Origin of the sequence: Vibrio sp. 10N.286.49.C3, assembly GCF_041469545.1 — a bacterium.
GTDB classification, from domain to species: domain Bacteria; phylum Pseudomonadota; class Gammaproteobacteria; order Enterobacterales; family Vibrionaceae; genus Vibrio; species Vibrio tasmaniensis_A.
In genome coordinates this window covers 84,342-183,114 of sequence record NZ_JBFRKT010000027.1, presented here as the reverse complement: position 1 = coordinate 183,114, position 98,773 = coordinate 84,342, and the positions used below count along the sequence as shown (strand labels likewise).

The 98,773-nt window shown below is 44.2% G+C and carries 74 protein-coding genes and 2 other annotated features; of the genes, 28 read left to right on the top strand and 46 right to left on the bottom strand.

The features are described 5' to 3' along the window. Positions 1 to 498 precede the first annotated feature (498 nt). The 3 genes from clpB to rluD all read right to left on the bottom strand — a co-directional run bounded on the left by clpB (position 499) and on the right by rluD (position 4,933). A complete protein-coding gene (clpB, locus tag AB4180_RS12895) occupies positions 499 to 3,072 on the bottom strand; it encodes an ATP-dependent chaperone ClpB (protein ID WP_017098368.1) in 2,574 nt (857 codons plus the stop codon). 143 nt (positions 3,073 to 3,215) lie between these two features. Continuing rightward, complete coding sequence (gene pgeF / locus AB4180_RS12890) at positions 3,216 to 3,950, bottom strand: peptidoglycan editing factor PgeF (RefSeq protein ID WP_102249717.1); 735 nt, start codon at positions 3,948 to 3,950, stop codon at positions 3,216 to 3,218. A gap of 8 nt (positions 3,951 to 3,958) precedes the next feature. Next, positions 3,959 to 4,933 carry a 23S rRNA pseudouridine(1911/1915/1917) synthase RluD gene (gene rluD / locus AB4180_RS12885; protein ID WP_009848467.1) on the bottom strand — a complete coding sequence of 325 codons (975 nt, stop codon included), beginning with the start codon at positions 4,931 to 4,933 and terminating at the stop codon, positions 3,959 to 3,961. Between the two features lie 137 nt (positions 4,934 to 5,070). On the opposite strand from rluD, the gene AB4180_RS12880 reads away from it, so the two are divergent. From AB4180_RS12880 to yjjX, 6 genes are all read left to right on the top strand, one after another. Continuing rightward, positions 5,071 to 5,799 (top strand): outer membrane protein assembly factor BamD, encoded by a 729-nt coding sequence (locus AB4180_RS12880; RefSeq protein WP_009848466.1) that lies wholly within the window; start codon positions 5,071 to 5,073, stop codon positions 5,797 to 5,799. Between the two features lie 157 nt (positions 5,800 to 5,956). Beyond that, complete coding sequence (locus tag AB4180_RS12875) at positions 5,957 to 7,381, top strand: lytic transglycosylase F (RefSeq protein ID WP_309598818.1); 1,425 nt, start codon at positions 5,957 to 5,959, stop codon at positions 7,379 to 7,381. A 424-nt stretch (positions 7,382 to 7,805) separates the two neighbouring features. Beyond that, positions 7,806 to 8,141 carry a ribosome hibernation-promoting factor, HPF/YfiA family gene (gene hpf, locus AB4180_RS12870; protein WP_004735034.1) on the top strand — a complete coding sequence of 112 codons (336 nt, stop codon included), beginning with the start codon at positions 7,806 to 7,808 and terminating at the stop codon, positions 8,139 to 8,141. 110 nt (positions 8,142 to 8,251) lie between these two features. Then, positions 8,252 to 8,373: a sequence feature (Phe leader region), on the top strand. Between the two features lie 12 nt (positions 8,374 to 8,385). Beyond that, entirely contained in the window at positions 8,386 to 9,561 is a 1,176-nt protein-coding gene (gene pheA, locus AB4180_RS12865; RefSeq protein ID WP_009848464.1) for a prephenate dehydratase, read from the top strand. 357 nt (positions 9,562 to 9,918) lie between these two features. Then, a complete protein-coding gene (locus AB4180_RS12860; protein WP_102249718.1) occupies positions 9,919 to 12,297 on the top strand; it encodes a bifunctional diguanylate cyclase/phosphodiesterase in 2,379 nt (792 codons plus the stop codon). Further along, positions 12,260 to 12,781, top strand: a complete 522-nt coding sequence (yjjX, locus tag AB4180_RS12855; protein ID WP_009848462.1) for an inosine/xanthosine triphosphatase — start codon at positions 12,260 to 12,262, stop codon at positions 12,779 to 12,781. Before AB4180_RS12860 ends, yjjX begins: the two co-directional genes overlap by 38 nt. 117 nt (positions 12,782 to 12,898) lie before the next feature. On the opposite strand, the gene trpR is transcribed toward yjjX, so the two are convergent. Next, a complete protein-coding gene (trpR, locus tag AB4180_RS12850; RefSeq protein WP_009848461.1) occupies positions 12,899 to 13,195 on the bottom strand; it encodes a trp operon repressor in 297 nt (98 codons plus the stop codon). Between the two features lie 172 nt (positions 13,196 to 13,367). Next, positions 13,368 to 15,317, bottom strand: coding sequence for a transglycosylase SLT domain-containing protein (locus AB4180_RS12845; protein ID WP_102249719.1), 1,950 nt, complete (start codon positions 15,315 to 15,317; stop codon positions 13,368 to 13,370). Positions 15,318 to 15,580: 263 nt separating this feature from the next. Between AB4180_RS12845 and ettA the strand changes: the two genes are divergently transcribed. The 3 genes from ettA (at position 15,581) to AB4180_RS12830 (ending at position 18,766) form a co-directional block, all read left to right on the top strand. Continuing rightward, entirely contained in the window at positions 15,581 to 17,248 is a 1,668-nt protein-coding gene (gene ettA, locus AB4180_RS12840) for an energy-dependent translational throttle protein EttA (RefSeq protein ID WP_004735040.1), read from the top strand. 90 nt (positions 17,249 to 17,338) lie between these two features. Beyond that, positions 17,339 to 17,707 carry a PilZ domain-containing protein gene (locus tag AB4180_RS12835; protein WP_102249720.1) on the top strand — a complete coding sequence of 123 codons (369 nt, stop codon included), beginning with the start codon at positions 17,339 to 17,341 and terminating at the stop codon, positions 17,705 to 17,707. Between the two features lie 48 nt (positions 17,708 to 17,755). Further along, the gene (locus AB4180_RS12830; protein ID WP_017072893.1) at positions 17,756 to 18,766 is read left to right on the top strand and encodes a M23 family metallopeptidase; all 1,011 of its coding nucleotides are present in this window, start codon (positions 17,756 to 17,758) and stop codon (positions 18,764 to 18,766) included. A 161-nt stretch (positions 18,767 to 18,927) separates the two neighbouring features. Here the strand turns inward: AB4180_RS12830 and tyrA are convergent, their stop codons facing one another. The 3 genes from tyrA to nagZ form a co-directional block, all read right to left on the bottom strand. Beyond that, positions 18,928 to 20,055, bottom strand: coding sequence for a bifunctional chorismate mutase/prephenate dehydrogenase (tyrA, locus tag AB4180_RS12825; protein WP_017084805.1), 1,128 nt, complete (start codon positions 20,053 to 20,055; stop codon positions 18,928 to 18,930). Between the two features lie 117 nt (positions 20,056 to 20,172). After that, a complete protein-coding gene (locus AB4180_RS12820; protein ID WP_012603285.1) occupies positions 20,173 to 21,246 on the bottom strand; it encodes a 3-deoxy-7-phosphoheptulonate synthase in 1,074 nt (357 codons plus the stop codon). A gap of 246 nt (positions 21,247 to 21,492) precedes the next feature. Then, positions 21,493 to 22,482 carry a beta-N-acetylhexosaminidase gene (gene nagZ / locus AB4180_RS12815; protein WP_102249721.1) on the bottom strand — a complete coding sequence of 330 codons (990 nt, stop codon included), beginning with the start codon at positions 22,480 to 22,482 and terminating at the stop codon, positions 21,493 to 21,495. A gap of 121 nt (positions 22,483 to 22,603) precedes the next feature. Between nagZ and AB4180_RS12810 the strand changes: the two genes are divergently transcribed. Together AB4180_RS12810 and murQ are read left to right on the top strand one after the other, a co-directional pair. Next, positions 22,604 to 23,719, top strand: a complete 1,116-nt coding sequence (locus AB4180_RS12810) for an anhydro-N-acetylmuramic acid kinase (RefSeq protein WP_102249722.1) — start codon at positions 22,604 to 22,606, stop codon at positions 23,717 to 23,719. A 45-nt stretch (positions 23,720 to 23,764) separates the two neighbouring features. After that, positions 23,765 to 24,685 (top strand): N-acetylmuramic acid 6-phosphate etherase, encoded by a 921-nt coding sequence (gene murQ, locus AB4180_RS12805; RefSeq protein ID WP_102249723.1) that lies wholly within the window; start codon positions 23,765 to 23,767, stop codon positions 24,683 to 24,685. 265 nt (positions 24,686 to 24,950) lie between these two features. Here the strand turns inward: murQ and AB4180_RS12800 are convergent, their stop codons facing one another. Then, the gene (locus AB4180_RS12800) at positions 24,951 to 25,301 is read right to left on the bottom strand and encodes a DUF2799 domain-containing protein (protein ID WP_009848451.1); all 351 of its coding nucleotides are present in this window, start codon (positions 25,299 to 25,301) and stop codon (positions 24,951 to 24,953) included. A 334-nt stretch (positions 25,302 to 25,635) separates the two neighbouring features. Between AB4180_RS12800 and AB4180_RS12795 the strand changes: the two genes are divergently transcribed. The 3 genes from AB4180_RS12795 to btsR all read left to right on the top strand — a co-directional run bounded on the left by AB4180_RS12795 (position 25,636) and on the right by btsR (position 29,894). After that, positions 25,636 to 27,129 carry a carbon starvation protein A gene (locus AB4180_RS12795; protein WP_102249724.1) on the top strand — a complete coding sequence of 498 codons (1,494 nt, stop codon included), beginning with the start codon at positions 25,636 to 25,638 and terminating at the stop codon, positions 27,127 to 27,129. 257 nt (positions 27,130 to 27,386) lie between these two features. After that, entirely contained in the window at positions 27,387 to 29,057 is a 1,671-nt protein-coding gene (locus AB4180_RS12790; RefSeq protein ID WP_017091340.1) for a sensor histidine kinase, read from the top strand. 105 nt (positions 29,058 to 29,162) lie between these two features. Next, entirely contained in the window at positions 29,163 to 29,894 is a 732-nt protein-coding gene (btsR, locus tag AB4180_RS12785) for a two-component system response regulator BtsR (protein ID WP_004735051.1), read from the top strand. A gap of 147 nt (positions 29,895 to 30,041) precedes the next feature. Here btsR and ispH read toward each other — a convergent pair whose 3' ends face one another. The 6 genes from ispH to murJ form a co-directional block, all read right to left on the bottom strand. Continuing rightward, positions 30,042 to 30,998: a 4-hydroxy-3-methylbut-2-enyl diphosphate reductase gene (gene ispH / locus AB4180_RS12780; protein WP_012603278.1), complete on the bottom strand. Its 957-nt coding sequence runs from the start codon at positions 30,996 to 30,998 to the stop codon at positions 30,042 to 30,044. 175 nt (positions 30,999 to 31,173) lie between these two features. Beyond that, positions 31,174 to 31,605, bottom strand: coding sequence for an FKBP-type peptidyl-prolyl cis-trans isomerase (gene fkpB, locus AB4180_RS12775; RefSeq protein ID WP_102249725.1), 432 nt, complete (start codon positions 31,603 to 31,605; stop codon positions 31,174 to 31,176). A 357-nt stretch (positions 31,606 to 31,962) separates the two neighbouring features. Next, entirely contained in the window at positions 31,963 to 32,463 is a 501-nt protein-coding gene (gene lspA / locus AB4180_RS12770) for a signal peptidase II (protein WP_009848445.1), read from the bottom strand. A gap of 158 nt (positions 32,464 to 32,621) precedes the next feature. Further along, complete coding sequence (gene ileS / locus AB4180_RS12765) at positions 32,622 to 35,480, bottom strand: isoleucine--tRNA ligase (RefSeq protein WP_102249726.1); 2,859 nt, start codon at positions 35,478 to 35,480, stop codon at positions 32,622 to 32,624. 63 nt (positions 35,481 to 35,543) lie between these two features. Beyond that, a complete protein-coding gene (gene ribF / locus AB4180_RS12760) occupies positions 35,544 to 36,479 on the bottom strand; it encodes a bifunctional riboflavin kinase/FAD synthetase (protein WP_102249727.1) in 936 nt (311 codons plus the stop codon). A 70-nt stretch (positions 36,480 to 36,549) separates the two neighbouring features. Next, positions 36,550 to 38,112, bottom strand: a complete 1,563-nt coding sequence (gene murJ / locus AB4180_RS12755) for a murein biosynthesis integral membrane protein MurJ (protein ID WP_009848488.1) — start codon at positions 38,110 to 38,112, stop codon at positions 36,550 to 36,552. Between the two features lie 250 nt (positions 38,113 to 38,362). On the opposite strand from murJ, the gene rpsT reads away from it, so the two are divergent. Then, positions 38,363 to 38,623, top strand: coding sequence for a 30S ribosomal protein S20 (rpsT, locus tag AB4180_RS12750; protein WP_012603273.1), 261 nt, complete (start codon positions 38,363 to 38,365; stop codon positions 38,621 to 38,623). Positions 38,624 to 38,843: 220 nt separating this feature from the next. Here rpsT and AB4180_RS12745 read toward each other — a convergent pair whose 3' ends face one another. Further along, entirely contained in the window at positions 38,844 to 39,137 is a 294-nt protein-coding gene (locus tag AB4180_RS12745) for a metalloregulator ArsR/SmtB family transcription factor (protein ID WP_102249728.1), read from the bottom strand. A 100-nt stretch (positions 39,138 to 39,237) separates the two neighbouring features. Further along, entirely contained in the window at positions 39,238 to 40,128 is an 891-nt protein-coding gene (gene nhaR, locus AB4180_RS12740) for a transcriptional activator NhaR (protein WP_009848442.1), read from the bottom strand. Between the two features lie 389 nt (positions 40,129 to 40,517). Between nhaR and AB4180_RS12735 the strand changes: the two genes are divergently transcribed. Beyond that, entirely contained in the window at positions 40,518 to 41,663 is a 1,146-nt protein-coding gene (locus AB4180_RS12735; RefSeq protein ID WP_017102996.1) for a Na/Pi symporter, read from the top strand. Positions 41,664 to 42,021: 358 nt separating this feature from the next. Here AB4180_RS12735 and AB4180_RS12730 read toward each other — a convergent pair whose 3' ends face one another. The 7 genes from AB4180_RS12730 to rppH form a co-directional block, all read right to left on the bottom strand. Next, on the bottom strand, positions 42,022 to 42,498 hold the full coding sequence (locus AB4180_RS12730) for a hypothetical protein (RefSeq protein ID WP_102249729.1): 477 nt from the start codon (positions 42,496 to 42,498) through the stop codon (positions 42,022 to 42,024). A 217-nt stretch (positions 42,499 to 42,715) separates the two neighbouring features. Further along, entirely contained in the window at positions 42,716 to 44,107 is a 1,392-nt protein-coding gene (locus AB4180_RS12725; protein WP_102249730.1) for a winged helix-turn-helix domain-containing protein, read from the bottom strand. A gap of 156 nt (positions 44,108 to 44,263) precedes the next feature. Further along, entirely contained in the window at positions 44,264 to 45,115 is an 852-nt protein-coding gene (locus tag AB4180_RS12720; RefSeq protein ID WP_009848438.1) for a thymidylate synthase, read from the bottom strand. A gap of 9 nt (positions 45,116 to 45,124) precedes the next feature. Next, a complete protein-coding gene (lgt, locus tag AB4180_RS12715; protein WP_004735021.1) occupies positions 45,125 to 45,946 on the bottom strand; it encodes a prolipoprotein diacylglyceryl transferase in 822 nt (273 codons plus the stop codon). Positions 45,947 to 46,004: 58 nt separating this feature from the next. Next, positions 46,005 to 46,796, bottom strand: a complete 792-nt coding sequence (locus tag AB4180_RS12710; protein WP_102249731.1) for a sulfite exporter TauE/SafE family protein — start codon at positions 46,794 to 46,796, stop codon at positions 46,005 to 46,007. 8 nt (positions 46,797 to 46,804) lie between these two features. Beyond that, positions 46,805 to 49,054, bottom strand: a complete 2,250-nt coding sequence (gene ptsP / locus AB4180_RS12705; protein WP_009848436.1) for a phosphoenolpyruvate--protein phosphotransferase — start codon at positions 49,052 to 49,054, stop codon at positions 46,805 to 46,807. Between the two features lie 2 nt (positions 49,055 to 49,056). Next, positions 49,057 to 49,575, bottom strand: a complete 519-nt coding sequence (gene rppH, locus AB4180_RS12700) for an RNA pyrophosphohydrolase (RefSeq protein WP_009848435.1) — start codon at positions 49,573 to 49,575, stop codon at positions 49,057 to 49,059. Positions 49,576 to 50,191: 616 nt separating this feature from the next. Between rppH and mutH the strand changes: the two genes are divergently transcribed. Continuing rightward, positions 50,192 to 50,857: a DNA mismatch repair endonuclease MutH gene (mutH, locus tag AB4180_RS12695; RefSeq protein ID WP_102249744.1), complete on the top strand. Its 666-nt coding sequence runs from the start codon at positions 50,192 to 50,194 to the stop codon at positions 50,855 to 50,857. Positions 50,858 to 50,972: 115 nt separating this feature from the next. Here mutH and AB4180_RS12690 read toward each other — a convergent pair whose 3' ends face one another. From AB4180_RS12690 to xerD, 8 genes are all read right to left on the bottom strand, one after another. Further along, positions 50,973 to 51,284, bottom strand: a complete 312-nt coding sequence (locus tag AB4180_RS12690; protein WP_009848433.1) for a DUF6482 family protein — start codon at positions 51,282 to 51,284, stop codon at positions 50,973 to 50,975. Positions 51,285 to 51,478: 194 nt separating this feature from the next. Continuing rightward, on the bottom strand, positions 51,479 to 51,730 hold the full coding sequence (locus AB4180_RS12685; RefSeq protein ID WP_004735015.1) for a hypothetical protein: 252 nt from the start codon (positions 51,728 to 51,730) through the stop codon (positions 51,479 to 51,481). A gap of 569 nt (positions 51,731 to 52,299) precedes the next feature. Then, positions 52,300 to 53,634 (bottom strand): cyclic-di-GMP-binding transcriptional regulator VpsR, encoded by a 1,335-nt coding sequence (vpsR, locus tag AB4180_RS12680; RefSeq protein WP_009848431.1) that lies wholly within the window; start codon positions 53,632 to 53,634, stop codon positions 52,300 to 52,302. A gap of 276 nt (positions 53,635 to 53,910) precedes the next feature. Beyond that, the gene (lysS, locus tag AB4180_RS12675; RefSeq protein WP_009848430.1) at positions 53,911 to 55,443 is read right to left on the bottom strand and encodes a lysine--tRNA ligase; all 1,533 of its coding nucleotides are present in this window, start codon (positions 55,441 to 55,443) and stop codon (positions 53,911 to 53,913) included. Positions 55,444 to 55,541: 98 nt separating this feature from the next. Then, positions 55,542 to 56,640 (bottom strand): peptide chain release factor 2 gene (gene prfB, locus AB4180_RS12670; RefSeq protein WP_100208942.1). Its coding sequence is split into 2 segments (ribosomal slippage): positions 55,542 to 56,564 and positions 56,566 to 56,640, totalling 1,098 coding nucleotides; the frame shifts between segments, so codons are not numbered across the junction. Between the two features lie 251 nt (positions 56,641 to 56,891). Next, positions 56,892 to 58,628 (bottom strand): single-stranded-DNA-specific exonuclease RecJ, encoded by a 1,737-nt coding sequence (gene recJ / locus AB4180_RS12665; protein WP_012603262.1) that lies wholly within the window; start codon positions 58,626 to 58,628, stop codon positions 56,892 to 56,894. A gap of 79 nt (positions 58,629 to 58,707) precedes the next feature. Next, complete coding sequence (gene dsbC / locus AB4180_RS12660; protein ID WP_102249732.1) at positions 58,708 to 59,487, bottom strand: bifunctional protein-disulfide isomerase/oxidoreductase DsbC; 780 nt, start codon at positions 59,485 to 59,487, stop codon at positions 58,708 to 58,710. Positions 59,488 to 59,513: 26 nt separating this feature from the next. Continuing rightward, complete coding sequence (gene xerD / locus AB4180_RS12655) at positions 59,514 to 60,428, bottom strand: site-specific tyrosine recombinase XerD (RefSeq protein WP_102249733.1); 915 nt, start codon at positions 60,426 to 60,428, stop codon at positions 59,514 to 59,516. 150 nt (positions 60,429 to 60,578) lie between these two features. Between xerD and fldB the strand changes: the two genes are divergently transcribed. Then, positions 60,579 to 61,100, top strand: coding sequence for a flavodoxin FldB (fldB, locus tag AB4180_RS12650; RefSeq protein WP_102249734.1), 522 nt, complete (start codon positions 60,579 to 60,581; stop codon positions 61,098 to 61,100). A 130-nt stretch (positions 61,101 to 61,230) separates the two neighbouring features. Here the strand turns inward: fldB and brnQ are convergent, their stop codons facing one another. Then, positions 61,231 to 62,544 carry a branched-chain amino acid transport system II carrier protein gene (brnQ, locus tag AB4180_RS12645; RefSeq protein ID WP_017100503.1) on the bottom strand — a complete coding sequence of 438 codons (1,314 nt, stop codon included), beginning with the start codon at positions 62,542 to 62,544 and terminating at the stop codon, positions 61,231 to 61,233. 314 nt (positions 62,545 to 62,858) lie between these two features. Here brnQ and AB4180_RS12640 point away from each other — a divergent pair, with 314 nt between their 5' ends. Next, complete coding sequence (locus AB4180_RS12640) at positions 62,859 to 63,587, top strand: tRNA1(Val) (adenine(37)-N6)-methyltransferase (RefSeq protein WP_017098336.1); 729 nt, start codon at positions 62,859 to 62,861, stop codon at positions 63,585 to 63,587. Between the two features lie 107 nt (positions 63,588 to 63,694). Further along, positions 63,695 to 64,960, top strand: coding sequence for an ATP-dependent RNA helicase SrmB (gene srmB / locus AB4180_RS12635; protein ID WP_102249735.1), 1,266 nt, complete (start codon positions 63,695 to 63,697; stop codon positions 64,958 to 64,960). A gap of 162 nt (positions 64,961 to 65,122) precedes the next feature. Here srmB and yaaA read toward each other — a convergent pair whose 3' ends face one another. Beyond that, positions 65,123 to 65,899: a peroxide stress protein YaaA gene (gene yaaA / locus AB4180_RS12630; RefSeq protein WP_102249736.1), complete on the bottom strand. Its 777-nt coding sequence runs from the start codon at positions 65,897 to 65,899 to the stop codon at positions 65,123 to 65,125. Between the two features lie 243 nt (positions 65,900 to 66,142). Continuing rightward, a complete protein-coding gene (locus tag AB4180_RS12625) occupies positions 66,143 to 67,573 on the bottom strand; it encodes a sodium:alanine symporter family protein (RefSeq protein WP_009848420.1) in 1,431 nt (476 codons plus the stop codon). 711 nt (positions 67,574 to 68,284) lie between these two features. Between AB4180_RS12625 and AB4180_RS12620 the strand changes: the two genes are divergently transcribed. Next, positions 68,285 to 68,473 carry a DUF3545 family protein gene (locus AB4180_RS12620; protein WP_009848419.1) on the top strand — a complete coding sequence of 63 codons (189 nt, stop codon included), beginning with the start codon at positions 68,285 to 68,287 and terminating at the stop codon, positions 68,471 to 68,473. A 152-nt stretch (positions 68,474 to 68,625) separates the two neighbouring features. Here AB4180_RS12620 and AB4180_RS12615 read toward each other — a convergent pair whose 3' ends face one another. From AB4180_RS12615 to nfo, 3 genes are all read right to left on the bottom strand, one after another. Continuing rightward, positions 68,626 to 69,177: a hemerythrin domain-containing protein gene (locus tag AB4180_RS12615; protein WP_012603255.1), complete on the bottom strand. Its 552-nt coding sequence runs from the start codon at positions 69,175 to 69,177 to the stop codon at positions 68,626 to 68,628. 92 nt (positions 69,178 to 69,269) lie between these two features. After that, positions 69,270 to 69,944: a uracil-DNA glycosylase gene (gene ung, locus AB4180_RS12610; protein ID WP_012603254.1), complete on the bottom strand. Its 675-nt coding sequence runs from the start codon at positions 69,942 to 69,944 to the stop codon at positions 69,270 to 69,272. A gap of 662 nt (positions 69,945 to 70,606) precedes the next feature. Beyond that, positions 70,607 to 71,515 (bottom strand): deoxyribonuclease IV, encoded by a 909-nt coding sequence (gene nfo / locus AB4180_RS12605; RefSeq protein WP_102249737.1) that lies wholly within the window; start codon positions 71,513 to 71,515, stop codon positions 70,607 to 70,609. 325 nt (positions 71,516 to 71,840) lie between these two features. Between nfo and grcA the strand changes: the two genes are divergently transcribed. Continuing rightward, positions 71,841 to 72,218 carry an autonomous glycyl radical cofactor GrcA gene (grcA, locus tag AB4180_RS12600; RefSeq protein ID WP_009848415.1) on the top strand — a complete coding sequence of 126 codons (378 nt, stop codon included), beginning with the start codon at positions 71,841 to 71,843 and terminating at the stop codon, positions 72,216 to 72,218. Between the two features lie 78 nt (positions 72,219 to 72,296). On the opposite strand, the gene thrC is transcribed toward grcA, so the two are convergent. From thrC to thrA, 3 genes are read right to left on the bottom strand one after another with little or no spacing between them, the layout of a single operon-like run. After that, complete coding sequence (gene thrC / locus AB4180_RS12595) at positions 72,297 to 73,580, bottom strand: threonine synthase (protein ID WP_017098329.1); 1,284 nt, start codon at positions 73,578 to 73,580, stop codon at positions 72,297 to 72,299. Further along, positions 73,577 to 74,533, bottom strand: a complete 957-nt coding sequence (gene thrB / locus AB4180_RS12590) for a homoserine kinase (protein ID WP_009848413.1) — start codon at positions 74,531 to 74,533, stop codon at positions 73,577 to 73,579. The genes thrC and thrB overlap by 4 nt, the downstream gene beginning before the upstream one ends. 17 nt (positions 74,534 to 74,550) lie before the next feature. Continuing rightward, complete coding sequence (thrA, locus tag AB4180_RS12585; protein ID WP_102249738.1) at positions 74,551 to 77,010, bottom strand: bifunctional aspartate kinase/homoserine dehydrogenase I; 2,460 nt, start codon at positions 77,008 to 77,010, stop codon at positions 74,551 to 74,553. 29 nt (positions 77,011 to 77,039) lie between these two features. Then, positions 77,040 to 77,158, bottom strand: a sequence feature (Thr leader region). Between the two features lie 317 nt (positions 77,159 to 77,475). On the opposite strand from thrA, the gene AB4180_RS12580 reads away from it, so the two are divergent. Beyond that, entirely contained in the window at positions 77,476 to 77,952 is a 477-nt protein-coding gene (locus tag AB4180_RS12580) for a hypothetical protein (RefSeq protein ID WP_017102981.1), read from the top strand. 29 nt (positions 77,953 to 77,981) lie between these two features. Here the strand turns inward: AB4180_RS12580 and AB4180_RS12575 are convergent, their stop codons facing one another. Then, positions 77,982 to 78,467: a putative 4-hydroxy-4-methyl-2-oxoglutarate aldolase gene (locus AB4180_RS12575; protein ID WP_017098326.1), complete on the bottom strand. Its 486-nt coding sequence runs from the start codon at positions 78,465 to 78,467 to the stop codon at positions 77,982 to 77,984. A gap of 576 nt (positions 78,468 to 79,043) precedes the next feature. Here AB4180_RS12575 and arcA point away from each other — a divergent pair. Then, on the top strand, positions 79,044 to 79,760 hold the full coding sequence (gene arcA / locus AB4180_RS12570; RefSeq protein ID WP_004741534.1) for a two-component system response regulator ArcA: 717 nt from the start codon (positions 79,044 to 79,046) through the stop codon (positions 79,758 to 79,760). A 186-nt stretch (positions 79,761 to 79,946) separates the two neighbouring features. Here arcA and AB4180_RS12565 read toward each other — a convergent pair whose 3' ends face one another. The 4 genes from AB4180_RS12565 to AB4180_RS12550 all read right to left on the bottom strand — a co-directional run bounded on the left by AB4180_RS12565 (position 79,947) and on the right by AB4180_RS12550 (position 85,813). Further along, entirely contained in the window at positions 79,947 to 80,390 is a 444-nt protein-coding gene (locus AB4180_RS12565; protein WP_012603236.1) for a hypothetical protein, read from the bottom strand. A 7-nt stretch (positions 80,391 to 80,397) separates the two neighbouring features. Beyond that, positions 80,398 to 82,785 (bottom strand): aerobic respiration two-component sensor histidine kinase ArcB, encoded by a 2,388-nt coding sequence (gene arcB, locus AB4180_RS12560; RefSeq protein ID WP_009848408.1) that lies wholly within the window; start codon positions 82,783 to 82,785, stop codon positions 80,398 to 80,400. Between the two features lie 230 nt (positions 82,786 to 83,015). Then, positions 83,016 to 84,767, bottom strand: a complete 1,752-nt coding sequence (locus AB4180_RS12555; RefSeq protein ID WP_102249739.1) for a diguanylate cyclase — start codon at positions 84,765 to 84,767, stop codon at positions 83,016 to 83,018. Between the two features lie 92 nt (positions 84,768 to 84,859). After that, the gene (locus AB4180_RS12550; protein WP_017100509.1) at positions 84,860 to 85,813 is read right to left on the bottom strand and encodes a TIGR01212 family radical SAM protein; all 954 of its coding nucleotides are present in this window, start codon (positions 85,811 to 85,813) and stop codon (positions 84,860 to 84,862) included. A 529-nt stretch (positions 85,814 to 86,342) separates the two neighbouring features. Here AB4180_RS12550 and gltB (AB4180_RS12545) point away from each other — a divergent pair. The 4 genes from gltB (AB4180_RS12545) (at position 86,343) to AB4180_RS12530 (ending at position 98,682) form a co-directional block, all read left to right on the top strand. Then, positions 86,343 to 90,890, top strand: a complete 4,548-nt coding sequence (gene gltB, locus AB4180_RS12545) for a glutamate synthase large subunit (RefSeq protein ID WP_102249740.1) — start codon at positions 86,343 to 86,345, stop codon at positions 90,888 to 90,890. Next, positions 90,890 to 92,359, top strand: coding sequence for a glutamate synthase subunit beta (locus AB4180_RS12540; RefSeq protein WP_102249741.1), 1,470 nt, complete (start codon positions 90,890 to 90,892; stop codon positions 92,357 to 92,359). Before gltB (AB4180_RS12545) ends, AB4180_RS12540 begins: the two co-directional genes overlap by 1 nt. Before the next feature lie 430 nt (positions 92,360 to 92,789). Further along, the gene (gltB, locus tag AB4180_RS12535; protein WP_102249742.1) at positions 92,790 to 97,253 is read left to right on the top strand and encodes a glutamate synthase large subunit; all 4,464 of its coding nucleotides are present in this window, start codon (positions 92,790 to 92,792) and stop codon (positions 97,251 to 97,253) included. Between the two features lie 16 nt (positions 97,254 to 97,269). Further along, the gene (locus tag AB4180_RS12530; protein ID WP_004734983.1) at positions 97,270 to 98,682 is read left to right on the top strand and encodes an FAD-dependent oxidoreductase; all 1,413 of its coding nucleotides are present in this window, start codon (positions 97,270 to 97,272) and stop codon (positions 98,680 to 98,682) included. Positions 98,683 to 98,773 lie beyond the last annotated feature (91 nt).

The following is a 98,773-nucleotide window of genomic DNA, read 5'->3' as shown; positions in this document are numbered from 1 at the left end:
GATAATGAATTGACTGTGCCAAGCCCTAAGACTTGATTGGTCACTCAGTTCATTGAAACCAAAGTTGATTCCGAAGAATCTGTTTTACTTCTCTTAATAAAAAGGGAAGATAAAACGTTTTGATATTCATCAACGAGTGCCCACACAGATTGATAGGTTTAAATTGTTAAAGAGCTTCACTTGTTGAGCGTTCCTTTTAGTAAGGAGCCTCTCTAAGTGGACGGCCATTCTAGCGAATTGGGTTCCAGAGTCAAACACTTTTTCCAGCTAATTTTCAAAGCATCTTAAATGCTTAATGTCGTCTCGTTACTTAGTTCAAACCGCTTGGTTATCCCTAGCAACGGAGGCGCATTATAGAGAGAATCCCCCTTTGCACAAGACCAAAAACGGAAAAAAATCGCCACAGGCGATCGTTCGGACACTATTCACACAAAGCGTTCAAAATAGGTACGATTACGTCTTAATTTCGACTAATCGTACCTATCGTTCTTACCTTTATTATTGGTGAGCAATAATTCGGTCGTTATTCACTAATAGCTGCACTTTCTTATCCGGATTGATTTTCCCTGCAAGTATCGCTTTCGCTAATGGGTTCTCTACTGTTTGTTGAATTGCTCTTTTAAGAGGCCTTGCACCATATACAGGGTCAAAACCAACTTGAGAGATTAGCTTGAGCGCTTTTTCTGAAACTTCGAGTTCATAACCATTGTCTTCCATTCGCTTTTTCAAATGATCAAGCTGAATAGCGGCAATTGACTCGATGTGCTCTTGGCCTAATGGATGAAACACGACACTTTCATCAACTCGATTCAAAAACTCAGGTCGGAAATGTTTACCCACCACTTCCATAACCTCATTTTTAATCCCTTGGTAATCCAATGTATTAAAGTTCTCTTGAATACGAGTTGAACCTAAGTTCGATGTCATGATTACCACGGTATTTCTAAAATCAACCGTACGACCTTGTCCGTCAGTTAATCGCCCATCATCTAAAACTTGCAATAGAATATTGAAAACATCTGGGTGAGCTTTCTCTACCTCATCAAGCAGAATGACAGAATAAGGTTTTCGACGAACAGCTTCGGTTAAGTACCCACCTTCTTCATAACCCACATAACCAGGGGGCGCACCAACTAAACGAGCAACAGAGTGTTTTTCCATAAACTCAGACATATCGATACGAACCATCGCATCTTCACTATCGAACATAAAGTTAGCTAATGTTTTACACAGTTCCGTTTTACCGACACCTGTTGGCCCTAAGAACAAGAACGAACCAATCGGCTTATTCGGATCAGACAAACCAGCACGGCTACGACGAATCGCATTCGATACCACTTCGACCGCTTCCGCTTGACCGATAACCCGCTTATGCAGAACACCTTCCATTTTCAGAAGCTTCTCCTTTTCTGCTTCTAGCATTTTAGAAACAGGAATACCGGTTTGCTTTGAAAGGACATCGGCGATCTCAGCGTCGGTCACCTTATTACGTAATAAGGTCATTTCTTGCATTTCAGCTTGAGTCGCGAGATCTAACTGCTTCTCCAATTCTGGGATTCGACCATATTGCAATTCAGACATACGGTTAAGGTCACCAGCGCGTCGTGCAAAATCCATATCCATTCGAGCTTGTTCTAGCTCTGATTTAATATGTTGCGTACCAGACAGCGCCGCTTTTTCAGCGTTCCAAACTTCTTCAAGTTCTGCGAAATCTCGTTCTTTCTCAGAAAGTTCGCTTTGTAGCGTGCGCAGGCGTTTTTCACTGGCCTCATCATTTTCATTCGTCAAAGCTTGCTGTTCGATCTTCAATTGAATGATTTTGCGCTCTAACTTATCCAATGACTCGGGCTTTGAATCTATCTGCATTCGAATACTCGAAGCCGCTTCATCAATGAGATCAATCGCCTTATCTGGTAACTGACGATCTGAAACGTACCGGTGAGATAACGTTGCCGCCGCTACGATAGCAGGATCGGTAATTTCTACATGATGGTGGAGTTCATAGCGCTCTTTCAAACCACGAAGAATCGCTACCGTGTCTTCAACAGTGGGTTCATCCACGATCACTTTTTGGAATCGACGCTCCAAAGCCGGGTCTTTCTCTATATATTGTCGGTATTCATCGAGCGTTGTTGCGCCGACACAATGCAGTTCACCACGAGCTAATGCTGGTTTCAGCATGTTACCCGCATCCATAGAACCTTCGCCTTTACCTGCGCCGACCATAGTATGAATTTCATCGATAAAGAGAATGACATTGCCTTCTTCTTTCGATAATTCATTAAGCACTGATTTTAGACGCTCTTCGAATTCACCACGATACTTAGCACCTGCGACCAATGAACCCATATCCAATGAAAGAACTCGTCGGCCTCTTAAGCCTTCAGGAACTTCATTATTGATAATACGCTGAGCCAAACCTTCGACAATCGCAGTTTTACCCACACCGGGTTGACCGATAATGACAGGGTTGTTCTTAGTACGACGTTGAAGGACTTGGATCGTGCGACGAATTTCATCATCACGACCAATCACAGGATCTAGCTTGCCTTGCTCAGCTCGCTCGGTCAGATCAATGGTGAACTTCTCTAAAGCTTGGCGTCTATCTTCCGCATTCGGGTCATCAACCTTTTGACCACCACGAACTTGCTCGATAGCTTGAGATAGTTTTTGCTCGGTCAGGCCTAGTTCTTTAAGTAAGTTACCCAAAGGCCCTTTGTCTTCAATGGCAGCGAGTAGGAATACTTCTGAAGATATGTAACTGTCTTGCCGCTTTTGTGCGACCTTGTCACATAGGTTGAATAGCGTTCCCATTGCGTTAGAAAGCTGAACATCACCACCGATACCGCTTACTTTCGGCACTCGGTCTAATATTTCGCTCAATTTAGAACGCAATTGAACAACGTCAATATTCAACATAGTGAGCAATGGACGAATCGCACTGCCATCTTGATTAAGCAAAGACACCATTAGGTGTACAGGTTCTATATATTGGTGATCACGACCTAATGCGAGCGACTGAGCATCAGATATCGCAATTTGGAATTTACTAGTGAATCGATCGAGACGCATGCCAACCTTCCTACTCTTTAGATATGTTTATCTTATGGTTAGAAGATGGATACGGTAACGCAGATTTTCAAGGGATAAGGATGAAGAATAGAGCTGATATGAAAATATAAATGAACTGGATGAGTGGTTATGCTAGTCAGAGATTACTCTAACCAAATAAATGTTGCCTGACGCCCAGTAATACCATCACGACGATAAGAATAGAAAGCATCTGAATCTGCGTATGTACATAGATTCGAATCTGTCACCGAAGTCACGCCAACTTTCATTAATCGTTGAGTCGCAAGTTGAGACATATTTGCTAACCACTTGCCGGGTTCAGATTTAGCTTTAAATGCTAATTTCGCTTGAGGGTCAAAACGAGCAAAAGCGTCCAACACATCGTTGCCAACCTCAAACGCATCTTTACCAATAGCAGGACCAAGCCAAGCAATGATCTGATTATCTGAATCTAGGTTTGAAAACTTTGCGACGGCATTTTCAAGAATGCCACCAGCAAGACCACGCCAACCCGCATGAACGGCAGCAACTTGAGTGCCTTTGGTATCGGTAAGGATGACCGGTAAGCAATCGGCTGTCATCGCAGAACACACAACACCCTTTGCAGTGGTAAATGCACCATCCGCATCAAGCACATTCGCCACAGGTTCTAAAACCGTAACGACATCCGTTGAGTGAGTTTGATTTAGCCATACTGGAGCCGTGGGCATCTTAGATTGTTGCTTTAGCCATGTTCGATTACTTTCAACAAGTAAAGCATCATCCCCAACATGCATACCAAGGTTTAACCCTTGATAAGCACCTGTAGAACAACCATCAAAACGAGTCGAAGCAAATGCTTTCACGTTTTTTGGTGCATTCCAGTCAGGGATGATCATTGACACGATTAAATGTCGTCTTCTATGTTTTCGCGAGCATCAACACGCAACGCTTCAGCCATTACAACCATGTCATTTGGCACAGGTGCGTGGAACTCTACCTCTTCACCAGTAATCGGGTGAACAAACTTCAGCATAACCGCGTGTAACGCTTGGCGATCAAAAGAACGAATCATTGTTGTTAGCTCTTCAGATGCACCTTTTGGAATACGAGCACGACCACCGTACGCAATATCACCTAACAGCGGGTGCTGAAGGTATGACATGTGAACACGGATTTGGTGAGTACGACCCGTTTCTAGGCGCAGACGAATACGAGTATGTTCGCGGAAGTGCTCAGCAACACGGTAGTGAGTTACCGCAGGCTTACCCAATTCATTAACGTCCATTAACGTACGCTTAGTTGCATGACGGCTAATGCCTTTCTCAACCACACCACCCGCTGTCATTTTACCAATAGCAATTGCTTCATATTCACGAGTAATACGACGTTTAGCAAGAGCTCGTACAAGGCGAGTTTGAGCTGGAACCGTTTTAGCCACAACCATAAGACCAGTTGTGTCTTTATCAAGACGGTGCACAATACCCGCACGAGGTACTTCAGCAATCTGAGGGTAATGGAAAAGCAATGCGTTTAGTATGGTTCCATCCGGCGTACCTGCACCTGGGTGTACAACCAGATCGCGAGGTTTATTGATAACCAATAAATCATCATCTTCATAGACAATGTCTAACGGAATATCTTGTGCTTCCCAGCGCTCTTCATCCGCAAGCTCTGCTTGTAAGATGATCGCTTCACCGCCCAAAACTATGGTGCGCGGTTTAGTGATAACTTCGCCATCCACTTGGATTTTGCCGTCAAGAAGCCACTCTTTAATACGAGAGCGAGAAAAATCGGTAAATAGTTCAGCGACAGCTTGGTCTAAACGTTGACCTAACTGGCTGCTTTTTACTGTGTCTGTTAATGTTATCTGCTGAGCCATATCGAACTTTTTTAAAAACCGTGAGACTAATACCCATTAGTATGGATAAAATAGAATAATTGCATCATTGTATCTGTTACTGGTTAGAAAGTAACGGAAGCTTACGAAATATTTAATTCAAGGAATCGACGCCTGACATGAAACACCTTACTTTAACGGGTCTATTAGCCGTATCACTCTTAGTTGGTTGTTCAAGTAGTGAAGAAATAGTACCGGATGTACCGCCATCGGTTCTTTACTCTGACGCCCAAGAATCACTGCAGAGTGGTAGCTGGCTTTCTGCAATCGAAAAGCTAGAAGCCTTAGACTCACGTTACCCATTCGGCGCCTATTCTGAACAAGTACAACTGGATCTGATTTACGCTTACTACAAAAATGATGACTTGGCGCTTGGCCTTGCGACTATTTCGCGATTCCTACGCTTAAACCCTACTCATGAAAAACAGGATTGGGTTCTTTACATGCGCGGTTTAACGCATATGGCACAAGACCGAAACTTCATGCATGATATTTTTAATATCGATCGTAGCGACCGAGACCCAGAACCTGTGAAACTTGCATTTGCTGATTTCAAACGACTGTTAGAACGTTTCCCAGCAAGCCCATACGCTGAAGATGCACAAAAACGCATGTTCGCACTGAAAAACCGCCTCGCGGAGTATGACTTAGCAACCGCTGATTTCTACCTGCGTCGTGAAGCTTGGATTGCAGCTATAAACAGAACACAAGAGTTGCAGAAGACTTACCCTGACACCATTGCTGCACGTAAGTCTTTAGACATTCAATTAGAAGCTTATGAACAACTAGGCTTAGAAGACGCAGTGTTACGAACAGAAAAGTTAATCGAGCTCAATCCACTGCCTTAGTCAGCGAATCACACTCGTCGTTAACTAAAACAATCACTTCAAAATCGCGCTAATTTGTTAGCGCGATTTTTTTTGAACTTCGTCTGGTAAACTTGATGAATGGCAACATAAGCAGTATCTTCAATAGATAACTTTTAACAAAACATCAACATGGAGTGTGGATGTGAGCAGGATGTTATTATTTATCTGGATCGGGTTATTTAGCCAACTTTCCAACGCATTAGAACTGTCCCCATTGAGCAATCAACCTTACATGGGAGACTTAGATGTACTCAAAACAAAAGGAACAGTGAGAGTATTGGTTTCGGCTGATCTGGGCTTTTACTACATAGAAGATGGCAAGCCAAAAGGTATTGTGGCAGAAATGCTCTACCACTTTGAGAAAAGTCTTCGTAAGAAGCACCCCTATCTCAACGTTCAAATCATCCCCGTGCAACGAGATGATCTACTCCCCTCGTTAGAATCTGGTTACGGTGATGTCGCTGTCGCCAACCTAACGATCACCGACAAGCGGTTAAGTGTCATCGATTTTTCCGATCCAATGATCAAAGATGGGAAAGAACTGATTATCACCGGAAAAAATTCTGCCCCTATCACCGAAATCAAGCAATTGAGTGGTCAAGAGGTCTGGATCCGAGCTAGCTCAAGTTACTTCGAGAGTGTTCAAAGAGTCAACAAAGAGCTTAACGCACTAGGTTTACCACCACTGCATGTCCACTTTATCGAAGAATCATTGCAAGACTACGAGCTGATAGAACTGGTTAATCAGGGTTATATACAAGGTACAGTTCTAGATAGCCACAAAGCTAAGCTCTGGCTCGATGTTATGGAAAACATTCAGGTACACACTGAGTTGCCGCTGCGTGAAAATGGTCAAATTGCTTGGGCACTGAGAAAAGACAGCCCTCAGCTAAAGAAAGAGATCAACAAATACGTAAAGACCGCACGAACAGGAACTCTACTTGGGAACGTTATCTATAATAAATACATCGACAACACTCGTTGGTTAGGACGAGCACTCAACCCAAATAAAGTAGACCGAGTGGCAAAACTGGCAGATGTCTTTGAAAAATATTCGAATGAATACGAATTCGACCCTTTGATGATGTCAGCTCAAGGTTTCCAAGAGTCTGGACTTGATCAAAGCAGGGTTTCTCACCGAGGCGCCATCGGTGTAATGCAGGTGTTGCCAAGTACCGCCAAAGACAAAAACGTCAATATAAAAAACATACATAAGGTGGATAACAACATCCATGCTGGTGTGAAATATATGCGCTTTATCAAAGACCGATATTTTGACGATCCAGCGATATCGCCTGACAATCAAATCTACTTCACTTTAGCTTCTTACAATGCAGGCCCCGCTAAGATAAGAAAGATGCGGAACATTGCTAAAAAAAAGGGTTATAACCCAAATATCTGGTTTAAAAACGTGGAAATCATCACTCGTAAGTACGTGAGTAAAGAACCCGTAACCTATGTCGCCAACATCAATCGTTACTTCGTCATTTACAAACAATTGCAAGCAATCAATGCCATCCGAGAGGACGGTACAGCAAGATTACTGAACACTAACGATTAACTTCGCCCTTAACATCAGAGCTTGAGGAACAAAGGTGTTACATAAGGTTAAAAACATAAAAGCCGCATAAGAAAACTTATGCGGCTTTTGTTTATCTAATTCTGAAGAAGCTTACGCAGAGAGCTACATCATGATACCTATATCACAAAACACTATTGAGTAAATTTCAATCAAGCACTTTCTATAGGCTGTAGTCCGCCCCTAAAAACTGGTTTAATTTTTAGCGAAGCCTTGCCTCCAACTTATCGTTTTTCATAGGGATAACAAGTATTTTTCGACAAAAAGATATCAAGACTTGCGTGAGATCACATTTGATTTTAATGCTTATCCCACCCAACCAAAACAAGATCTAAATCACATTCTTTATTCCTAAAAGTCGTAATCTGAAGTTAACCCATGAGGGATACAACAGAGGAAAACTTCTATGAAAATGAACATCACTGGTAAAAATATCGACATTACCTCTGCAATCCGTGATCACATAGAAAGCAAATTTAAGAAGCTGGATAAATGGCAAGTAGACATCATTGGCTGCCAAGCGAGCTTTAGCGAAGAACCAAATAAAAAGAAAAAATTTGAAGCCGTTCTAACGGTACCAAAAGGCCAACTTGTTGCTTCATCAATTCATGACGACCTCTACGTAGCTATTAACGAAGTAGAACAAAAACTAGAGCGTCAACTCAACAAGCTGCGCCATAAACCAGAAGCGCGCCGCGCTGAAAAGCCTGAAATCGAAGAGCTAGAAGCTGAAGTAGAATAAGGAAATATGACAGATTAAAAAATAGCGCCTCAGGGCGCTATTTTTTTGCTTGACGCTCGTAGCTCGCTTGCTTATTGTGTTTAAACATTCATAAAACAATCACTTTTTATGCACTCTCACTCTTTGTTTATTTTTGACTTCTTTTTTCTTCCGTAAATCGGAGGCTAAGTCGTTTTAGAAAAACAAGTCAAAAACGAACAAGAAGCCTCCCACACTAGGGGGGCTTTTTTATAAGGACACATTTATGACTGACCGAACAATTTCACTAGATGATATCCGCCTTCGTCTCAATGATTTAGACGACGAACTCCTAAAATTACTTTCAGAGCGTCGTAAGCTGAGTATCGAAGTCGCTAAAAGCAAGGTAGAAACGTCAAAACCCGTTCGTGATGCAGTACGAGAGCAACAACTACTAGTCAAATTGATCAACAACGGTAAAGATAAATACGAGCTTGATGCGCAGTACATTACTAAGTTGTTTCATACCATCATTGAAGATTCGGTTCTGCTGCAACAGTCATACCTGCAAAACCTTGCGAATCCACAAAGCCGTAAACCACTAGCTCGCGTTGCATTCTTAGGTTCTAAGGGATCGTATTCTCACCTTGCGAGCCGTGAATACTTCAGCCGCAAGAATATGGAATTGATTGAGCTGAACTGTAATCACTTCAAAGAAGTCGCATCGACTGTAGAATCGGGCCATGCCGACTACGGTGTACTGCCGATTGAAAATACCAGTTCAGGGTCAATTAACGAAGTCTACGATCTGCTACAACACACAACGCTTTACATCGTTGGTGAACTTTCTCAACCGATTGAACACTGCCTTGTCGCGAAAAATGATATTCGTTTAGAAGACATTAAAACGCTCTATTCGCACCCACAACCTCATCAACAATGCAGTGAGTTTTTAAGCCGCCTTAAAGATGTCAGCCTTGAATCTTGTGCAAGCACAGCTGATGCTATGAAAAAGGTAAAAGATCTAGACGGTGATGATGTGGCAGCGATTGGTAATGCATCGAGCGGCAAGCTTTATGGACTTCAACCAATCCAAGGCAACATTGCAAATCAAACTGAGAACCACACTCGTTTCATCGTGGTCGCTCGTAAGCCTGTTGAAGTATCGACTCAGATCCCAGCTAAGACGACACTCATCATGTCGACTTCTCAAGAAGCCGGTTCTTTGGTTGAAACACTGCTGATTCTGCAACGCTTAGGTATTAACATGACCAAGCTGGAATCTCGTCCTATCATGGGTAACCCTTGGGAAGAGATGTTCTATGTGGATTTAGAAGCACACTTAGATTCAGATAATATGCAGCAAGCGATAACGGAACTAACAGCCATAACTCGTCACCTAAAAGTGTTAGGTTGTTACCCAAGTGAGAACATTAAGGCTACTCAGGTTAAGTTGTCTTAACTTTTTATTATCTGTTCCCCCATTTTAACTGCTATAAGCTTTTCACTAATACAAGCATTTGGCCTACTGCAGGCCAAATGCTAAAAGAAAGTAACTAATGGAATAAAACTCGAACTAAGGAATACGCAAAGTCTGTATACTTAAAAAGGAATTGGTTGTGTTACTGATTCTCACTCCTATCCACTTCAATCATCCCCACCGTACTTACTTAAACACTCATTACTGATAATTTAATCATTAAATACAAAAACTTAAAACCCAAACAAAACTCTTCAAACACAATATAATCGATGGCAAGAACTCTCGAAATAACATAAACTTGCGCGCTAAAATTTATAAACCATGTTGTGAATAACCATGAAGCTAAGTACTAAAATATTACTTGTGATTGCCCCCGTAATACTGTTCAGTACAGCGGCTTCTAGCTATATCATCTATTCCACGCAAAAAAACAGCTTTATCAAACGTGAAGACAATGCACTGCAATTAAGCATGGAAAAATTAGCAGGCTATTTTCAACAGTCTCGTTCTTTCCTCAACAATTACTCCTACACCCTCACCAATAGTGACCTGGTTAAGCGTTATTTTATGGTTGATGAAAATGTCGACCACCAACGTGAACTGACTGATAACCTAAACGAAACGATTAAGTTACTGCAAGATGGTAACGACAGTTTTACAAGGGTCGCGTTGCTTGATAGCGATCGAGCTCTTAAATATTACGCTGACAATACCAATGATCCTTTCGCAAAAATGGATCCCAAGATATTAGAGTTCATTGAGCATCAATATCAAAAAACGTTAGCAACTTCGAGTACGGACTACATACAGAATTCCCAAGGTGAAGGGGTATTAGTTCATTATGATGTTATTGATAAAAAAGCAGTTTCGACACCAATAAACGATCCACCCAACAATGTGTTTTTTGTGGTTGTATCTGTCTCTCTTGATAAGTTTAATTCACTACGAAAACAGATAGAGTTCGACTATCAAACTAGTTTGTTTTTTACCCCTACGTTAGTGACACAGGGGCGTGAGTTAACACAATCTATAAAGCTAGCACCTGGCCTCTACGCCACGCTCGATCCTGCACCATTCTTATTAGACAACAAACTCAAATCTATCTGGAATGAACTGAGCCTATCCTTTGCCCTATCTGCATTTGTCAGTGTTACCTTACTGCTGATCCTGCTATCTCGCTGGGTGATAAACCCGATCACCCGTTTAGATAGGCAGCTTCAAGAGGTTGAGAAAAAACAGAGAAAAAACATTGAGCGCCTAGGAACAAATGATGAGTTGGGGCGCTTATCCCAACGCTTTTATGATATGTACCAAGAGTTGGATGACACGTACCAACAGACTAAGTTGTTGGCAGAAAATGATCAGTTGACCCAAATAGCCAATAGGCACCAGTTTCAAACCTTCGTGCAGCAGTCGTTGTCAAAACCTAGTTCGAACACCGAAACCTGGGTTCTCTACTTTGATTTAGATAACTTCAAATTTGTGAACGACAAATACGGGCATCAGATCGGCGACTCGATTCTCGTCAGTTTTGCTCAGCGTATCTCCAATATTTGTAACCACTACAAAACAGAATTAAATGCCCACTGTCTGCCAGCCCGACTTTCTGGGGACGAGTTCGTTGTATACATTAATGCTCCAAATCACCAAGAAAATATCGCACATCGATTTTCGAATGATTTACTCACCCCACTACAAAAGGGGTTTGTCACCGAGTCAGGTAATTTCCCGATTACGGTCAGTATTGGTATTGCGACCCACCCTAATGATGGCGATACAATCGAGAAGCTTCTTTCGAATGCTGATACCGCGATGTATCAAGCCAAACGTGCAGGTAAAAACCAATTCGCAGATTACTCGTTAGACTTAGATAAAACCATTCAGCGTCAAGCCAGTATTGAGAGCGCCCTCAGAGAAAATAATTTTGATGAAGAGTTTAAGCTCGTTTACATGCCTTATATGGACTCAACAGGAAGTTATATTATTGGTGTAGAAGTGCTATTACGTTGGCACTCAAAACACCTTGGTTTAGTGCCACCCGATGAATTCATTCCTATCGCCGAACAAACCGGATTATTTGAAATAATTGATCGCTGGGTTATCCAGAATGCATTTGCTTCATTCCATCAACTTCAAGCTCAATTCGATCACTCTATTCAGCTATCGATTAACTTATCTTCAGCCGGGATTAAAACCACTCACCTTGCTGATTTCATCAAAGAGCATGCGAAAATCAATCAGATTCCGCCCAATTTGATCGATTTTGAAATCACAGAAACCTTTTACTCAAACTCTCAGGGGTTCCCATTACTTAACCAGTTATCATACATGGGCTATAGATTAGCAATCGACGACTTTGGTTCTGGTTACACCTCGATCACTCAACTGGTTCAATATCCAACTCAGAAGATTAAATTGGATAAAACCTTTTTGGACACCTTGATTGAGACAGATAACCAGAACATAGTGAAACCCATTATCGGGCTATGCCATGCTCAAGGGAAAAAGGTCACAGCCGAAGGAATTGAAACTCAATGCATGCATCAGTGGTTACAAGATGCGCAGTGCGATATGCTACAAGGCTATTATTTTGGTAAGCCAATGCCATTAGAAGAGCTGACGGAATGGTACCGACAGCATCAACTCAATTTTATCGATAATAAAAAGAATCAACCACATGAAATCTGTAATCATCGCATCGCTGAATCCAGCTAAAATTAGCGCCGTTAAAAGTGCATTCTTATCGGCTTTTCCTGATACTGAATTTGATTTCAAAGGCATCAGTGTCCCTAGTGGCGTCGCCGATCAACCCATGAGCAACGACGAAACCTATCAAGGTGCGGTAAATCGTGTTTACAACACGATCCAAGCTCAGCCTAATGCAGATTTTTATGTGGGATTAGAAGCTGGAATAGAAAAAAACGTTACCTTTGCATGGATGGTGATCGAAGCAAATGGCCTACGTGGAGAATCGCGTTCAGCAAGTTTGATGTTGCCACCTGCAGTACTTGAAAAGTTAGAACATGCGAACGAGCTAGGGGATGTGATGGATGAAGTGTTTGGCACCGATAATATCAAACAAAAAGGCGGTGCGATTGGCCTACTAACGCATAACCAACTAACACGCAGCTCTGTCTATCATCAGGCTTTAATTTTAGCGCTGATCCCATTTGTGAATCCAGAGCACTTTCCTATCTAGATCTTCGCTAAACTTCGAAAGCCTCAGAGAACAATCACCAGAATTAAAAAACGCTAACATTCAGTTAGCGTTTTTATCGAATTAATAGACACACTACTCAGAGGTTGCTTAACTCAGTTATTGTTTGAGCAAAAGGTCGGCGATCACGGCTTTCTCTTGTTCAGATTTGGCCTTTAGCTCATTTGAGCCTCTGGTTATCGTCGCGACGCCTACTCCCAGCATTTGGCTAACCTGTCGTTGAGACATCTCACCTTTCATCAACTCACAAAAGATGTTAATTCGAGCAACTAAAGCATCTCGCTCGTCTGGTGTCATCATCATGGTCAACAATAGTTCATGCTGATCTTTTTCGACAGCCGTCTTTACCAAGTCCATCAGTTGTTGCCAATTCTCATATTCAGGTTGTGATGCCATATCTCTACACTTACTTTTAAATTCTGACTTTAAAGAGTCGCTTAACGATTGAAAGCGTCGAACACTTTATACCGAAACACTTGATGTGATCCAATGTAAAAAGGCAGTAAGTGGAAATGGTTCGCACTCACTGCCTTTAATATTACTCAGCTTGGAGAAAAATACAGAAAGCTTAGTATTTCGTTTTTGCCTCGTGAGGTGCTAAAAACGTCCCTTTCTCACCCAGGATATCTCGATAGTAAGTCTCAAACATCAAGATATTCTGAACGTAACCACGAGTCTCTTTGAATGGGATCATCTCGATAAAAGCAAATGCATCGAGCTTTTCATCGCTGCGAGATCGCCACTGTTTCACACGACTAGGGCCAGCATTATACGCGGCAAATGCGAAGATGCGGTTATCATCATATTGAGCGAGTAGGCCATCTAAATAATGACTGCCTATCTCAATATTCTTACCTACATCATAAAGATCATCGCTGCCCTGGTACTTAATCTTATGTTTGTTAGCCGTGTATTGCGCCGTCTTTGGCATAATTTGCATGATGCCACGCGCGCCAACTGGAGAGCGAGCCTCTGAATCCATCGCACTCTCTTGTCTTGCTAAAGACATCAAAGTAATGGGATCGAGATCGTGCTTCTCGGCATAGAAATTAAACCACCACTTATGAGCGACAGGGAAACGTAACGCAATGTTATCCCACATCTTCGCAGAAATACTCGCCGTTACCGTAAAGTGATTCCATCGCTGTGTCGCAGCATGAGCAGCAAGCATCGCTTTTTGCTCTTTATCTGCATGACTTAATAACCAGCGCCACTCACTCTTTGCAGCCGCTATTTTATCTCGCTCAATCAGCTCACCTATGCGAACCAAAGAAGTGTCGAATGGTTTCACCATTTCTGCACTGTATTTAAGGGTCGACGTTGGATAGCTAACAGGCTTATTTAATTGCTTAGCGGCAGCCACACTATAGAAATTACGCTGACCCAAAATGTCTGACAATCGCTTATTACCTTCAGCAGTATCGCCTAGCGCAATCTCAGCTCTACCCTGCCAATACTGCCAGCGAAGCGAAGCTTGATGTTTACCATCTAAGCGCGCAATCCACTCTTTCAAGCCAGTCCAATCGGCATGCTGAATCGCTAAGCGAGCACGTCTTTCCAACAAGACTTGCTTTGATGAACTCGCGAGCATTTTGTCTCGCCACGCCATCAACTCTTCAGAGTCGGTATTGATCAAGCGGAACGTTAAGTAATCCGCTAGCTCTTGGGATTTTTCTTTCGAAAATTTTTGAGCTTTCACAACATCATCAAAAACCTCTTGAGCGCTGCTTGCGGATTTCCTTACTAGCTTCTCGAAACCAAATTCAGTTTGAGCTTGGTAGAATTCATTCGCTGGGTGCTTCTTAGCAAACGCGAGTACATTTTCAGGCTTGTTGTACAACGCCTTCATCTGCTTCGCTTGAGTAATTGACTCATCATGATCTAATTGCTTAACCAAGTAGCTCATTAACTTACCGTTTCGACTCTCGAACGCTAAAAGCATTCTGTCCAGAACCAACTGATCCGTTCTTAAGCCCGCTTCATCCCAGCTTTCGAAAAGTGAATCACAGCTATCATCAACACCACTGCCACTTAACCAAAGTTGTTTCGCACCTTTAAAGGCGAGATCTTGATTACCTTGTTCATAATTAGCGCGGTAATAGATACATTGATATTTTTCACCAACAGGCTCTTGGGTTTGAAACTCAAGGCTCGTCTTCCACTGTTTTTGAGCCGCCAATAAATCTAAATAAGGCGCTCGTATACGATTGGAAAACGGCAGTGCTTTGTTCTCTTCAATAAAAGCATCCACCTCGCTTGGCGTTCGATCACCTAAGCCCAATAAAAAGGCGCGATAGTCAGTGTAAGGTGTTAACGGGTATGTTTGAATTTTGTTACGGAGTGCTAAATAAGCTTTTAGATCACGGTTGTCTAAAACCTCTTGCGCTCTGTCATAAACATCACGCTGCATTTCAAGCTCGGAAGCATTGCTGGCCATAGCCATTGGAGCCTGTGAAAATGAAAACAAAATTGCCGATGCAGCGACAGCAATTTTCGTATTACCAATGCGGAAAAACATTCGCTCTTTCCTTAGTGCGTGTATGAATACGTGAAGTCTATTTACGCCCGACATCACATCAAATGTAAAGAGTTTGAGTGTAAATATTGTTAATATTTAACACATCGCCTCGAAAGCTTATTAAATATAGTTTTAATGACCAATGTGACAATAATAGGTGAGGATTAGTTCAAGAATGGCTTTTCTGTCCTAGGAGTAACATCTTTGAGGATATTGGTATAAAATAGCAAACAATTTTGAACAATAATTAGGATCGATCGGCAATGGCTGAATACGTATATACCATGTCTCGGGTGAGCAAAACTGTTCCACCTAAGCGTCAAATTCTTAAAGACATTTCTCTTAGCTTTTTTCCTGGCGCTAAAATCGGTGTTTTGGGTCTAAATGGTTCAGGTAAATCTACCCTACTACGTATCATGGCTGGTATTGATACTGATATTGATGGTGAAGCTCGTGCACAACAAGGTCTTAAAGTCGGTTACCTACCGCAAGAGCCTGTACTAGACGAATCAAAAACAGTGCGTGAAATCGTAGAAGAAGCGGTTTCTGATGTTGCAGACGCACTTAAACGTATCGATGCAGTATATGCAGCTTACGCTGAACCAGATGCAGATTTCGATGCGCTTGCTAAAGAGCAAGGCGAGCTTGAAGCACTGATCCAAGCGAAAGACGGCCACAACCTAGAGACAGCTCTAGAGCGCGCAGCTGACGCACTTCGTCTTCCTGAGTGGGATGCGAAAATCGAACTCCTATCCGGTGGTGAACGTCGTCGTGTTGCGATCTGTCGTCTACTTCTAGAGAAGCCAGACATGCTGCTTCTTGATGAACCAACCAACCACTTGGATGCAGAATCAGTGGCTTGGCTTGAGCACTTCCTTGTTGATTACAGCGGTACTGTTGTGGCAATTACCCACGACCGTTACTTCCTAGACAACGCTGCTGGCTGGATTCTAGAACTTGACCGTGGTGAAGGTATTCCATGGGAAGGTAACTACACATCTTGGCTAGAACAGAAAGATGAGCGTCTGAAACAAGAAAAATCAGGTGAAAGCGCACGTCAAAAGACGATCGAGAAAGAACTTGAATGGGTTCGTCAAAACCCTAAAGGCCGTCAGGCTAAGTCTAAAGCTCGTATGGCTCGTTTTGAAGAACTAACGACAGGCCAATACCAGAAGCGTAATGAAACCAACGAACTGTTCATCCCGCCAGGTGAGCGTTTAGGTGACAAGGTACTTGAAGTTAAGAACCTAACGAAGTCATTTGGTGATCGCGTTCTTATCGATGACCTATCATTCAGCATGCCTAAAGGCGCTATTGTGGGTATCGTAGGTGCCAACGGTGCAGGTAAATCAACACTATTCAAGATGCTAAGCGGCGCAGAACAGCCAGATTCAGGTTCAGTTGAATTAGGCGAAACGGTTAAGCTTGCTTCTGTTGATCAGTTCCGTGACAGCATGGACGACACCAAAACAGTATTCCAAGAGATCTCTGAAGGCGCTGATATCATTAAGATCAACAACTTCGAAATCCCTGCACGTGCTTACTGTTCTCGTTTCAACTTCAAAGGCAACGACCAACAGAAAATCATCGGTCAGCTTTCTGGTGGTGAACGTAACCGTGTTCACCTTGCGAAACTGCTGAAAGCGGGCGGCAACGTACTGCTACTCGATGAACCAACCAATGACCTTGATGTCGAAACTCTACGTGCACTTGAAGAAGCGCTGCTTGAGTTCCCTGGCTGTGCAATGGTTATCTCGCATGACCGTTGGTTCCTTGACCGTATTGCGACCCATATCTTAGACTACCGTGATGAAGGTCAAGTTAACTTCTACGAAGGTAACTATACTGAATACACAGAGTGGCTGAAAAAGACTCTGGGCGCACAAGCGGCTGAACCGCACCGTATCAAGTACAAGCGTATTGCTAAGTAAATTAGCTTGTATTTTGAACAAAGGCCGCGATAATAGCGGCCTTTGATATATCTGGCTTACTATTTACCTATTGATATAGAGAAATTACCTATGCTTGAAAGACGTCAATTTTCACGAGTTATTTATCAAGTCCCGACTGAGATCTCACAAGGACATGTAAAAGTATCAGGCTCGGTGCAAGACTTATCTCTTCATGGTTTACTCATTCAGTGTGATAAATGGCAGCAACTCAGCCACGATGCTCCTGTTCAAGTCAGCTTTAAGCTCACCAACAGTGATATCAATATTCAGTTAGAAGCAACGATAGTCTCTACCATCAATACCTCAATGCGTTTACGCATAGAGCATTTAGATATTGATAGTATTAGCCACCTTAAGCGCCTTGTTGAGCTTAATGTCGGCGACGATGAACTGCTTTACAGAGAGATTGAACACCTTACCGATTTGGGTAAGGAGTAATATCTCCATTACCTTTTTCTATTAGAAGCATTTAGTTAATACAGAACCATGTCTAAAAAAATTTCCATTACTATTCCCTCTAACCAAGGGGAACAGACGTTTTACTTCGGCCGAAAAGCCGTGCTCATGTGCACCACTGCCATTTTTTCAGTGCCACTGTTAATTGGCGGAGCTGCATACATGCACTTCGAAGGTAAACAAGAGCTCGCGATGCAAGCAGGCGATGCACAACAGTTGATTGAAACGCTGATTGTTGAAAAAGAGCAAACCGAGTTTCTTTACGCTGAGCAGGTAGAAACCAATCACTCGTTATCGCAAACACTGACAGAAAAAGAAGGCACCATTCAACTGCTTGGTAAGCGTGTATTTGATGTGGAATCCGTGCTGGGTCTTGCTGATGAAGAACTGCTTACCGATGATATTTCTTTAGAAGATCGCATTGATGCGGCTGCAGTCGATTCAGCAGTAAGAGCGACGATGTTCCGTTTGATTCCAAACGACAGTCCGATGGCTTATCAACGTATCTCTTCTTCTTATGGTAGCCGCACTAACCCTATTTCAGGTAAACGCCATGTACATACTGGTATCGATCTAACGTGTAAGCGTGGTGAAGATATTGTAGCGCCCGCAGATGGAGTCATTGAAACGGTACGCCCAAGTAAAAAAGGCTTCGGTAACTTTATTACTATGCGTCACTCGTTCGGTTTCATGAGTTCTTACGCGCACCTACAAAAATTCAAAGTTCGCAGCGGTCAGTTTGTGAGTAAAGGTGATGTGATTGCAAGCTGTGGTAACTCAGGTAACTCAACCGGGCCACACTTGCATTATGAAGTACGCTTCCTTGGTCGTTCACTGAACCCTCAATACTTGATGGATTGGACACCAGAAAACTTCAACTACGTGTTCGAGAAAGAGAAAAAAGTTAAGTGGGGCCCACTGGTTCAACTGATTGATAATGTGGTTCGCTTGCAGATCAACCTGACTAACGTGCCTTACATTAGCTCGACCATCGACACGGTATCGAGTGAAGAGAGCAAAAAACCTATCACAACTAACTAGTTGTTAATGGCTAACTAGTTGTTAATAGATAAGACCTGTTGGTTTGGCCTATGATGCTCTAATTGCTATTAGCCTACTGTAGGCCAAATGCTTTCATAGCGTTCAGCACAAACAAAAAGAGCGACCAGATGGTCGCTCTTTTTTATGATTTCAAATAGTGATTAGCCACGATGAATCGAGTCATGCGCTTGCTTTAAAAGATTTTGGCTCTCTTGTAAGAACTGCTGCGAGTAGTCGCCAAACCAATCACTGACTTGATTAAAGCTATCAACGAATTTTGCTTTATCTTTCCCATCCAAGATTTCTAATGCTTCACCGAAACGACTATGGAAACGTCGAATCATCTCAATGTTCTCATCTGAAGAAAGAATGATATCACCGTATAAGTTCGGGTCTTGAGCGAACAGACGACCAACCATCGCAATCTCAAGTCGGTAGATTGGCGAGCTTAGCTTCAGAAGCTGATCAATGTTCGGGTTCTCTTTACTTAGGTGCAAGCCGTAAGCAAAAGAGGTGAAGTGGCGTAGTGCTTGAATCAGAGTCATGCCATGGTCGTGTTCAGCAGCATCCATCTGGCAAAGGCTCGCGCCCCAAATACCAAATTGATTAAGTAACCATTGGTAGCTTTCAGAGCCACGCCCATCACTGTAAACAATCACTTGTTTCGCAAGGCTTGGAACATCAGGACCAAACATTGGGTGTAACCCAACCACTGGGCCTTGGTGCATGTTCATCATGGCTTGTAGAGGCTTTGATTTAATCGACGTCAAATCACAAAGAATACAATCGCTTGGGAGGTTACCCAGCTTCGCAATCACACCTTCTGTCAGGTGAATTGGAACAGTTACAACTACAAGGCCTGCATTATCTAAGATCTCATCGGCTCTATCCCAATCTTGGCTGCCAAGGATTTTCACTTCGTAACCAGAAAGCTTGAACATACGGCCAAACAGACCACCAAGTTGACCATTACCACCAACGATAACCACTGAACGTAACTCTGGGTTAAGGCACTTAAAACCAGAATCTTTTTCACTGGCATAAGACTCACGCATAGTACGACGCAAAATATCTTCGATTAACTGCGGTGGAACCCCTATTTTTTCGGCTTCTTGACGACGAGACGCCAGCATCGCAGCTTCGCGCTCTGGTACATAAATAGGTAAACCATGTTCACTTTTTACTTCTCCGACTTTCTCTACTAGAGCCAGTCGTTGAGCGAGTAAATCCAACATTTGTTTATCGACAGCATCGATTTGGTCGCGTAATTCGTTCAGTTCAACGGCCATTTTATTCCTTACTAATCTATAAGCCCGTACTAATCTATAAGCCTGCACTGATGCAAGTTCGTTAGCAGCAGATCTTAAAATGCCCCATTAGATGAGGCACTTAAATTTAAACTCTGACTAACCTTTCAAGCGGTTCTCTAAGAACGGGACTAATTCCGTATGTGCATGTTTCAATAGTGCCTCAGTTGAATCCCAATTGATACACGCGTCGGTAATAGATACACCGTATTTCATCTCATTGAGAGGTATATCTGAAGATTGGTTTCCTTCGTTAATATGGCTCTCAATCATCAGGCCGATAATCGACTTATTACCTTCACGAATCTGATGGATGACATCTTCAGCCACCAGCGGTTGGCGACGGAAATCTTTACGAGAGTTCGCATGGCTACAGTCAACCATTAGTGCCGCCTCTAAGCCAGACTTACCCAGCTCTTGCTCACATTCGTGTACAGATACTGAATCGTAGTTCGTCTGCTTACCGCCACGTAAAATTACGTGACCATTTGGGTTACCTTGCGTCGTGAGTAGTGCGACTTGACCTTCACGACTGATACCCATGAAACGGTGGCTAGAAGAAGCCGCCTGCATTGCATTGATTGCAGTACCTAGATTGCCATCCGTACCATTTTTAAAGCCGATTGGCATTGAAAGACCACTCGCCATTTCACGGTGAGTTTGTGATTCAGTCGTACGAGCGCCGATTGCTGCCCAGCTGAATGTATCTGCTAGGTATTGCGGACTGATTGGATCTAGCGCTTCCGTCGCTAGTGGGATTTCCATCTCAGCAAGTTCAACAAGTAACTCACGACCAACATGTAAACCATGCTCAATATCGAAAGTGCCATCTAGGTGAGGGTCATTGATCAAGCCTTTCCAACCAACAGTGGTACGAGGCTTCTCAAAGTAAACACGCATTACAATATACAGTTGATCGCTAAGCTGCTCAGATAAAGCTTTTAAGCGTTTCGCATACTCTTTCGCCGCTTCAATATCATGGATAGAACATGGGCCACATACTACAAGCATGCGATGATCTTTCTTATGAATAATGTCTGCAATAGTTTGACGAGACTCTTGAATGAAACGACGAGCATTATCACTCAAAGGCAGTTTTGCTTTTAACTCCTCTGGAGTAATCAGTACTTGTTCGTCGATGATATTGACATTGCTTAATTCACTTTTCTGCATAACTCAACCTGTATATTTATTTTTACACCCAATATTTCCATTTGGGCTGACAATCTTTAAAAACACAATAACAGCTACAAAAACGATTGCAAGTGTAAACAATAAAAAACATTTGGTGTAAATTTAAATTTACATGCTCACTTTAATTAACTCTAATACACAAACCAGCTTAAACTGCACCTCACACATACAAAAAAGGCGATATTTCTCATATCGCCTTCTTCAAACTTATAGAGTGTTTATTTATCACCCAGCATTTAACATTCGCTTAATTTGCTCTGAGGCCTCTTTCCATCGACTATCCGAGTGAAGCGTCGATAAATCAAAGCTGTGCTTTTTAAGCAATGAGTTGGCTAAAGGCACCTCTTGAATTGCTAAATGATCAAGAGCCTCAATTTGTGCATCTCGCTTATTACACATCAGCACCATGTCACAGCCAGCATTCAAGGCTGCTTTCGCTCTATCTGCTGGTCCGCCCATAATGGCAGCGCCTTCCATCGTTAAGTCGTCAGAAAAAACTAAGCCTTTGAATCCAAGCTGCTGCTTCAATACTTTCTGCAGCCAATACAGTGAACCGCTCGCTGGTTGATCATCATAGTGAGAGAAAACCACGTGTGCTGGCATCATCGCATCTAATATTCCAGCTTCAATTTGCGCCTTGAAAATTGCCATGTCGGTTTCAAAGATATCATCTCTAGGATCGTAAGGCGTTTCTAAGTGAGAGTCAGCAATCACACCACCGTGTCCAGGAAAGTGCTTGCCTGTTGTCGCCATACCAACCGACTTCATGCCTTTGATAAAAGCGCTGCTGTGACGAACAATGGTATCAATATCTTCACCAAACGCTCGGCTACCAATCGCTTTACAGTCGTGGCCTTTGTCTAATACCGGCGCAAAGCTCAGATCGATATCATGGGCAATCAATTCCGCCGCCATCAACCAGCCGGCTTGTTCTGCTAACTGCTCACCATCGTTCTTAGTCGCAAATTCTTGAGCTGCAGGGATAATTGAAAAACCATCGCGAAAGCGCTGAACTCGGCCGCCTTCTTGGTCAACGCCAATCAAAATAGGACGTTTCGCTACCTTGCGGATCTCTTTATTTAACGCCGAAAGCTGTTTGCTATCGTGGTAGTTTCGAGCGAATAAGATGAGACCACCAACGGTTGGGTGCTCTAAAATTTCTCTGTCTTCAGCTGTCAGTTCGTAGCCCGCGACATCTACCCACAACGGTCCCATATTTATCCCTTATTAAACCTAATTTCATAAACTTCCCGAGATTATTCTCTTTAAATTTGCTTTACAATGTTTTTAAACCAATCTGTGGAAGACTTTAAGAATGCAGTGCAAGAGCTTAGGAATGGATCGTAAAGAACTGTATATCGGTGTGATGTCGGGAACGAGTATGGACGGTGTTGATACCGCCTTAGTGTCGATTGAAGATTCGCGCATCACATTGCTCGCTCATGATGAGTTCCCAATGCCTGATGATCTCAAAGCGCGTCTGCTTGAAGTTTGTATTGGTCAGAAAACGGATTTGATTGCGATTGGCGAACTAGACCACCAGCTTGGTCATCTATTTGCTGATGCGGTTTTGCAACTTCTCGACAAGTCAGATAAGCCTGCATCTTCTGTGACTGCGATTGGGAACCATGGCCAAACAGTATTCCACCAGCCAACCGGTAATTCGCCATTTACCATGCAGTTAGGTGACGCCAATATCATTGCCGCTAAAACACAGATTCAAACGGTTGCCGACTTCAGACGCAAAGACATGGCGCTTGGCGGACAAGGTGCGCCATTAGTACCAGCGTTTCACCATACGATTTTTCACCCGCGAGACAGCTCGGTTGTGGTGTTGAACATTGGTGGAATCTCGAATATTTCAGTGCTGCGCCCGAATCAGCCTACTCTTGGTTATGATACAGGCCCCGGCAATATGTTGATGGACGCTTGGGTTGATACGCACACGGGTGAGAAGTTTGACCGTGATGCGCAATTCGCACTTAAAGGTCAACTCAATCAAGCCTTGCTCGAACAGTTATTAAATGAATCTTATCTATCTCAAATGCCGCCGAAAAGCACTGGCAGGGAGCTATTTAATCTACCTTGGCTAGAGCAACAATTAACAGAATTTAAAGACCTTGCAGCAGAAGATGTTCAGCGCACACTTTGTGAATACACTGCATTGACGATAGCCAATGAAGTAGAGACTTATCGCTTGGGTAACCAACCGGCACTGTATGTGTGTGGCGGTGGTACGAGAAATCCATTGTTGATGAAGAGACTGTCTGAACTGCTTCCTAGCTGGGAGGTTGAGTCGACCACCAGTAAAGGCGTTGATGCCGACTACATGGAAGCCATGGCCTTTGCGTGGCTTGCTCAACGTCATGTTCATCAACTGCCAAGCAATTTACCAGAAGTGACTGGCGCAAGCAGAGCAGCCTCTCTAGGCGTTCTCTACCGTGCTGACTAAACAATTTTAGAACCATCAATTTAGAATCACCATTTAAGGATCATTATGAGTAACGACGCTCTCATATCAGCGCTCTCGCACCTCGTTTCGGAGGGGAGAAACCCTGACACTATGGATATTGATCTGCTCACCTCTCTCGAAGTGGTTGAAAAGATTAACCAACAAGACAAACAGGTTCCACTGGCGATAGAAGCCGAATTACCACAGATCGCGAAAGCGGTTGATAAGATCGCTCACGCCTTTCAAAACGGCGGCCGACTGATCTATATGGGCGCGGGCACAAGTGGCCGATTAGGTGTTTTAGACGCCTCAGAGTGCCCTCCGACTTTCGGTGTTTCAGACAAAATGGTTATCGGCTTAATCGCTGGCGGGCCAGAAGCGATTTTAAAAGCCAAAGAGGGAGCGGAAGATTCGCTGACTCTCGGTATTGAAGACCTCAAAGCCATTCAATTTACAGAAAATGATGTCGTGGTAGGCATTGCAGCCAGTGGCCGTACACCTTACGTGATTGGTGCGCTCAATTATGCGAATCAGATTGGCGCGGTGACGGTTGCGCTGTCTTGTAACCCTGGCTCTCCAATTGCCGAAATTGCTCAAATCGCGATAAGCCCAGTGGTTGGCCCTGAAGCCTTAACGGGGTCAACTCGTTTAAAATCAGGGACAGCACAAAAGCTGGTGCTTAATATGCTGACCACAGCCAGCATGATTCGCATTGGTAAGAGCTACCAAAACCTGATGGTCGACGTAAAAGCGACCAATGAAAAGTTGGTTGCCCGCGCTGCTCGTATCGTTATCCAAGCAACGGAGTGCGAGAAAGCACTGGCGGTGTCGACACTTAAAGCGACTGATTACGATGTGAAGCTATCGATTTTGATGATTCTAACAGGGCTAGATTTAGAACTGGCCAAGGCTCAGCTTGATAAACAAAATGGCTTCTTAAGAAAAGCGGTCGAGAATAATCAGTAATCTGCTGATACCAATCACAGTAAGTAAGTGACTATAAATAGCGCAGGAAAAATGCTTGAGAACAAGGCAGAAATTTTCGATAAGTAGTTATTCTACAATTAAAATTTCTAACGATGTTATCGAGTGTTTTAACCAGCTAGGATGAACAGTTATTTACTACGATTGGCATTATACTGTTGAGCGTTACTCTCGCTACATACAAAAAGACCAGTACACATGCAGTACTGGTCTTTTTTAGTTTTCATTTGTTATCGCTAGCTTGGGCTTAATAGTCGTTCGAGAACTCATCCCAGCCACGTTGCCATTCCATACGGAAACGTTGAGCGTCTTCCGTACCAGAACACACGCCTTCATACACTTGACCAGATAAACCAATCTGATAAGCATGGTTCGGATTACAATATTCAGTCACACCTAGGTGATAACCTTCTGTATAGCTAGCTTGATCGACTCCGCCAAGCTCGGCCATATCTGAATAAGAACGCTGAGTGTGGCCTTTGATACCATCACGATAGCCAATCTCTTGCCAATTGCCTTCGGCGGCTAAATCTTGAACATTGGCGCTGCATCCTGCAAGGCTAAATGCCACGGCGAATAATGCGATTATTTTTTTCATTTCAATCCTTTATATTGTTACTTCACCACTTTCTGACGAAGCGCTGCCTTTGTGGCGATTCTCCGCTGAACACTGACTGATGTCCACTTATGTCTGTTATCTGCCGTTGATATTTATTGATTACCGCTTAAAGCTGATAAGTCACCACTAACTAGAAGCATGACACTTCTCAACACCAGTAACCAACCGCTCCGCAAAGGTCACAAACCACTAAACCGGTTATAACACCACTTAATTAGCTATTCGACCACTCACTCCAGTAGCGGAAGTTTCTCCTCATACACTCCTTTAATATACACCCTGACTTAATTAATACATTCAGGGATAACAAATTATGATGTGGTTTCTTACCTGTGTTGCAGCACTCATTGGTGGCTACTTTATTTACGGTGCCTTTATCGAAAAGATTTTCGGTGTCAATGAAAAGCGTCAAACACCCGCTCACACCAAGCAAGACGGCGTGGACTACGTTCCTATGTCAACACCAAAGGTTTACCTAGTTCAGCTGCTTAACATTGCAGGTGTAGGTCCAATCTTCGGCCCTATCATGGGTGCTCTTTACGGCCCAGCAGCAATGCTTTGGATCGTTCTAGGTTGTATCTTCGCAGGTGCTGTACACGACTACTTCTCAGGTATGTTATCTATCCGTAATGGTGGTGCTTCGGTTCCAACCATCACAGGACGTTACCTAGGCAATGGCGCAAAACACTTTATGAACATCTTTGCCATTGTTCTACTGCTTCTTGTTGGTGTGGTATTCGTTTCTGCTCCAGCAGGCATGATCACTAACCTAGTGAACGACCAAACTGATTTCGCGATGTCTGCAACAACGATGGTTGTTATCATATTTGCTTACTACATCATCGCAACGATTGTCCCTGTCGATAAAATCATTGGTCGCTTCTACCCACTGTTCGGCGCACTGCTTATCTTCATGTCTGTTGGCTTAATCACTGCGATTGGTCTGTCTGACGAGCACCAAATAATGGGCGGCTTCGAGATGAAAGACATGTTCACCAACATGAACCCGAATGACCTACCACTTTGGCCTGCTCTATTCATCACTATCGCTTGTGGTGCTATCTCTGGCTTCCACGCAACTCAGTCTCCTTTGATGGCGCGTTGTATGGAAAACGAGAAGAACGGTCGCTTCGTGTTCTACGGCGCAATGATTGGTGAAGGCATCATCGCTCTAATCTGGTGTGCACTTGCTCTGTCGTTCTTCGGTTCAGTTGAGTCTTTATCTGACGCGATTGCAAACGGCGGCCCAGGTAACGTGGTATACAGCGCTTCATTTGGCCTACTGGGTGTATTTGGCGGTATCCTTGCTTTCCTTGGCGTGGTTATCCTACCTATCACTTCTGGTGACACAGCGTTCCGTTCAAGCCGTCTTATCCTTGCTGAATACTTCAACATGGAACAGAAAACACTGCGTAACCGACTACTAATGGCTCTACCGCTATTCGTTCTTGGTGGCATCCTGACTCAAGTAGATTTCGGCATCATCTGGCGCTACTTCGGTTTTGCTAACCAATCAACAGCAGTCATGATGCTATGGACAGCTTCGGCTTACCTACTTCGTCACAATAAACTGCACTGGGTAACAACGGTTCCAGCTGTGTTCATGACTTCTGTGTGTATTACATTCATCCTGAACAACAGCCAGCTAGGCTTCGGTCTGCCAATGCAGCTTTCAACCATCATCGGCGTAGTGAGTGCATTCGGTATCGCAGCTTACGTTATCAAAATTTCAAAAGGCAAAGGCGATATCGACCTTGCTGATGAAGAATCAGAAAAGGAAGCAAAGCCCGTAACAAAAACAGCTTAGCTTTCCCGAAATATTCTCACTCTTCATAGAAAGAGGAGAATAAGAAAGCCAAAAACACTTCGCTTGTTCCACCACATCTTTGATGAACTGGAATCTAAGATCAAAGCCCATCATGTATGATGGGCTTTATTATTTTATCCATAACCACTGAATACGTTAGTTTCCACTTTATAAAAGAAAGACAACCTGCAAAAAGCAAAGCTACCTTTCAGCCTCAATGAGCTTTACACTTAGCAAGCATCTCAATTGGTGAAAATATGGAACTCATTCTCTCTCTGCTGCAACAAACCTGTGTCTACTTAGTAATAGCTTACATGCTAAGTAAAACCCCGTTGATTCTCCCTTTGTTGAGCATCTCTTCACGCTTAAGTCATAAAATAAGCTGCTACGTTCTGTTTTCCCTATTCTGTATTATGGGCACCTATTTTGGACTGCAGATTAATGACGCGATAGCCAATACGCGCGCGATGGGTGCGGTCATGGGTGGTCTATTTGGCGGCCCTGTCGTTGGCTTTGCCGTCGGCTTTACTGGCGGTATTCACCGTTACTCATTAGGCGGCTTCACAGACTTGGCTTGTGCTATTTCCACCACAGCAGAAGGCTTGATTGGCGGCCTATTGCACGTTTACTTGGTTAGAAAGAACAAAGCCAGCCAGCTATTTAATCCATTGGTGGTTTTCTCGGTAACCCTGTTTGCAGAGATTATTCAGATGCTCATTCTTTTAGCGGTCGCGAAACCATTCGAGCAATCTTATGCCTTAGTGTCCGATATTGCCGCACCAATGATCATCGCAAACTCTGTGGGTGCGGCACTGTTCATGAGCATCATCCAAGACCGTAAAACCATCTTCGAAAAATATTCTGCAACCTTCTCTCGTCGCGCATTAACCATCGCCGAGCGTTCAGTGGGTATTTTACATGGAGGATTCAATTCAGATAATGCGCAAAAAATCGTGCGGATCATTTACGAAGAGACCAACGTTGGTGCGGTGGCGATCACCGACCGAGAAAAAATTCTCGCTTTCATCGGCATTGGTGATGAACACCATATTCCGAACACCCCTATTTCATCGCAGAGCACGCTCACTTCGATGGAACAGAACGACATCATCTACCTTGATGGCAAAGAGAATCCATACCAATGCTCCCTTTCGCAAGATTGTAAGTTAGGCTCAGCGCTAATTATCCCGTTAAGAGCAGGAAACGAAGTCATCGGAACCATCAAACTGTATGAGCCAAAGCTGAAGCTGTTCTCGACCATCAATATGTCGATGGGTGAAGGTATCGCTCAGCTATTGTCGAGCCAGATCCTATTTAGCAACTATCAGCAGCAGCAAACGCTGCTGACACAAGCGGAAATCAAACTGCTGCATGCACAGGTGAACCCACACTTCTTGTTTAATGCACTTAACACCATCAGTGCCGTTACACGTCGTGACCCTGATAAAGCACGTGAGCTCATTCAACATCTGTCTCACTTCTTTAGAAGTAACCTGAAGCAGAACATCAACACGGTAAAACTCAAAGATGAACTGGCACACGTTAATGCGTATCTAACCATAGAGAAGGCACGCTTTACCGATCGATTAGAAGTGGAATGGGATATCGACCCGCAACTGTATGAGTCGCAACTGCCAAGCTTTACCCTGCAACCGTTAGTAGAAAATGCCATCAAACATGGGATTTCTAACATGCTGGAAGGTGGCAAAGTGAAGATCTATAGCGAGGCTTTCAAGGGTGGGGTTAAGTTGACCGTTGAAGACAACGCGGGCAATTATCAAAAGCCATCGAAAGATCATGTTGGACTAGGCATGGAAATTGTTGATAAACGACTCACTAATTTCTTTGGACAAGATTCAGCACTAAAAATAGAATCTCAACCACAGCAATTCACTCGAATGAGCTTTATCATACCTATACTGAAATAAGGGCATTTTCAGAGACGACTCGCTCCGATTTGAAACATTTAGAAGCAGACATTTCAAAGAAAAACGTGAACCAAGCAGGGATAGAACCAAGATGAAGATTGTAGGATGTTAAAGGCATTAGTTGTCGATGATGAGCTTTTTGCTCGCGAAGAACTGATTGAACTACTGACCGAGACTGGAGAAGTGGAAATCATCGGCCAAGCAAGTAACGCGATCGAAGGACTTAAACAGATCAATCTGCTCAAGCCTGACGTGGTGTATTTGGATATCCAAATGCCGCAGGTTACCGGAATCGAACTGTTAAGCATGCTTGATCCAGACACCATGCCTTACGTTGTATTCGTCACTGCCTACGACCAATATGCGATTCAAGCCTTTGAAGACAATGCCTTTGATTACCTACTCAAGCCGGTCGAACCTTGTCGACTAAACAAGAGTGTTTGTCGTCTGAATAAGGTCATCAAGCAGAACCACAAAGCGCCGGAACAAGACATCTCTGCCATTGCTCCGTGCCGTTTAGAACAGATCCCATGTATCGGCCATAACCGCATTGTGATCATGGCGAGCCAAACGGTCGAGTGCGCTTATTCGGATATCAGTGGTGTGCATGTTCGTAGCTCCTCACAAACGGCGACCTCACAGTTAACGCTAAAGATCTTGGAAGAAAAAACCGATTTGATCCGTTGTCATCGACAGTATTTGATCAACATAAAATCGATCCAAGAGATCAAACTGTTGGAAAATGGATTAGCGGAGATCATCACGCTGACTGGTTTTGAAGTGCCTGTCAGCCGCCGCTACCTCAAGACACTAAAGGAGCTACTCGGTCTCCAGTAACGAGTTAGAAGTTAGAAGTTAGACGTCTTGTTCCAAAGCACGATCAAAAAAGCCAACGTATCAACGTTGGCTTCCTGCTGTTTACAAATCAATAGTGTTTGCGAATCGATAGAGTTACGAATCGATCTTGTCGCCAATCTATAGAGATTAGTCGACTTGCTTAATCTGCAGCTCTTTCGGTACTTCGAAGAACATGTTCTCTTCACGACCTTGAATCTCTTCAACCTCGGTAGCACCCAGCTCACGAATACGATCTAAGATTTGGTTTACCAACTCTTCAGGAGCAGAAGCACCGGCTGTTACACCGATTTTCTTTTTCCCTTCAACCCATTCAGTTTGAATGTCTTCAGGGCAGTCGGTTAGATAACCTGGCGTGCCTAGCTTCTCAGCCAGCTCTTTTAAACGAGTTGAGTTCGATGAGTTCTTAGAACCAACAACTATCACGACATCAACATCACCGGCCATCTCACGAATTGCGTCTTGACGGTTTTGTGTTGCGTAGCAAATATCATCTTTACGTGGCCCTTGGATCTCAGGGAACACGCGGCGTAACTCTTCAATCACATCCGCCGTTTCATCAACTGACAAAGTGGTTTGGCTAACATAATGCAGGTTACTTGGATCATTCACCACGAGGTTCTGTACATCCTCTGGTCTTTCAACCAAATACATACCACCAGTTTGGCTAGCGTACTGACCCATGGTGCCTTCAACCTCAGGGTGACCTGCGTGACCAATCAGAACCACTTCCATATGCTTGCGGCTCGCACGAGCAACTTCCATATGGACTTTGGTTACCAATGGGCATGTTGCATCAAATACCGTGAGTTCACGCTCTTTCGCTTCTTTACGAACAGCTTGAGAAACACCGTGAGCAGAGAAGATCACGATATTGTCGTCTGGCACTTCACTCAGTTCTTCGACAAAAATAGCACCACGCTGCTTGAGCCCCTCTACAACAAAGCGGTTGTGCACCACTTCATGGCGAACATAGATCGGTGGCTGATACATTTCTAGTGCGCGCTCTACGATGCTGATCGCACGATCGACACCGGCACAAAAGCCACGAGGGTTAGCTAACATTATTTTCATTTCATTGCTCATCATTTACCGCGGTACTAAGGTTGTTTCTATAGAGTTCGCTGTCAGCGAGGTTCGCATTCTACAGTGAAGCGCCTAGACAGTGAAGCTCTGGGTTGCATCACACCTGTAAGGCGATATTATTCTACTGTTAAGATAGTGATTAACCGCTAAGATAGCTACTCCACCGTTAAGACAGTTAGTCCACAGCTAAGATGTTAACGTCAAACGTAACGTCTTGGCCTGCTAATGGATGATTAAAATCAACCGTCACTGAATCACCCGCGATCTCAGTGATAATACCTGGAATTTCCATACCATCAGGACCAGAGAAAGCCATAATAGTGCCAACCTCGACTTCAGAATCGTCAACAAACTTAGCACGATCCATATGATGAATATGATCTGGATTTGGCATACCAAACGCGTCTTCCGCCTTCAATTCGATAGACTTTTCAGTCCCCGTTTCAAGGCCAATCAGGCACAGTTCAAAGTTCTCACTTAGGCTGCCATCACCCATCACGAACTTTGCAGGCTTACCCATATTTTCGGTGCTATCGGCAACTGAACCATCCTTCATTTTAATCGTAAAATGTAGAGTTACTGCTGAATCATTTTTAATTGCTGCCACGTTACTTTCCTTAGATTTCTTTATTATTTGAGAATGCATTTTGCTTCGCTCTCATATCATATCAATCACAGTAAGTAAGTACTCAGACATAGTTCAGGGAAAAGGCTTGAGAACAAGGCAGAGTTTTTCGATAAGTAGTTATTCTACAATCAAAAATTCTAACGAAGTTATCGAGGCTTTTAGCAAACTAGGGAGAGTAGTTATTTACTACGATTGATATTAATTGCAGCATAAAAAAAAGCGCCGTCGGAATCAACCGACAGCGCTTAGGGCTATTCTATTCTGTGAGTCATAGGCTGACTTTAGGACAATCTATTACAAAGCGATTTGCTTGATACTCATTAATGTCTGAGTAGTCTATTGGCTTTCATCTTTCTTACGGAAACCATCTAAGATGATCATCGCGGCACCGATACAGATTCCCATATCCGCTAGGTTAAATGCAGGCCAGTGGTAAGTACCCCAATAGAAGTCTAAGTAATCGACGACAAAGCCATGTACAACACGGTCGAACACGTTACCAACAGCGCCACCAATGATGATCGCATAAGCAATGTTGTTCCACTTATCTGTTGCTGGTAGCTTACTCATCCAGTACGTCAGCATCCCCGTTACTGCAAATGCGATACCCGTAAATAACCAGCGCTGCCAACCACTTTGATCACTCAAGAAGCTAAATGCTGCACCGTAGTTATGCACGTACAAAAAGTTAAAGAATGGCAACACCTCAATGCGGTTTGCCCAGCCATAACCCATGTTGTCCATAACAAAGAGTTTGATACCGATATCAGCAAGGAAGACCAGTAGGGCCAACCATAACCAACGCACACCAGATTGTTTTAACGAAACTTCACTCATTTCTATTCCTAGTATTTACGAAGTTGGTATTCACTGTTACTCAATTTAAGTGACCTTGATTACCAAACTTGGCTAAACACATTTCCTATAATTAAAAATAACCCCAGTTGGTACTGGGGCTATGATTTTTACAAAAAGTTCAGTATTTCTCTGAGTCGTTATGCGTACTTACGCACTTCGCCTTCACCGTCGATGTTCGACACACAACGACCACAAACTTTCTCGTGACCTTCAATTGTGCCTACATCTGGAGTGTGGTGCCAGCAACGGTCACACTTCTCAGCTTCAGTTGCTGCAACTTCAACGTACAGACCTTCAACGTCTGTCGCTTGAGCTGTATCAGACTTATCGCTAAGTGGTTTAACAACCGCAGCAGAAGTAATAAGGACGAAACGTAGCTCATCTTCTAGCTTGTTGATTTTAGCCGCTAGTGCATCGTCAGCGTATAGAGTAACTTCAGCCTGCAGAGCGCCACCGATTGTTTTCTCTTTACGAGCATCTTCAAGAAGCTTGTTCACTGCGCCACGAACTGACTGGATTTCAGTCCAGAATTCGTTGCTTAGCTCTTCGTCGTCAGCAAGACCAAATAGGCCTTCGAACCACTCGCCTGTGAATACAAACGTGTCGCGTTCGCCTGGCATCTCGTTCCAGATTTCATCTGCAGTGAACGACATGATAGGAGCCATCCAACGAACTAGAGCTTCTACGATGTAGTAAAGCGCTGTTTGGCAGCTACGTTGAGCATGGCTGCCCTGCTTCGCTGTGTACTGACGGTCTTTAATTACGTCTAGGTAGAAAGAACCCATTTCGATAGAACAGAACTGCATTAGACGTTGAGTTACACCGTGAGTGTTGTACTCACCGTATGCTTTAACGATCTCTTCTTGTGCAGCTTGAGCACGGCCAACAGCCCAGCGATCAAGTGCTACCATGTCTTCAACTGGAACTAGGTCAGTTTCAGGGTTGAAACCGTTCAAGTTCGCTAGGAAGAAACGAGCCGTGTTACGAATACGACGGTATGCATCAGCAGAACGCTTAAGAATCTCGTCAGAAACCGCAACTTCGTTAGTGTAATCCGTAGAAGCAACCCATAGACGTAGAATATCTGCGCCTAGCTTGTTCGTTACATCTTTAGGAGCAACAACGTTACCGATAGATTTAGACATCTTACGGCCGTTACCATCAACCACGAAACCGTGCGTTAGCACTTGCTTGTATGGTGCTTCGTCTTTCATCGCGATAGATGAAATCAAAGAAGACTGGAACCAGCCACGGTGTTGGTCAGAACCTTCAAGGTAAAGATCAGCACTGTGCGTTCTTTCTTCATTCGGGAAGTTGTACTCTTCACGAGAATCCACAACAGAGAAGTGCGTTACACCTGAGTCGAACCATACGTCTAGCGTATCAAGTACTTTCTCGTACTTATCAGCGTCTTCAGCACCCATCAGTTCAGCAGCATCTACATCCCACCAAGCTTGAATGCCTTTTTCTTCCACAAGCTTCGCTACTTTTTCAATAAGAGCTGGGCTATCTGGATGAAGTTCTGATGTTTCTTTATGAACGAACAGAGCAATTGGCACACCCCAAGTACGTTGACGAGAGATACACCACTCAGGGCGACCTTCGATCATACCTTCGATACGGCTTTGGCCCCATTCTGGCATCCATTCAACACTCTTTGTTGACTCAAGTGCTTTTGCACGAAGGCCAGCTTGATCCATAGAGATGAACCATTGTGGTGTTGCACGGAAGATGATTGGAGTTTTGTGTCTCCAACAATGTGGGTAGCTGTGCTCGTAAGCGTGGTGATGCAGTAGTGCACCCTTCTCTTTTAGAACTTCTAAAACAGAGTCGTTCGCTTTGAATACATGCTGACCAGCAAAAAGCTCAGTGTCTGGCAGGTAAACGCCGTTAGAACCTACTGGGTTAGCAATTTCTAGGTTGTACTTCTTACCAACCACGAAATCCTCTTGACCGTGACCAGGCGCAGTGTGAACCACACCAGTACCAGAATCCGTTGTAACGTGGTCGCCAAGAACAGCAGGAACCGTAAAGTTGTAGAACGGGTGGTTGAACTGAGAAAGCTCAAGGTCAGCACCAGTAGCAAAACCAAGGTTATGGAAGTGCTCGATACCCGCACGATCCATTACGTCTTTTGCTAGTTCAGAAGCAACAACGATACGTTGAGCTGGCTGGTCGCCATTCGCTTCAACTTGGATCAATACGTATTCAAGATCATCACGTAGACATACTGCGCGGTTAGCCGGCAGAGTCCATGGTGTTGTCGTCCAGATAACGATAGAGATTTCGCCCTGACCCGCGTGACCTTCCGCTAGAGTAAATTTCTCTAGAAGCGCCGCTTCGTCAGCTGCTGTAAATTTCACATCGATAGATGGAGACACTTTATCTTTGTATTCAACTTCAGCTTCAGCCAAAGCAGAGCCACAGTCAGTACACCAGTGAACTGGTTTGAAACCTTTAAGAAGGTGACCTTTGTCTGCGATTTTGCCTAGAGAACGAATGATGTTCGCTTCAGTGCCAAAATCCATAGTACGGTAAGGTTTATCCCACTCGCCCATGATACCAAGACGTTTGAAGCTCTCTTTCTGACCTTCAACTTGGCCCGCAGCGTACTTACGACACTCTTCGCGGAATTCTGCCGCTGAAATCTTCTGACCAGGCTTACCTTTCTTCTTCTCAACCATCAACTCGATTGGAAGACCGTGACAGTCCCAACCAGGGATGTACGGTGCATCAAAACCAGAAAGGGTCTTAGATTTGATAATAATGTCTTTAAGAATCTTGTTCAGCGCGTGGCCAATGTGAATGTCGCCGTTCGCGTATGGAGGGCCATCATGCAGTACGAAAGATTTTTTACCTTTCTTTGCCTTACGGATCTCACCGTAAAGGTCTTCTTTGTACCAACGCTTCAGCATTTCTGGTTCACGATTTGCCAGATTGCCACGCATTGGGAACCCTGTTTCTGGTAAGTTCAGGGTATCTTTATAATCACTCATCGATTCTTAATTCCGTTATATTGGGCGAAGTTAGACATTATGTTAATCGGTGGAATTATCCGACTAATTCTTTAGCTGAAGCAGCCACACCCTTGCGGCTTCAGCATCCAATTCTATTTGATTCTTTAATGCGTCGAACGACTCAAACTTTATCTCGTCGCGCAGTTTGTGCAAAAGTCGCACTTCTAACTGTTTACCATATAAATTGGCTTTAAAGTCAAAAAAATGTACTTCTAATTGCTGCCTTACACCATTAACTGTTGGTCGTTGTCCAATATTAGCAACACCACCGACAGGAACACCGTCGATATCTAATGCTTCAACAACATACACTCCCGACACAGGAGAAACACAACGTTTTAATGGAATATTAGCGGTAGGGAAACCGATAGTTCTCCCTAGTTTACGACCATGAGAAACACGACCACTGATACTGTAGTCACGCCCAAGCATGGTAGCACTAGAAGCCAAGTCATTGGCCGCTAACGCATTTCGTATCTCAGTGCTGCTTACTCGTAATTGGTTTAAGCAATAACTTTGGGTGCTCACCACCTCAAAACCATATTTTTCGCCCGCTTCTTTAAGCATAGCGAAATTACCCGTTCGGCCTTTGCCAAAGCAAAAATCGTCACCAACCACCAAGAATTTCACACCAAGCTTATCAACCAAAAGCTCCTTAATGAACGCTTCCGCAGACAAGCTTGCAAAATACTGATTGAAATTCACACACAATAAACGACTAATCTCTAGCTTGCTCAATTGCACGTACTTATCTCGTAAACGAGTTAAACGCGCTGGCGCTCGACCTTTAGCAAACAACTCCATAGGTTGCGGTTCAAACGTCATGACAACAGAAGGGAGTCCCAGTGCTGTAGCTTGTTTAGAAACCTGACTCAGAACCTCTTGATGCCCTAAATGAACACCATCGAAGTTACCTATGGTTAATACACAGCCATGATGCTGTGCTTTAATATTGTGTATACCTCGGATCAGTTCCATTGTGATCAGCTAAAACCTGTTATTTGCATCATTTATTGTGTGAAACCGACGGATTATATACTAATCAGTATTAATCTGTCGCTGCTTTTAAATGTTTTACTCGGATACCTAAAACCAGTACCGACACAATATAAGCAAAGCCACCAAGTGCGATCAACCCTGTTAGCGTCAACGCTCTTTGGTTGAAGCTCCAATCAAGCCACAGCTGCATATTGTCTAGTTGCCATAAAATCACGCCAACCATCACAGTTCCAGATACTAATAATTTAAGGCTAAACAACAATGTAGTCTTGGTTAAACGATAAACACCCGCTATATGCAGACCACGATAAAGTAGAGTCATGTTCACGAACGCAGATAACGCCGTTGCGATTGCCAAACCAACATAACCATAGAAATAAGCGAAAATCGCGTTGAACACCATGTTAGTGACCATCGCAATGATGCCGTACTTCACAGGAGTTTTAGTATCTTGACGTGAGTAATAGCCCGGAGCCAACACTTTAATCAACATGAAGTTAAGCAAGCCTGAAGCGTATGCCACCAAAGACATGGAAGCCTGCTGTACATCGTGTGGTGAAAACTCGCCACGCATGAAGAGCACCATCAGCATCGGCTTGGCTAAAACAATAAGACCTAACATTGCAGGAATGCCTAGCAATAAAACCATGCGCACGCCCCAGTCCATTGTATGAGCAAACCCTTCCCCTTGAGCGTCTACGTGTTTACGCGACAAAGCAGGAAGAATAACCGTCGCAATAGCAATACCAAACAAACCGAGTGGGAATTCCAATAATCGATCCGAATAATATAGCCAACTGATAGAGCCGGTTGCTAGAAAGCTGGCAATGAAGGTATCGAACAACAAGTTGATTTGGCTCACTGACACACCAAACAAGGCAGGGATCATTAGCGTCCGGATCTTAACTACACCGGGATCTCTCCACCCCCACTTCGGCTTAACCAACACACCCGCTTTAATCAAGAAAGGCATTTGGAAAAGGAACTGGACTAAACCACCAAGAAACACACCGATGGCCAAGCCAATTTCGGGTTGTTCTAAATTAGGAGAGATAAACCATGCTGAACCTATGATCATTACGTTCAGGAACACAGGGGTAAATGACGAAACCGCAAATTTGCCCATGGTATTGAGGATTGCACCAGATAAAGCAACAAAGGTGATAAACCATAAATAAGGAAAGGTAATCTTGAGCATAAAGCTCGCCAGCTCAAATTTTGGTGCTGCTGGGCCATCATTTAACCAATCGATAAACCAACCTGCGCCAAACATCGCAGTGATGACACCCGAGCCCAACACCCCGATAACGGTGACGATAGAAACTAGTACCCCGAGCGTGCCCGATACTTTGGCAATTAAATCTCGAGTCTTATCTTTATCACCAGCAGCGTGATATTCTGTTAATACAGGAACAAACGCTTGAGAAAAGGCACCTTCTGCGAAAAGTCGACGTAAGAAATTAGGGATTTTATTAGCGAAGAAAAATACGTCGGCACTCGCTCCTGCTCCCATCAAATTTGCTACTACTACATCACGTACTAGCCCCAATACGCGCGAAACAAAAGTCATTGCACTGACAATCAGGCCTGACTTTAATAGTCGTTTACTCACACAAACCTCTGACACTGGTTGATTACTTTCAAGCGAGGATAAATACTATCCTGTCCTAAGAAGCATATTTATTAGCATTGGTCTAAAAATGCTGTTAGAATCCCCGCCATCTTAACCGCGATGACCTTTCCATACCAAAGTTTGTTTGGCTACGATTGGTTTTTGCACAAATCATTTGACAATTAAGCGCCTATGAGGGATAGTCCTCGCCCTTAAATTGTCACCGAACTAAGTTTTTGGGAGTTAGACCTTGGCAAACAGTAAATCTGCTAAGAAGCGCGCTATCCAAGCTGAGAAACGTCGCCAGCACAATGCTAGCCGTCGTTCTATGATGCGCACTTACATGAAAAAAACTATTGCAGCTATTGAAGCTGGCAATAAAGAAGCTGCAACTGCTGCTCTTGTAGAAGTTACACCTCTTCTAGACCGCATGGCGACTAAAGGCCTTATTCATAAGAATAAAGCTGCACGTCATAAGTCTCGTTTCGCTGCTGCAATCAAAGCTCTTTAATAGAAATTTGATTACAACGCAAAACGAAAAAAACCGGCCTCGGCCGGTTTTTTTATATCTAAATTTTGAGTAACACAGAGATTTTTCTTGCTGAGCGTTACTTGGTTTACTTAAAGATATGCGGTTTGCTGATAGGCACTAACGTTCGACATGAAATACTGACACTTCCTTGTGTCGACCCTACCCCTGGTAAGAAATCACTTCCCCCACCAGCAATAAACTACTTGCAGTACATACCATGCAGTAGGTCAATCATCGCTTTTACTTCTTCACTGCTCAATGTGTAATACACTGTTTGAGCTTCTTTGCGAGTTTCGACCAAACCATCTCTTCTCAACCAAGCAAGATGTTGAGATAAAGCAGATTGACTCAATTCCAACTTGCCACACAACTCCCCAACCGACAGCTCAGTACCATGCAATAGGCACAGAATCTGTAAGCGACGCTCATTGGCCATGGCTTTGAGTAGAATCACAGCTTGTGCTGAATTCTTCTCCATCTCTTTTAAGTTCATAGTTTGGCTCCATACAACCTTTACGCCAAGTCCGGGTTATCAGTATTTCCGGCAGATTATGAAGTCATGATAATCGATATCAATTCATTAACAAACAAGCTCACTCGAACAATTTGCTAAAATCTGCGTCACATACATTTTTTACTGCTGGATGTTGGATCATCCTCTCAGCAAATATGACGTAGTACTCCTCTTTTAACTCCTCGATTCCCCCCAACAATTGCAATGACGTATCTTCCTCAACCTCTGACATATATAGCGTAGGCGCTAAGAAAATAGCGTCGTGGTGGTAACGAGCGAAAGCCTTCATCAATGCCGCGTCATCAAACTCACCCAAAATATCAGGCTTAAGTCCTTGTCTATCAAACCATTGCAGTACTTTACGCCCCATCGAAGTTCGACTTCCTGGGATTAACAGTTTCTTTTGTTCTAATACAGCAGGAAAGTTAACACCTTCCACATTACCTGAACTGAAAAAGCTCATACCACTCTCACCCAACTTTTTACTAAACAGGCCTGGGCTTTGGCTAGAATCCACCGGGCAGTCAGACAAAATCATATCGAGCTTATGCTGAGAAAGTTGTTCAAGTAGCATTTCATGAGTCGATTCAAAGCAGCGTAAATGAATGCTGTTATCGGGTGGGATTGTCGACATCAATATCTTGCTGACTAATCTTTTGGACAGTGCATCCGCGACGCCAACATCAAACAGAATATTGGAGTGCTGGCTATAATTCACGATATCCAGCATCTCGTAACTCAGGCCAAACATACGATCGGCATATTTAAAGACCAACTGCCCAAGCTCTGTCGGCTCAACACTGCGACCATTACGCTTAGTTAGCTTGCCGTCCATACGCTCTTCTAAGGCTTTTATCTGACCAGTTACCGTTTGTGGTGTTAGGAATAGGGCTTCTGCAGCTTTAGTAACAGAGCCTTGCTTGCAAACCATCCAGAAGTAATAAAGGTGGTTATAGTTGAGATGCGACATAAATGTGCCGTAAAAAAAGAGAAGATAACCTGTTATATCAAATATGCCCTCCCCACTCAACAAACTCGGAAAAACCACACCTAACTATCAATTACTACTTATTTTTACGAAGTGTCTAATTTCATAATGTAATATTTCAACGATTATTTTCAATTTTTCTCTAACTTTTAAGATCTATATCACCTATCAAAAACACGAACAAAAAACTTTAAAAACAACAATTTAAACCACCACCATTTCAAGACCAAATATTTAAAGAGCAAATCATCACAAAAAAGTCTCACCTAAACCAAAATGTAATATTACTGAAATATTTGTTCTCTAACATCACGCTCAGATTAAACAAACAGACCAAACACAGACTAAAACGGTCCAATGGAGAAAACATTATGAACCAAGCTACTACTGCAGCAGCGCCTATCTCGAGCACAACTCGTTGGCTACGCTGGGCTAACTTGGCATTCATGCTTTACCTACTATTACTTTCAGTTTCAATGGTTGGTACAGGCTTCAAATGGGCAACAGGCGAGCAAGCAAAAGTTCTTTTCGAATTTGCTTCACACCCAGTTGCAGGCTTAATGATTGGTTTAGTAGCAACAGCACTTATTCAATCATCAAGTACAGTTACTTCAATTATCGTTGGCCTTGTGGCAGGTGGCTTACCTGTTGAGCTAGCAATCCCTATGATCATGGGTGCGAACATTGGTACTACGGTAACCAATACGCTAGTTAGCCTTGGTCATGTTCGTTGTAAAGATGAGTTCAAACGTGCATTCGCAAGTGCGACGATTCACGACTTCTTTAACCTATTAGCCGTTGCTATCTTCCTACCACTAGAGATGGCGTTTGGTATTCTAGAGAAAATTTCTCACTGGTTAGTATCACCGATGCTAGCAACAGGTGATATGAGCATGGGTGGTCTTAACTTCATCAAGCCAATCACTAAGCCTGTAGTAAGTGCGATTAAAGAACCACTATCAACGTTTGGCGACACTGTTGGTGGGGTTATGCTTATCGTTCTAGGTATCGCGACTATCTTCGTAGCTATCACGGTAATGGGTAAGCTAATGAAGAGCCTAATGGTTGGCCGTGCTCGTGAGATTCTAAAGAACGCAATCGGTCGTGGTCCTATCCACGGTATCGCTTCTGGCTCTATCGTGACTATCCTTGTTCAGTCTTCTTCTACAACAACAAGCTTGATGGTTCCACTAGTAGGTTCAGGTGTTCTTAAAGTACGTGACGTTTACCCATTCACTTTGGGTGCAAACATCGGTACATGTATTACGGCTCTACTTGCAGCTACAGCAGTATCTGGTGAGTTCGCAGTATTCGCACTACAGATTGCTCTAGTACACTTGGTGTTCAACATCATGGCAACGGTATTCATCTTTGGTATTCCGTTCCTACGTGAACTGCCAGTGAAAGCAGCTGACATCATTTCAGACATGGCAGTGAAAAATAAAGCTGTAGTAGCTGGTTATCTTGTTGCGGTATTCCTTGTACTGCCAGGTAGCGTGTTAGCACTGACTGCTTAATAGCAAAACAAACATCGCTTATAGCAAAGCCCGCAACCTTCTAGGTTGCGGGCTTTTTCTTTTCTGAAAGGCAGATGTGGGAGACAAAAAGAAGATTCGAGTAGCGAATAACAAGTTGAAAGCAGATACGGAATGCGAGTGAACGAGTAACGAAAAGCCCGTTTTACTCGCATCTATATATCCCCGTCATTCCCTACAGCGAGGAACGAGCGTGATAGGGAATCGACCTAATACACAACACCCAGAGATTCCCTACTCCCTCCTTCGTCAGTCTAGGGAATGACGGGGGCTTTTGATCTTCGTATCTCGCATCCCGTTTACTCGCATCTATCTACCCTTATCTCGTATCTAAAAACGCTTACTTACCTTGCTCATTACGTAGGTACATAATGGCAACCATGCCGAAGCCGATAAATTGCCATAGATACTGCCCGTCGCTTGCGCCTGTGATGGTTTGAGTGAAAGCCATACAAGCAGTCACAAACAGAGAAGCGAATGCCGCATAGAGTAACCACGGTCGCTCTTTACCGGCCATGAATTCACCAGCTATCACCGAGCGAAGTACCAATAAAAATGGTAAACATTGCAAAGCAATCAGAATAGGAAACATAAAATCGAACGTAGGGCTCAGTAAAACATGACCAACTTGGCTCTTATCCCAAGTGCCGACAATATAGCCTTTCCAGCCAGCCCAAGTGTCACCTGCATAAGCGGTATCGGGCGTAATGAAGCCAAGTAGCACGCCCATCACTTTATCGATAAAGCCATTTTTGAACCAAAAGACGAATAAGAAGATCTGAATTGGAATGATCTGAAAAGCAAACTTCTTCAACATGTGTATACCCCAAATAATAAATGATTTGGTGACCAGTATGTGGAAGTCGATGTTTTTATGCTTGATGCAAGGCAATCGAGCCTAACTCCAAACAATAATCAAACATGTTGAGAAGCCTGTTAGCACAAGGAAACCTTGCGGAAGAGCCGTTACTATTAGCGGTAACTCAACGTCTTCACTTCAAAGAGAATTATGTGGTTTAGGAAAGGTTTGTTTTTTATAAAGATTCAATAAGATCAAACAGTTGGCCATTATACTCTTTTTTCACTTCGGTATAGCGCTGATAGTTGTATTGCGAACCTTCTGGGTTATCCGACAGCTTGTCAGCCACACTAAGTAGATAAAAACTGATAGGGCTCGGTGTACTTTCGGCCGCATAAAAAAGGTAAGGGAAAGCTTGATTGGCATGTTGGTTGATTAACAGTGCAAGACCCAAGGTAAGGTTGGCAATATCACAACGTGGGTTCATCTCAAAGGCTTGCTTTGCCAGTTGCAGTGCATGTTCGCGATCTTCTTGCTCATGACTTTGCAAATAAGCCAAAGATTCCGAATACGACAATAAGGCATTGACCAAATAATTGTCTCTTCCTTGCTGTTGAATCGTATCCAACTGAAGTGCGATCTCTGCAAATGGCTGTCCACCTTTGCCTTGGTAGAAAAGCGATATTCCCTCTGAAATAACCTTCCAATCGTCGTAGTTATCAATAGAAGTCACTCGATGACTGACGACACCGTATTCTGAACTCATTGGGGCAATAATGGCTTTAATCTCAAGAATCACATCCCCAATGGCATCAAAGAAGTTATCTTGGCTAAAGCTCTTTTCCACTTTCTGGCTTTGATTGGGCTGGCGGTTGTTTTGTATCAGCACGCTCAGTATATAATTACTGCCCTTTTGCTTGAGCCAACCTTTGAGTTCGACACCATTATTGGCAAGTGATTGCTTGCCCTGTTTTGAGAGCTGAGAGAAGTGGTAACCCGATAAATTTCTCGCTGAGTTCAGCCCGTAGAATAGGTAGTTGTACACGCTTTCCGACATCTCATAATCGTCCGCAGAATCGAGTGTTATGTCATGGATATAAACGGGAATTACATCACTTTGAGGCGCAGAAATAACAGCTGTGTCATTGGTTGAGACATCAATTTTCCACGCCCAAGTTGCTATTAAGCCAATAGAGAATACTGCGGCTGTAATCAGGGCAATGGTTTTATTTTTAGGCTTAGAAACAACTTTGATTTCAGGTGGGGGAATTTCTACTACGGGAGTAGTCTCAACGCTAGGCTGAATTATCTCAATATCGAACAGATAACCTTGCTTAGGAATGGTCTGAATGATGCGATACGGACGTACTTTATCCTGAAGCTGACTGCGCAGTAAACTGATGACCTGTCTGACCAAGTTGTCAGACACTTGAGTTCGCTGCCAGACATCAGCAGCTATCTGCTGCGTACTAACCACTTGCCCGCGCTTGTCGATGAAATAGCTGAGCAGCCTTGCTTGTAGTGGCTCTAAATGAATCTCTTCACTATCAATCACCAACTGGTTTTTATCAGGGTAGAAAGAAATAGGAAAGTCGTGTTGCAATACAAAGCAATGCGAGCGAGTCATAGTAGTTCTGTGGTTAGAAAAGACCACTCAAGATTATTGGTTTTACGAATAGTAAGCAAGCCAAGCATCAGAAATAAAAAAGGCTGCGCAGAGGCAGCCTTTCGATCAGTCAGTCAGTCAGTCAGTCAGTCAGTCAGTCAAACAAAGCAGATTAGATTAAACCGAGAATGGGTACTTAATCGCTTCGTGGCATTCGTAGCCTTCAACCCAGAAGTCATCCATCGTCACCCACGTTTCCAAATCTTCTAGAGACTTAATCTCAGGATTGATATGGAATGTTGGCCCCGCTAAAGGCTCACGCTTCAACTGGATATCACGCATAGGTGCGAGTTGATCTTCGTAGATATGAGCATTAACCAGCTTGTGGTAAGCCACACCCGCTTTCTTACCCGTGATTTGCGCCATGATTGCTAGGAACACATACACTTGAACCATGTTGAAGTTCAGACCTAATGGAACATCACAAGAGCGCTGAGTACTGTTTAGGTACAAAGTGTCACCAAGTAGAGAGAAGTGATGGCTGTACATACACGGACGCAAACAACCCATGTGGAACTCACCTGGGTTATAGAAGTTTAAGATCTCGCCGCGGTCATCAATACCGTTTGTTAGATCATCAACAATCTTCTTCAGTTGGTCGATATGACCGCCGTCAGGTTTTGCCCATGCACGTCCTTGAACGCCATAAACACGGCCCATGTCGTCTTCACCCTTGCGGTAAGGGTTATTTAGCCATGCTTCATTCAGGTTAGAATTCGCATCCCAAGTTTTAGTCCCTAGCTTACGAAAATCTTCAGCATTGTCGTAACCACGGATATAGCCAAGCAGCTCGGCAACTGCGGCTTTCCAAAAACTTTTACGTGTTGTTACCAGTGGGAATTGGTTATTACCTACATCATATTCAAGGTCAGCATTGATTACGGTTAGGCAGCGCTTGCCTGTGCGTTCATTTTCAATCCAAGTACCGTCATTAACGATACGCTGACAGAGATCTAAATACTGTTTCACACCAATTCCTTACTTCGTTTGTTGTGGTAATTCATCTTTGTAGTGACCACGCTTGTATGCCCAAACCATCATCAGCACACCGATGATAACCATTGGCAGTGACAAAATTTGTCCCATAGAGATAAATCCACCGAACAAACCTAGCTGAGCATCAGGTTCACGTACGTATTCAACTAGGAAGCGGAATGTACCATATCCTGCTAGGAATAACCCTGATACAGAGCCAAGAGGACGAGGCTTTTTGATGAACCAGTTCAAGATGAAGAACAGTACAATACCTTCAAGCGCCATTTCATAAAGCTGAGATGGGTGACGAGGGAGTGGACCACCGTTAGGGAATACAATCGCCCATGGCACATCAGTCACACGACCCCAAAGTTCACTGTTCATGAAGTTGCCCATACGCCCCATACCTAAACCAAATGGAACCAATGGTGCAATCATGTCTGCGACACCAAAAAAGGTTCGACCGTTCTTTTTGGCATACCAAAGCATCGCGGTGATCACACCAAGCAAACCACCGTGGAAAGACATACCGCCAGTCCATACCTTAAATAGGTAGAGTGGATCATCAATGAAAAGGCCAAAGTTGTAGAAAAGTACGTAGCCAATACGACCACCCAGTACCACACCTAAAAAGCCAGCAAACAGTAAGTCTGATACTTGCTCTCGAGTCCAACCACTACCGGGTTGATCCGCTCGGCGATTTGCTAACCAAAGAGCAAACATAAAACCAACAAGGTACATTAGGCCGTACCAACGAACTGAGATTGGTCCTAGTTCAATAAGAACAGGATCGATATTTGGGAATTCGATAAAACCCTGAGACATACTTGGCTCTCTATCTAAAATTGAATAACGGTTAACTCAACAGCTAACAGAAAAGACACTACAGCAGCATAGTGGCTGCTATAAACATTAAAAATACCGCAAAGAATTTCTTCAGCACGGGGGTTGGCAATTGAGTGGCCAGTTTAGCGCCAACTCGTGTGGTCAGTACTGAGGTACAAGATATCGCTATCAAAGCCGGTAGATAAACATAACCCAAGCTATACGCCGGAAGATCATCGACAGAAGAGCCATGCCAAATAAAGCCTAGCATTCCCGAAATCGCGATAACACAACCACATACAGAGGATGAGCCTACAGCTTTGCGCATTTCCACACCGTGATGGTTAAGGAAAGGCACCGATAAAGAACCACCACCAATACCAGCCAAGCTTGAAACCAAACCAATACCGCCACCACATAACATGGTTTTAGCTGAACCCGGCATCGACTTTTGACTCTTAGAGCGAATAGACATCAGCATTTGCAACGCCAATACCAAGACAATCACACCAAAGACTTTTGGTAAGTATTGAGCTGGAATCACATCGGCCACGAAAGAACCTAGGAAGCCACCTATCACGACACCTGGTATCAACCATTTAACGACAAACATCTCTACATTACCCAATTTTAAATGGTTAATCGCAGACGATCCCGACGTAACGATGATGGTTGATAACGAGGTAGCCAATGCCATTTGCATCGCAAACTCTTGAGGGATACCCGCTTTAGGAAGCAAAAAGAGTAAGGCAGGAACCACCAGCAAACCACCACCAATGCCCAGCAAGCCAGCTAAAACACCAACAATAGCACCAAGGCCTGCTAGCAAGCCTATCAGTTCATATGACACGTTAAATCCTATTTTTTACCCGCTCGAATGAAGCCTGTAAATTCACGCTCTTCGAAATAGTTGAGCATCATACTATAGATGTCACTTCCATACGGTTTTGATAGCGCCTCATTTGCCAAATCTTGCAGTTCACTAAGCTTAGATTGACGAATCAAATACTTAGTCCTTGCGACATTTGAGGTGTTCATACTTAACGTCTCATACCCTAACCCAATCAAGAGCAATGCACCCATTGGATCACCCGCGAGCTCTCCACATATACACACAGGCAATTGATATTGCTTACAAGTATCATGGATGTGTTTCAATGCCATGATCACTGCAGGGTGCATGGATTCATAGACATCAGAGACGCGGGAATTGTTCCGGTCAACCGCCAATAAATATTGAGTTAAGTCATTGGTGCCCACCGAAACGAAATCAACTTTATCCGCAATAAGCGGAAGAAGGTAAAGCATTGATGGCACTTCAATCATGATACCGATACGCGGCATACGAACTCGACTGTCGAGTTCATGCACTTCATCGTAGGCTTGCTCGATAAGTTGAACAGTATCATCCAGTTCTTGAGTGCTAGAGATCATCGGCAACAAGATACTCAAGTTCTGGCTATCACAACTCGCACGTAACATGGCACGTAACTGAATAATAAAGATGTCAGGATGATCGAGCGTAAAACGAATACCACGCCAACCAAGGAATGGATTGTCTTCTTCGATAGGGAAGTAAGGTAACGCCTTATCTCCACCAATATCCAAGGTTCGCATCACCACTTGCTTCTCAGGGTAACTCGCAAGCACAGAACGATACTGCTTGAATTGTTCGTCCTCTGACGGAAACCTCTGCTGCAACAAGAAAGAAATTTCGGTTCGATACAGACCAACCCCATCAACCCCTTGGTTGATAGCGATGTTAGTGTCTGCACTCAAACCCGCATTAAGCAGAATCTCGACTTGCTTGTCGTCTTTCGTTTTTGCCGGTAAGTACAGTTCTCGATTGACCATAGAGGAGAGCTCACTCTCTTCTAGAATCAGCCCCCGATACTCTTTGAGCAGGTTTTTAGTCGGCTCAATAAAGATCTCGCCGCTATACCCGTCAACAATCGCTTGCTTACCATTAGCTTGCGAAAGATTAAGGTTAACTCCCATAACAGAAGGAATACCCAAAGCTCGAGATAAAATCGCTGCGTGCGAGTTCGCCGCCCCTTCCAAGGAAATAACCGCTAATAGTTTTTCTTTAGGAATAGACGCTAATACAGAGGCCGTTAACTCACGAACCACCAAAATAATCGGTTTATCTAACGTGCGAAGTTCATGTTCAGAATTGTGGAGGAAATAGAGCAGTCTTTGACCAAGCTCTCGGACGTCTTGCGCTCTCTCCCGAAGGTACACATCTGACATACGAGCAAAACGGTTAGAGTAACTCTCAACAACCTGTCTCAATGCCCAATCGGCTTTGTCGCCTTTCTGAATTTGACTCTTGAGATCCTTACGTAACATGGGATCGTTGAGTAAGTGAGTAAACAGATCAAAGATCGCCAACGCGTCTTTATTGATTTCACTATCTAAACGCTTTCGCATTCGCTTAAAATCATTGAGAGCATTTTCGACAGCGACTGCCAACAGCTCATGCTCCCTTTCAACATTGAGCGTCGAAGCAGGGTAAACATCGGTGAGTTCAGGCTGAGTGTTGTCCCACCATAAGTCACCAATCGCCACACCCGATGAAGCTGCAATACCTTTGGTCGCAGGTAGCTTCTGTTGCTCTAACAGCCAATGGCCTTGAGTTTGGGCATGCGCCACAATAACCGCAAGTTGTGCTGAGAGTGTAACAAGGAAGGATTCTTCCATCTCACTGAATAAACGGGGGGACTTCTGTTGAATGACCAATACGCCAAGCACTTGCTTGCGATAGATAATCGGAGTGCCGAGAAAAGAGTGATAAACCTTTTCTCCAAGCTCGGGAAAAAACTTATAAGCAGGGTGAGCAGACGCTTGTGCAAGGTTGATCGGTTCAGCACTTCTTTTAACAAGGCCAACCAAACCTTCGTCAAAACCAATGTGAATACTATTGCCTTTGAAGATCAGGCCTTGAGTTGCCATCAACTCAAGACGCTGCATATCATTATTTGCCAAATACACGGTGCAACATTCCGTCTGCATCGCGCTGCATGTCTCTTTAACCAAAATATCAAGAGCCGTCGACACATCTTCAACTCTTGATACGTGTTCAACTATTTCCCTTAGTTGGCTGAGCATGCTTAACCTCTACGCAATTTGCGCTTTCCTTTTGTTTTTCGCTCTTTAAACGGCATTGCTAAAGATGCGAATTCTTTCATCGCTCGACGGTAAACATCTCGCTTGAAAGATACAACTTGTCGAACCGGGTACCAGTAACTCACCCAACGCCAACCATCAAACTCAGGTGTGCTTCCACGCTGCATATTGATATGCGATTCATCGCAATCTAAGCGTAAAAGAAACCACTTCTGTTTTTGTCCAATACAGACAGGTTTAGAATCCCACCGAACCAGTCGTTTGGGCAGCTTATAGCGTAACCAATGACGACTTGTCGCGACGATCTTTACATCCTTTTTAGTAAGGCCAACCTCTTCATACAACTCGCGGTACATTGCCTGTTCCGGAGTTTCACCTTCATCTATTCCCCCTTGAGGGAATTGCCATGAATGTTGCCCGTATCGTTTAGCCCAGAAGACCTGACCATGGTTGTTACAGATTACAATACCAACATTTAATCGGTAACCATCGCCATCTATCACTGGCCAACCTCTATCTAAATTTTTAATTACACTGATTTTTCCACATATCCCCAATCGGAGCAAACTTAGTGACGTGACAAGCGCTATATTTATGAATAATAACTACGAATATGGATAAGTTTTGCTCAAATCTTAGTTACCCACACAAGAGTGAGACATAGACCACATTTATTCACCTTTTCTGTGAATAACTATGTGAAGAATTACCCGCAATCGTTTTTTTTAATCCATAGATTTATCAGAACCAAAAACAAAAAACCACCCACCGACAACAAAAACAATTAAAAATCAATTAATTAAAGCAAACCCATCGATTATAAAAACATGAAAAAAGAAAAAGATCTTTTAAAAACTACCCATGGTTAAAGATCAACCACTCCGATGTTTATCCACACTAGTAAGTGAAAGATTCATTTCAAACCCTATTTAGCAAGCATTTTATCCCCTGCAAACCCCTGTTTATTTATCCACTAAATTAATATTTCAATTAATTACCTTTATGTCCTGTGGATAACCATGGGTTTGATCCCTTTCCTAGCAAGGCGATCATTTCTTAACCAGTCGTCATATGGTGATAACTTCTGGTAAAATCATTTTTTTGATCATACCTTTTATTATGAAACCAGAACCACAAACACAACAAGAGCTGTTAGACAGAGCATATGCTATTGCAGGAATGACCTTCAAAGAGCTCGCCGATGAAGCCAATATGGTTGTACCAAACGACCTAAAGCGAGATAAAGGCTGGGTTGGACAACTATTGGAATGGCACTTGGGTGCGCCAGCTGGCAGTAAACCAGAACAAGATTTTGCCAAGCTCGGGATCGAGCTAAAAAGTATCCCGATTGGCTATTCAGGGAAGCCACTCGAAACCACCTTTGTTTGTGTCGCGCCATTGATGGGCGTGCAAGGCATAACTTGGGAAACCAGTCACGTTCGAAACAAGCTGTCTAAAGTGTTGTGGATCCCAGTAGAGGGAGAAAGAGAGATCCCGCTGACAGAAAGGCATGTAGGATCCCCTTTATTGTGGACACCAACCCAAGCGGAAGACGAGATCTTAAAAAGGGATTGGGAAGAGCTCATGGAGCTGATCGTGTTAGGTAATGTTGAACAGATAACAGCAAGACACGGCGAAGCACTGCATTTGCGACCAAAAGCCGCCAACAGTCGAGTGTTAACAGAAGCTTACGGTGCAAGTGGAAAACCAATAAAGACCAAACCTCGTGGTTTCTATCTACGAACTCAATTCACCCACAGATTGCTGACAACCCATTACGCATAGAAAGCCATTACGCATAGAGGTTTTATCTAGCATAGATAGACTAAAAGATCAGTACGTTATAAACCGTCTCAATTTAGAAGTAATTTCTCACTACAACGCTCGTTAAAAATACTCTCTAATGAGGTTTGAGCGCCAGTTCAATATCGCAGTAGCTTTGGTTGGGTTCATTACCAAACTCATCATACGCGTTGTGCAAGCGAAGGTAGGCCTTTTCAAAGCCGAGCCGGAGTAATTCCTCTTTCACTTGATCCAAGGATCCAAAGTGAAGCGGCTCGCCGTCTTGCTTTACCGGTTCTAGCTTGTGTTTGTACTCCACCGCCAGCAAATATTCAGAGATATCAGAGCAACCAATAACGTACACTTTCGGTGTCTGATAAGAGTCTTTGTGCTCTCCATGTAACCACATGTCTAATTGATGCTTCTGCATAGTCAGCCTCCCTTGCTCTGTAAAGCTTAGCCGAACTATTTACCTTTACTAGATAACGACTTAAAAAAGCAAAAAAAGAGAAGCAAGAGCTTCTCTTTTTTTGGCCAGTTCTAGTTCAAAAATTTGCATTTTCGACGCCATAACTATCGCTGATGTTTATCTTGTGGGGTGAAAGGCGCTATCACCCCACAAGATTACGTCGGTATTCGCGCGCTTAAGACTCGACGAAGATGACGAACTCGGCGCTCAATCGTGACAACTTCAGGCTCAGAAAAACCAATTGGTCGACCATCGGCTTCAAGGCCAATATCTCTCAATAAATGGGTGTTGTTCCATGGTAGATCATATGAACTACGACGAACTTTTCGTTGCCATTCACGCTCTTCACGACGAAGGTCTGCACGGATAAGAACTGTTGCTAGTTTTAAATATACTGAGTGACGCATAATAACTCTCCAGTTGTGGAATAAACTGAGGAAAAATAGCGTTCTAGATAGTATGAGGGCTTCTCACTTAGCTACTATTTTTCCGCAGCCAAATAAGGGTACGGATCTATTAGTTAGGTTTATCTTGGGTGTTTCGATCGGCCATGGCTGATGTGTGTGACATATCAGTCACCATGTCAGTACACGGATCAAACGACGCGCAAATATGCTGTATAAAATCGAAATGTTTCATTTGCGCCTCCAAGCTAACTAAAAAATCCAAAAAGAAATGGGGTCGTAAAAGCAGACAAGTCTTTGTTAAATCGTTGCTTTCACGGTTAAAGTCTAACCAAGTGAGTATATTATTCAACCGATAATTGGTTAACATTTTTAAAACAATGCATTCGCCTGAAATATCAGTTGCATATTCATTTACATATAACATATTCACTATGATTATATAAAATCACAGCATATCTATCTTAGGGCTCTCTATAGAACAGCGGACTATCCTTCAGAAAAAAAAAGCCACGTATGATACGTGGCCCTTGAATTTTCACTCACCGGATAGAGTCAATGAATAGAACGTTCTAAACAACGCCCTCAGATATAAGACCATGTTTATTGAGTAAGCGGTACATAGTTGCGCGTGAAACTCCAAGCTCCTTAGCGGCCAAAGACACTTGACCACCATAAGATTCCAACACAATGAGTAAAGCATCTCGCTCTGAACGTTCACGTATACTTTTCAGACTGCGGCGTTCATCATTCTGTTTTGGTAAATCCAGTTGATGATCCTCAATGATGACAGCATCAGACATCAACACAACACGCTTAATCTGATTCATCAATTCACGAACGTTGCCAGGCCAATGGTAGCGACTCATCGAGCGGATAGCATCGTCTGAGAAGCTCTTCGCTTGCGCATTAAACTCTTTTGAGTACTCACGCAGAAAATGATTCGCTAGCACTGAAATATCACTCACACGTTCTTTTAAGCTAGGAACATGAATACGCAGAACATTGATGTAATGATAAAGCTCTTCATTGAAGTCGCCCTCGATCAATGCCTTTTCAATATCAGAAGAGTTAGCAGCCAAAATGCGAACATCAACCGACTTAGCTCCCTTCGTGGTTTCAATTTTCCCTTCTTGTAAAAAGCGTAAAAGGTTCAATTGTTGATTACGAGGCATCGCTAGGACATCGTTGAGTAAGAGGGTTCCGCCATCGGCTTCTTCCAACATACAAGGCGCTGCCGTTGCTGGGGCTGAAATACCAAACATCTCAGTCTCTATCCTCATTTCAGATAGAGCACGGCAATTCACAGTTAAAAATGGTTTCTGAGCTCGCGATGAATTTTGATGAATGGAACGTGCAATTGTCTCTTTTCCTGTCCCACTCTCACCGTAAATCAAAATACTGACATCTGTGGGGCCAATTCGCTTGACTTGGTCTCTCAAGCGTTTCACCGCCACAGAATCACCGAGTAGGCCCATATTGTTGTTAATACCGTAGTTTGGCCATACTTTCTGCTCAAGTTTGAGCATACCCAGTTGATGACCAATGGTACTCAATAGCTGAGCATCAGGGATTGGTGCCGTGAAAAAGTCGATACAGAAGTTAACGATAAATTGGCAGATTGTATCTGAGCTCAATTGCGATTCACGGATAAAAGCAAGCCATCGAACTTGCTTGTTGTTGCTCACGAGGTTAGCGATACCATTAAGGCTAAACTCATCATGACTAAGATCCACAATGCCAATGCAGGGGCCAATATCAGTAATTAAGGCATCGGCTTTTCGTAAATCTGCACACTGGGTACATTGCCAACCCACTTGTTCTAACACTGATAACCAGGGTTCGTACGCACCACCAACGACGATAAGAGAACCTGGTAAGGAATCCATCTTAAATTGAGTTCCCATCCTTCTTCCTTATTCTGTTTTTATTTTTTTCAATCAGGCTAACACGAGTTAAACGAATCATACGGGTACAAAGTTGCCGCAAGATCGTATTCAGATCCGATACGTATAGTAATGAGACTATCTTAGATTTTTTGTCTCAATGGTAAGACTATGTCATAAATAATCATTTTTCGAATCAAGAGTGCGGTACGAGCTAGGTTTTGACGCTAAAAACCGAAAAAGCCACCCGAAGGTGGCTTTTAAATTACACGGGCAGTAACACCCCATAAGCGAAAATTACGCTTGTGGGCGCATTGCCGGGAACAAGATCACGTCACGGATTGTGTGGGTGTTAGTAAATAGCATCGCTAGACGATCGATACCAATACCTTGACCCGCTGTTGGCGGTAGGCCGTGCTCTAGTGCAGTAATGTAGTCCGCATCGTAGTACATAGCTTCGTCATCACCCGCGTCTTTTGCGTTAACTTGTGCTTTGAAACGCTCGTCTTGGTCTTGTGCATCGTTAAGCTCAGAGAAACCGTTCGCTACTTCACGGCCACCGATGAAGAACTCAAAGCGGTCTGTGAAGAATGGGTTGCTGTCGCTACGACGAGCCAGTGGAGAGATGTCCGCTGGGTAACCCGTGATGAACGTTGGTTGAATTAGCTGAGGCTCAGCCGTTTCACCAAAGATCTCTTCAAGAAGCTGACCACATGTCCAAAACTTCTCAACGTAAAGACCCACTTCTTCTGCAATTTTAACCATCAATTCTCTGTTCTGAAGATCGTCTTCAGTCAGAGCTTGAATGTTTGCATTTTCAGGTGTGTAGTGTTTGATTGCATCGAACATGCTCATGCGAGCGTAAGTGCCACCGAACTCAACTGTTTCGTCACCGTAAGGCATAGAAGTAGAACCAAGAACGTCCATCGCCGCTGTGCTTAGCATCTCTTCCGTTAGATCCATTAGATCTTTGTAGTCAGAGTACGCTTGGTAGAATTCCATCATTGTGAATTCTGGGTTGTGACGTGGAGAAAGACCTTCGTTACGGAAGTTACGGTTGATCTCGAATACACGGTCAAAACCACCAACTACTAGACGCTTAAGGTAAAGCTCAGGTGCAACACGTAGGTACATGTCGATGTCTAGTGCGTTGTGATGAGTGATGAATGGACGTGCTGTTGCACCGCCTGGGATCACGTGCATCATTGGCGTTTCAACTTCTAGGTAGCCTTTTGAGCTCATGAAGTTACGGATTGAAGACACAAGCTTAGAACGCACGATGAATGTGTTACGAGAGTCTTCGTTCACGATTAGATCAACGTAACGCTGACGGTAGCGCATCTCTTGGTCAGTTAGACCGTGGAACTTCTCTGGCAGAGGACGAAGTGCTTTGGTTAGCAATTCAAACTCTTCCATGTTCACGTAAAGGTCACCTTTACCAGACTTGTGAAGCGCACCTTTAACACCGATGATGTCACCGATATCTAGGCCTTGGTACTTCTCTTTCAGTACTTTTTGTACGTCTTTCGCTGCGTACGCTTGGATACGACCAGAAGTTTCTTGAATCGCAAGGAATGGACCACGCTTCGCCATAATACGACCTGCGATCGCAACGATGTGGTTAAGCTCTTCTAGCTCTTCCTTAGTCTTCTCACCGAATTCCGCTTGAAGATCGCCAGCTAGGTGCTCACGACGGAAATCATTTGGGTGACCGTTCGCTTTGCAGTTTTGGCGGATATGATCCAGCTTGCTACGGCGCTCAGCGATTAGTTTGTTCTCTTCAGGTGAAGAAGCTTCTTGTGCATTTTCGTTTTGAACAGCATCAGTCATTTGAGATGTACCCTGCTTTTATAATTTGGACAGCTATATTTTTGAAAATATAGGCATTTTTACCAATATTATTGGTAAAGCTTAATAGTTGATAAAGCTTACAGACCTGATTTCAGGCTAGCTTCAATAAACTTGTCTAAGTCACCGTCAAGAACCGCTTGAGTATTACGGTTTTCGATGCCGGTGCGTAAATCTTTGATACGTGAATCATCCAGCACGTAAGAGCGGATCTGACTGCCCCAACCGATGTCTGATTTCGTTTCTTCGCTCGCTTGTTTTTCAGCATTTTGCTTTTGAATCTCAAGTTCAAAAAGCTTAGCACGTAGCTGCTTCATCGCTTGATCTTTGTTCTTATGCTGCGAACGGTCATTCTGACACTGAACCACGGTGTTAGTTGGAACGTGAGTAATACGTACCGCCGATTCCGTGGTGTTTACGTGCTGACCACCAGCGCCAGAGGCACGGTATACGTCAATACGTAGGTCAGAAGGATTAATGTCGATCGTAATGTTGTCATCAATCTCAGGATAGATAAACGCAGAAGCAAATGAAGTATGACGACGACCACTTGAATCAAATGGTGACTTACGAACTAGACGGTGAACACCAGTCTCTGTGCGTAACCAACCGTAAGCGTACTCACCAGAGATACGTACCGTTGCGCCTTTAAGGCCAGCAACATCGCCATCAGACACTTCGATAACTTCAGTCTTGAAGCCTTTCGAATCTGCCCAACGCAAGTACATACGCAACATCATTGAAGTCCAGTCTTGAGCTTCTGTACCGCCCGAACCTGACTGTAAATCGATGTAGCAATCTGATGCGTCGTGATCACCAGAGAACATACGACGGAATTCCAATTTCTCTAACTTAGCTTCAAGCTCAGCTAGTTCTGGCTCAATTTCATCGAACGTTTCTTGATCTTCTTCTTCAACCGCAAGCTCTAATAGGCCATCAACATCCTCAACACCTTGGTCAAGTTGGTCGATCGTTTCTACTACCGCTTCCAATGCTGAACGCTCTTTTCCTAGCGCTTGAGCACGCTCAGGTTCGTTCCATACATCCGGTTGTTCTAATTCTGCGTTTACTTCTTCTAGACGCTCTTTCTTTGCGTCATAGTCAAAGATACCCCCTCAGGATATTTGTGCGCTCAGACACATCCTGCAGACGGTTTTTTATAGGATTGATTTCAAACATTTTAGCTCATCATTTATGAGTAGAATTTAACCGGAGAATTGTACTCAAAAGTGTGACGGAGATACAGAATTTTTTAGAGTGGTACACCAAGATTCAATAACTTAATCGGATATAAAATTGACGGGCAGAAAAAACACGTAAAATTTGTAAGGCAATAAAGGAAAACAAGCCCTGTTTTTGAACAGAGCTTGTTGGATTAGGTACTAAATGATGAACCTCATTCAGTGAACGATAACGCTATTTGGCTTCAACTATTTCGCTTCGATATGATCAATCATCAACTGCAACGATTGATTGCCACGAAACTCGTTAATATCAAGCTTAAACGCAAGATGTACCGTTTTCACTGAGGCATCAGGCCAGCGACGTAGGTCAACATTAAAGGCAATACCATCAATCATCACATTGGTCGGGTGGCCTTTATACAATGGCTCAAGCATTAACTTTAGGTGCTTTTCACCCACTAATTTTTGATGCAGAACTTTAAACTCACCATCAAAGATGGGCTCAGGGAAAGCTTGTCCCCACGGACCACCTGAACGCAATGTTTCAGCGGTATGCATTGAGAACTCTTCAGGTAGCAGCTCACCATCAGACAAGATAATGCCCTTAAGTGCCGTCTCACCGAGTTCTTTACGCACAACGTCATCAAACATCTTGCTGAATCGCTCGAAGTCTTTTTCCATAATGGTTAACCCGGCTGCCATTGCGTGACCACCAAACTTCAAGATCAGGCCAGGGTTTTGAGTGTCGATTCTGTCTAGCGCATCGCGCATGTGCAAACCTGGAATCGAACGACATGAACCCTTAATGCTACCTTCACCACCATCAGCAAATGCGATCACTGGGCGGTGATATTTGTCTTTGATACGCGAAGCTAGAATACCAATTACGCCTTGATGCCAATCACGTTGAAACAGAGCCAAACCAGAAGGCAAATCGTCTTTACCAAATTCAAGGCGCTCACAAAAAGCCATCGCTTCTTGTTTCATGCCCTCTTCGATCTCTTTACGTGTTTGGTTCAAGCCATCTAACTCGCTGGCCATTCGACGCGCGGCATGGATGTTATTACTCATTAGCAGCTCAACACCAAAGGACATGTCATCCAATCGGCCAGCCGCATTGATACGTGGACCAAGCGCAAAACCAAAATCGGAGGCAACTAAACGCTTAGCATCTCGCTTAGCAATTTCAATCAAGGCTTGAATACCCGGACGAGCTTTACCCGCACGAATGCGTTGTAGCCCTTGGTGTACCAAGATTCGGTTGTTTTCATCAAGTGGTACCACATCCGCAACAGTACCCAGTGCCACTAGATCAATCAGTTCCATCAACTTGGGTTCTGTCATGCCGTGTTGAGCAAACCAGCCCAACTTACGCATATGAACACACAATGCCATCATCAGGTAAAAGGCGACACCCACACCGGCTAGCGCTTTTGAAGGAAATGCGCAGCTTTCTAGGTTGGGATTGACCATTGCATCTGCAATCGGTAATTCAGAACCAGGCAAGTGATGATCAGTAACCAGTACATCAAGGCCTTTCTCTTTAGCAAAGCGAACACCGTCAATTGAAGATACACCGTTGTCGACTGTCATGATCACTTCAGCACCAAGTTCGATCGCCTGTTCGACAACCTCAGGGCTCAAGCCATAACCATCTTCAAAACGATTGGGGACCAGATAATCAACATTAGAGCTGCCCAACATTCGCAGAGCAAGCACAGACAACGCGGAGCTTGTCGCGCCATCGGCATCAAAGTCACCAACAATGATGATGCGCTTTTGCTGCTGAATGGCTTTGAACAACAATTCAACCGCAGCATCAATTCCGCCCAGTTTTTGATAAGAGTGCAAACCTTTCGCAGCTGTCTCTAGCTGGTCAGCACTGTCGATTCCGCGACTCACATAAATACGCTTTAACAAGTCAGGTAAGTGAGCAGGTAAGACTGAAGTGTCGACCTCAGGACGGCGTTGGATCTCTATCATATAAAAATGGGCCTGATATCAATCAGGCCACTCCTTAAATCAAAAACAGGGGGAAATAATAGGTAATAAAAAATGAAGATTACTGCTCTAAACGCTGAATAAGTTGCGCTGGAGGTAAGTAACCACTCACTAACTCACCACTTGCTAGTACGATAGCCGGAGTGCCATTGATGCCAAGCTCACGACCGAGTTGGTATTGTTTAGCAATGTTCTGCTTTTGCTCTGCTAGGTTTTTACCAGACGCTGGCATTTGACGGTTTACTTTAGCGTCATGCATCGCTGTTTTTGGATCATCTGAAGCCCAGATTGCCGCCATTTGATCGGCAACTTGCCCTGTCGCACCTTGGCGTGGGTAAGCCATGTAACGAACAGTGATACCCAGATCGTTGTAGCCTTGCATTTGACTGTGCAGACGAACACAGTAGCCACAAGTAATGTCAGTAAATACCGTCACAACGTACTTTTCGTTATCTGCTTTGTATTCGATAACCGTATCCGACATCGCTGCTACTTTTTCAGCATTCAGTGGAGCCTGACGCTCAGCCAAAACATCACTGAACTTACCGTTTTCATCCAAAGAGTAAAGTGTACCGGCTAGAAAATGATCGCCCTCTGGAGAAGAAAAGATAATACCGCTGTTGGTTTGAACTTCTAAAAGACCATCGATATCCGAAGGAACAATCTTATCGACCTTAATACCGATTTTTTCAAAACGCTTAGTTAACGCAGCTGTATCAATAGCTTGAGCTGGAGCAGCTTCTACGGCTGTTGATGTTGTTTCTACTTTCGCTTCTGATGCATTACATGCAGTAATCATGAGAGGAAGCGCTAGTAGAGGAAGACGGCGTAATACGCTCATTAGGTTCACCTTAAAAATAAATGGATTTAAGCACGTGGGTGATGCTGAGCGTGAATTTGCTTCAGCCTTTCAGTCGCCACATGAGTATAAATTTGGGTGGTCGATAAGTCACTATGTCCAAGCAACATCTGTACGACCCTGAGATCGGCGCCATAGTTCAGTAAATGAGTGGCAAAAGCATGTCTCAATACGTGTGGAGACAATAGATCTGTATCGATACCAGCAATAACCGAATAATGCTTAATGCGATACCAGAACGTTTGACGAGTCATTTGCTTAGCGCGTTTACTCGGAAAAACCACATCCGAGCTGTTATCACCGAGTAATTGTGGGCGACCTTGTTCAATAAAAGTTTCTATCCAATCCACCGCATTTTCGCCCATTGGTACTAAGCGCTCTTTGCCACCCTTGCCAATAACACGCACCACGCCTTGTCTTAGGCTGATGTTTTCCATCGTCAAGCTAACCAGCTCTGTCACACGCAAACCGGTTGCATAGAGTAACTCAAGCATCGCCTTATCGCGAAGTTCAATCGGATCGTTCGGATCTGGCGCATCAAGCAAAGCATCAACCTGCTCTTCGCTCAAATCTTTCGGCAAGCGTTGCGGCAACTTCGGGCTGATCAACAAAGCACTTGGATCATCACCTCTGATTTTCTCGCGGTGTAAGTATTGGAACAAGCGACGAATCGCCGACAACATACGAGCACGAGAAGTCTGCTTAAAATCGGCGTCGGCTAACCAGCCTTGATAGTCCTGTAAACCTGAAAGGCTAATGAAGTCGAGGCGGTAATTGTTCTTTTCCATCCACGCTAATAACTTGGACAAATCGGTACGGTACGAGACAAGCGTATTCTCCGATAATCCTCGCTCCATCCACATAGCATCTAAAAACTGCTCAACGAGACCGTGGTCTGCGCTCTGCCCTTGAGGCGACTGCATAGTGTTACTCACAATATTGGAAACTGTTTTGAGAGTATGCCAGAGCAAATATGAATGCCATAAAAATTACGACTTGAGCGGATAATCGCTGCAATCAAAGTCGATTTATGGTTAGAATTCGCCATCTGAAATTAAAATTGAACGTTTGCTATGAAAATTGGATTATTTTACGGCTCAACCACCTGCTACACAGAAATGGCAGCAGAGAAAATTCGCGGCATTATTGGTGAAGACCTAGTTGATATCCATAACGTGAAAGAAACCCCTCTTTCATTGATGGCGGACTACGATCTTTTACTGCTCGGCATCTCAACTTGGGACTTCGGTGAAATCCAAGAAGATTGGAATGAACTGTGGGAAGACATTGCAACCACGTCAATGAAAGGCAAGGTTGTAGCGCTGTTTGGTTTAGGTGACCAAGAAGGCTACGGCGAGTGGTTCTTAGATGCGATGGGTCTATTACATGATGAGCTGAAAATCGCTGGCGCTGAGTTTGTCGGTTTCTGGCCAAACGATGACAGCTACGAATTCGAAGCGTCTAAAGCTCTCACTGAAGACCAATCTCAATTCGTTGGTTTGGCTCTTGATGAAGATTCACAATACGAGCTGAGCGACGACCGTATCGCTAGCTGGGTTGAACAAGTACTGGTTGAGTACAGCGAAAAGCTATAGCCAAACAGAAGTACACTCAGCGAAGTAGCAGAATATTAAAAGATCACAGAATACAAAAAGGCCTCATTACTGCGAAGTAATGAGGCCTTTTCTATTTCATGTCGAAGGACAATGTCATCTCAACGGAAGATTAAACAGTCTCTTCAGCCATCTCTTGCTCTGTTGATTTACCAACGAAGAACATACAGATGATTGCGGCAGTCGTTGGAAGCAACCAACCCATACCGATTTCGAACAATGGCAGCATGTTCATTGCAGATACATCCATACCTGCAACTTTAGCACCATCGATAAGAGCAAACAGTAGAGACACTAATACCACTGCGCGGTAAGCCGCTTTTGGATTAGGGAAACGGCTGCGCAAGAATGTCAGTGCGACCAATGCTATTGCTACTGGATAAAGTGCAAACAGAACTGGAACAGACAGAGAAATTAACTGAGAAAGGCCAACGTTCGCTACGGTTGCACAAGCTACACCGTTGATGATTACCCAGGTCTTGTAAGACAGAGGTGTTAGCGAGCTGAAGTAATCAGAACATGCTGATACAAGGCCAATCGCCGTCGTTAGACAAGCCAATAGTACGATCACAGAAAGCACGAGTTGACCTGAAGGGCCAAACAAAGATTGGACGTATAAGCTTAAGATAGCGCCGCCATTATCTGCACCCGCTGCAACTGTTGCGCTTGTTGCGCCCAGGAAGAACAGAGAGATGTAAACAAATGCTAGACCCGCTGCCGCAATACAACCCGCACTGATTAGGTACTTAGTTGTTGCTGCGCGGTCAGTCACGCCTTTACTGCGAATTGCGTCAACAATCAGCATGCCAAACATCAAAGCAGCAAAAGTATCCATGGTGTTGTAGCCTTCAAGGAAACCTTTGGTCAGTGGCTGAGTGATGTACTCACCGTGAGCCGCAAGGACATCACCTTGTGGGTTAATGAACACAGCAACTGCCAGTACAACCAAACCAACGAATAGTGCAGGCGTAAGTACCTTGCCAATAACGTCAATAAGCTTACCTTGTGACCATGAGAAGAACATCGCTACCACAAAAAATGCAATCGAAAAGAGAGTTAGATGAACTTGAGTCGCATCAATGAAGAACGGCTTCACCGCCATCTCATAAGCAACAAGACCGGTACGTGGTGCAGCAAATGCAGGACCGATGATGATGAAGATCAGCACAGCCATGATAGTTGCTGCTTGCTTAGGAAGATCTTTCGTTAGATGACCCCATGAACCACCAGCCACTGCGACCGCGACGATAGTGATTAACGGCAGACCAACGGCAGTCAGCAGAAAACCAGACATCGCTGGAAGAAAGTGATCACCAGCTAATTGGCCAGCTAGAGGTGGGAAGATGATGTTACCCGCACCTAAGAAAAACGCAAAAAGCATAAAGCCCAATGCCATTATATCTGTTAGTTTTAGACTCTGTTTCACAGATAATCCTTAATTATATTTATGAGTTTATGTTGTGCTTACATGAATGTTACAGCGAGAAGCTGCCAATCAATCTTTAAAATAGTCGCGCATAATGACGAAACACTCGGCTAGCTGCAAGTCACCATAAAAAAACGCCATATAAATTTGCATATATAAACAAAAAGTAGTGAATTAAACTAAATATACGCAGATTAACATAATTATCAACCAATCATTGTTAGCAACAATAGATAAGCAATTAGAATATTAATTTACACAAATAGTTAACATTAGAGCTAATCACTTAAAATATCTCGATAATCAGAATATTCATGAAAGACAAAACGATAAATACTAAAAGCTTCAATTTTAAGAGGTTCTCTATTTACGGAGGACAGAGCGGCATGCCTGTTAGCACCGATGGAGTACTACTCGGATCATGGATTAACCTTGCCCCTGAATCATTAGTACTCGATATAGGGACAGGAACAGGTCTGTTGGCCTTGATGGCTGCGCAGCGTTTTGAGGATGCTTCAATCTCTGCGATCGATATTGATCAGCACGCCATTGATGCTGCCACAGTCAATATTGAGCAGTCACCTTGGCAAGATCGTATCTCCCTTCATCACGACAGCGTGTTAACCACGGATTTCTCGCAACAATTTGATGCCATAATTTGTAATCCGCCCTACTTCAACTCTGGTGAACAGGCACAGCAAAGTCAAAGAGCCACCGCTAGACACACCGACAGCTTGGATCACCTTCAACTTGCCCAGTGTTGTTTCGAGATAACAACTGATGCCGCCACCGCCAGTTTTATACTGCCGACGCCCGAAGGAGAAGGCTTCATCAAACTTGCCGAGCAATGTGGTTGGTACCTAGCAAAGCGCCTTGATGTGAAAACAACCGACAAAAAACCGCCCAGCAGAATCCTGTTTGAACTATCTAAAGATCCTGTTAGCGAGCAAGATTTGCAGCGTGAATCGCTTACGATCCATCACGATGGCGGTTATAGCGAGGCATTTATTGCCCTTACTAAAGATTTTTATCTCAAGATGTAGCAAATACCATGTGATCCTAATCACTAATGCTTCTATAATGTCCGACTACTCTTTTTTATCGTCTGCTTTTTGAGGCAGAAACATTTATTGCTTGTGGAGAAACAACAGTGATCAGAACCTTTGCAGAACTCGATCTAAACCAAGAGCTGCTTAAAGCAATTGACGAAATGGGCTACGAACGCCCAACACAGATACAAGCTGAAGCAATCCCACAAGCGTTAGATGGAAGAGACGTTTTAGCTTCTGCGCCAACAGGTACTGGTAAAACAGCATCATTTGTATTGCCAGCACTGCAATACCTACTGGATTTCCCACGTAAGAAATCTGGCCCTGCACGTATGCTTATCCTGACGCCAACGCGTGAGCTAGCAATGCAGATCACCGAACAAGCACGTGAGCTTGCTAAATACACCAGCCTAAATATCTTTACGATCACGGGCGGTGTGATGTACCAAGAGCACGCAGATATCTTAAGCACGACTCAAGATATCGTAGTCGCAACACCTGGTCGTTTAATGGAATACATTGAAGGCGAGCGTTTTGACTGCCGTGCGATTGAATGGCTGGTTCTCGATGAAGCAGACCGTATGCTAGACATGGGCTTTGGTCCTGTTGTTGACCGTCTGTCTGCAGAGTGTCGCTGGCGTAAACAAACTTTACTTTTCTCAGCAACGCTAGAAGGTAAAGGTATTGAAGGTTTCACTGAAGACCTTCTGAAAAACCCAGCAGAGATCGATGCAAAATCGTCATTGCGTGAACGTAAGAAGATCACTCAATGGTATCACCGTGCCGATTCAACTAAGCACAAGCTTGATATCCTAAAACATATCATCACAGAGCAAGCTGAACGCAGCATCATCTTCTTGAAGACTCGTGACCGCCTAGGTGACCTACGAGCTCAATTAGAAAGTGCACAGATCCCGTGTGTATGGATCCAAGGTGAAATGCCTCAAGATCGTCGTAACAACGCGATTTCTCGTTTCCGCGATGGTTCTATCAACGTACTGCTGGCAACGGACGTCGCAGCTCGTGGTATCGACCTTCCAGATGTGAGCCACGTTATTAACTACGACATGCCACGTACTGCAGATGTTTACCTACACCGTATCGGCCGTACGGCTCGTGCAGGTAAGAAAGGTAACGCGGTTTCTATCATTGAAGCGCACGATCAACTAATGATTGAACGTGTTGCTCGTTACACTGAAGATGCGATCAAAGAACGCTTCATCGAAGGCATGCGTCCTACACATAAGAAAGCCGCAGTAACGAAGAAGAAAAAGCCGAAGAAAGAAGACAAGAAAGCAGTGGCTAAGCAAAAAATTGCTAAGAAAAAGAAAATCGCTAAGAAAAAGAAAGCCGTTAAGAACAAGTAATCGAACCGCCTTTCAATGATTCAATAAAAAGCCCCATGCAGTTATCTGTATGGGGCTTTTCTTTGTCTGGCTTATTATTGTCTGGCCTGTTATCAGGCTAAATAACTCGTCTCTAATTTTAATTACAGGCTAAAGCCGAAGTAACTCGTTAACCAAGAGCTACTAGTTTTGCTCTTCACGCTTGAAGACTAACTCTTTCGCGTTCGACTCTTCTTCAACGAAGTAGTAACCCGCAGTATCAAACCTGGTCAACGCTTCAACTGAATCGATTTTATTTTCAATGATGTAGCGAGCCATCATGCCACGCGCTTTCTTCGCGTAAAAACTGATCACCTTGTACTGGCCATTCTTGCAATCTTTAAAAACTGGCGTGATGATTTGACCATCAAGGCTCTTCGGCTTCACCGCTTTAAAGTATTCGTTCGATGCTAGGTTGATCAACACATTATCGCCTTGAGCATTCAACGCTTCATTCAGTTTATCTGTGATGATATTGCCCCAGAACTGGTACAAGTTAGTGCCACGCTCATTAGCTAAGCGTGTGCCCATCTCTAGACGGTAAGGCTGCATCAAATCCAATGGCTTCAATAACCCATATAGGCCAGAAAGCATGCGCAGGTGATTCTGTGCGTAGTCAAAATCATCGTCCGACAGTGTTTCAGCATCTAGGCCAGTGTACACATCGCCCTTAAAGGCTAGGATTGCTTGACGTGCATTGTCTTGGGTAAAGGTATCGCTCCATTGCTCAAAGCGCGCTACGTTCAGCCCAGCAATCTTATCGCTTACCTTCATCAGTGCTGATACATCAGCAGGTGTCAGCTTACGACACACTTCAATGAGCTCTGCAGAGTGCTCAACAAACTCTGGCTGGCTGAAGCGCTCAGTCGCTAATGGTGATTCGTAATCTAATGTCTTGGCTGGAGAAACGACAACTAACATAACTTTACCCTAATCGGTTATCTAACTGGATGCAGCTAGAGTATAGAAAAAACATCAACTTGTCTTTATGACTCTTCCTATTACTTTGATAGACAGATCTAGCTGTAAGTCGCTTACAAAGAAGAATCTCTTACAAAGAAAAATCGATAATAAAGAAAATATCGCAGGCAAAGAAAAAGGCTAAGGTCGAAACCTTAGCCTTTCTAATGATTTTAGGATGAGTGATGAATCACTCCAACAAGATTACTTCTTCTTGTTGTTAACCCAAATACCATCTTCCAATTGAGCCTTAAGCTCTGGGAAATCATCCGCATCGAACGTGGGTACTTTACCTGCGTCTAATTGACGGTTGTAGTCTTTCGCTAGCTTAATCACGATACCCGACAGCAAGATGATCGCTACCAAGTTCACAATCGCCATTAGGCCCATCGATACGTCAGCTAATGCCCATACCGTTGGCAGTGTCGCGAGAGAACCGAACATAACCATACCCAGTACAACGATACGGAACAGCACTAGGCCCTTCTTGTTGTTGTGCTCTAAGAAGATAAGGTTTGTTTCTGCGTACGAGTAGTTTGCAATGATTGAAGTGAAAGCGAAGAAGAAAATCGCTACCGCTACAAAGATACCACCCCATTCGCCGACTTGTGCTGTTAGTGCACGTTGCGTTAGTTCGATACCCGTTACTTCACCGTGTGGTACATACTCACCAGACATCAGGATGATTGCTACTGTTGCAGAACAGATAACAATCGTGTCCATGAACACGCCTAGCATTTGCACATAACCTTGTGATGCTGGGTGCGGTGGGTAAGGCGTAGCAGAAGCTGCTGCGTTTGGCGCAGAACCCATACCCGCTTCATTCGAGAACAAACCACGTTTGATGCCGTTAATCATCGCTTGTGCGATTGCGTAACCTAGGCCACCCGCTGCTGCTTCTTGCAGACCGAATGCACTCTTGAAGATAAGAGCCAGAACTTCAGGCACTTTCTCAATGTTCATTAGCATTACGTAGATAGCGATAGCTAAGTAAGCCAGTGCCATAATTGGAACAATGATTTCTGCAGTGCGAGCAATCTTACGGATACCACCGAAGATAACGAATGCAGAGATGATTACGATACCAACACCAACGTAGCTGCGCTCAAAGTCGAATGCCGTGTTCATTGCGCTTGCAATCGCGTTCGCTTGAACCGCGTTGAATACAAGACCGAATGCAATGATTAGGAAGATAGAGAATAGAACCCCCATCCAACGCATACCTAGGCCTTTCTCCATGTAGTATGCAGGGCCGCCGCGGTAGTTACCGTCGTTATCACGCGTTTTGTATAGCTGTGCCAGTGTGCTTTCTGCAAACGATGTTGCCATACCTAGCATGGCAATTAGCCACATCCAGAAGATAGCGCCAGGGCCACCAGCGGTTAGTGCTACAGCAACACCAGCCATATTACCCGTACCGACACGTGCTGCTAGACTAGTACAAAGTGCTTGGAAAGAGGAGATACCTGCACTGTCTGCTTTACGGCTGTTTCTAAGAACAGAAAACATGTGGCCGAAATGGCGGAATTGAATGAAACCTAGTCGTACAGTGAAGTAGATACCCACACCAACGAGTAAGTAAACTAAGATAGATCCCCAAAGGAGATCGTTCATCAAATTGATTAAGTCTGTCACGTGAACCTCGTAATTGAGTTTAAGCACCGATCTTGCTTCCTAGCCTTCCTCTAGATCACCTATGCCAGTGTCAATAGTTGTGTCGGCATTAGATTTATATTTATTTGTTGCGATCTAGATTGTAAATGTCGCTTCATGCATCCATTTTACGTATCGGTGTATTTTTTGACGGGCGGATAATGCAGCGAGACGGCCTAAAAATCAATATGAAAATAAACGCACATTAAAATGACATTTCACTAATAATACACCTTTTGTTAACACAACTTTCAACAATAGCGCCTAATAAAAGTCACATTGTCGGGACATAATATCAACAAAAACTAAGGCACCATAAAAACAAAAACACCATCCTGTAAAGATGACACCAGCCTAGGTTTTACAAGGTATAGTGAAGATCTGTGTTTTTTTCTAGGGTAATGAGATCCCTATACTACACAGCACAATGCGCACTTAAATGCACTATAGTCAAAATGCTATTCCATTTGCACAATGAATTAACATTCAATCCCCCCTAATTTATTCGTTTACTTAAGTTTGTTTGCTTGTTTTTTGTACACGAAAATCCCCGAAATGTGTGAGCATGCATAATAAAACAGAACAAAAACTTCATGCATTTGAAACAAATGAGAAACAAATCAAGGTTATTGTGAACTTAAATATGATATTTAATGGTTCGTAAGAACGAATCCCACGGAAGGAGATATGCTTATGGATAGCTTTCAATTCGATGAATTATCAGAACTAGAAATGCCTCGTACCACTCAAAAAACACGCTCTAAACCACTCAAACGTAAATGGCGTGAAATTGAGGCAATCAATGATCGTAGACAGCTTGAGAAAGAGCTTAGAGAGATGAACCTAGGTCTCGATTTTAGCCTTGACGATATAAAGCTTTAATCAGCACGATAAGAAATCAGATAGCAAAAAGCACCTGTAATAGGTGCCTTTTTTATTTTATGAGGTATTTAATCCGCTCAAAGCATCATTTGGGAACTAGCCCTCTAATATAGAGAGCATCTAAAATAGTCACGCTTCAACATGACAACTGGCTAAACGCACTCTTGTTCATTCTGTCGAATGCGAGCCGCGAGTTGGCGGTACTCATCAGCAATTGTCTCTCCAAAGACAGGGTCGTCTTCAGGTTGAAGCCATTGAGACTCCACCTCTTGCCAATCTTTAACAGTGAACGACTCAACAATCATTGGTAACACATGCTTCTCTTCATATTCCATGTGTTTTCGTTGAGCTTTAACAAAAGCTTCAAGCTGCTCAATAAATACTTGTTGAGGAACCACCGCATCTTGAAGGATCATATCGACCACACCTAAAAAGTCCGCCGTTTTCTCAGAAAGCAATTGATGCTCCAGTTCCAAGTCTTCAATCACTTGATCACTGCCATATTGCTTTAGGTAGTAACGATAAATAACATCTTCTTTCGGGTGATGCACCTTGTCTGAATGGTTCATCAGATAATGAACCACCTCTGCGATCAGGCTATAGTTTATTTCTCGCTCTTGTTTTAGAAGCTCTAACTTATTGTTGAGTATCGCGAGCAAACGAGCCATATAGCCATGCTCTCGTCTTATCCTTTCAATCATCATAGTATTGCACTCCATTACACCTACTGTTTATAAGTGTATACGAAGATGCTGATTTATGATTTGACCCTGCTCAGAAAACCACCAACCTATACTTATGTTGGTAAACGCCAGTCGATAGATTGTTGATCCATAGAAGAAAGTAGCTTGTTGGTTGTTGAGAAGTGCTGACAACCGAAGAAACCACGGCGTGCTGATAATGGTGATGGATGAGGTGCAACCAACACATGGTGCTTGTCTGCATCAATCGCTTGGCCTTTCTTCTGGGCGTGTGCGCCCCACAACAAGAAGATGATCGGTTCAGAGCGCTGATTGAGCTCTGCAATAATGGCATCGGTAAAGGTTTCCCAACCACACTTAGCATGTGAGTGGGCTTTTGCCTCTTCTACTGTAAGGACAGTGTTCAACATCAACACCCCTTGAGATGCCCAAGAATCGAGGTAGCCATGACTCGGGATCTCAAAGCCCTCTATATCTTGTGCAAGCTCTTTGTACATATTACGTAGAGAAGGAGGGATTTTTACACCTGGCAGTACAGAAAAAGCTAAGCCATGAGCTTGGTTAGCGCCGTGATAAGGATCTTGCCCTAGGATAACCACGCGTACGGACTCGAAAGGCGTCATATCGAAGGCACTGAACACCTGCTCTTGAGGGGGGTAGACGGTTTTCCCACTATTGCGTTGCTGTTCAACAAACGCGAGGACACTCTGAAAGTACTCTTTGTCACGTTCATCATTAATAATGGATTCCCAAGTCTTTGGTGCGCTCATCGTTTTACTTCCCAATCATCAAGGTTTCTAGGGGCTTTCGCCAGACAAAAAATAGCTGTATCGGCTAACTGTCCTAAATAAGGCTTTAGGGCGTGTTGACCTTTCGTGGTTAAATTTTGTTCGAGATAAAAGCGTTTTAATCGCGGCGAGGGAGAAGTAGCATAGTCATTCTAAGCAAATCTCCCTCAACAAAGAGTAAAACGCTTTTAGCCGAACCCTCCGGGCAGCGTTTGCTGGTCATTTCTACTGCGTTAGCGGCTTCTCATGTAGGCTAGCTACACGTCAAAGCCTCTGCCTTGTATAAATACCCAGCAACTCGCTGCAAAAATCAGCTCGAAAGATCAACACGCCCTATTTATACCTCATACAGCTATCAATAAACATGATGTGTAGGGTTCACTTGTTGATGAATCATAATAATCAGTTCAAGTTGTGTTTATCTCGATTAACCACTTTTCTGCTGTGTACGGTGGTGACCGTGGTTATGCACATGACGGTTTGGGGTTGGTAAACGGCGAGCAGCAGAAACAGTTGAAGTTTGGGCTTGTGAATACATAAAGGCACCTCCTCTAAGACATCGTGAACTACATATTCACTTTAATACTATGAAAGAAAGGTGCCAATTATTAGAAATAGACGGAAATAAATTTCCCCCTCTATTATTACGCTTCTTCGTTCACTGCCGTTGCTGAGCGATGGAACATTCTAAGTTGTTGAATTTCCTCTTTCCAGATCGTCGAATCAATGGTTTCCAAGATAAGAGGAATACCATTAAAGCGAGAATCCGAGGCAATATACTCAAAACAATCCCAGCCAATCTCGCCTTTTCCTAAAGAATGATGTCGATCGACTCGACTCGCGAACTCAGCTTTTGAATCATTGATGTGCATTGCTCTTAGATAGTGCATGCCGACAATGCGGTCGAACTCAGCAAAAGTATGCTCACATGCTTCTTTTGTTCGTAGGTCATAACCGGCTGTAAAAGTATGGCAAGTATCTAAACACACGCCGACGCGTGACTTATCTTCTACTTGGTCGATGATCTCTGCTAGGTGCTCAAATCTCCAACCCAGATTAGTCCCCTGCCCTGAGGTATTCTCAATCACGGCAATTACATCAGGCACCGCTTGGTGAGCCAAGTTGATAGACTCAGCGATTTTGGCCAAACATTCGCTTTCTGAGATTTTCTTCAAATGACTCCCAGGATGAAAATTCAAAAGCGTGAGTCCTAGTTGGTTACAACGCTCCATTTCATCAATAAAAGCCGCACGTGATTTCTCTAGCTTCTCTTCTTCTGGTGCTCCTAGGTTAATAAGGTAGGAGTCATGAGGAAGAATATTCTCAGCACTAAAGCCCAACATCTTACAGTTGGCTTTAAACGCACTAATGGTTTTCGCTTCTAGCGGCTTTGCTGCCCACTGTCTTTGGTTTTTGGTGAACAGTGCAAAAGCATTGGCGCCAATCTCTCTTGCGCGTATTGGCGCCTGATCAACACCGCCCGCAGCAGACACATGCGCACCAATAAACTTAATATTAGTTTCAGGTTTTGAAGATGAATTATTGTTTGTCATTAAATCACTTTACACTTTCAGGATGCTTAATAATTAAAGGGTCGTATCACTTACAGGTCAATAAAAACACAACAAATGTAGTAAATTTACAACAAATTCCACTGTTAAATATTTTTTATACTTTAAAATATTTTGTAATTACTTTGTTTCAAAGGTTTTATTGATTTAACTCAAAGTAATCACCTTGAAAAAAATGAGGTTTTTGTTTGTTTTTTGACTTAAATCAATATTAAACTACCACAAACTAGGTATATATTACTCAGCTCAATAAAATTCGAAAGTTAACACCATAATCAAACCACATAAAGTGGACTAGGAGATAGTTATGATCCAAGGTATTCAAATTACTAAAGCAGCAAACGACGACCTACTAAACTCAATCTGGCTACTAGACAGCGAGAAGAACGAAGCTCGTTGTGTTGTTGCTACTTCAGGTTTCGAAGCTGACCAAGTTATCTCAGCAGCAGACCTAGGCGAGTACGAAAGCCGTGAAGTTGCTATCGAAGCAGCACCACGCATCGAAGGTGGTCAACACCTAAACGTTAACGTTCTTAAGCGTGAAACGCTAGAAGATGCCGTTGCTCACCCAGAGAACTACCCACAGCTAACTATCCGTGTATCGGGTTACGCTGTACGTTTCAACTCTCTAACTACTGAACAACAACGTGACGTTATCGCACGTACGTTCACTGAGTCTCTATAATTTTTAGAGCTTGAATTAGAATACAAAAACGGCGCTCATTGAGCGCCGTTTTTATTTGTTCAACAATACCGGTGTAGGTTACGGTTGAACTCGACGAAGCACTGCTTTTAGCGCTTCAAAATCGTTATCTAGATCTTCAGACAACAACTCCATCACCGCGTGCTTAGCCAGCGGGCCAGGAAGTTCAATGTCAGTACCTAAGATGTCATCAACCACTTCTTTGAATTTAGCCGGGTGTGCCGTACATAAGAACAGGCCTGTCTCATTCTCTTGCAGTTGCTCTTCCAATAGACGGTAAGCAATCGCACCATGAGGTTCACACAGGTAGCCTTGAGCTTTTAGGTCGCGCACTGATTCAGCACTCTGCTCATCAGATACTTTACCTTTACCCAAAGTATCCAGTCCCCAACCTTTCAGTTGGCAAAGCTCTTCGATACGTGGCCAGTTGTTTGGTTGGCTCACATCCATCGCGTTCGATGTTGTCGCAACGGTTGGCTTTGGATCCCATTGACCTGTTTCTAGGTAACGAGGAACCGTGTCATTTTCATTGGTTGCTGCAATGAAGCGTTTAACTGGTAAGCCTAGCGCTTTCGCTAATAGACCCGCAGTTAGGTTACCAAAGTTACCACTTGGTACAGAGATAACCAGATTTTCACGTTGCTCTTTGGTTAGCTGAGAAGCCGCCTCAAAGTAGTAACAGATCTGAGCCATCAAACGGCTGATGTTGATTGAGTTTGCTGAGTTCAAGCCAATCTCTTTGCGCAGTTCAGCGTCGTCAAACGCGTCTTTTACTAGTGCCTGACACGCATCAAAATCGCCATCAATCGCGACAGTATGAATGTTCTTACCTAGCGTACAGAATAGCTTTTCTTGCAGTGGGCTGATCTTGCCTTTCGGGTATAGGATAACAACGTTGATGTTTTCCATACCGTAGAATGCGTGTGCAACCGCAGCGCCAGTATCACCCGATGTTGCCGTTAAGATAGTGATTTGACCACCATCAGAAACCGCAGCCAAAGATTGAGCCATAAAACGGCCACCGAAATCTTTAAATGCTAACGTTGGACCGTGAAACAGTTCAAGTGCGTAAACGCCGTCTTTCACTTGGTTGATCGGTGCTGGGAATTGGAATGCCGCATCCACTAGTTGATCAATCTGTTCCTTTGGTAATTCATCACCAATTAGAGCAGAAAGAATCTTTGAACTACGAGGGACAAAGTCCTCTGCAAGTAGTGCATCGATGTCATCGAACTTAGGCAGCTCTGATGGGAAAAATAGACCTTGGTTACGGCCTAGACCTTGACGAACGGCTTGGCCAAAAGAGACTTGCTCATCGTTTTCTTTGATGTTGTACAGCTTCATAACTCACTTCCTGTAACGATCGAACCTTGTTTATCTAAGCGACAAACGTGGACGAATCCTTCTTCATTTTGTACGTAATTTTGTTCTAACCAGCGTGCAACACGCTCGGCGACATCTTGTTCTTTGCAAATGCTAAATAGCGTAGGGCCACTACCAGAAATTCCAGTAGCTAATGCTCCTGCTGACGTTGCATATTTACGTGCATCAGCAAACCCTGGAAGCAGTTTCTCACGATATGGTTCAGCAATCACGTCTTTGATCATCTTAGCGGCTAGCTCCGGCTGACCAGAGTGACAAGCATGAATAAAGCCCGCTAAATGACGACCATGGGCAATCACATCTTGACGGCGATACTGAGAAGGCAAGATCTCTCGTGCTTCGGCCGTTGAAACCTTGATGCCCGGATACGCCATTACCCAATACCAATCGTCAAAACATGGAACCTCTTGGCTAATAATGCCAAGCTCTTCCAACATTAATTGCACACCACCAAGGTAACATGGCGCTACGTTATCGTAATGTATGCCACCTGAAATCTTACCTTCCATTTCACCCATCAGAGCAAGCAGTTCAGTTTCATTCAACGGTTGGCCATGAAAACGGTTCAAGGCATCAAGCGCTGCGACAATTGAACATGCACTTGATCCTAAACCAGAGCCGATAGGCATGTTCTTCTCTAGCGTCATCTCTAGAGACTTAACTGAGATACCTTTCTTGTCTAACTCGCGAGAGAACACAACCCAGCAGTCGTAGACAATATTTTCTTTGGTTTCAGTTGGCAGCTTAGAAACAAAGCTGCCTGCTGTTTTTAGCGAGAATGGTTCATCACCGGCTTTAACCATTACTCGGTCACCAAGCAATGTGCCATCCACTGGAGACACAGCGGCCCCCAGCACATCAAAACCTACACTGACATTGCCGATTGATGCAGGAGCATAAACGACAACATCCATATCACTTGAACTCATTCCTAAACTCCTAATTTCCAACCAAGAGTACGCATCACATCAGAGAATACGCCTGCTGCTGTAACTTCAGTACCTGCACCGTAGCCACGCAGAACGAGTGGGATTGGCTGGTAGTAACGGCTGTAGAATGCCAGAGCGTTCTCGCCATCTTTAATCTTAAACATTGGGTCATCGCCATCAACAGCTGCGATACGAACCTTACATTTACCTTCAGCGATCTCACCCACATAACGAAGTACTTTGCCTTCTTCTGCTGCGATAGCTGACTGCTCTTTGAAGTATGCATCCGCTTCTGGCAAGCGAGCCATGAACTCGTCAACTGTACCTGAGTCATCAAAACCCGGTGGCAATGCTTGGTCAACTTCAACATCTTCAAGCTCAAGTGCCATACCCGCTTCACGAGCAAGAATAAGCAGCTTACGCGCAACGTCCATACCAGACAGATCATCACGAGGATCCGGCTCAGTGAAGCCGTTATCTTTAGCAATGTTGGTTGCTTGGCTGAGTGTCATACCCTCATCAAGCTTACCGAAGATGTAAGACAGTGAACCAGAAAGAATACCGTTGAACTTCTCAAGCTCATCACCTGCAGAGATTAGGTTCTGTAAGTTTTCGATTACCGGTAGACCTGCGCCTACTGTTGTCTCATACATCAACTTACGACGAGAGTTACGCGCCACTTCACGAAGCTGATGGTAGTAAGCCATGCTTGCTGTGTTGGCTTTTTTGTTTGGTGTTACAACGTGGAAACCAGCCGCTAGGAAATCTGCGTATTGTCCTGCAATACCTTCGCTAGACGTACAATCAACCAACACAGGGTTGATGATGTGATTACGTTGAACAAGTGCAGCTAAACGCGCTAGGCTGAATTCTTCAGTCGCACTCGACATACGGTCACGCCACTGCTCTAGCGGTAGACCATCGCTATCTAGCAGCAAGCCTTTGCTGTTTGCTAAACCACACACGCGAATCACGATGCCTTTTTCAGCCAGTTTGCCTTGTTGACGTTGGATCTGGTCAACAAGCTCGCCACCAACACCGCCAACACCGACAACGAAGACGTCAAGGAAGTGCTTAGAATTGAATAGGTTTTCGTGACACGCTTTGATTGCTTCTGAGATTTTATCTTCAGGGATAACAGCAGAGATAGCGCGCTCTGAAGAGCCTTGAGCAATAGCAACGATGTTAACGTTCACTTCAGCTAAAGAAGAGAAGAACTGAGAAGCAACGCCACGTGATGTACGCATACCGTCACCCACCAGCGTCACAATCGCAACATCATCCATGAACTCAACGGGCTCTAATAGGCCATCTTTAAGTTCGAGTTCAAACGCATCTGATAACACTTGCTTCGCTTTCACTTTGTCAGCCGATTCAATACAGAAGCTGATGCTGTACTCAGAAGAAGATTGAGTAATAAGAACGATAGAAACGCCTGCAGAAGACATCGCGCCGAATACACGACTCGCCATGCCTACCATGCCTTTCATACCTGGGCCTGATACGTTAACCATCGTTAGGTCACTTAGCGTAGTGATACCTTTGATCGCCAGGTTATCTTCGCCAGTGTCTTGGCCAATCAAAGTTCCGGCACCCTGTGGGTTGAAGCTGTTTTTGATCAGGCATGGAATATGGAATTGTGCGATAGGTGCAATTGTTTTCGGGTGTAGAACAGAAGCACCGAAGTAAGATAGCTCCATCGCTTCTTGGTAGCTAAGTGATTTAAGAAGACGGGCATCATCCACTAAGCGTGGGTCACAGTTGTAAACACCATCGACGTCAGTCCAAATCTCACAGCAATCAGCACGTAGACATGCCGCTAGAACTGCAGCTGAGTAGTCAGAGCCGTTACGGCCAAGCGTTACTAGCTCGCCTTTTTCATTACCAGCAGTAAAGCCCGGCATGATATTTACGTGACCTTTAGGAAGCGGTGATTGGCGGAAGTTCTGAGTTGAAACATCCACATCCACCATAGCTTCAAGATGATCACCTTGAGCATAGAGGTATTCCACAGGGTCAATCAGGCTTGCTGGTTGGCCTTTCGCTTCCAGCACCGCTTTCATTAGCTGGATTGAAACTCGCTCACCTTTACTAATGATACGAGCATTTACGTGATTCGGGCACATGCCCAGTAGGTTAATACCATTCACGAACTGCTTAAGTTGAGCAAGAGAGGTATCGACTTGCTCTTGAAACGCAGAGCCATCTACTGACGGCAATACCGCTTGAATCTCTGCAAACAGCACAGAAAATGATGATTCGATCTCTGAAATCTGTGTGTCAGCTTCACCGTTTTTCAGTGCAGCTTCAATAACAGCGACCAACTTATTGGTTGTTTTTCCTGGAGCCGATAGTACAACGGCTAGCTCTTCTTGCTGGGCATTATTAGCGATGATATCAGCCGCTCGTAAAAAACGATCTGCATCAGCTAATGATGAACCTCCAAACTTTAAAACGCGCATCCCTTTCTCCATAAGTCATAAAAATGGTACAAAAAAAGGCCTGTATCTTGTTGGATACAGGCCTTTTTTTTAAAATCCGTTACTTAGCAGCCTGCCCCAACAATGTGAATGTCGGTAATAATAATGGTGGTGGTCATTACTAGGTGGCTTACATGCTGCATATCAAATTCTCTGCTTGTGCTTTACTCTACGTGTATCAATTTTTACTACTATGCGTCAATGAAAAGTTGCGTTTTTTTTACATTCACACCGTTTTTCAGAGCAAACCTTCATTTAAGAGATAAAACACCCTGCATCAACCTGCCATTCAGAGACTGGATTAACTCATCAAACAAACATAAGTAATCAGTTGCATATATAGTCATAACAAAATGCTCTATCGATAGTACAGCGAACATACAAGTCCTGTGCTTTAATTGAACAATAACGTTCGAAAAACAATAATAATGACATCAGGAGTGGGAAATGAAGAGATTACTTATTCTTTTAGTCTTTGCTATGCCTGTCGTTTGTTCAGCGAACAGTTTACCGCTACTGAGCAGTTTGCCTTTGCTCCCCAGTCAAATCGATAGCTCTGCCCATAAGTTTTTTATCTCCACGCAAAGTACATCGAGTGAAAGCTTTGATACGTGGACAGTAGACAGTGGTTATTCTTATAGCTTGTTTTCTGATGTGGATCTTTATGTCGGTACACGAATCAACACTGCTGCACTGAAATATGAGAGTGGATTCTTGAGTGGTGTTAGTTATCAGTTTTCCGAAAGAGTCTCTTTCAACAGCTCTCTACACACCTATAACAATGAAACCGAAGACAGTGAGAAATCGGTAGCCGCAGAGCTTTCCAGCCGCGTGCAACTAACCGACAATCTAGATATGCATGCCACCCTTGATTATGAAGAGTGGCAACGCGGTGTTGAAGTGGGATTGGGCTTTCGTTTCTAATCTATCTCACTTCTTGATTGATAAGCCCGTTAAGATTCAATCAACAATTCCGTTGAAATTAACACACCATTCCAATCGGCATAAATGTAATCACCGGGCTGAATCAGTTGATTGTGTATAGAGAGCGTCACATTCACTTGCCCAACACCGTGCTTCTCGGTTTTAAATGGAGAGGCTCCGAGAGCTTGAATACCAAGATCCATCTGCGCCATCATCGCAACATCACGCACCGCACCATTCACAATGACGCCTTCCCAACCATTTTCTATGGCTAGAATAGCCAATTGGTCGCCAAGTAACGCTTTTTGACACGAGCCATTACCGTCTACAACGAGTACTTTGCCGCAGCCATCGGTCTCTAAAACCTCACGAACCTTGGAATTATCGTGATAACAACGAACTGTTACAATTTTTCCCCAGAACGCACCACGCTGGCCGAAGTTCTGTAATGGCATATTCAGTAGCGTGACTTTGCTTTCAAACTCATCACATAAGTCAGGTGTTATATCGTGCATATATCCTCCGTGAGTAAGGCAAACCTATTAAGTCAGGTGAGCCTCTATGCTTTTATATATTATTAAAATTAATCCTTTGTTTTCATTGCTCTATGCCCAATTTAATACGAAATAAAAGTTGATTGAGCATATTTATCTACTAGACTCTAAGGATAGCTTTCAGCTTCCTTGGTTCATAGTCCGGTCTTTAGCAAGCAAGATGTGCGAAACATCTCGAATAATCATTCTTATTTTGGTGCTAAATAGTCACCATAACATTGGTTAAGTTGTAGCCATACTATTAAAGTTTGTTGCGATACGGCAATTGATGTAAATCAACAAAGTGAATGGAATTAACATTCTCGCGTTGTTAGCATGCTGTTAACATTATAGAATCCTCTTAAATCACTAAAAGAATGATTGAAAGGCGTACTGGATCTACGTTATTGGGCAATACTTCAAGGAAGGCAGATAGCTGGAAGTAAGTGTTTTTTTGAAAACTTTAAGTTATCATCAAAAATACATTACCTGTATGTTATGTTTTGCCTAGAATTTATTCTATTAGCACAGTTTCGTCACAAATTTAGGTACCGCCAAATGCAAACCCCGCAGATTCTTATCGTTGAAGATGAGCAAGTAACTCGTAACACTCTAAAGAGTATTTTTGAAGCAGAGGGATATGCTGTTTTTGAGGCTAGCGACGGTGAAGAGATGCACCAAGTGCTATCTGATAACCAAGTTAACCTTGTAATTATGGACATCAACCTTCCAGGTAAGAATGGCCTACTACTTGCGCGTGAACTACGTGAGCAAGCAAATGTAGCGCTTATGTTCTTAACTGGTCGTGATAATGAAGTTGATAAGATCCTTGGCCTAGAAATCGGCGCTGATGACTACATCACTAAGCCTTTCAACCCTCGTGAGCTGACTATCCGTGCACGTAACCTTCTTAACCGTTCAATGAGCACAAGCTCTGTTCAAGAAGAAAAGCGTAGCGTTGAGAAGTACGAGTTCAATGGTTGGGTACTAGATATCAACAGTCGTTCTCTGGTTAGCCCAGATGGCGAAGGCTACAAGCTACCTCGTTCAGAGTTCCGTGCTCTACTTCACTTCTGTGAGAACCCAGGTAAGATCCAAACACGTGCAGACCTTCTTAAGAAGATGACTGGCCGTGAGCTTAAGCCACACGATCGTACTGTAGACGTAACAATCCGTCGTATTCGTAAGCACTTTGAATCTGTTTCTGGTACACCAGAAATCATCGCGACGATTCACGGTGAAGGCTACCGCTTTTGTGGTGACCTAGAAGACTAATTCGATTCGCGCTTCTGGCCGTTTAGTTCTTGCCGTCGATTAGCACTTCTAAACCGATAGCACTCTAACCAGTTAGTACTTATAAACAGTTAGTACTTCTAGCAATCGAAGCGTGAACAATCGTTATTAAAAAGGGAGAATGCCAACGCATTCTCCCTTTTTTATTGTTCATTGTTCGCTAAGGTTTTAGTAAACCGTATCTACCTTCACGTCTTTCTCGACTAACCACTTCACGGTTTCGCCATCTTTGAGTTCAATCGCAACATCAACAGGCTTATCACTGTCGATCTCTAACTGCCATACAAAAGCGACTTCCCACTGCGTTTCACTATGTGTTCTTAAATCTAGATCGTCAGCAGTTACCAACAAGGTATCTGCACCCTGTTTAACCGTCACACTCTCAACCGCAAGTGTTGCTGGTAATTGTGAGTCAGACTCTAGGTAGATAGCACCATGCAAAGTCTTATCTTGAGCCTCCCCAATCGTAGGCATTTTGTTGTGCCACAGGTTGCTTTTCATTGTGACTGTCGCTGCAGATACTTCGACTTGATTATCTTGCTGCCATTCTACTTGTGGCGCAGAACAACCCGCTAATGCTACTACACATGCGGCAAATGCTAATTTTTTCATCATTCTTCTACCTTTGATTTAACCAACTCTTTAAGACTTCAATATCATTTTGGTATTCGTTATTTATTTCATCAACCCAATCTGAAATGTTCTCCCACCACGCAGGCATATCTGGAGATTGAGCTTTCTGAGCAACTTGCTGTATGCGTTTCAGGCCAATGGAACCTGCTGCACCTTTAATCTTGTGTGCCTCAGAAACGATACTGTCTTGATCTTTCGCAACCATATTGGAATTCAATATTTCCATATATTCCGGCATCATATCTTCAAACATCACGATACTATCCAAAACAGGTTTCGACCCGACAATGTCAACATAAGACTCTAGCATATCAATATCAAGCAAAGTGGTATCAATCGTTGAAAGAGCCGGCTTACTCGCTGTTACTTTCTCAACACCTGCTACTTTTTCAACATCCTTTACTGTATCAATGCCCTCGGCTTTCTCAATAACCTCTGGGGCATCCTCAATCAACTCGCTGATGACATCCTGGATTGCACGAACCGACAGTGGTTTACTGATCGCTTCATCCATGCCTTTCTGGAAATACTCTTGCTTATTGTTTAATACATTCGCGGTTAATGCCACCAAAGGCGGCAATTGGCTATATTTCTCGCGGTAGTATTGGGCAATGTCGAAACCAGTCATATCTGGTAACTGGATATCCAGTAATACCAAGTCATAATCTTTCGGGTTGAAAACGATTTGTGCCTCTTTACCCGTCATTACGACTGTCACTTCATGCCCTAGGCTTTCAAGTAAAGAACGAGCTACTGTGATATTGAGCTCAATGTCTTCGACCATGAAAATCTTAAGGTTGGACTGCTTTCTTGGCGTTTTGATCAAAGCCTGAGTATCGTGATTAACTGGAACTCGAATCGAAATCGTAAAGGTACTACCAAACCCCTCTTCACTGGTGACTTCAATGTGACCATCCATCATATTGATCAGCTGTTGAGATACAGCAAGACCAATTCCGGTACCGACAGCGTGTAAATTGTCTGTTCCCGACTTTACCTGATAGTACATCGCGAAGATCTTCTCGATTTCGCTTTCAGGGATACCAATCCCGGTATCTTCTACTTCCATCGTGATGTTGGCAAAGTCGCCATCAATTTCAGCGCTGACCGTCATCACGACACCACCATCTTTGGTGAACTTCATCGCGTTGCTTACAAGGTTCCACAATACCTGTCTAAGACGAGTACCATCCACCTCAACTGCAGATGGGAGATCGGACAATCTTTCTAGATCAAACCTCAACCCTTTCTGCTCTGCCATTAACGCAGAAATGCTTTCGATCTCAACAACGAAATCTTCAAAATTGATAGGGGTTGGGAATAGCTCAAGCTTACGGCGGTCGAACTTATCCATGTCGATAATATCGTTAAAGATATTACCCAGTGTCACCGCACTCACCTTGATGGTTTGCATCTGCTTACGCTGCTCGGTCGTCAGCTGGCTATCCAATAACATGCGGCTCAAGCCGATGATGCCATTGAGCGGTGTTCTTAGCTCGTGGCTAATGGTTGAGATAAAGGTGGTCTTATCGCGACTGGCTTTCTCTAGTGATTCTTGGTGCTCTTTACGCTCGGTAATATCACGACCAAAACCAACCAAGCCAAGGTGGCGACCATCTTTACTGTAGAAAGGCACCTTACGCAGCTCGAAGTAACTCTTACGTCCATCGGGGTATTCAAGCCATTGGTCATAGGTCAAAGCTTGGTTGTCAGCAAAGACTTTCTTATCGGTTTCAACAACTTGCTGGGCTACCTCTTTGCTGTAGACATCCCAAGGCGTCAAACCAACTAGCTCTTTTTCTGTTTTGCCCGTGAGTTCTTCAACCGCTCGGTTGCAACCTGAAAACACACCATCTTCATTGCGATAATAAATGAGGTCAGGCGAGGCATCGATAAACGAACGCAACAGCGCCGTACGTTCTGCTAATTCAAGCTGAGTTCGCTCACGCTGAAACACTTCGTTCTCAAGATCATGCATTGCTTCTGCACGCGCTTCTTCGGCTTTTTCACGATCTTCAATTTCTTGGTTGAGCTTTTCGATATTGAGTTGCAGTTTATTGTTGAGTTCTTGATCTCGCTCTCGCATGTCACCCAGCTTAGAGACCAATTTAGCCAACCTTTGGCGAGACTCTTCCAGTTGATCGACCACGACTGAGAGAAAATAGACCGCCCAAGGTGTGATCACTAAACCGAAGAAAACCGAACGGACAATGTCGATATCATCAACATTACCTTTGAGTGCGAGGGTGATACCGACTTGTACAACAACAGCAAGGGCAACAAGCGCTAGGGCGAGTAAGATAGAAAAGCGGACAATCCCCAATTTTACGAGCAGATCCACGTAATACTGGGCAAGATTTTTCATGGGTTTCATTTAGCGCTCCACGCGATAAGACTAGCAACATTCTACCTTGTTTGAAGAAAGTAGGTAAGCTAGCTACATCACACGCAGCAAGAGATTAGCGGTAATATCGAAGGTTAATCAACCAATATTAATACTAACCAAGCAATATCAATACTAGCCAAGCCACATAAATATTAGCCAAGTAATATAAATGCTAAACAAGAAAAAGACGGAGTCACTAAGTTACCCATTCTATAAAGTTAGTGAATAGAGTGTGGATGCACTATCGAACGATTTCGACCATCAGATTTCGCTTGATACAACGCACTGTCAGCCAAGGCAACAGCAGACTCCATTTCGTCATCAGGTGTTGGTATATAAGAGACAATACCAATACTCACCGTGATGGAGTCTGACACTGTCGACTTCTCATGAGCTAATCCCAGTTTTTGCACTTCATCATGAATTCGACGAGCGACCATAAGCGCACCTTCTGTGGTTGTGTTTGGGAGAATAAAGCCAAACTCTTCACCACCGTATCGAGCCACGCAATCCGAAGAGCGATTCAACACCTGCTTAAAGGCTTGTGAAACCTGAATCAAAGCATCGTCACCTTGTTGGTGTCCATAGAAATCGTTATAGCCTTTAAAGAAGTCGATGTCACACAGCATAATCGTCAACGGCAATTTCTCACGCACATGATGATGCCACAATGTAGACAGCTGCTCATCGAAGCGACGTCGATTGGATACCTGAGTTAAACTATCCATAAAACTGAGGCGCTCAAGCTCTAAATTGGCTTCTTCAAGTTTCTGCTCGGCGAGGTAACGTTCTGTGATATCACGTGCCATGATCAGTACACCATTGGTACTCGATGCAGGGTCTCTAAAAGGCGACTTCACTACATCATACCAAGTAAACTCTCCATCACTTGAAACCAGTTTGTCGATGTAACGCAACGAGTTACCTTGATGAAGCACTTGATGATCACTCTCTGATACGCGCATATAAATGCTATTTGGTACTACGTCTTGTAGACGTTTACCCACTAAATCACTGACTTCAGAAATACCCAACGCTGCCACAAATGGCTTATTACACGCCTGGTAAACCATGTTTTCGTTGAAGATACCAATCGAGTCAGGGCTCGCTTCCAAGATGTTTTGTAAAATGGTGTCACGTTGTGCAAGTGCAACTTCAGTATCTTTACGCTTTTCCATTTCCCCACGCAGTTGTTGCTGCATGTCATGCCAATCCGTCACATCGTGACTTATCGAGAGCGTACCTATGGTTTCCCCACTTTGCGAGAGCAAAACACTTTGATAGGTTTCAAGGAGACACCCCTTACCATCTTGGTCTGTGGTCCATGAGCGCTCACTGACACGACCTTTTAAGGCACCACTAGACACACTTAAAGTGCCCTCTTCAGGGCGACCATGCCAAAACTTTTTAAACGCTCGATTACTCGCGACCAATTCACCCTTTTGATCGATGACATAGACCAACTCAGATAAAGAATCCAAAGCGGTACGAGCAACATTGAGATCACGAACCTCTTGGGAAATCTCTTCGTTGGTACTTTTATAAGGGGAAGCATGTATCATCCAAGCCTTTCTACTTCTAAAGTGGATCTTACGACCCACCAAGTTGATCTTAAAAGATTCAAATTCAGAAAGAACCCAAGACGAGAGATATTCAAACGTTCGAGAGTTGATGTGATCAGTGAGGTAATGACGAAAACTATTCTCAGCTTCCACTGTTGGAAAACGAAAGTGAGTACCTATTTGGCGGATACCAAGCAACTGCATGGCTTGGCGATTGGCGTACAAGATCTCGCCACTTCGGATGTCAACAAAATAAAGAGGTGAAGGTGTAGCAAGAAGAAGCTGTTCAATATATGACTGGTAACGTAAATAAATATGCCAGCAGATGAGACCTATCAGCAATAGAACAACGATATATATACCGTAGCCATACGCCCTATCCCATAACCAAGTCATTACCAGTTCCATCTGCTCTCAATCTATACTTATAAATTCTGTGAGGGAAATGTTACCACTATTTGTTGGTTTTATCTGCTGTTACCTACAGTCACCCATCCCTATCAATTGGTCGCGTTTAAAACAGGTTGCGTGTACTCGAATGCAAAGCCTGTTTTAATGCCTTGTGCGCCGGTTTTATCAAGCGAACGACCAATCTCAGTCATCGCCAACCAACGGTTCTCACACCATAAAGGGGAGAGTAGTGTCGGGCGTCTCGCCGCAGAAGATACACGATGATAAACCACGTCCGCTGGTGTGCGTTGAATGATCTCACTCGCGATATCAATGTACTCCTCAAGGCTTGGTGCTTCTAGCTTTCCTGCCTTCCAGGCTTTAGCCATAGTACTGCCTTCAACAATATGAAGCCCGTGAAGCTTGATACCATCAGTGCCAGCTGCTAATACCTTCTCTAGAGTTTCAAGGTTATCCGCTTTGGTTTCTTTGGGCAGGCCGACAATAAGGTGAGTACATACCTTGATTCCTAAAGCACGTGCGCGCTGGGTGATCGTTTCATACACAGTGAAATCGTGTCCGCGGTTAATTCGCTTGAGGGTTTTATCATTGGCTGTTTGCAGGCCGAGCTCTAGCCAAATTTCGTAACCTTGCTTAACGTACTCCGCGAGCAGGTCCAGTACTGCATCAGGCACGCAGTCTGGTCTCGTGCCAACACAAAGGCCAACAATCTCTGCTCCGGGTGCTTTTAGAGCCTCTTCATACATATTCTTGAGTACCTGCACCTCAGCGTAAGTACTGGTGTACGCCTGAAAATAAGCAAGATACTTCTTGGCACGAGCGATTTCACCCGCACGATCTGTTAATTGATCAGCAATACTTTGAACTTGAGTTTGTTCATCGGCAAAAGAAGCTACGTTGCAGAAGGTACAACCGCCACGGCCAATTGTCCCGTCTCGGTTTGGGCAACTAAACCCACCGTGAAGTGTCAGCTTGTGAACCTTCTCGCCATAACGACGTTGGAGATCTTGGCCGATAGTATTAACTAACTCGTGTAATTGCATATTTTCAAAGCACTCAAGTAAATAAGAATGAATATCAGTCTTTTTTGAAAAAAAATTACATCCCTGCAAAATTCGACCAATTAGTTTACGCAAGGATTTTTGCGAGCAACCTATCAAATATCAATAAACATGCAAAAAATAAGCTCTATTTGCCTAATGTTGCACATTTGTTAGGCATTAAATTCAAAACAAAACGAAAAAAATGGTCTACATCGGTTAACTTTCATTGCAATTCGCCTAGACAAAATTGTAGGATACTTACACATATTGGCTATTTCTGAATGTTTACTTACATCGAAAACTTGCCAATAAGTCGGTGATATCTAACTCCCACCTATATAAACCACTAGTTTGTGGTTAAAAATAAACAGGTATCACTAAGGATTGTTTTTCTCGCAATACTTTTCCTGCGAGATACGGAAAGGATTCAAACCGCCAGCATAGGCAGGTTTAGACCCATAAATATAAAAGGACAAGGCTGACTTTATACAAATAAGTTGCGCCTAGATTTAACTGGAAGGATGTATCTATGGTAGATCAAGAGCAGAACTCACAGGGTCTGTATACTCCTGAATTGGAGCATGACGCTTGTGGTATCGGTTTTGTTGCTCATCTTAAGAATCGCAAATCTCATGATGTAGTAACTCAAGCACTCGATATGCTTGCACGTATGGAACACCGTGGCGGCCAAGGCTGTGATCCGTGTTCTGGTGATGGTGCAGGTATCCTGCTACAGAAGCCACACGAATTCTTACTAGAAGAAGCCGTAAAGCTTGGAATTAAACTGCCATCTTTTGAAAAATATGGTGTTGGTGTTGTACTTTTCCCTAAGGATGAATACAAACGTGCACAGTGTCGTGACATTCTAGAACGCAATGCACAGCGCCTTGAGTTAGAAGTTATCGGTTACCGTGAACTTCCAACTGACAATTCAATGATTGGTGCTGACCCACTAAGCACTGAACCTCAATTTGAACACGTATTTATTTCTGGCGGCCCTGGTATCACACCAGAAGAGCTTGAGCGTAAACTGTATGTTCTACGTAACTACACTGTTCGTGTATGCCTAGAAAGCGTGTCAAACATCGGTGACGACTTCTACATCAACTCTATGTCTTACAAGACATTGGTGTACAAAGGTCAGCTAACAACAGAACAAGTTCCTCAGTACTTCCTAGACCTGCAAAACCCAACTATGGTGACAGCTCTAGCACTTGTACACTCTCGCTTCTCTACCAATACATTCCCTCGTTGGCGTCTGGCTCAGCCTTTCCGTTACATCGCGCATAATGGCGAAATCAATACGGTTCGCGGCAATCTAAACTGGATGAAAGCACGTGAAGCAATCCTAGAGTCGGATCTGTTTACACAAGCTGAAATCGACATGCTGCTTCCTATCTGTCAGGAAGGTAGCTCGGATTCATCAAACTTCGATATGGCGCTTGAGCTACTTGTTCTTTCAGGTCGTACTCTGCCACACGCATTAATGATGATGATCCCTGAAGCATGGCAAGAAAACAAAAACATGGATCCAACTCGTCGTGCGTTCTACCAGTACCACGCGAACGTAATGGAACCATGGGATGGCCCGGCATCAGTATGTTTCACCGATGGTGTTCAAGTTGGTGCAACACTTGACCGTAACGGTCTGCGCCCTTCTCGCTACACAGTAACGAAAGACGACTTCCTAGTGATGGCGTCTGAATCTGGTGTTGTTGAGATCGCTCCCGAAAATGTTGAATACCGTGGTCGTTTACAACCAGGTCGTATCTTCGTTGCTGACCTTGAGCAAGGCCGCATCATTTCTGACGAAGAAGTAAAAGACGGTATTGCTAAAGCACAACCCTACGAAAAATGGGTTGAAGAGAACCTTCTGAGCTTGAAAAAGCTACCGGATGCGAACAACGAATTTAACCAACCTTCTCCAGAAAAGTTGCTTCATAAACAACAATCGTTTGGTGTGAGCTCTGAAGAAGTAAACGAAATCATTCTACCTCTTGCGAAAACAGGCTACGAGCCACTTTCTGCAATGGGGGCTGACTGGCCGCTAGCGATTCTTTCCCATCAATCGCAGCACCTTTCAAACTACTTCAAGCAATTATTTGCACAAGTAACTAACCCGCCAATCGATCCAATTCGTGAGCGTATGGTTATGTCTCTGAACACTTACCTAGGTAAGGATCAGAACCTACTTGCTGAAACACCTGAACACTGTCAAAAAGTAGAACTTGAGTCTCCAGTTCTGTCTAACTCTGAGTTAGAGAAGCTACGTGCAATCGATAACGAGCACCTTCAAGCGAAGACGCTGGATATCGTATTCCAAGCAAACGGAGACAACGGTAAGTTAGAGCGCGCACTTAAGCGTATCTGCCAATACGCAGAAGACGCCGTGATTGATGGCTACTCTATCATCCTACTGACAGACCGTGCGGTTAACTCTACCCACGCCGCTATTCCAGCAATGCTGGCGGTTGGCGCGGTTCACCACCACCTAATCCGTAAAGGTTTACGTGCTAAGTGTGACATCGTTGTTGAAACGGGCGATGCTCGTGAGACACACCACTTTGCAACCTTAATTGGTTACGGTGCAAACGCAGTTAACCCATACCTAGTTATCGAAACGATTGTTGAACTGCAACGTACTAAGAAGCTAGATCCAAACGTTCATCCACGTGAGTTATTCGATAACTACCGTAAGGGTGTTAACGGCGGTCTATTGAAGATCTTCTCGAAGATGGGTATCTCTACGCTGCAGTCTTACCACGGCGCTCAAATCTTTGAAGCACTTGGTGTTAGCAAATCAGTGGTTGAAAAATACTTCACTGGTACTGTTTCTCGTATCCAAGGTCTAACGATCGACGATATCGCACGAGAAGTATTAGTTCGTCACCGTGTTGGTTACCCAGCTCGTGAAATCCCAGCTCAAGTTCTTGATGTTGGCGGTGTTTACCAGTGGAAACAACGTGGTGAGAAGCACTTATTCAACCCAGAAACCATTTCTCTACTTCAAGAATCGACGCGTAACAAAGATTACGGTCAATTCAAGAAGTACGCGAACGCCGTTGATGCTCAAGGCGACAACGCAGCAACACTACGTAGCCAACTTGATTTCATCAAGAACCCAGCAGGCTCTATTCCTCTAGCGGAAGTAGAACCTATTGAGAAAATCCTTAAGCGTTTCGCAACAGGCGCAATGAGCTTCGGTTCAATCTCGCATGAGGCTCACTCAACACTGGCTGTCGCGATGAACCGCATTGGCGCGAAATCAAACTCAGGCGAAGGTGGTGAAGATCCAGCACGTTTCGAGCGTAAAGAAAATGGCGACTGGGAACGTTCAGCAATCAAACAGGTGGCTTCTGGTCGCTTTGGTGTAACGTCTTACTACCTATCTAACGCTGATGAGCTACAAATCAAGATGGCTCAAGGTGCGAAACCTGGCGAAGGTGGTCAACTACCTGGTGATAAGGTTGATGACTGGATCGGCGCAACGCGTCACTCGACTCCGGGCGTAGGTCTTATCTCTCCACCGCCGCACCACGATATCTACTCAATCGAAGATTTGGCTCAGCTGATCTACGATCTGAAAAACGCGAACCGTAACGGCCGTGTAAACGTGAAGCTAGTATCAGAAGCTGGCGTAGGTACGATTGCATCAGGTGTAGCAAAAGCGAAAGCTGACGTGGTACTTATCGCAGGTTTTGATGGCGGTACGGGTGCATCTCCGATGTCCTCTATCCGTCACACCGGTCTGCCTTGGGAGCTAGGTCTAGCGGAAACGCACCAGACACTGCTGAAAAACGGCCTACGTAACCGTATCGTTGTTCAGTCTGATGGTCAGATGAAAACACCACGTGACCTTGCAGTCGCAACGTTACTTGGCGCTGAAGAATGGGGCGTAGCAACAGCAGCACTTGTTGTTGAAGGCTGTATCATGATGCGTAAGTGTCACAAGAATACATGTCCTGTTGGTATCGCAACACAGAACAAAACTCTTCGTGAGCGTTTCGACGGCCGCGTAGAAGACGTAGTCACTTTCTTCCAATACATGGCTGAAGGTCTACGTGAAGTAATGGCTGAACTTGGCTTCCGTTCTATCGATGAGATGGTTGGTCAATCACACAAACTTAAAGTTCGTGATGACATAGGTCACTGGAAGTACAAGAACCTAGATCTAACACCGGTACTGCACATTGAGCAGGCTCGTGCAGAAGATGGTATCTACAACCAGACAACACAGAATCATAATCTTGAAGACGTTCTAGACCGTAAGTTGATTCAGGCTGCAATCCCAGCGCTTGAGAAAGGTGAAGCGGTTACCGCTCAGTTCCCTATCATCAACACGGACCGTTCAGCAGGCACGATGCTGTCGAACGAAATCTCGAAGGTTTACAAAGACCAAGGTTTACCACAGCCAATGAACGTTAAGTTCCACGGTAGTGCTGGTCAATCTTTCGGTGCGTTCCTTGCGAAAGGCGTTAAGTTCGAAGTAGAAGGCGACGCGAACGATTACTGGGGTAAAGGTCTGTCTGGCGGTACGTTGGTACTGTACCCAGATGCAAGATCTACTATCGTTGCTGAAGATAACATCGTGGTTGGTAACGTATGTTTCTACGGTGCAACCTCTGGTGAATCTTTCATTCGCGGTATGGCTGGCGAACGTTTCTGTGTTCGTAACTCTGGTGCGAAGGTTGTTGTTGAGGGTGTTGGTGACCACGGTTGTGAATACATGACTGGCGGCGCGGCAATTATCCTTGGTTCAACGGGTCGTAACTTTGCTGCAGGTATGAGTGGCGGTGTCGCTTATGTTTGGGATAAAGCAGGTGACTTCGAGACTAAGCTCAACGCAGAACTTGTAGACCTAGATCCAATTGAACAAGAAGATAAAGATCTTCTACTAGATATGCTAACTAAGCATGTTGAATTCACAGGAAGTGAAGTTGCTCAGTCTTTCCTAGACAACTTTGAAGCAAGTGTTGCATCGCTAGTTAAAGTAATGCCACGCGACTACAAAGCGGTTCTTCAAAAGCGTAAAGCTGAAGCACAACAGGCACAAACGGAAGAAGTGGAGGCAGTATAATGGGTAAGCCTACTGGATTTTTAGAACACGGTCGTGAGCTTCCAAAGAAGCTCGACCCATCAGTTCGAATTGAAGACAACAAAGAGTTCGTACTTAACGAAGAGTTTGGTGAAAAGATCAATACTCAAGCATCTCGTTGTATGGACTGTGGCGTACCTTTCTGTCACAACGGCTGTCCGATTGGTAACATCATCCCAGAATTCAATGACGCTGTTTATCGCGACAGCTGGGAAGAGGCTTGGAACATTCTTAGCTCTACCAATAACTTCCCTGAGTTTACAGGTCGTGTTTGTCCTGCTCCTTGTGAAAGTGCCTGTGTTCTTGGCATCAACCAAGACCCAATCACTATCTGTAATATCGAGAAAACGATTGTAGAAACTGCGTACCGTGAAGGGTACGCAAAGCCTAAAATACCACGCTCTCGCACAGGTAAAACTGTCGCAGTTATCGGTTCAGGCCCTGCAGGCTTAGCCGCAGCTGAGCAGCTAAACAGTGCCGGTCACTCGGTAACGGTATTTGAACGTGACGAGAAAGTGGGTGGTCTACTTCGCTTCGGTATCCCAGATTTCAAACTGGGCATGGACGTGATTGATCGTAAGATCAACCTAATGGCTGAAGCTGGCGTTGAATTTAAAGTTAACCAACACATCGGTGTTGATGTTAATGCTCAACAGTTACGCCAAGAGTTTGATGTGGTATTGCTAACGGGTGGTTCTACGGTTCCACGCGACTTACCAATCCCAGGTCGTGAGCTTAGAGGCGTTCATTTTGCCATGGAATTCCTTGGTCAAAATAATCGCCGTGCCAACGACTTAGCTCTTAAGACAGAAGAGCTTCACGCTAAAGATAAACACATTGTGGTTATCGGTGGTGGTGATACAGGCTCTGACTGTGTAGGCACATCAAACCGTCATAAAGCAGCAAGCATTACTCAAGTTGAGATCATGCCGATCCCACCAGAGAAACGCCCTGCAAATATGCCTTGGCCTCAATACCCAATGATCATGAAAACCACCACTTCTCACGAAGAAGGTTGTGAACGTCATTGGAACATCTTAACCAAAGAGTTCATTAGCGACGATCAAGGTCAAGTAACGGGTCTACGTATCGCTGACATCGTTTGGCAAGACGCAAAACCAGGCGAACGTCCAGGTTTTGATGAAGTAGCGAACTCTGAACGTGTTATTCCATGTGACATGGCATTCCTTGCAATGGGCTTCTTACACCCAGAGCCTACAGGCGTGCTTGCTCAACTAGACATTAAACTGGACGAGCGCGGTAACGTCGCTTCTGAAGGTTTTGCGACGAACCAGAAAGGCGTTTTCGCTGCTGGTGATATGCGTACTGGTCAGTCTCTGGTTGTACGTTGTATTAATGAAGGTCGTGAATGTGCAATTGCCATTGATGACTTCTTAATGGGTAACTCAAACTTAGAAGCGAAAGCTGATTCACTCATGCTTTCCGCATAATATTTCTCGGGCTAACGTCGATGACGTTAGCCTAGAGGAAAAGCAACACCCTTCCTAACTTTTATGTTTGGCTAGCACTCGATGCTAGCCTTTTTTCTATCTGCCTTACGGCTCCTGGGACATTCCCTTCGTTGCACATGTTAAATTCCATTAACATCCACCTTTTATATCCCTTTGATATCATTCTACTATTTTAGATTATTACGTGGTTAATCGCGTTTACGCATGATAATTAACCATGAACTTGACCTTAAACACAATTAGCTATACGTTGTAAAGCTGGTGAAAATAAAACCAATCAGTTTTGTTAACACAACCAATAACGTTTTAACTAGCTAAAGACAAACTATAAGCTTATAAAAAATAACAAGTATATGAATAGTTAGTCATTTACTGTCTGGATGACAGAGAAGCAAAAGGGAGAATTGCAATGGCTCTATATGATCCTAGTCTTGAAAAAGACAACTGTGGATTTGGTTTAATAGCGCAAATGGAAGGCCAACCGAGTCATAAGTTGGTACGAACTGCTATTTCAGCCCTCGATCGCATGACACACCGTGGTGGTATTGCTGCGGATGGTAAAACAGGAGATGGCTGTGGCTTATTACTACAGAAGCCAGACTCTTATCTCAGAATTATTGCAGAAGAGAATAACTTCAAGCTCGGCAAGCAATACGCTGTCGGCATGATTTTCTTCAGCCAAGACCCAATCAAAGCGCAATCCGCGCAAGACATCGTCAATAAAGAGCTCGCGCAAGAAACGTTAACCGTTGCAGGTTGGCGTGTCGTGCCGACCAACACCGACGTATTAGGTCCAATCGCAAAAGATTCCGTTCCTAATATTCAGCAAGTGTTTATCTCAGCACCTGCGGGGTGGCGTGAACGCGATATTGAACGACGCCTTTATATCGCTCGTCGTCGAATTGAAAAGCAGATCACCGAAGACAAAGATTTCTATATTTGTAGCCTTTCGACACAAGTCATGGTTTACAAAGGCTTGTGTATGCCGGCCGATCTTCCGCGATTTTACCTCGATCTTGCTGACTTACGTATGGAATCGGCGATATGCCTGTTCCACCAGCGCTTCTCAACCAATACTCAGCCGCGTTGGCCACTGGCTCAGCCATTCCGCTATTTGGCGCACAATGGTGAGATCAATACCATCGAAGGTAACCGTCAGTGGGCTAAAGCTCGTGCCTATAAATTCTCTTCACCACTGCTGCCCGATTTACAAACGGCCGCACCCTTTGTGAATGAGACAGGCTCAGATTCATCAAGCCTAGATAACATGCTCGACCTGTTCCTTGCCGGTGGTATGGATGTATTCCGAGCGATGCGTATGCTCGTGCCGCCCGCTTGGCAAAACCACCCAGACATGGATCCCGATCTGCGTGCATTCTACGACTTCAACTCCAAGCACATGGAACCGTGGGATGGCCCTGCAGGTATCGTCCTTTCTGACGGTCGTTACGCTGCGTGTAACCTAGATAGAAACGGCTTACGCCCTGCGCGTTATGTGATTACCAAAGACAACCTGATCACGCTGGCATCTGAAGTGGGCATCTGGAATTACGCGCCAGACGAGGTGGCAGAGAAAGGGCGTGTCGGCCCGGGTGAACTACTCGTCATAGATACGCGCCGCGGTAAACTGTGGCAATCTAACGAGATCGATAATGACCTTAAAGGTCGCCATCCCTATAAAGAGTGGATGGAAAAGAACGTTCACAAACTCACACCGTTTTCCGATCTGCCCGATGAGCAAGTCGGTAAGCGCAGCTTTGACGATGACACGCTCAAGACCTACCAAAAACAGTTTGCGATGAGCAACGAAGAGTCGGACCAAGTACTACGTGTGCTTGGAGATATGGGACAAGAGGCAGTAGGCTCGATGGGCGATGATACGCCGATGGCTGTGCTCTCTTCGAAAGAACGTCTCGTCACTGACTATTTCCGTCAAATGTTTGCACAAGTCACCAACCCACCGATTGATCCATTGCGTGAAAAGCATGTTATGTCTTTAGCCACCAGTATCGGCCAAGAGATGAACGTGTTCTGCGAAACAGACGGTCACGCCTACCGTGTGACATTTAATTCGCCAGTTCTGGTCTACTCTGACATGCAGCAACTTCTGCAGTTAAATCAAAAACACTACGGCCACGCGATTCTTAGCATGCACTATGATCCTGCTGATAAAGATCTCGAACAAGCCATTAATGACTTGTGTGATCGTGCGGTGCAAGAGGTCCGTGATGGTGCTGTTTTGATTGTACTTTCAGACAAGCACTTAGAGAAAGGCAAGCTCCCGGTTCCAGCAGCGATGGCTGTCGGTGCCGTGCAAACTCGACTCGCAGACAACAACCTACGTTGTGATGCCAACATCGTGGTTGAGACAGCAACCGCACGTGACCCGCACCAATTTGCAGTTCTGCTTGGCTTCGGTGCAACCGCAGTTTATCCATATCTCGCTTATGAAGCATTGGGCAAAATGTTGGACGATGGTTCTTTAAATAAAGACTATCGCACTGCATTGCAAAATTACCAAAACGGCATCAACAAAGGTCTGTATAAGATCATGTCGAAGATGGGTATCTCGACGATTGCTTCTTATCGCTGCTCGCAATTATTTGAGGCGGTCGGTTTGCATACCGATGTCGTTGACTTGTGTTTCCGAGGCGTAACGACTCGTATCCAAGGCGCTAGCTTTAGCGACTTCCAACAAGATATCTATAACCTATCTCGTAAAGCATGGACTAAGCGTAAACCACTGGAACATGGTGGCTTGCTCAAATACGTACATGGCGGTGAATACCACGCCTACAACCCAGACGTAGTCAGTACCTTACAAACAGCCGTAAAGACAGGCGAAACATCAGATTATCAATCTTTTGCGAAGCAAGTTAATGCTCGTCCTGCTGCCATGCTGCGTGACTTAATGAGCCTTAAAAAAGCAGCTCAACCTCTAGCATTAGAAAAAGTCGAACCGAGCAGTGATCTCTTTAAACGCTTCGACTCTGCAGCGATGTCGATTGGTGCCTTGAGCCCTGAAGCTCATGAAGCATTGGCCATGGCGATGAACCGATTAGGAGGCTACTCCAACTCTGGTGAAGGTGGTGAAGATCCAAGACGCTTCGGTACTGATCGTAATTCTCGTATCAAGCAGATAGCTTCCGGCCGTTTTGGTGTGACGCCACATTACTTAACCAATGCGGATGTTCTGCAAATCAAAGTCGCACAAGGTGCGAAGCCGGGCGAAGGTGGCCAACTACCAGGGCATAAAGTCACCGCAGAAATCGCCAAACTGAGATACTCAGTTCAAGGCGTGACACTGATCTCCCCTCCTCCGCACCACGATATTTATTCTATCGAGGATCTGGCGCAGCTTATTTTCGACCTTAAACAAGTGAACCCTAAAGCCTTAGTTTCAGTGAAGTTAGTATCGGAACCGGGTGTAGGCACCATTGCCACAGGTGTAGCGAAAGCCTATGCCGACTTGATTACGATCTCCGGTTACGACGGTGGTACCGCGGCAAGCCCGCTGACCTCGGTAAAATACGCAGGTTGCCCTTGGGAGCTTGGCTTAGCGGAGACTCAACAAGCACTAGTCGCCAACGGCCTACGCCATAAGATCCGCTTGCAAGTCGATGGTGGTTTAAAAACCGGACTCGATGTTATCAAGGGCGCGATTCTCGGTGCTGAAAGCTTTGGTTTCGGTACCGCGCCAATGGTCGCAATGGGGTGTAAGTTCTTACGAATTTGTCACCTAAACAACTGTGCAACGGGTGTGGCGACTCAAGATGAAACACTACGCCGTGAATACTTCAAAGGCCTGCCTGACATGGTAGTGAACTACTTTACCGGCCTAGCCGACGAAGTTCGCCAGTGCCTTGCAGAACTTGGAGTCGAAAAACTTACTGATCTGATTGGTCGTACTGACTTGCTTGAAGCCGTTCAAGGCCTCACTGCGAAACAGAGTAAACTCGATCTCTCTTCAATACTCGAAGCTCCGGTATCTCCAGAAGGTCACCCACTGTTTTGGACAGAGCCAAACGCACCATTTGATAAGGCTCAACTCAACCAACAGATCCTTGATGACGCCATTGATGCGATTGAGAAACGTCAATCCACCAGCCTTTACTACAACGTAATCAACACAGATCGCTCGATTGGCGCTCGTATCTCTGGCGAAATAGCGAAACGCTACGGTAACCAAGGCATGGCTGGCTCACCAATTAAGTTGTACCTCGATGGCACAGCGGGCCAATCCTTTGCGGTTTGGAACGCGGGCGGCGTTGAGCTGTATCTGACGGGTGATGCCAATGACTATGTCGGCAAAGGCATGGCGGGCGGTAAGGTGGTTATCAAACCTCACCAAGGCACTGCATTTGTTTGTAACGAAGCGACCATCATAGGTAACACTTGTTTGTATGGTGCGACCGGAGGCAAGCTATTTGCAGCAGGTACTGCAGGCGAACGATTTGGCGTGCGTAACTCAGGCACCGTTGCCGTGATTGAAGGTGCAGGTGACAATGCCTGTGAATACATGACCGGTGGTATTGTTGCCATTCTTGGCGCAACCGGAGTGAACTTCGGCGCCGGTATGACAGGTGGGTTTGCTTATGTGATGGATAAGAATGAAGACTTCCAAGGCCGTGTAAACAACGAGTCGGTCGAAGCACTTTCTTTGTCTGACCTATTTATCCACCAAGAACACCTGCGCGGCTTGATTACGGAGCACTTAGAAGAGACTGGCTCAGTACACGCTGAAGCTATTCTGGCGAACTTTGATGAATGGATTCCAAAGTTCTACCTAGTGAAGCCGAAGACGGCGGATCTCAACACCTTGCTCGGTCACCAAAGCCGCAGCTCTGCTGAACTTCGTGTTCAAGCGCAATAATTGGAAGGAGCCAATCATGAGCCAGAATGTATACCAATTTATTGATGTGAATCGCGTAGACCCAGCGAAGAAACCAATCAAGATACGTAAGATTGAGTTTGTAGAGATCTACGAACCTTTCACGAAGCAACAAGCTAAGGCACAAGCCGACCGCTGTTTAGACTGTGGTAACCCCTACTGTGAATGGAAGTGCCCAGTCCATAACTACATCCCTCAATGGCTCAAACTTGCCAATGAGGGGCGCATTATCGAAGCGGCTGAACTGTCCCATCAAACCAACAGCTTGCCTGAGGTTTGCGGACGAGTTTGTCCTCAAGATCGTCTATGTGAAGGCTCTTGTACCCTCAATGATGATTTCGGCGCAGTAACCATCGGCAACATTGAAAAATACATCAATGACAAAGCGTTTGAGATGGGCTGGAAACCAGACATGTCTCACGTTGAATGGACCGACAAAAAGGTCGCAATCATAGGCGCAGGCCCCGCTGGTCTTGCTGCAGCTGATATCTTAGTTCGAAACGGTGTGAAGGCTGTGGTATTTGACCGCTACCCGGAGATCGGTGGCCTGCTCACGTTTGGTATCCCATCGTTCAAGCTTGAGAAAGGCATCATGGAAAACCGTCGCCGTATCTTTAGTGGGATGGGCGTCGAGTTTAAGATGAATACCGAAGTCGGTAAAGACGTTCAGCTTCAACAACTTGTTGATGATTATGATGCCGTTTTCTTAGGTGTCGGTACTTATAAAAACATGCGTGCTGGGTTAGATAATGAAGAAGCACCGGGCGTTTATGATGCCCTACCATTCCTTGTTTCCAATACCTACAAAGTCATGGAACTGGATAACCCAACGCCATTCATCGACATGAAAGGCAAGAAGGTGGTCGTGCTTGGTGGTGGTGATACTGCGATGGACTGTGTGCGAACATCGATTCGTCAGCATGCAGCTAATGTTGTTTGTGCTTATCGCCGAGATGAAGCAAACATGCCGGGCTCTCGCCGTGAGGTGAAAAATGCAAAAGAAGAAGGCGTGAAGTTCATGTTCAACCTTCAACCATTAGCATTGGAAACCGATTCATCTGGTCATGTTACTGGCGTCAAAGTGGTGAAAACGGCGCTAGGTGAACCCGATGACGCAGGTCGTCGTCGCCCTGAACCCGTAGAAGGCAGTGAGCATGTTCTTGAAGCCGATGCTGTGATCATGGCGTTTGGTTTCCAACCTCATGCAATGGAATGGCTAGAACCATTTGGTGTAGAGCTCGACCAATGGGGCCGCATCAAGGCTCCCGGTAAACAAGAGTTTCAATACCAAACCACCAACAGCAAGATCTTTGCAGGCGGTGATGCAGTTCGAGGATCTGACTTAGTGGTGACCGCTATCGATGAAGGCCGCAAAGCCGCGGAAGGAATATTGGATTACCTAGAAGTGTGACCAGGGCGTGTTGATCTTTCGAGCTGATTTTTGCAGCGAGTTGCTGGGCATTTATACAAGGCAGAGGCGTCGATGTGTAGCTAGCCTACAT

Bases quoted from the DNA above. Each gene is read 5' to 3' on its own strand.
- AB4180_RS12735 (WP_017102996.1), top strand. From the start codon at position 40,518: ATGAACCAAGCTACTACTGCAGCAGCGCCTATCTCGAGCACAACTCGT.
- AB4180_RS12835 (WP_102249720.1), top strand. From the start codon at position 17,339: ATGCTTGAAAGACGTCAATTTTCACGAGTTATTTATCAAGTCCCGACT.
- ettA (WP_004735040.1), top strand. From the start codon at position 15,581: ATGGCTGAATACGTATATACCATGTCTCGGGTGAGCAAAACTGTTCCA.
- lgt (WP_004735021.1), bottom strand. From the start codon at position 45,946: ATGTCTCAGGGTTTTATCGAATTCCCAAATATCGATCCTGTTCTTATT.
- AB4180_RS12640 (WP_017098336.1), top strand. From the start codon at position 62,859: ATGAAAGACAAAACGATAAATACTAAAAGCTTCAATTTTAAGAGGTTC.
- lspA (WP_009848445.1), bottom strand. From the start codon at position 32,463: ATGAGTGAAGTTTCGTTAAAACAATCTGGTGTGCGTTGGTTATGGTTG.
- pheA (WP_009848464.1), top strand. From the start codon at position 8,386: ATGACTGACCGAACAATTTCACTAGATGATATCCGCCTTCGTCTCAAT.
- AB4180_RS12565 (WP_012603236.1), bottom strand. From the start codon at position 80,390: ATGAAAAAATTAGCATTTGCCGCATGTGTAGTAGCATTAGCGGGTTGT.
- nagZ (WP_102249721.1), bottom strand. From the start codon at position 22,482: ATGGGACCGTTGTGGGTAGATGTCGCGGGCTACGAACTGACAGCTGAA.
- AB4180_RS12820 (WP_012603285.1), bottom strand. From the start codon at position 21,246: ATGCAGAAAAGTGAATTAAGCAATGTCAATATCATCGACGAACAAGTA.
- rluD (WP_009848467.1), bottom strand. From the start codon at position 4,933: ATGGCTCAGCAGATAACATTAACAGACACAGTAAAAAGCAGCCAGTTA.
- fldB (WP_102249734.1), top strand. From the start codon at position 60,579: ATGAAAATTGGATTATTTTACGGCTCAACCACCTGCTACACAGAAATG.
- gltB (WP_102249742.1), top strand. From the start codon at position 92,790: ATGGCTCTATATGATCCTAGTCTTGAAAAAGACAACTGTGGATTTGGT.
- thrA (WP_102249738.1), bottom strand. From the start codon at position 77,010: ATGCGCGTTTTAAAGTTTGGAGGTTCATCATTAGCTGATGCAGATCGT.
- btsR (WP_004735051.1), top strand. From the start codon at position 29,163: ATGTTAAAGGCATTAGTTGTCGATGATGAGCTTTTTGCTCGCGAAGAA.
- AB4180_RS12685 (WP_004735015.1), bottom strand. From the start codon at position 51,730: ATGCGTCACTCAGTATATTTAAAACTAGCAACAGTTCTTATCCGTGCA.
- AB4180_RS12550 (WP_017100509.1), bottom strand. From the start codon at position 85,813: ATGCAATTACACGAGTTAGTTAATACTATCGGCCAAGATCTCCAACGT.
- AB4180_RS12615 (WP_012603255.1), bottom strand. From the start codon at position 69,177: ATGATGATTGAAAGGATAAGACGAGAGCATGGCTATATGGCTCGTTTG.
- AB4180_RS12790 (WP_017091340.1), top strand. From the start codon at position 27,387: ATGGAACTCATTCTCTCTCTGCTGCAACAAACCTGTGTCTACTTAGTA.
- pgeF (WP_102249717.1), bottom strand. From the start codon at position 3,950: ATGATCATCCCTGACTGGAATGCACCAAAAAACGTGAAAGCATTTGCT.
- thrC (WP_017098329.1), bottom strand. From the start codon at position 73,580: ATGAAGCTGTACAACATCAAAGAAAACGATGAGCAAGTCTCTTTTGGC.
- murQ (WP_102249723.1), top strand. From the start codon at position 23,765: ATGAGTAACGACGCTCTCATATCAGCGCTCTCGCACCTCGTTTCGGAG.
- ileS (WP_102249726.1), bottom strand. From the start codon at position 35,480: ATGAGTGATTATAAAGATACCCTGAACTTACCAGAAACAGGGTTCCCA.
- dsbC (WP_102249732.1), bottom strand. From the start codon at position 59,487: ATGAGCGTATTACGCCGTCTTCCTCTACTAGCGCTTCCTCTCATGATT.
- yaaA (WP_102249736.1), bottom strand. From the start codon at position 65,899: ATGTTAGTTGTCGTTTCTCCAGCCAAGACATTAGATTACGAATCACCA.
- lysS (WP_009848430.1), bottom strand. From the start codon at position 55,443: ATGACTGATGCTGTTCAAAACGAAAATGCACAAGAAGCTTCTTCACCT.
- gltB (WP_102249740.1), top strand. From the start codon at position 86,343: ATGGTAGATCAAGAGCAGAACTCACAGGGTCTGTATACTCCTGAATTG.
- ung (WP_012603254.1), bottom strand. From the start codon at position 69,944: ATGAGCGCACCAAAGACTTGGGAATCCATTATTAATGATGAACGTGAC.
- AB4180_RS12860 (WP_102249718.1), top strand. From the start codon at position 9,919: ATGAAGCTAAGTACTAAAATATTACTTGTGATTGCCCCCGTAATACTG.
- ptsP (WP_009848436.1), bottom strand. From the start codon at position 49,054: ATGCTCAGCCAACTAAGGGAAATAGTTGAACACGTATCAAGAGTTGAA.
- AB4180_RS12800 (WP_009848451.1), bottom strand. From the start codon at position 25,301: ATGAAAAAAATAATCGCATTATTCGCCGTGGCATTTAGCCTTGCAGGA.
- trpR (WP_009848461.1), bottom strand. From the start codon at position 13,195: ATGGCATCACAACCTGAATATGAGAATTGGCAACAACTGATGGACTTG.
- AB4180_RS12730 (WP_102249729.1), bottom strand. From the start codon at position 42,498: ATGTTGAAGAAGTTTGCTTTTCAGATCATTCCAATTCAGATCTTCTTA.
- grcA (WP_009848415.1), top strand. From the start codon at position 71,841: ATGATCCAAGGTATTCAAATTACTAAAGCAGCAAACGACGACCTACTA.
- AB4180_RS12555 (WP_102249739.1), bottom strand. From the start codon at position 84,767: ATGGAACTGGTAATGACTTGGTTATGGGATAGGGCGTATGGCTACGGT.
- tyrA (WP_017084805.1), bottom strand. From the start codon at position 20,055: ATGGCCGTTGAACTGAACGAATTACGCGACCAAATCGATGCTGTCGAT.
- AB4180_RS12620 (WP_009848419.1), top strand. From the start codon at position 68,285: ATGGATAGCTTTCAATTCGATGAATTATCAGAACTAGAAATGCCTCGT.
- ispH (WP_012603278.1), bottom strand. From the start codon at position 30,998: ATGAGCAATGAAATGAAAATAATGTTAGCTAACCCTCGTGGCTTTTGT.
- nhaR (WP_009848442.1), bottom strand. From the start codon at position 40,128: ATGTCGCATCTCAACTATAACCACCTTTATTACTTCTGGATGGTTTGC.
- AB4180_RS12880 (WP_009848466.1), top strand. From the start codon at position 5,071: ATGAAACACCTTACTTTAACGGGTCTATTAGCCGTATCACTCTTAGTT.
- AB4180_RS12540 (WP_102249741.1), top strand. From the start codon at position 90,890: ATGGGTAAGCCTACTGGATTTTTAGAACACGGTCGTGAGCTTCCAAAG.
- AB4180_RS12810 (WP_102249722.1), top strand. From the start codon at position 22,604: ATGGATCGTAAAGAACTGTATATCGGTGTGATGTCGGGAACGAGTATG.
- AB4180_RS12575 (WP_017098326.1), bottom strand. From the start codon at position 78,467: ATGCACGATATAACACCTGACTTATGTGATGAGTTTGAAAGCAAAGTC.
- AB4180_RS12725 (WP_102249730.1), bottom strand. From the start codon at position 44,107: ATGACTCGCTCGCATTGCTTTGTATTGCAACACGACTTTCCTATTTCT.
- clpB (WP_017098368.1), bottom strand. From the start codon at position 3,072: ATGCGTCTCGATCGATTCACTAGTAAATTCCAAATTGCGATATCTGAT.
- xerD (WP_102249733.1), bottom strand. From the start codon at position 60,428: ATGCAGTCGCCTCAAGGGCAGAGCGCAGACCACGGTCTCGTTGAGCAG.
- AB4180_RS12795 (WP_102249724.1), top strand. From the start codon at position 25,636: ATGATGTGGTTTCTTACCTGTGTTGCAGCACTCATTGGTGGCTACTTT.
- nfo (WP_102249737.1), bottom strand. From the start codon at position 71,515: ATGACAAACAATAATTCATCTTCAAAACCTGAAACTAATATTAAGTTT.
- mutH (WP_102249744.1), top strand. From the start codon at position 50,192: ATGAAACCAGAACCACAAACACAACAAGAGCTGTTAGACAGAGCATAT.
- AB4180_RS12530 (WP_004734983.1), top strand. From the start codon at position 97,270: ATGAGCCAGAATGTATACCAATTTATTGATGTGAATCGCGTAGACCCA.
- AB4180_RS12690 (WP_009848433.1), bottom strand. From the start codon at position 51,284: ATGCAGAAGCATCAATTAGACATGTGGTTACATGGAGAGCACAAAGAC.
- AB4180_RS12830 (WP_017072893.1), top strand. From the start codon at position 17,756: ATGTCTAAAAAAATTTCCATTACTATTCCCTCTAACCAAGGGGAACAG.
- recJ (WP_012603262.1), bottom strand. From the start codon at position 58,628: ATGATAGAGATCCAACGCCGTCCTGAGGTCGACACTTCAGTCTTACCT.
- AB4180_RS12845 (WP_102249719.1), bottom strand. From the start codon at position 15,317: ATGTTTTTCCGCATTGGTAATACGAAAATTGCTGTCGCTGCATCGGCA.
- hpf (WP_004735034.1), top strand. From the start codon at position 7,806: ATGAAAATGAACATCACTGGTAAAAATATCGACATTACCTCTGCAATC.
- ribF (WP_102249727.1), bottom strand. From the start codon at position 36,479: ATGGAACTGATCCGAGGTATACACAATATTAAAGCACAGCATCATGGC.
- AB4180_RS12745 (WP_102249728.1), bottom strand. From the start codon at position 39,137: ATGAACTTAAAAGAGATGGAGAAGAATTCAGCACAAGCTGTGATTCTA.
- thrB (WP_009848413.1), bottom strand. From the start codon at position 74,533: ATGGATGTTGTCGTTTATGCTCCTGCATCAATCGGCAATGTCAGTGTA.
- arcB (WP_009848408.1), bottom strand. From the start codon at position 82,785: ATGAAACCCATGAAAAATCTTGCCCAGTATTACGTGGATCTGCTCGTA.
- arcA (WP_004741534.1), top strand. From the start codon at position 79,044: ATGCAAACCCCGCAGATTCTTATCGTTGAAGATGAGCAAGTAACTCGT.
- yjjX (WP_009848462.1), top strand. From the start codon at position 12,260: ATGAAATCTGTAATCATCGCATCGCTGAATCCAGCTAAAATTAGCGCC.
- AB4180_RS12580 (WP_017102981.1), top strand. From the start codon at position 77,476: ATGAAGAGATTACTTATTCTTTTAGTCTTTGCTATGCCTGTCGTTTGT.
- vpsR (WP_009848431.1), bottom strand. From the start codon at position 53,634: ATGGGAACTCAATTTAAGATGGATTCCTTACCAGGTTCTCTTATCGTC.